This is a genomic window from Paenibacillus sp. 598K (genome assembly GCF_003851045.1).
Classification (GTDB): domain Bacteria; phylum Bacillota; class Bacilli; order Paenibacillales; family Paenibacillaceae; genus Paenibacillus_D.
The window spans coordinates 1,506-108,931 of the sequence record NZ_BFBX01000016.1; the positions used below are offsets into that span (position 1 = coordinate 1,506).

Genomic DNA, 107,426 nt, shown 5'->3' on the forward strand with positions numbered 1-107,426 from the left:
GGTGCTGTTGTGCTGGAAATTAAGCGGGCCGCTCCAGCCCCCTCGGGGGCTGGAAACTGGCTTAAAACTAGGTTCTAAAGATACTATACGAGGGGGATGAGCCATGTGGATCTATGACAAGAAGCTGCAGTATCCGGTCAGGGTGAGCAAGTGTGACGTGCGGATGGCCAAGTATCTGGCTGAGCAATACGGCGGCGCGGACGGCGAGCTTGCCGCTGCGCTTCGGTATCTGAACCAGCGTTATACGATTCCCGACAAAGTGATCGGCTTGTTAACTGACATAGGTACCGAGGAATCAGTACCAACATGTTGTAGGTATAAAAAAGAACCGCCGAGGATTTCCCTCATGCGGCTCTTTTTTATATGGCTGCAGTTGCTGGTGCTTCTTTCTTCTTTTTACTGAACAATCCCATGCATCCAGCAACAATAAGCAAAACGCCAGACAGTATGTAAAACATTGAAATGCTGATGAACCCAGCCACGCCGCTAATCAGCATCAAAGTACCGGCAAGCTTAGGCTTGCTCTTAGAAAACGCTGATCCGATGATACCAAGAATACTGAATAGCAGTGCGGATATACCCAAACCTGTAATTTGAGATGTACCCGAATCCGACAGCGCAGCGTCGACCCCGCCAATCATCATAGCAACAATTGCGGCGATAATACCAAAAATCCCCCCGACTAAACCCATCGCGAACAAAATAATCTCCTCCTATGGAATTATTATCCTTAGGAAGATAGTACTACATTTTGTCTGATTTTGTATATAGGGAAATTTACAAGCGCTTGGGAATTTAAAGAGCCAGCCGAATTACTCCGCTGGCTCCTGTTGCTGTTGGGTTTTGTGGAATAGATCGTCGTATTCCTGTGCCCATTCTTCTGCTTCTTCCCGTGCTTCCTGCTCAGCTTTATACAGCTGGGCTACTGCTATCCGCATAACTTCATGCGAGATTTTTTCACCGGCAATATATCGTTCCACTACCCGGTACACTTTTTTCATTTGCGCAGGATGAATGGGCATTATGACCCCTCCTGACGCTTCACTTTCTCCTCCAGGGCCTCGGTCAAGAATTCATTCAGACTCATTCCGGCAGCCTTGGCAGCTTCTTCGTATACAGCCTTTCGACCTTTCGGCACATAAGGATAGAGCCGATCGTATGCCGCCGCGTTGTACTTGTTCTTAGCCCGCGTGGCGGCCGTTCCTTTTTTCTCGCTCATACTATCATCTCCTTTCATCCAAAATAACACAAAAAATATACTCACGCAAGTACAAAAATCCTTGACAATATACTCACGTTAGTATATAATAAGAATATAAGGAGGTGAGACAATGAGACAAACAAGAAAGAAGAAGCACAAGATTAAGCGAAGTGTAATTCTAAAGTGGTTGGTAGCAGCCATCCACCTAGCAGCTTCGCTAATCACCCTCATCGCCGCGATGCGATAATCACAACGGGGAAGGGAGCCGAAAGGCTCCCGGAACCACCGGGATGAAATATAAGGGGCTTCTTCTTTCTATATTATATCACAAGGAGCTGAGAACATGAACAGGGCCATAAGTATTGTAACCTGCGTCATGCAGGTCGCTGCGGTAATCATCAGTATTGCGGCCTTAATCATTTCCATCGGCAAGCTGATTTAAAAAAAACAACTGAGGCACTTCGCTGCCGACTTGCCCAACGAAATAACCATTTGTTTGACAGAGTAAAACAACCGTGGTATATTTGTTTTACGGAGTCAAACAAACAACTAGAGAACAGATATTGCCGCAGATGCGACAACGGCGTCGGGCGCGGGAGGAAATAGCAGTGGTGAAAGTTATAATTAAAGAAACGGGTGCTTTGGAAACACTGAGCATGATCGCGTCTAACGGCACAGATGCAGCAGCTGACATGATCGGAAATCACGACGGCTTCGGCTCTGAGAGCTGGCAGTTTGAACTTGATTCCGATACGGGCATCTACACAGCTAACCAAGAAACGTATGACTGGTGGGCGAAGGTGCTGACGGAAAATGAGGAATTGGAGGAGCGTATCGAGGCATTGAAGGAAGAACATGGGTCAGAAGCAGTTCAGGAAGTAATCGAATCCGCAGGAAGTGTAGACCTTGAAGACCATGCAGCAAATTTAAATAAAGCTCTGGATGAGGCGTTCTCGGGAAACTAATCCCCCCGCTGGCAGGAGTGACAGAAGCCGCTGAAATGCTCGGTTGGAAGAAACAGCATGTCTCGGTTTACATGCAACGCGGGAAGTTCCCCGAGCCAATCCAGCGACTTGCTGGCGGGCCGCTTTGGACAGTCAAGCAAATTGAAGAGTATCGGGATAAACGACAAAAAGCCCCCACTGACGAAAGTCAGTGAGGGCTTTTCCTATACCGTGATGCTCGCTGTCTTGCTCTGCCCATCCCACGCCACAACGCCCCCGACAGCCTCACCAGCGGCCCGCAACGCAACGTAGGTCACGCCATCGATCAGCATACCCGCGACAGGCTTACCGTTGACCGTGGCCGTCTTGGTCACGTTGTCCCAGCCGATGACGCAGCCAGCAGCCTCTCCTACCGCTCGCAGCGCCGCATAGGCCCGCCCGTCGATCAGCAGGCCGCTGGCGACCTCTACGCCGTTGACCACGATGCGGCAGGCTGGGTGCTTGGGTTCCGGGGCATCGCCGTCCAGGATGCGCCGTGTAGCCGCCTCGATCTGCGCCTGTGTCGGTCTGCGCCCCGCCCGGTACTGCGCCGTCGTCAGCCCGAATGTCATCTCGAAATGCGGATTGTCCTTAAAATCCTTCCAATCGCCGCCCCAGGCAAAGCCGAGCTTCTTTCCCTCCTCGGCGACCTCCATCCAGTCCCGCAGCTTGTTCCCGTTGCCATCTCGCGTCATATCCCACGACACGTTGCGCCCATCCGGCAGCAGCAGGGCGAAGTCAATCGCCGCGCCGAAATTATGGTAGCTGTAGCCGCCCCGGGCGTTGGTCACCTTGGCTCCCGGCTTGGTCCGGCCTTGGGCATAGAGTGCGTCCTGCTCCGCGATGGTCCGCAGCCCCTGCGTGATGACGATCGGCACGCCTCGAGCGTAGCAGCGATCGATCAGCCGCTCGGCAGCCAGCCGAACAACAGGCAAAAGGCCCGATAGCCGGGCCTGTGACTTGCTCTGAACTTGGTCACGCGTCAGCATCGTTGTTTGCCCCCTTTGTTGCCTGCTTGACGACCTGGTTACCGTAGACTGCCACGGCTGCCACTAGCACGCCCTGGATGACGCTATCCACGCCCCAGCCCATCAGCAGGCCGGACATGACCACTCCGACCGCTGTGACGATGTAGATGATAAGCCAGTCAGGTATGCGCGGCGTCAGCTTTGCGCCATATCCGACAACCCAACAAAGAGCCAGCACCCCGGCCAGCTCCGGCACGATCAAAGCCTCAATTACAGTCCATTCCATGATTACCATTCCTCCTATTAAATGTTGAATCCCCCACGCATAGCAAAGCCCACCACAAAAACGATCGCCGCCCCACCGATTGCTGTCAGCAGCCAAAACCCAACCTTGCCAATGCCGTTAAGTCGGAGATGGGCAGACTTTGTACTTTCGACCGCTTTTGTGACTGCCCCCTCGACATCATCGAGTCGCCGGTGAAGATCGTCGAGGCGACGGGTAAACTCGTCCAAACGCTCCAAGCGTGTCGAGAGCTTGCCCAGCTCGACCCTAATCTCGGTGATTGTGTTGTGCAGTTGTGACATATCCATGACCTCTCCACCTCCCAATGCATGGCCCCCCTATCTCCAATATAAAAGGCCCCGCCGAAGCGAGGCCCTGACTACCTATGCTGTTTGTTCGCTCTCCTGCTGCTCTTGCTGCTCCTTGTCCTCTTGTGCGGCAAGGTTGAGATAACCGGCGAGGGTCTTCGCCTCGTCTTCCAGCGCCTGCTTTTCCACGCTCAGTGCGTAGAGCTGGGCCTGTACCTGGGTCAGTCTTTCTGCAGCTTTTTGTCTAGTATTCATTTTCATCTCTCCTCAAAATTAGTTTGTAGCGACTTATGAGCTTGTTAACGGTTTGGCAGCTCGTACACATTGCCGCCTACCTTGGCGCGCGGCGGGTAGGTCGCTTTTACTGTCGTAGGAATGAATGCATATTTACCGTCGCTCATAATGAAGCCCATTTGTCGCCCTGTTGATGTGCCTAGCGCCTCGAACGCAAAGGTGCTGCCCGATTTGTCTGCACATGCATAATAGCGGCCAAGACGATCTATGTCGTTGCTTGTACCATAACCAGACACGATAGAGGCAACTTGCGTGATGGTGTTCGGTGTCGTGGCCGACACTCCAAAAAGAATATTCCTGTCCGTTGCTCCCCTGTGTCCATAGAGAATGAAACCGCCGGTTGTGACGTCGTAGTGGAAGGACATAGCTCCCTCGTAGTTAAAGGCCCCGTCGATCCATGCATAGGCTAGAGATCCGATCCACGAAACGCTCGACGATCCATTATGCAAGCCTATAATGATTGTGCTTTCTGTAGCAATTGCAAAATAGCCATTGTTAAACCTCGAAAAGTCAATGCGTGTCGGGACGCTCGACACCGACGTGCTGTATGTCGTGTAGAAGGCAAGCGAAGTCGAGGATGACACCATGAAGTGCTTGATATTGGATGACGTGGCGTTAATGATCGCGAATAAATGCTTGCTGTCGGCGCTCCATGCGATATCTTGGCTTTTATTTGCCCCGAGGGAGTAGTTAAGTACCGAGACAAAATTGGTATCACTGTCGACACGATAGCCCCGCATGACGTAGGACGATCCGTTATAAACCACGCAAGTAATCCAACGACCATCAGGCGAACATTTCAACGCCCCGATGCCATTTGAGGCAGTACTTTCGAACGGCCCTCCGACATAGTTCACCGTTGTCGAGAATACCAACGTCCTGGTTCCCGATAAGATGCCATCGGCGCTCACTGGCATTACGTAGATGCTCACCACCGGTGTAGCATCTGACTCCGTGAATACGATTAGGCCGTCATGGACCCAATCTACCATTAAGGTTTTACCCGCCGCTAAATAATTGGATACATAGGCCCAACCGTTCGCGGCTGTTTTCCGGTAAATCTCAATCAATTGGTTGCTGTAATTGGCAGAGTAGGCTACCGCCAGCATGTTCCCACTCGGGGAAAAACGGACCCATGACACTAAGTTGGTCGACGCCGTGGACGTTCGCCATTTACCCACATCTGGGTTGGCCCTGTTGTACGTATGGTTATAAACAATTTCATCCAGCTGTGTGGCTGTATCCGGGTAATATATTTGCCCCATCCGTCTACACCTCCAAGATTGACGCGGACACCTTAACGGCGCCGGCCACGGATGAATTGACAATGACTCTTATCGCTGCGGCCGTCGTGTTGATGAATACCGGCACCAGTGAATATGACCCTGTTGCGAAACTCTTTGTATCGACGATGAACGTCGTTTGTGCGCCGCCCGAATCCGTATAAGTTACAGCAACTTTTAGCACCGTCGTGGCCGTCACTCGTACATAAACATTAACTAACCGGTTGCCTTGCGTCGTTGGCGTATAGGTCAACGCCGTTGCGTCTGTCGATGCGGACGCCACGTTGTATTCGACTATATTGCCCGCTTTGCTGACCAGCGTCGTACTGGAGACCGTGAACGGTGCACCGCTGCCTGTGATTGTCAGCGCTGGAGCAGATATCGTCCCGGTAAAAAAGGCGTCGTTGTTAGGGGCGAGCCGCAGCGCTGCAGCCCCATCGTTTAGACTTGCCCCACCCGTAGCAAAATTTAGATAGCCTGATGAGGATCGAGACCTGATATAACTTGCTCCTGCTCGGGTAAAAAACTGTTCGTTGCCATCTGGCGCGATTCCCCAGTTGCCTACCGTTCCAGCGGATGTGATGCTTGCGACGGTCAGCCCTGCAAAGCTCGGGCTTGCTGTCGTCCGCAAGTCTTGGTTAATGTGGTAACCATCTACCGTATCTGCATCCAGGCCGCTTCCCGATCCCATCGCTCGTGCATCCCAAACTCTAAACCAGGCTCCCCAATCTGAACCATAACGGTTTCGAGTCCATGTCCTTGCATTGTTTATCTGATATTCCGTCAGCGTTTGTTTGCTGCCTGCATGTATTTCAACGAACAAAGAAAAAGCATAGTTTGTCGGGCAGTTAGTAAGGGTCTGAGCCGTAGCACTTGCGCCGCAATGGTAGAAACCAGCCGTTGTTATGTTATTAAGGTCGGTGTTTGCCGCTATGGCTTGGGGACGCATAATAAAGTCGGTTGCGTGATACCCATCCAACATGTCGGCGTTAAGGTTGCTGACCAGCGTAGTACTCACCACGACTAGCGGAGCTTGTCCAGTCGCCTGGCTAGAGATAAACCGTGTGGCACCTGCATTGCCTTCTACGTCGAGTTCGTGTTGAGGACTGATTTTCCTTACGCCTAGTCTGCCATTAGGTAATATGTGTATGCCGTTTGATGTCGACCATGGACTCGCTCCGTACCCCAAATACAACCTTTGGGTCGATTCGCCGGTCCCGAACAAACCTACGCCAGCTATTCTAGTACCGGTAGTGTCTTCCAAAAAACTTGCGCCGCGCGCCCACGATCCAGGCGTTCCGCTATTATTAGGAACTCTCTGATTGTAGCCGCCTGTTGCAGCGTTAAGATTTAAACCTGCAAATGTGGGACTTGCCCCACTACGCACGTCTTGATTAATGTTAGCTGCAGTGATGCTTCCTGCAAATGCGGCGTTGCCATTTGAACGCGTAATTGTCAATGCTCTGCCTGCGGTGCCATTGTCGCCATAATGATAAACGGCAAAGTCAGAACCTGCATTCGAGCCCGTTTCCTCGTTTTGAAACCCTATCCCCCAACGGAGGGCATCGTCGCTATTACGCAAAATTTGATGTAATGCCCCGCCCGATGTTCCTGTTCTCGAAGAAGAGTAAGTTCGTGCAAATAAATCGCCATCATCGTTCCTTCTGGCTACGGTGTTTCCGTCTTTCGCAGAAGAGGCGTGGTACCCATCTAACATATCGGCATTCAGGTTCGTGACTACGGTTGTGGAAGATACCGCAAAAGGTGATGTGCCTGTTGCTATACTTGATGTGAACCGTCTTGCCCATACATCGCCATTTGTATTTCTCGCCATTAGTGTTGAGGCCGTGGCAGATTCGGAGACGTGATACCCGTCCACCATATCGGCGTTTAGATTGGCCACCACGGTTGTAGAATTAACATACAAGGGCGGGGTCCCTGTCGCGACTGACGAGGCGTAGGAGTTGGCATGTACGTCCCCAGCCGCATTACGTGCGACTACTGTATTTCCTGCGGAAGCCCCGGAAACGGCGTGTAAACCGTCCAACAGATCAGCGTTAAGATTGCCCACTAGCGTACTACTCAACACATTTAGCGGTGCTGTCCCCTGGGCAACATCAGAATAATATGCCTTAGCTACAATGTTGCCGGAGGCGGTCCGAGCTGCAACGGTGTTGGCCGTGCTGTTGTTTGCGGCGTGGTATCCGTCCAGCATATCGACGTTCAGGTTGGTTACTAGCGTCGGGCTGGCGATGACAAACGGCGGATAAGAGGAGTCAATTGTCGATATGAGCTGACCCGATACCTCAGTGCTGCTGCGCCAGTTGGTGCCCAACTTAATCTTTCCTGTCCCCCCGACCCCAAATACAAGGTCGCCATCGTCGAGCTGATTGTGAAAGGTAAATGTGCGGCTGCCTCCCCCTACATAACCAAAATACGCTCCGCGTGTATTTTGGTCGGAGGCCAGCGGGTAAAAGCCTAAATAGACATGATTGGCCGTGCCGCCTTTAAGCAGCAAGGACTCCCCCTCATTGGCAGGCCGTAGCACCGTCCGGCCAATCGTAGCAGCAGCAAACGTCGGATTGGCCGACGTCCGTACATCCTGATTGACGCGTCCGGCCGCCGTGTTCCAGGTCGACTTTTCAGCGTCGGTCGCAAAGCGATTGCTTGCGTCCTGGACAATCATGCTCGCCGGATGTGTCGCCGGATGCGTGTAGTTGTTCGCCCCGGCGGCGATCCCGCCGAGCTTGGTTTTCTCGGCCGTGGTGTAGTCCTCGGTCGAGAGCTGTTTCCCGTCCACCTTTTCGACGGCCTTGGTCTGCAGCTCCTTGATGGAGCGCCACACCTTGTTGAAAAACCAGTTGAGCCAGGCAGCAGGCGGCTTGTCATTGACCTGCCATCCCTCCGTCCGCTTGGACGCTGGCGGCTCGATCCCTTCCGCCTGCCACTCTGGCGGCTGTTGATCAAATGCCATGATATCTCCCTCCTAGATGGGCAATGGATAATCGTCGCCCGGCTCGTAGATTGTCCCCAGCTCGCCGCCGGTCGTCATCGCTGGATCGGCCAGGCCGTGCGGCCCGCTCTCCAACACGTCATACTGCGAGGACAGGGCAAACGTCCCGGCTAGCTCGATCTGTGCCACCCGGACGCCCGCCGCTACCGTCTTTTGGATGATCCGAGCAAACTGTATCGGCGACATGCCGACCTCGTTCAAGCGCCGCACCGGGACGCGGATCAGGTTAATTGCGGCTGGCTCTGGCTCCAGCGGATCAGCAAACTTTTCGACAATTCGAATGTCGCTATAGTCGCAATCAAGCGCGATAGCCAGCACCCGTATAATCGTGTTGACGTCTGTCTTGGACAGGTTGCGTGCGATCTTGGACTTAAGCAGCACTCGGTAAACCTCGTCGGTCGCTGCCCCGCGCGGCTGCACGATGTTCGTCCCGATCCGGTCAAGCGTCGTCCCTTGGGCGGCGTCGATGTCGCGCCACTCTCGCACGCGCTCCAGTGTCTCGTCGAGCTGCGCGAGCTGGCCGTGTAAAATGCCGATCAGCTTACCCAGGTTGCTGGTTGGTGACTTGTTGTAAGCGTCAGAAAAGCGTCGCAGCATGTCCTTGACGCTATACATGGCTGCTCGCCTCAATATCGACGGCGCGCGTCCGAGCGACCTCGTGCGGCGCGATGGACACATTACCCATCGCCATACTGCCGGACGTCTTACCGACGCGCAGCGTCATGTCCTCGACGCCCTCAACGGCATAGACCGCCGCAACCAATCGTGTATAGACGACCGGCGCACCCATCGACAGGCCGTTGTAATACGTCCCGGCCGCATCCTCACCGCCGATATAGCGGATGATCGCCGCTCTGACCTGCTCGTCGCCGTCGATCGGGTACTGTGCGTTGCGCGTGACCTCGACCTCGACCAGCATCGCGACCTCGGCCGCGCGGGAAAACTTGACCGTGTGCGGTTGACCGCCCAGGTCCGTCACCTGTACGCTGATCGCTCCATACGGCTCGATGCCCCCCGACTTGACGCTAAAGATCGTATCGGCAATCTCTTGATCCTCACCGCCCAATACAAACGCCTCGAATGACTTCGGCGGGCGTCCGGCGTCCGGCGTCATACCGTAGTTTTCGAGGATCGTTGCCGCCCGGATCGACGGCAGCCGCAGCAGCGCGCCGCGCAGGGCGTCGACAGAGGCCGCGCCCCCGCCAGCGACGGACAGATCGAACCGCTGCCGAAACTCGGCGTCTGTCTCCTTCTCACGGCCGCCAGTGACGGCCGTTGCATTGTTGACAGTAAGGATATCCGGCACGGGATTGACGAGGATCGTGATTGTCCCAGCCGCCACATTGCCCGATGCTCCCGCCTCTAGCGCCTCGATCGGCACTGTCGCCGTGCCATCCTCCAGCTCGACGGCGGTCGTCGTCTCATACTCTATGCCTAGCCGAGTCGTAACCCGCGTCCCCGCTGGGACGATATAGCCCGGCGTGCCGGTGATCGTCAGCAGCCCGGACGCCCATTGCGCCTGTGTTCGGGTAATCCCAACCTGCGGCCCGAGCCGGTCGAGGTTGTTACCGGTCGCGGTCGGGATGTAGCCACTGTTATAGACATCCTCGGCATTGCTCCAGCTCATCGCAAGGAACCACGCGAAGATACGCAGGATGATGCCGAGCGGCGAGCGAACCGACGTATTGACCGTGTCGCCGAATGCCTCCCGCGCCTTGTCCTCCATCTGTGACAGGAGGTCGTCGAAGCGCAGCCGCTTAAAGCCTCTGCTATCCAACAACGGTCTCCACCCCCTCGATCGTGATAATGTCGCCGTTGATCGCGCTCGCCGTCACATGGACCTTCGCCGTCCGCTCTGCCCGGTCAAAGACCACGGTCACCTCGTCGACGGTCTGGATGCGCGGCTCCTGCAGGAGCGCGGCGGCGATCGCATCCCGGTACGACTCCCCGGAAACGTCCTTGCCGATGATCGCATCAAAGTCCAGGCCATGCACCGGGTCCAAAAACCACTCCCCGGCCCGCGTGCCGAGCGTCAGCCGACAGCCTTGGGCGATCTCCTCCGGGCCGGACACGGTCTGCAGCTCACCATCGAGCAGGACCAGGTCGCCGAATGCGTCTACTCGGAGAGCGAACATGGCAGCACCCCCACAATGACCGCATCGTTACGACTGTGCCGTCGGCCCGTATCCGGCGCGGCCACCTGGCCGGATAGCGTGTTTTTGATCTCAGCATCGGCGCAGACGACAAAGACGACGTCGCCGCGCTGCAGCTTGGGCCGCATCGTCGTCTCGACTGGATAGGTGCTGCTGCCGAGCTGCAGCGTAAAGCTCACCTTTTGGCCGAGCGTCGGCACGCCCAGGAGCTGCGCTGGTTGATCGCCCGTCAGCTTCAGCAGCGGCTGCACGTCGGCGAGCAGCGTTGTCTCGTCAAAGGCGACCACCTTGCACGGGAGGGCGACGTTCAGGCGGTCGGCCTGCTGGCCGCCCTGGCCGCCGAGTAGCCGGGAGAGCGTCCCGGCCGGATTGACTCCGCTCATATAATCGCCTCCACCTCTGTTAAAAAGTCTCCGGTATTGCTAAAGGTATGGCTGCCGCTGCGGACATGCAGCTTGCCGGACCATTCGCGGCTCGTCAGGTTAATGACTGATCCCGTCGTGAGTCGGCGCTGCAACTGCGCCTGCAGCCGATAGCCTTGTAGCCCGCCGTCGCTAAAATACTCCGGACTGCCGATCAGGCCCGTGTCCGGCGACAGGTTAAAGACGGCGTCGGCTCCGCTGCGCAGGCTACGCACGTAAAGCTTGCCCTGGTTAATGTAACAGGACGTGCCGCAGTCCTTGCAGACGTCGGCGATGATGTCCGTCACCTTTCCCTTGGCCGAGTACCCATCTTGATAGCGGTAGTCTCGGTTGAGCTGCATCTGTGCGACCGGCAGGCCGATGTACGTCGCCATCTGCTTAATGATCGCGCTGGCCAGCGTGTTTTTGGCGTAAGCAATCTCTTTGACCTCGCGTTTGGACAGATCCTCGCTATCCATGACGTAGATCGTCGTAATCTTGTCGACGCCCTCCCAGCGCGTGCGGACTGACGAGATACGGCCGTGCAGGATAACGCCGACGTCGCCGGTGTAGCCTGCATTAACCATCAGCACCTCATTGCGCTTGATGTTGTTAATCGTCGTCTGCGCCAGGTTGTACAGTTGCAGCTCCGACTCGTTGGGCAGGGGGTCCGCGTCAAAGGGGACGGTACCACTCATCCCAAACTTGCCGAGGCTAAACGACATGTTGGCCGTCATGATCTCGACGGCCCGGCCGAAGTTTTTATAGCTCACCGTCCGCTCCCTCCCGATCTACGACATAAAGGAAGACGCTCACGCCGAGCGTCTCCCAGGTTACCGCCGTGCTGCTTTCTGACTCGTCGAAGGGAACGAGCGCGAGCTTTGGGAAACGATGATCGTAGATGTCCCAAAACATCGTTTGCCCGTAGACGAGCTTTTCCCCGTAGGCCAGCACCTCCCCGTCACGGGATAGGTCGATGGTAAAAAAATCGTGGTCGGGGTTGTAATGGACTTCGAAGGTAAATGGCTCGTCGGCGATCGAGATGTCGAAGCGGTACGGGACCAGCTCCTTTTCGATTTCGATGTATTCCACTTAGCTCCCTCCCCACTTGCTGCCTGCTTTAAACGTCACCTTCGGCGGCTTTTCCTTTTCCTTCTTGCCGCTGCCGGATTTCTTTTTGCTACCGCCAGCCTTTTTGTTGCTCTTGGTCTGCTTGGTGCCGCTGTTGACGATCGGCACCACTTGCGCTTTGACCGGCGGCGGCAGCGTCTCGGCATAGGCCGTTGTCGCTACCCGCACCTCGCGGAGCTCCATCGTAAAGGTCATGCCGTTTGCGTGGGCATAATCATGTGTCGTGTCGAAAGCGGTAATCAGTCCCGTAAAGGCATTGCGACCAACATACTTGATTACCTGACCCTTGTCCTTGACCGACAGGATGTAGGCCCGCACCTTGGCCGCATCTGGACCGGCGATGATGCCGGAGAGCGCCAGCGTGCGCGCCTGGGCCTGCACATGGTCAATCAGGTTAATTCCCTTTTCGACCGGCTGCTCTGTGACGGCGACCGGGTAGGATGGGGACTCCGTCTCGACCGTTAGATAGTGATTATCCAGTAAGGCCATCGATATCCACCCCCATTATGCGCGCCGCAGCCTCCAACATGTCCTGCATCTCTTGTCGGACGGCCGCCCGGATATCGGCAATCGTCTTGTCGTCGGCGTTGCCGTTGATGTTGATATTGATCTCCGGCGCAGTAAAGCTAACGTCACGGCTGCCGCTGCTGCGAGCTGGGGCCGACTCCGGCGTATATGGCCGCTCCTGCGGTCGCTGGCTCCGCTCTCGCCGACTATCATCAGCGCGAGGGATGCCGACGACGTCAACCTCGGCGATGACGGGCTGCACCGGCGCGATCTGCGGCATAACAGGCCACTCTCGCTCGGGCTGGCTCTCCTCGGCACGAGGGACGCCGATCTCGGCGGTGACAGGCTGCACCAGCACGATCTGCGGCATAGCAGGCCGCTCTCGCTCAGGTCGACCGTCGTCGATGCGATCTGCGCCAATTGACGTAACCTTGGGCATGCGCGGCCGCTCCTGGTACTGCCTATTTTCCTCGGCGGTAAGGACGCGCTCGCCTTTATGCAGCTCGGCAATAAATCCGTCATATGGGACATAGGAGAGACCTTTGGCATAACTCCCGTCCACTCCAGCCGCCCCGCTGACTGTGACCTCAGCTTCCGCCTTGCCGCCAAAAAAGCCCTTGACTCCATTGACAAAATTGGTGCCCATCTGCTCGACTTTGTCCATGAGCGCACCGGCCATGGAACCTATACCCTCAATTAGACCGTTAATGATGTCTCGGCCAACGTCGATAAGGCTGATCCCGGCAAAAAACTCGGCGACCTTGTCCCACATTTCCTTGACCTCGGTCCATAGATTGGTCCCGGCCGTCTTGATGCTCGTGACGATGCCATCCCAAATGCTCTTGACCTTGTTCCAGACCTCGGTCATCTTGGTTTGCGTCGCGTTGACAGCATTGGTCCACGCGCCGCTAATCGCGGACCAAACGGACGACGCCGCGTCGGATACCGTCGAGGTAATGCTGTTCCAGGTCGACTTAAGCCAATCCCACACCGCCGTAAATACGGTGATTGTGACCGACTTAATCTGATCCCAATACTTGATGACAAGTCCGATCAGCAGCCCGATCGGACCGAGAATGACCGCAAGCAGCACCACGCCCCATTTTTTCAAAAAATTCGTGACCGCGTTAAACGCCGTCACGAATGCTTTGGGTACCGTCACCCGGAAGAAGTTAATGACGGCCATCGTGCCCTTTTTGACGCCCGCCCACATTTTGTTGATAAAGGCCCGGAACTTGTCCGACCGCTTGTAGGCAATGACGAGGGCGACGCCCAGCCCGACAAGAGCTGCGACGACGATACCGATCGGGTTTAGCGCCATGACAGCATTAAATGCGGCCTGTGCAATCGACCAGGCTTTTGTCGCTATGCTGGCTGCCTTGGTGACGGTCGTTATCGTCATGACGACGCCTTTATACGCAACAAAGGCCGCCGTCAGCGAGGCGACCAGGGGTAAAAAGCCCTCCCACTCCACAACAGACTTGCCGACATCGGCAATCTTACGGCCAATCTCCTGGATGTGCGGCCATAGTGCGGTAACGGCCGCGACGAGCTTCGTGCCGATTAAGGTTGCGATCGGCTCCAGGTCAGCCCATAACACCTTACCCTTATCGATCAGAGCGACAAAGGCGTTTACGGCCTGATTGACAAATTGTTTGATGTACGGCACGACAATTTGCGCGACCAGGATTACTTTTTCAATGCCGCCTCCGATCGCCCCGCCTATGGCATTGCCCACGGTTTTGATCTGCGCCTGATTGTTGGACAGCCATTGTCCAAACCGATTAAGGTACGGCAGCAGCTTTTGCCCGATCGGGATCAGGATGCCCGTCTCGATCGAGCGGCGGAACATCGCCATTGCCTCGCCAGGCCGGTTAAACTTGACCTGGTTTAACTCCTCCATCGTGCCTTTGCTCATGTCGAATTGCTTGTCGACATAGCCCATCGCGGTAATGACATCTTTTTGAAGGTCCTCAAATTGCGTGCCGAACAGACCCACGGCCACCGTGTTTTGATGCACGGGGTCTGAGATATCCCCGATCATCTGCACGATGTCGGTAAATGCCTGCTTGGCCGCTGGCCCGCCCGCTGCAAAGGTTGACATCATCTTGTCAGCGTTGAGGCCCAACATCTCGAAGGCTTCGACCGCGCCTTTGTCACCGGCATCTTTTGAGCGGATGCCAAACTCCTTGACTGCGTCGGCTACCTTGTCCAAATTAAACGCGCCTTCCGCCGATCCGGCTGCCAGCGTGTCGAACATCTCGTCAGCGTTGAAGCCTAGCGTTTTAAACTGGAGCGAGTATTCATTAATTGTGTCGATCAGTTCGCCCGAAAAGTCGAGTCCCTTTTGCGTACCCTGAGCCATCAAATTAAATGCCTGCTCTGAGGTGATGCCGAAGTTTTCGACCATCGTTTTGGCCGCGCGAACCGACTCATTGACCTCGATTCCGAACGCATCGCGCAGCAGCAGCGCGTGCTTGGTTGTGCGCTCTAGCTCGTCGCCCGTATCTCCTGTGATCTGCCGGACGCTGGCGATCGATGTCGCGAGATCGTTCCAATCCTTCCCAAAATTTTGGCTATAGAGGCCGGACGCGACTTCCCGCGTCGCCTCCATCTGAGCGGCTGTTTCCCCAGTCGCCATTTGTATTTGACCCATTGCGTTTTCGTAGTTGGTCGCCGTTGCAAGCCCGGCAGCGCCGATGCCGATCATCGCCGTCGTCGCTGCTGTGCCCAGGCCAATAACGCTCTTGGTCAGTTTGGCGACCTTACTATCGGCACTCTTAATGCCCTTGGAGTTAAATTTAAAGCCGACTGAGTACATCAGCGAGCCTATAATCCCGCCTGCCATGATGCCTCCTTTCTCGCAAAAAAAGAGAGGCGGCCAAAGGGCCGCCCGCTATTTGCGCTTATTCTCTTTTTTTAAGAACTCCAGATGAATGTCAAGCGCCGCGTTAGCCTCGGCGACATCGTCGTCATCCATCTGCAGGAGGTCGCTATAGGTGATGCCCATGTCCGAGAGCAGCAAGCGCCAATAACCCCAGCGCTCGAGCGCCCGCCGCCGAGCCTCAGTCTTGCTGATCGGCATCGTCTTCCGGCTCGTCGTCCTGACCTGTGATGAAGGCGAACGCCTTGCCGACGATCTCGGTCATCTCGGCGTAGGAGTCGAAATCGTCCAGCCGCATCTTAGGCTCAACGACGACGTACTGCAGCATTTCCTCGGCCAGACGCTCGTCAGAGGGAATGCCGTGCTTATTCTTGATGCGGTCCGTGATTTTCGTTACGGCCCGTACCCCCGGATGCTGCAGCTTGTACTCCTTACCCGACTTGGTCACCACTGTTTTTTGCTTAAATACTCCCATGCTCTATCTCTCCTTTGAATGAATAATGCCAAGCGCTTGCGAATTTAAGTCATGGAAATGTCGAGACATTGAAACTCATACGTGCGGTCGCCCGCCTCGCTGCCGTACTCACGATCGGAGGGTTTTTTGATATAAGCCTGCGTGACGGTCGTCGTCTCCTTGGGTGTGCCGGAGTAGACGACGGATATCGGGAACAATTCCTCGCTGTTGGCGAGACGATCGAGAAAAGCGCATTGCGGGCTGGTCTGTTGCAGCGTAACGGTCACGGTGCCGAGCGGATTGTTAACCTTGCTGCGCACGACATCGCCCTGCGCGCCGACCGCCGTAGACCAGTTTTCTTCGTCTTTGGCGACGGTGACCAAGTCTTCGCCGTATCCCGTCAGATATGTGCCTTTAACAATCGTCGTGACGTCCTTCGGATCATACGTAGATACTGCCAATGCTCTCTCCTCCTATGCAAATTTGATGACGCCGCGAATCGCAGCGCTGTGGATCGCTCCGGCCAACACAAACTCAAACTGACCGTCTGGATAATTGCGAGCCGCGATCTCTGCCGGGTCGACCGCCGATCTCGGCGGGAATGTCGTGCTATACAGAGGGACGCCGTCCTCGCCGTCTGCAATCATGCCATTGATGTAGGCCCGCTGCAGTACTGTGCGGACGACGCTCTCCAGTTGCGCAATGCCGGTATTGTCATAGCTGATTTTGGTGTTGGTGTCCTGTGCCCGGTTAAACAGGTCCTGGATGCCAAACTTGATCGACTGGACGATATAATCCTGACTATGCACCAGGTCGATAAACTCCCCGCTTACCGCCCGGCCGTCGCTGGTGACGTTGACCCCGGCCTTGGTGACATAGGCGTTGCCGCCGAGCGCGTGTATCTCGTTAAGCTCGGTAGCGTCGAGGTCGAGCGGCGCAATGCCGAACAGCGTCCAGCCCTTCCACGTCGGCGAGCCGGGCGGCAGGCTACCGACTGCGCCGACCCACGCCGCATCAGGATAGTTGGTTACGGTCGGGTGATACAGGACCGCTGTCCTCTCGTACCCCTTGGCTTTAATTTCGGCAAGATCGGCCTTGCTGCTGGTTCGCGTGAGGTATTGCCGCGTCCGGTCTGCCTCGACGGCGTCGGCGATCAGGATCTGATCGGCGATTGTGGCCGTCGTGGCGATGAGGAAATGCCAATCCCGTTGCAGGAGCTGCGGGACATAGTCCGCCAGCGCCTCCGGGTCCGTCCCGGTCCGGCGGCAGGCAATCGCCACCTCAGCCGGTGCGTTACGCTGGCCGAACAGCGCTGCCGCCGCCTTATACTCCTCTGTCGCGGACGGGTAGTCCGTCCGAACCGCGTCCAGGTCGGCATAGTTTTTAAATGCCTGGCCTGCCGTGCTGGCCCCCAGAATCAGGGGCTTTCCGAAGCCGCCAAGGATCGGCGTCGGCCGCTGGACGGATATCGTTACCGTTACATCGCTAATGCTCAATGTTACTCACTCCTTTGTATTGGTGCTGTCTCGATCCAGCCGGATAAATCGGTGATGACGACATCCGTCGCGCGAAACTCGACGTCAAAGCCTTGCCGTCGCTCCCACTCTTCACCGAGATTAACGTCCCGGTTTTGGATGTCCCCGACATCGACGACAACGACGTCAAGCGCCCATTTCAGACGCTCCGCTCCTGTCGTATGAAACCAATCCCTCGCCTGCATGGCGTGGATCAGTGCGACGTCGGTATCGTCAGCATAAGAATTGAACGAAAACGTGAAGGTCACCGCCTCCAAGCGATGGAGCTTGGCCTGCTGCTGCAGGAGGATCGGTTGGCCCCCAGACCCCCGGAAGCCTCCGGGGAAATGGTACGTGTAAAAATCGCCCTCCGGCACCGGCCCGCCGCCGTTCATCTGGATTACGAGCCGCCCTGTTTCCTGCTGCAACCCCTCGACAATCGCTAGGCGGATGGCCTCAAACGGGAGCATTGACAACCACTCTCCTCAACAGGTACTGATTGACGTCGCTATACTCCCGCTCGGTAAGCTCTGCTACGGTGTACTGTACCCCCTGATGCTCGATCCGCTCGCCGCTGGCGTGCGTCGTGACCGTGTAGAGCATCCGGTCGGTGTCTGTGTAGTTGCCGCCCTCAGAGGCCCTCAGACGGGCGCTGACGGGCTGCACGACGCCGGAGAGGCGTAGACGCTCCGGCGGGCTTGGGACCCATTTGCCGCCCACATACGCGCCGCCAGCGTCGCGCACCAGGGTATAGGGTCGGTTGTACTTGCGCAGTATGCCCGCGAACCTAAAACGCATCGCTATCGACTCCTCGGCACGACATCATAGGTCAGGCTGTCCCGCAGGTCTTGCTCTCGCTGGAGCAGTCGGCGGCCGATCTTACTGCGGGCGTAACGGGCGCTGAGTGGCGGATCGTTGATGCGGTCAAAGTTTTGTTGCATCTTGTCCAGGCCGACGCGGCCGACCTCGTCGAGCATGTCGCCGATCCGGCGTCTGCCCCGCGCGATCTCCGCGACGCCCGCCCGGACGAGCTTGCCGATCGGCACCTGACCTTTCTTCCGCCCGGTCAGGACAAATGACCGTGCCGGAATAGACATTTTGACGCTGCCGTACTCATGTACGCCAGCGATTAGCGCCAGCTCGGCGTCGCCCTGGACGCCGATGATAACCTTTTGCTGGGTCAGCGGCCGCAGCCGGGCGGCCAGCTTGCTCAGGTTGTCCGCGCCGGTGACCTGCACCCCGGCGCGGCGCGCTCTGGACTTGGTACTTGCCATCGGATCACCTCACAGACGCAGCAGGGCAGCGACAGCGACCGGCATTTCTCCGGCCGTCGCCTCCCTGAGCTGCTGATTTAGCGCATCGTCCGGCAAGCCACGCCATGCCAGCTCGTCGAGCAGCCGTTGCACGTAGAGGATGCACGCCATTTCCACATGCCGAGGCAGCGTCATATGCTCGTTGTCGTCGCTGGGCAGGACGTATCCGGCTGTATAGTTGACCTGGACGGTCTTTTCGGCGTCCGGCCACGAAGATTCGTGGACGAGGACGCCTGACGTGGCATCAATCGTGTAATCGGCCTCGTCGACCAGCTTCCCGCCGATCTTGACCCGAGCCGAGTGAATCGGTGTATGTTGAAGCTGCAAATAGGGCGCATCCGGCCCCTCGACCCTCACCTGATGCGGGGTAAGTGAGAGTGTAGCGCCAAAATGACGTTCAAAAGCAGCAGATACGGCGGCAATTGCCGCCGCCAGCGCCTTCGTTTCTTCATGGTCTTCTTCCCTCCTCGTCGCCCGGCGAACCCTGGCGACGGTTGTAAGCATGGTCATTTTCTCACCTCATATTTCCGGCCGCACATGGGGCGCCAGCATGGCTTTGACCGCTGACGGCATGTCTGCTTCGGCCGCGCTATAGCTCACAGATATGTCACCGACCCGCTCCGACGCAACGCCATGCTCGCGCTGCAGATGCTTGATCATCAGCACACAGGCATATTCGAGCGTCGCGGGTAGGGTCGTGACGTTATCTTCCGTCTCCTGGCTGGGCAGTACATAGCCCGCCGTGTAGGTGACGGCATAATCTCGGATGCCGCCCGGCCAGCCGCAACGGCTGAACAGGATGCCGTCGGCCAGGATGGACACATCTTCGACCGGATGCTCAAAGTCTCGGCCAATGACGACGCTGTGTATCGGGTAGTTAGGCAACTGCAAATACGGGCCGCGCATGCCGCTGGCCCGGTCGCTATGCTCAGCCATACCAAACTTCCGGCGACAGTATTCCTCGATCGCCGTGGAGGCTACGGCGATCAGCATCGTCAATTCCTCGTCCGGCATGGCCTCGCTGGGGTCGACGCCCATGCGCCGCGCCCGTTCGATGGTTGTCAGCATTGGCGCGCCCCCTGTCTACTCCGAGCTTTCAGCGTTGAGCTTCGCCAGCGCTTCAAGGGCCGCTTCCTTGCCCTTGACCTTCTCCCCATTTGGCAGCTCGTAGACGCCCTTTCCGACCTGTTTCAGTTCCTCGGCAGGATCTTCGGGCGCTTTGCTTTCGACAGGTTCGTCTGCTAGATACCCCTTCTCCTGCAATTCTTCGATCCGCTCGGCATCTTCCCCGGTGTACACACTTCCGACCGGGTATCGCTTGCCGGTATTTTTGTCGCGAAATACCTTTGTCACTTCGTACTGCATGATATCCTCCTCCGGCCGATCGAATCGGTCGTCATTTTGGTCTATACCGTGTCGGAAATATCCAGTTCACCATATACAGCAGCCGCAGCGTCCCACGTTTTGATATCGTCACGCATCAGCGCGCGCAGCTCCGTCGTGTCGCGTCTCCAAGCGTCGCCGCCTTCGGTCGTAGATGCCAGTTCGAAGAACTTGCGGCTGAACATCGCAATCAATTGCTTAAGATTGCCTACCACCATAGGAGCTTTAGCGTTAACCGTGTCAGATGGCAGGAATCGGTTCGAAGCCACCTCGATACGGCGGCCCTTGAAGACGTATTTACCTGGCGCGGTGATATCCGGCTGCAGCAGCGGCCGTCCTTGCGTGTCTACCAACTGATCAAGCCAGTTGTAACCGTCTTGGTTGGTCAAAATGACCGCTTGCTGACTAATCATCGGGTCCAAACCGACGTTCAGCGCGTGTTTAATATCGCCAAACGATCCCCATTGCTGTTTCGGCAGCGTCTGCAGTTGGTTGATGATCATCGTGTTTTTGGTCACGACGGCCTTGCGACCGAGCCAATCGATGATATGGGCCAACAGGTTTTGATCCGTATCGGCCAGCAACTCGTTTGTAATCGGCAGAATGCCGCCGCGTTTGCGGACTTTATAATCAATGTTGCTGAATTTCGGGTTATCACTCTCGGGAATCGCGCCGTACTCCTCAATCACTGGAAATGGGATCATAGTCTGGTCGCTCTCCATGACACGCGAACCGGACAATGCGCTGACTGTAATGACATTGACCAGCTCCGACAGATCATTGAGTGTGCGCATAAACGTGTGAATACGCGTCTGAATGTCTTTGGGGACAATCAGTGTAGAATTCCCCTCCGGAATGGCCGGACTCGTTTCACCCTCATTCATCACGGCGCGACGCTGGTATTCCTTGACGATGCTGCGCATGTCGGCCGTCACACCTTGTCGACGCAAGCCACGCAAGAAGATGCCGGTGTACTCCTGTTCCAGTTGCGCCTCTTCGCGTGTTTCCAGGCTATCGAACTGACCACCTGCAGGCGTGCCACCGTCCAAACCGTCGCGTTCCTCGTTCTCCAGCTCCTGCAGCACCTTGACTTGTGCCTGTAAAGATCGGACCTCGTTCATCAATTCGTCGGCTTCCTTCGCGTTATCCTGCGCTATGAAGGTCCGCACTTCCGTTTTCCGTTGCTCCAGCTTAGCCAGCAGCGCACGCAATTCTTTCGACACTGTTCATCACCTCTTAAATTATTTGGAACAAAAAAGAGCCGATTAGATCAGCTCCAGCTCCATCAAAAGCATCTTTTTCTTATGTTCGTTCAATGACCGCTGCTCGGCATCCCGGTATTCTTCTAGCGATCGGACGGAAACCTCATTTTCAGGGTAGGCGGCAAATGGCGTCGGCGAGATTTCGGGCAGTGTCGCGTTAAGGACGGTCCGCCGATACAGCGTCTTGCCGTCCCGCTCGATCTTCGACCAGCGGTCGCCGTTTGTTCGGACGTTAAATCCGAATGAGACGCCGTCGACGTCGCCACGCTGGATCGACTCGTGAGCATCGTTGCCCCAACTGTTGTTGGGTAAATCAAGTTCGAATCGCAATTCGGTCGGCCCGTCAAAGATGCGCAGCGTCCCTGACCTCGTATTGCCGAGAATCTGGTCGGTACGATGGCACCACAGCGACACGGTCGGATCAGATCGCAGGAACTCGGCGAATGCGCCGGGGGCGATCACCTCGACAAACTCGTCACCGTACCAATCCCGCATGACATGTGATTCGGAGTCGTATTTAATCGCACCGTTAAGCGTCCTCTTGCTCGTCTCCCCCTCGACCGTCTCCCGGATTTCCAGGTTCACGGCCATCGTCCGTTTCTCCGGCCCCTTCTTCGATGTCTTCTGGTTCAGGTTCTGGCTCAGGTTGTTCACCCCCTTTCATATATTGCTGGCCCGCCATCTCCAGCGGGATAAAGTTACCGTTAGCATACAGGCGGTCACCGCCTGCTGCTGGCTCCCTATCCTCCATCGCTCGCGCTTCATTGGGCAGCAAAAAGCCGCCCTGGACGCCGATACGGTAGGATTCGTAGCGCGTTTTCAGGTCGGCCCGCAGGATGGAGTCGATGTTGAACTTGACGTAAAACCCAGCTTCTAGCTCGTCCTCCAAAAAGAGCTTGTACGACAGCTCTTGCTCGTAGGTCGTCAAGATCGGCTGGAGCGTGTCCGTATAAAAAGCGAGCTGCTGCTGCTCTACATTGGTATAGCTTGCCTTACCTAGATCGTTGAGCTGATGGAGCTTGACCCCGAACCCGTTGGCGATCTGCCTTATCGTCAGTTCCGTGTTCTGGAGAAACTGAGCGTCAGCCATGCTGATGGATATCGGCATGTATTGATAGCCCATCGGCATCAACGCTATGCGATGACTGTTTTTCAAACCGGAGGTCATGTCTTCAAACTCTTCGCGGAACACGGCTTTCGCGGGGCCGTCCAGCTTGCCAGTGTATTGCACAAGACCTTTGGCTTGCAGACCTTGCTTGAAAAAGTTGTTGACAAACTTATTCGCCGATGCCGCATTCTCGATGCTCGTTTTAAGCATATCGATCGTCCGAACGCCGATCAGACCATCAAGCGTTACCGATCCTTTGAAATGCAGCACTTCCTCGGGCAGTAGCTTCCTCTTCTCGCCGTTCCCGACGTCCACCTCGTACCATACCCGCGTTTTGCTGGATATGATACGACGTGTGAGATCAGGCAAAATGCCCGCGTCATCGATAATCACCCGCACCTTAGCCGAATCCATTGGCCATAGCCCAATGACCCGGCCTGTCCGGGGGTCGACCTCAATGCTTGCATACGCGTTACCCATCGCCCGGTGTGCCTCTATTGCTTTCCAGAAATCCGCAGCTGTCATGTATGGATTGGGGCGGAGCCGGAGCAGACGCTGCAAATAGTGCCGGGCCGACTTGATGATACCCGTCTCGCTCTCTTGGTGTGTCTTAAGCGGTAGTTTAGAGACGTTATCCGACAAAATCTTGATGCAGGCGAATACAGTATCAACTTTCAGAGCTTTCCAGCCCTTGACGTCGACCTCTCCCGCTCCTTCGCCAAGTCCAAGCCACTCCAGCAGTTTGCGGTCTGCCAAACTAACCTCCACGCTGCGCGTCTCCGGCCCGCCGAAAGCCATGTTAATCATGCGGGTGATAAGATTAGGCTTCACACTCGCACCCCCTCCTTTCAAGCAATTAAGCCCATAGTTTCTGTAAAAAATCCCGATCGGCGAACTCGTCGAAGTTCATGTCGATTTCTTCGTAGAGCATGGCGGTCGCCATTGCGTTGATGAGTGCGACAATCAAGTCAATGCGTTCTTTGGACTTGTTTTTCATCGGCTTTATATTTTCATTCCCGTCGACTGCAATGACCACGTTACCCCAGCACCATCGGGCCGCCGGGTTGGCCTCGTGCGTCATCAGTCCCCGTTTCAAGAGTTGTTCGATTAGTTTCATGGCAGGACTCATATTCTTCATATCCTGCGGAATTTCGACCACCTCGACGCCGCCGCGTATGAGGCGCTGCGCCAACATCCGGCTATTCCATTGGTCCGTTCCGAGCGTCGCAATCTCATGTTGCTTGTTCGCCGCCAGGATGGAAGACTCGACAAAGTCATAGTCGACGACATTCCCCGGCGTTGTCAGCAGATGGCCGGATTCGACCCAGCGGGCGTAAGGCACACCATCATTTCGCACCCGTTCCTTCATGTTCTCCTCGGGTATCCAGGCGTCAAAAATGAAACGCCAGTCCGGGAGTCCGTCCTGCGGCGGGAACAGGTAGCATGCTGCGGTAAGGTCAGTTGTGCTGGAGAGGTCCAGTCCTGGATAACAGCGCTTGCCGTCCAGCTCCGACCTTGCCCATTTACCAATCGTGTTATCCCATAGCGTTAATGGTTGCCAGCCGGTCTTTTTAAGCGATGTCCACTGATTAAGGCGTAACCAGCGGAACAGTTTTTCCGTAGCCGGGCTTTTTCTTGCAGCTGCGGCCTCCTTGCGCACTGATTCAATGCTGATCGTATGGCCCAAGCTCGGGTTAATCTGATACCACAGTGCCTCGTCATAGATGTCTTCCTCCGGCTTCTCCGGGTCGGTGCCGTATTCGTCCGGGATGCCGTAGATTTTGACATACCAAGACGGGTCGACCAATTCGCCGGACTGTATTCTCGATGCCTGCTCGTGGATCTCATACCCGATTGAGTGTCGATCTGGATCGTCGCCAGCCGTCGTAATGACCCACCACAGCGGCTCCCGCCGAGCCGCGCCCGAGCCGAAGGTCATAACGTCCCACAAATCGCGGTTTGGTTGAGCGTGAAGCTCGTCGAAGATGACGACGGTCGGATTAATGCCATGCTTGGTGTACGCTTCGGCCGACAGGACGGTCATGATCGTGCCGGTCTCGACGTTGATGATCTCCTTCGTGCTGTCCTTGACCTTCAACAACGCGGCAAGGTCCTGGTCCTGCTCGATCATGCCGCAAGCAGCTTTGTACACGAGTCCGGCCTGCTTTTTGTCCGCCGCGCAGCAATATATCTGCCCGCCTGGCGGATCACAGGTCAGATGATAGAGGCCGAGACCGGCAATCATCGTCGTCTTGCCGTTTTTTTTGGGCATCTCCAGGTAGGCATACCAGTATTGACGGTATCCCCACTGATCGACGGTGCCGTACACGTCCCGCAGCAAGTCCTGCTGCCACGGCTGCAGCACGAGCGGTTGACCGTAAAAGTCATCCACCGCATGCAGCATGCTCATAAACTCTATCGGCTCTTGCGCCCGTTCCTCGTCATGGGGCATGGCCGCCAGCTCGCCGGTTCAAAAACTTGGACATCGCAGACGTGTCTTTCTTCTTAGGCGGCGCTGGCACGTTCTTGACCTTTGCCAGCGGGTTCAAAAAGAGGCGGTCCTGCATTTTCAACAGCATGTCCATCTTCTTATTGATGGCTGTCTCCACTTTGAGGATGCCCTCGACCGCCGCGAGCTGCGACAGGTACCGCAGCGCCTTAAGGTTGATCTCGTCGGCCTCCTCATAGCGATCAAGGTAGTCATGCAGCAACTGCTCGTCGATCGCAATCTCGGATATGCGCTGATGATGCACTAGTAACTGCTCATACTCGCTATACGTTTTACAGTAAAGCGCGAGCGTGCCGACGTCCGAGCTGGTCAACAGGGATACGCCCTGTTTGGCCGATGCCTCGTACATCTTAATCAGCTCGCCCCACAGCTTGTTTGCGATTTTGTCATCGCGGACAAACTTCGGGCGCTTCAATTTTTTTAGGTCAGCCTCGCCAAGTTTAATTTCTGCTTCTTGGCGCTGGGCGATCTGCTCTTTGGTCAATCGGTTCGGGTTGCCCTCCGCAACGTGGAGAGCGACAGGTTTTGCATTTCTCCCTGGCATGCGGGCACCTCCTCAGATTTCGAAAAAATTTCAAAAAACGAAAAAAATTCGCGTTAAGGGGGGCGGCGGTCTCGCCGGAGGGCTTCCAAAACATTTTTGACCGCCCCCACCCCTTTAGTCGGATAAAGCGTCATTTTGTCAATGATTATTTTTCGCATCAACTATCGTAGTGCCCAGCACGATCAATTCCGTGAATGGCTCAGGCTTTTGCAAACCCATGTGCGGCCCGAAGCGCTCCATCAAACTCCATAGTTGGAACGATGCATAACCCTTCTCGTCGGTACGCATCGTGAAGGGCTTGGCTGGGCCGGTCCCGTCTGTGAGAATCATGATCCGTTGCTGTTGCTTCTCATGTTGCTGCCGTAGGATTTCAATGCCTACAGGCGTTAGCTGGACCTTGACCCAATCATTGATATGCACGCCAGCTTTGACGTAGTGAGCAATGGCCATATCGTAATCACCATCCTTCTTATTTCAAAGCGCTCATTTGCACCATCAAGTATAGGAATCTGCCCATAGCTGCCTCAATCTCCTGCTCGTCATCACTTTCAAGCGCCTTCACCACGCCGTCGCATGTGTCGCGCAGCTTCCTGAATAGATCAATATTTTCCTTCATCGTCCGAATCCTCCATCCTCTTGGACCGTCTTCCTGCTATGGCAGGAGCTACAGAGCGCCTGCCAATTGGCCTCGCTCCAGAACAGTACCTCATTGCCCTTGTGGGCCTTGATATGATCGACCACGGTAGCGGCCGAGATAGTACCGCTCTGCATACACGCAACACACAGTTGATGCTCGGCAAGGTATCGATCCCTGGCGAGCCTCCACCTATGGCCGTAACCACGGCTAGCAGATGTGCCGCGTCGCTTATCGGACTCTCGCTGATGCTTCTTACAGTATCGATGCTTGTCGACCAGATCGCGGCATCCCGGTTTGCTACATGGGCGCTTCGGTTTTTGCGGCATGGTACACCTCATTTCGTTTATGCAGCCCGATTTATAGGCCGTGCATATTTATGCATGCGATTGACTAGATATCGCGTCGGCCGGAACCCTTGAAAACACTGGCTTTTTCCGACCTCAATTCGAGCTTTTGCCCCCTCGAAAAGACCTCTTCTTCTGCTGAATGCATAAATATCGACTTCCTCATATCTTGTTAGTGAGCGGAACTCACGGAAATGCTAAAAAGCCTTATTCTATAAGGCTCCGTGGGGCATTCCTAGATTCAGTTCCACACTCTCTTAACGAAGTGAAGTCATAGGCCAAAATCGTTCATGGCGGCATCCATCATGTCCTGATCCATGCCAATATAGCGCATGGTGATGGACTTGTCTGAGTGGTTGAGCATCTTCTGCACAAGTGTTATGTCCTTAGTTTTTTGGTATAGATGATAGGCCCATGTTTTCCGTAACGTGTGCGTTCCGATGTCGACTAACTTGAACTCGTCGGCGACAAGGCGCATGATTTTATAAGCCATGTCCCTTTGGATCGGCTTGCCCTTCCCTTGCCTGGACGGGAAGAGATAGGCATTTTTGTCCATTCCTTCCGTGTAGCGCCTTAACTCCTGTTTCAGTACGGGCGTCAACTTCAAGATTTTCCTTTTCCCCGTCTTCATCTCACGCATAACCAGATGCTCGCCTTGAACATCCTTCACGCGGAAACTGAGAATATCCTGTATGCGAAGCCCGGTATTAATCCCAAACACAAAAAGCATGTAATTGCGATGGCTCCAATCCATGAGGAATTGCTTAATCTCTTCGATGACTTGCGTATCGCGGATCGGCTGGACGAAGTTCATTCTTCCTCACCTCACATTGCCAAGCGCTTGGGATTTCTCCTTTACGCATCGCACTTTCGAACAGACTTGCTTAACGCCTGTCCACTTTCCCCATATACAGCCTCTGCAAAGCTCCGGTTGCTCAGGAGGCTTTCTGTCGACAACCCACAATTTTTGTTGCTTCAAAAAGCGTCCCTCCTTGTCTGTTCGTATGTCTACCGGATCGCGTCCGATGGACAGACCAATAGACATTAAAGACATTAAAGGGTTTCTAACCCTGCCTCATCTCCATACGCTCGCGTTAACCGCTAAGGTCCATTAGACCCACCGCATGGCCGAGTGCCTACAATGATAAAGGTACAGTAGACATTACCTGAGCTGGATTAGCTCTCTGTAATATCTACTGTACCTTATGTGGTTACATATAACAGTGGCAGAGTACACGCAAAATACATGCACGTTTTTCACATCATTTTAAGGGCGTCGGCAATGACGCGGATGCCCTCTGACAGCTTGCGGTTCACCGTTGACTCGTCCCAGGGCTGGAAGTGGGCGACCGTCCATTTATTTGTATTGCCTTCGATGTACCTGCATTCTATAACTTCTTTTATACTTTTGTCTACGATCATCTGGACTGCACAATGCAAGTCATTCAACCGATTTAGCTTTTTACGGTATTCTACGATCTTCATTGGAGCCATGCGATGGATGCCGCGATGCTCCAGCGCCAAAAGCTGCATGCGGTCTTTATAGTAGCTTTCCAGCTCTCTTTTGACCTGGCATATCTCGTTTTTCGTCGGCCGAGGAAAAAACTCTAGCTGCTCGATTGTTCCTTGATTGCTTGCGGCGGATGTGTCACCCATACGAATCCTAGCCCTCCTTTTGATAGTGGCTGCTCCAGGATGTAGGCGTATCCCTTCGGGATGTATTCGCCTACCGCGACCCGGAGCCGACCGAACTTCGTTATAATGTGATCTTCGGCAATGTCGGCCTGCCGGGAGACGTATAAGACCAAACGGCCAATGTGCTTCCCGCTTTTAAGCATCGGCCGCAGCTTGTACTCGATGTATGCAATCACTCGCTCATTCATGGCGTCACGCTCCCCGGTGCATGTCCGGGATCGGTTTGCCGTTGGTCGGCGTTGGCTGATGCGAGCGGTCCAGGCCGACAAACTTGTTGAAGTTTTTCAGGAAGGCCAGTTCTACCGTTCCGATCGGGCCGTTACGCTGCTTGGCAAGGTTGATTTCTATAATGTTCTTCTTCTCCGACTCCTTGTCGTAGTAGTCGTCGCGGTACAGGAATGCGACGATATCCGCATCCTGCTCGATCGATCCGGACTCCCTCAGGTCCGACATCATCGGCCGCTTGTCCTGGCGCTGCTCCACGCCCCGACTGAGCTGTGACAAAGCGATAACCGGGACGTCCAGCTCTCGGGCGAGCTGCTTCAACGTCCGCGAAATGTCCGACACCTCTTGCTGCCGGTTTTCTCCGTTTTTTCCTCGACCGGCGATAAGCTGGAGATAGTCGATGACGATCAGGCCCAGCCCCTCGGACTTGTGCAATCGACGGCATTTGGCGGCAATCTCTCGCACGGTGAGGGCGGGCGAGTCGTCTATAAAAATCCTAGAGTCGGCAACGGTGCTGATGGCCATAGTTAGGTTCTCCCAATCTTGCCCCGCCATATAGCCGGTCCGCAGCTTCATCGCCTCGATGTGACCCTCGGATGACAGCATCCGCTGCACAAGTTGATTAGCCGACATCTCTAGCGAGAAAACGGCGACCGCCTCTTTGCCTTTAATGCCTGCGGCCTGCGCCAGATTCAGCGCAAATGCCGTCTTGCCGACTGACGGGCGAGCTGCGACGATGATTAGATCGCTCTTTTGCCATCCGCTCGTCAGCTTGTCCAAGTCTCGATAGCCGGACGCGACGCCGGTCACCTCATCGCCATAATTGGCGTATCGATCTTCTACCGCCTCCATGACCTCGATAGCCGCTTCTTTTGCCGTCTTAAAATCTCGCGATCGCACCGACTTGTCCGACAGTTCGAAAGCATCCGTTTGGATGTCCGCAATCAAGGCTCGCGGATCGCTGCCGGACCAGGCCGCTCGGAGCTGACGCTGCAACATTAGGATCGTCTCCCGGTGCAAATGCTTTTCATGGACAAGGCCCACATAATGGCCGATGTTTGCGGCTGTCGGTACGCCTCCGACCAGCTTGGCAAGGTAAGTAACACCGCCGACGTTAAGCAACTCGTTTTCGTCCTGGAGCTGCGATGTCAGCGTCACCAGGTCGACCGGCTTGCCCTTGTCTATTAGGTGCTGCATCGATCGGTAAATGATCTGATGCTCGTTGGAATGGAAATGCTCCGGCTGCAGCAGTTCCGCGCCCTCCATGTGCTGATTGAGCAGCACGGCACCGAGAACCGCCTGCTCGGCATCGATATTGCTGGGCAACAGCATTGCGTTATCGTCCACGTAACTCCTCCACCTTTCTGCGTTGTTCTTCGGTCGGGGGGACGGCTTTGCGCCGCATGTCGTCCCACATCTCCAACGTAACCGCCCCGGCCGCCTGCTGCTGCTCGTAATATCGCTCCAGTTCCGTCTTGACTTTGGCGAGCGCCCCAGGATGCGGCGCGAAGCGATTGTCTGGCAGTGATGCGTATTCCTTCAGCTTGGCTATAGCAAAGTCAAGCGGCGTATGCTGCAAGACGGCTTGCCACTTGTCGATCATGCCCTCGGGATCAGCGGATACCCTGCGCTCGTAGGACGGGTAGTAGCTTATGATTTCGTCAAACAATTGACCTGTCTCTGCTCGGTTCATTCCATTTCCCTCCCGATTTCGGCGAATGACTTCTTCGCCGGGCGCTGGCCGGGCGAGCTGGCGGCGGCCTGCTTGCGCTGGTCGTATACCGCATCAATGGCAATGGCCTCCGACAGCGTCTTTGCTCCCCCGCGAAAATAGTCGTCAACGATCCGCAAAATGAACTTGAAATTATACCCGACCGACGAAGCCCCTGCTCGCTCGATTGCCCGAACAATGACAGCCTCGTCCATCCCGTCATGATCGATGTAGCTACCCAGCGTTTCCGCTTGCTTGGGATTGATCGGGTGCCCGAATACTCGTTTATGAGCTGCAGCAAATGGCTCGTATTGTGATGAAGAAGATGAAGAAGAGTCTTTTAAATCTTTTATAGAGTGCCCCCTACCGTAGTCCGTTCTGTCGTCCCTCTCGTAGTCCCTGCTGTTGTCCATTCTGTTGTCCTTTTTGAACAATCGGGAAATGATGATACGGTATTTCCCGGCCTTGTTTGCCCTTGCTGACTTCTTATAATGAAGCAAGTCAGATTCAATAAGCGTCTGACGAGCAAGTTCAAATTGCTTTCTGCTTACTCCAGCGTTCGCCTGCAGCACTTCGCTGCGGACAGTGAATTCTTCCGGCCACCCAGCCTTATTACAAGCAGCCGTCAATTCAAGCCACAATGCAATTGCGCTGGCAGGCAAAGGATTCACTTCCTTCCATCGTTGGAAAGCGAGGATCAGTTCCAGGTAATTCATGCTGTTTCAACCCCTAGCGACTTTTGATGACGTGAGATAGGGCCTCACCTTTTGCTTTGAGTCGCAAAATACGCTCATTACGAGATTCCATCTTTGCAATGAACTTTCTCGTCTCTCGCAAGACTTTACGGTCAAAGTCGATGCCCAAAATCCGGTCCAAGGGCGTGTAATATACGTTTCTAACCTCGGTTTCCCCATTGACGACATGATGCTGGCACCGCAACTGGAACCAACCCTCTGAAAGATATTTCATCTTGATGTTCCATACTTCCCACAGTCCCCACGCGCAAGCAGGCGGCAGAAGATTATCTCTGTGCATGGGGCAGTACTCCCTTCGGTTCTGGCAGGGGCAAGGTAAAAGGTGTCCAGTGCGTATGGTAGTCCGGCCAGTCGGAGTCCAACGGTGATCCGCAATACGGAGCTTCCTCGATTGGAAACGTCCACCAAAGCGCATCCCCATAATCCTCGTGCCATTCTTCTATGGGACGGGCTATCCTTATGGAGTCTGGAGGCTCTGTCTCATCCAAATACATGTCAATTGCGGTTCGGGAGCAATACTGGAGGATATCGGCAAGCCAATCCATAACCTCCTCCTGTTGCTCTAAGGACAGCTCATTAACGCAAGGAGGCGGTGTGAAGTTGTCATCATCGTACGTTTCGATCCTGCTGCAATATGTGACAATGGCTTCCACGTCTGGCCTTGGCTGCGCGGCTTGCGCCATATCCTGCACGCCCTGCGCAATCCTGCGCATCGCTTCCATGTCCACAGCCTGGACGATCTGCCCCGCCGCGTTGCGCGTGACCCATACGGTTTCAATCTTCCAGGCGCTCCCGTCCTGGTTCAATTCGTTATTCATATCCGATCCCCCTTAGTCAAAGCTCCCGACTCTTCGGGTCGTATAGCTGATTTCGACGTGCCGCTCATAGGTAAACTTATGATTACACTTCCCGCAATTGTGGGTGTGGACGTCAGGCGTCCACTCGAAGCAATCCGCGTCTCTGTAACCGCAATGCGGGCAAATAGCATACACCGTCTCCTCGGTGTCATAATCGCCAAAAACGATTTCTTCGGCCTGGCAGGACTGGTTGCCGTGATTGATCATATTAACGACGTAAGTCGTGCCTTTAACGGTAAATGTGTCGAACAAATCAGGCTGATGCCCGAGCGTCGTTATTTGATCGCCATCGCGTGTGACTACTTGATACATAGCCTTGCCCTCCTATATTTCGCGCCCCATCCGTCTTCCTGGAGCGGTATTTCATTCGTTGGCTCCAGGTCCTCGGCGCTATAAATTGTCTGGATACAGGCCGGGTCTGACTCCACGACACGCACGCCCTTACGGTTAATGCGGTATCGTACCGGGCGATTATCATAAGCCCAATACGAGTCACCCCCGGCCTGCTTATCGACCACGACCAGCTTGTCAGGGCTGATGCCAAACCGGCATTTCACCCTGCAGACGGTCCCCGGCTTGATTGCCTCCTCCTCGAAAAAGAAGAAGAAGAACATATCACAGCATGCCGCGAAGCTTGTCGATGATCTCTGCAGCCTTTGTTTTGAGTTTGGCCTGCTCGGCCTCGTCCTTGACCTCGTCAATGGCCTTGACCAGTGTGTCGCCGGACTTGATGATATTTTCGAGCTGCAGCTTGGCCCGTAAGAAGGACTCGTTACTGCTCCTGGCGAGCTGCTGCTGCAGCTTGTCCATCTCAGCTTGCATCGCTGATTCGCGCTGCTTGGCTTCCGCCTGCAGTTCCTGCTCGCGCTGCTGGACTCGATCGGCGACAGTCTTTTCGGTTTCGGCCTTGGCTGCTTCCAATTGCTGCTGCAACGTGGCAAGCTTCTTCTCGCTATCAGACTTGGCCTTCTCGGCCTTCCTCAGCTCGGCCTTGGACTTAGCGAGCGCCTTGTCGTCACCGGCGGCCTGTGCCTTCTCCAGCTCCGCTTGCAGCTCCTGGACTTGCTTCTCGGCGGCCTCCCTAAGCTCGGCTCCAAGCTTGTGCCGCTCCTCCAGGCTTTTCAGTTCCTCGGTCTTCTCGGCGGCCAATTTCTCCATCTCAGCTTTCAAATCAGCTTGCCGCCTCTGTTCTTCGACCAATTGCTGCTCCGCAGCCTCGCGGGCCTTGATAGCTGCCTGCAGCTCGCGGGATGACATTTGATCGGCCTGGGTCTCCTCGACAAAGGACTCGCGCTCCTCGGCTGGCACAGCCAGCAAGGCGACGGCTTGCGTATAGCTCAGGTTTTGCAGCGCCGGACCGGCAGCGCTGTACTCGGAGGCCAGCCGCATAAAGTTGTTGGCCGTCGACTGGCTATAATTGACATGCTCCTTGAGCCAGTTGCCCCATTGGCCATGAGGTACAAGCTCTTTGGCCTCCGTCAGCTTGGCCCCGATCTCTACGGCCGATTGCATGACGTACTGTCGGGCCTGGCCGTCGATATAGCGGATCTCCGCCGCGATGACCTCCACCGTCCGAGTCGATACTACCGTCTCTGCTGCTGGCACGATCGCCGCTGCAGCAGCTTGTTTTTTCGTTGTCATACTGCCACCGCTTCCTGTATTTGTTTTTTGTTCATTTTTTCTTGCTTAAAGCGCTCGACAAATGCTTCGACTGCAGGTGTCATGATCTGATTTTTGAATCCTCGACACTGCACGATTTTTCCGGCGCGAATTTCCAATGTATAAAATGGCGTATCCGGTTTATCGGATTCACGAATGGCCATCAAGATACTACTGCCATCCGCATAACTTTTGCTATAACCGCCCACACAGTGCTTAAGGGCGTTTCCTTCTCTCACAAGCTCTACCGTGTCCGCGAACGGCCGAATGAAAAGATTGTTCAGTTGAAATTCGTATTTCTTGCACAAGGCAGGCAGTCGTTCGGCAATCTTGGCATTCAGGGCTGCGTCGGCTTGATACTTCACTTTTTCAAGCGTCTTTTGATGTGCTTCGTGAATGTCTCGCGGAAACAATATCTGCTCGTCTTTCGGGTCCATGTCCAGCTTGAGGCAATCGGCGACATAATCTTTCCAGAACGTAAGGACTTCATCGGAGCTGCCTGCCATGTTTCGTTTTCGTTTCAAGACTTCTCGTTGTTTCTCCACATAATTCAAAGCCTTGAACAAGGTTGTGTATTTAAGTATCTTCTTCAAATTGTTAAAGAGAGAATCGTATTTTTTAGCAATGGACTGCAATTCCGACAGTGGAACATACCGACCTTCCTTGCTCACAATTTGCTGCAATCGAAGGGTTAACGGGTGCAGCTTTTCTTGCTTCTTAAACTGATCTATCTCCTTCAACTGTTGCTTGTTGATCCGCAGCACGCTGTGAACCGACGTGCCTTTCCAGTTGATTGCGCCATAAGTGGGCTGGCATCCATAAAGCTTCGCTTCGACGAAGTAACGCATACCAAGCTTGGTCAAGTACTCCATACATGGGTACAGCGAGAACGATGCAAAGAACTTTACCATGTCCTGATAATAAAAGTGCTCCCACATGCTGTACTGGTAGGGCGTACCCTGGACCGCTTGTTGGATGCTCTCCTTGCACAGATAACGATTGACCATCGTATACCCCTGCTCGTAATACATGCCGCCGAACAGCGATCTGACGCTTGCATTCTCGTACCAATCGCCTTGAGCCAAGCTGAACATTCGCGCTTTCTCGCCGAGCCGGAAAATATACCGATGGCAAGCTTCCAGCGTCAAGCTCACATCCTTAAAGCTCTGACGATAGTCCCGTTCTGCCCAGTACCCTGTCGCCGTAATTGTTTGCGGGTCGTGCAGCGATTTCTCGTAGTACACGAAGTACGCGCTGTGGCGCAGCTTGCTGCGGCTGCGACCGCTGGCCCTGACGTAGCCTTTCGCCTTGCACTTCCAGCAGTCCGTCCAGCTCTTCTCCCGAAACTCGCCGTTCGTCGCGTATTCGACATTGCAAGCGGTGCAATAGGCATACTGCATCCGGAGTTTGTTCCGATGAATGAAGATATAGGACGATCTGGGTAGTACACTGGTTTCGGCATACTTAACGACGGAAGGAGAAATTTTTCTGGAGAAGTGAGCCATGAAGGCTTGTCTTTTTTCGTTACGTTTTTTCAATGAATAGCCCTCCTTTACAGATCGTCTAGGTCAACAGAAAACCCTACGACAACTGGCTCTGGCGCTGCCTTGGGCTGTTTAATGCCGTAATACTTTAGTACAGCACCTAATCCCTCTTCCATAGTCAGGACACTGACAGACGACCCGTTGCGTTTGCGCATGGCTAAATATCGCATAGCCACAAGCCCCTCGGACAACGACTTATTCGGGTCGGCAAACAATTCTGCTTTATCCGGGTTTTCGCGGACGAATTTAATCATCTCGCTCCCAACAAATCTTGTGTACTCGCTCTGGGGATTAGCTGCAATCTCGCGCTGCAGCTTATTCAGTGCCTCTTTGAGCATGACAAATAACCTCCGTTCAGGGGCGGCCGTAACCGCCCCGTATGATGTTGTCGGATTAGGCGATGATCGTAACCTTGCCCGCGTCGATCTCAGGGCCAAGGATGGTCGCAAGAAACTCCTTAATGCTTTGGATTGCTTCGAGCTTCCAGGCTCCGCCGTCAGCCTCGATCAGCGCGGCGCGCGGACCTTGTTGCATCCGGAAAATGAAACGGCTCTCCGGCTGCGTGATCTCGACGAACGTACGGTACGGCTTGAGGTGTACCGGATTAGGCAAAACGACATTGCCCATTGTTGCAACACCTGTTTTGGCCGTGACCTGCTGCGCGATGCCGTCATCGCCGACCGTGGCGACGTTGCTCTCTTGGACGTTTCCAGCGATCGCGAGCAGCTTGTCCCGCGTCTCGCTGACGACAAAGCAGCTCTGGAGCAAAATATTGAAGCGCTCGAGGTCCATAAAGCTGCTGAATGGAATGTCCGGGAGGAGCGCCTGCGCGCTGATCAGCAAATTGCGCCGCATGTCGCGGTTGTACGTGCTGTACACGTTGACAGTTGTCGGACTCTCGACGTGCAGAAGCACCGGCGGCTGATTGTCGTAGTTGCTTTTGAGGTAGTCGACCAGGCCGGTCAGGTTGCGCGTGACCAGTTGCTCGGGGGTCGGCTGCTTGACCAGGTGCATCGGCTGAGTGGTGTAAATCTGGGTCCCGACCTCCTCTTGCCGAGTGTTGCCGAGCTGGAGCAGATATTGAACGAACTCTTTGATCATGAGTAAACCTCCGAATTATGATTTTTTATCTGAATCCTCTTGTGTTTGTGGTGCCTGTGCTGGTGCCCCCGACGACCTTAAGCCCCGTATCGTCGGCCACGTCGCCGTCATTATTGATAATCAGTTGATTGCGGTCGCCAGTGACTAGCTCTGCCACGACGGCATTGCCCTCTTTGTCATAATCAAAGACAAATGACGTCGGGATGCCTTTTGATGGTGCCAGCGAAGACTTGACGGAAATGTCGGCGTTGCCGACCTGGCGCTGTTCATTGGGCTTGATCTTGATGGTGACCGTTATCGTCCGCGCCACTTCGGCCGGAGTGTTCGGGTCCAGGACGTTTTCGGCGAGTTTGCGCATTTCGATGTCGAGTTTTTCGACGAGCGCACCGCCCGACAGCTCGTTTAAATTCAGCTTTGGTTTCATGTTCATTTCACCCCCTTTCCAGATATGACAAGTAATATGGTAAAATATGATCGTTAAGCAAATTTCACTGTAGGAGGTGAACAGATGTCCGTTCTGAAAGAATTGAAAAAGGTTGATTCCATTGAAGAAGCCAATGCATTATTGGAAAACGGTTGGCGTCTCATGGAAAGTGGCCATGTTATCAAAGAAGGGGAAGCGCAATTCTTCTTCTTGTTAGGTCGACACGAATCATACGCCGATATCGGCAAAAAATTCGAAGCGATGAGTAAGGTTTAATCTACTCGAATCATCAAGAAAGTGAAGTTATCCCCTTGGCTGGCGACTCTGTGTAGTAGCCAGCCTTTTTTTAATAACTCCAGCACCTCAAAAAAATCAGGCGTTGCGTACAGCTCTTTTGCCTGCTTCATGTCCCCCAAATGCGCACCCCCTCAAATTACCAAGCGCTTGGCGTTATGCTTTGTGGCGGCGTCCCTTGCTCTTGGCTGGCTCGCCCCGCCGGATGACCTCCACAATCTCTGTCTGAAAGATTGGGACGGCTCGACCGTCTGAATCCTGGCGCAGCTCGGCATGCGCACGAGCCACGCCCCAGGTTGCAGTAATCTCGCCGGTCTCGCCCGATCGGGTGCGGACGACGTCGCCCTTGAATATGTACATCTGCCCACTCCCCTCCTCGGGCCTCGTTAGGCGGTTATACGCGTGGCGGCCAGTTCCATTGCCCGGCGTCGTCGCCCTGCGTGACGGCCTGGATGCCAAAGCTCGATTCGCCGTCGTGACCATCAACAGCGAGATTTACGCTTCCGTCCTCATGCACGAACACAATGCGCGCTGCATACTCGGCGACGGAATCCTTGTAAAACACAACTCGTCCTTTTGTCGGTTTCATTCAAACACCTCTATTACTAGGATCGTGGAGGTTGTCCACGGCGGATATCCGCGACCCCCGTAGGGGTTTCGGCCCGTCTCCCTCGGGCCTCGTCAGGCGGTATACAGCTTGTCCATCTATTGCTTGGTCGGCTTGACGTAGCAGCCGATGATGTCGCAATCCGGGAACCGACGCTCGATGTCCTCTCTTGCGTCCGCCTCCGTAGCTGCTGGCACCTCGGCCGAGCAGCTACCGAACTCCGGATGTATTAAGCGGATGACATATGTTTGCATGGGCGGCCTCCTCTTGGATTTTGTCTGCGCGATCGAGCAGCGCCTGCAGCCTGCGGTATAGGTCGGCCTTCTCGGCCGCTAGTTCAGCTTGCCGATTCATTGCTCTTGCTCCTCGGCGGCAGGAGTGCTATGATAGGTGAAACCAACAATTTCATTCGCTTTACCAGAAGCGCTCGGCCTGCACGCCGGGCGTTTCGCTTTTCCCATCTTGCAAACTCCATCAACTGGAGCAACTGCCCCTCGACATGGATCATTTCCCCCGGCAGCACCTTTTCCGGGTGTTTCCGAATCAACCGCAGATTGTGACTCGCGGCCTCCGCGCAGATGCGCGCCTCTGCTACCAATTTCTCTCTATTCAATTTTTTCAGCCTCCTATGACTTGTGTTACAATTTGAAATCCTTCCATCCCGGCCATGATCGACAGCCCGATCCCAGGCTCACCAGTGATCTTCATCAGCTTGGCGAGCGTCGACACTTCAAAAGCCTGTAGGCCGCGCTCGATCTTGCTTATGGCGCTCCGTGACATGTTTAGCTTTTGGGCAGTGTCTTCTTGGCTCCAGCCCATGTGCTTTCTATATGCCTTCACGATAACCCCGAACACCTTTTGCACCTCCTTCCGTTCTAAATTCGAACAGACGCGATGGAGGCCGATGCCTTATAATTGTGCTGTACCGCTCCCCTACCGGCCGCCGACTTCGGCGGCGCGGGTTCTTTCTGCAACGATGGTCCGCCAGAGGCGAGACCCGACTGCGTCGTACTCCTTCCACACCCTAGCGATCTCTTCGGGCGTTCGCTTGACATGATCATCGCAGATGTAGATTTTCGTTTTTCCGTGCGTCATCGTCTGGATGACGTTCCCTTTGGGCACATAACTCATATCACTTCACCCCTTTGGGATAATGTATGCTGAGGTCTTAGTAGGACGGGCATAATATTAGATGCAGGCCGATAAATCAGAATTCCACTTTTCGTGGAACTTTTTCGAATAAAAAATTTCCGGCCTTTCGTTCAAGGCTTCAGCGATAACTTCGAATTCATCCGGCCTAATCGTTCTTTTTCCAGTTTCCTTCATATTATAGGTCGAGAGCGGCATATTGGCTTTTTTTGCGATCTCAGATTGTGTGAATCTCTTTTTCGTTCGTACTATCCTGATTTTTTCGTGCAGTTCCAATTGTGACCCTCCTTTATTCTGCGTTTCGTGTAACTTCGAGATAAATATATCATCTGCGAAACGTGGATGTCAACTCAAAAAAATGCATTACGTGTAATTTAATTTACGAAACGTGCAAAAGAGTTAAAATGAGTTATGAATCGAATTGTGAGGAGTGTAACCATGACGCTAGGGGATAGATTGAAAAAAGCTCGGGAGAGACGTGGTTGGAATCAACGATATGTTTCAAAGATCACGAGAATTTCCAACACCTCGCTTTCGAATTACGAAAGGAATTACAGAGAACCTGATGCGGAGACTTTAAAAAAACTGGCTGAATTTTACGAAGTGTCGGTTGATTGGTTAGTTGGTGCATCAGAAAAACCCGGGGCACAATACCCCGAGCCTTCTAAAACCGAGTATATACTAAGAGAAATAGTCGAGAAATACCAACTTAATTTGAGTAATCCCGCTGAAAGAGAGAAGTTAGAAAAAATTATTGAGATTGTTGTTTCTGATATAAGTAAGAAATAAATTCTTCCAGCTCATTTACACTGATATTTTCCAAACCTTTTATTTGGTTTTTAAGAATTTCTATTTCTCTCTTAAGCTCATCATTCATTGGATGCACCAACCTTGTGTTATGTATATTGTGTAATGAAGCTTTGTGAACTAGCCAAACCGTTCCTATGTTTATTGTCTGTCCATTATATACGAACGTTTGTTCTTGTTCAAGAAAATATTACAAAAACTAAAAAATGCAAGGGGCAGTATGATGCGGTATACACCGGATCGCTGCCGCCTCATCGAGCTATACGAGGAGACTAAAATCTCACAACGGGAGCTAAGTCTGCTGTCGGGTATCTCCGAGAGTCAACTGTCCGACTATGCCCATAACCGCAAGGTAATGGGGCTCGGCGTGGCTCGTACAATTGTTCGATGCCTCCGTCTGGATTGCATCGATCAACTGTACACCTGGCGCAAGCTCGATTGATGGCGCGGAGGGTTTCCCCTCCCGATCCGATGGCGACTTCTCCTTCAGGAGAAGTCACCATCCCGCATTTAAGGCGTTCCCTTATTATACATGTTCTATTCCGACAATTCTGTCGAACCATGTCAGGTTTCCCGGAAAACTGAGGGGGGTTGAATTGTCAACTCCCCTTTTACATCCTGGATTTCTTTGCGACGATGATTTCGACATCATCGACAAATTTCAACATTTGTCCTTCTTCTGTCGGAGTTACTTTTGTGACTCTGGCATTATTTATGATCGTCGATCGGTCATAATAACTAAACCCATAAGCCTTGAGAGCCGTTGAAATATCCCTCAGTGTAAGCAGCGGCATAAACGATCCGTCGCTTGTGTGATACACTGGGACGAGATCAGAGGTCTTGCCTGGACGGCGAACGTTGATATAGTTGACGCTTTCTAATGCAAAGACAGAAAAATCGCTGTCGTCGCCCTGCCTGTTATCTGCTTTTACTCCAATGATTTTGATGACGATCACCTCAGTTGGTCTAGTTGTCAAAACCATAGTAGCGGTTTATTTAACGCTGGTCATTGATCAATATGTGGAATATTTTACTGCTAACCGGAGGTGCCTTATGGCTGATCAATATTGCATTTATCTACGCAAAAGTCGCGCCGACCTCGAAGCAGAGGCCCGCGGGGAAGGCGAAACACTGAAACGCCACAAGTCGATATTGCTCCAGTTGTCTAAAAAGCTGGGTCTGGATGTTACAGAGATTTACTCAGAGATTGTATCCGGGGAGAGCATTGCCGACCGTCCTGTCGTGCAGCAGGTGCTGCAGGAGGTCGAGGAAGGTCTGTGGCGAGGTGTTCTGGTCATGGAGGTCGAGCGGCTGGCGCGTGGCGATACCATCGATCAAGGCGTCGTTGCTCGCGCCTTTGCACTAGAGGGCACGCTAATCGTAACCCCGCTCAAAACGTACGATCCTAACAATGAGTACGACCAAGAGTATTTTGAGTTCGGTCTGTTTATGAGCCGCCGCGAATACAAAACAATCAACCGGCGGCTCCAGTCGGGCCGTATCGCATCCGTTAAAGAGGGTAACTATATTGGCAACCTGCCTCCCTATGGGTATGTCAAGGTCAAACTTGAAGATGGATCGCTAACCCTCGCCCATCATTCCGATCAGGCCGACATCGTCCGGCTGATCTATCAGTGGTACACCGTGGGCGCTGTAGATGACGACGGCCAGCTTAAGCGATTGGGCACGGGAGCGATTGCCAAAAAGCTTAATCGTATGGGCATCCCCTCAGCCAAACAAAGTATTTGGACTGTAGCGACCATTAACGCACTCCTCCGCAACCCGGTCTATACCGGCAAAGTTAAGTGGGGTGGACGGGCGAGCGTAAAGAAAAAGACAGAAAAAGGTATTGTCAAGTCCAGGCCACGCGCCAAGATCGAGGACATAATTCTTGTCGAAGGTAAACACGAAGCGATAATAGATCAGGAGACATTTGATCTCGCACGAAAGATGTTGGCGTCAAAATATCATGTCCCTGTACCAGCGGGGAAGATAATCAATCCCCTAGCGGGACTGGTCCGCTGCGCGAAGTGCGGGCGAGCGATGACTTATCGCCCCTACAACGATAGGAACATTAAGCCGCATATCATGTGCTCGAATCAGATGTGTACAAACAAAAGTTCGAAATTTGAGCATGTCGAGGCTGCGGTGCTGGCTTGGATCAAAGGATGGATTGCACACCACAAATCACAATGGGATGTGTCCGAGGATAGAGGAGCAAAGGACGCAACACAAATTAAAATCAAGGCACTCGGAAAAATGGAGGAGGAGCTGAATAAACTCAAAAAGCAAAAAGGGAGCTTGCATGACCTTCTGGAGCAAGGGGTCTATGATATGGACACCTTCCTTGAGCGCTCTGGCGTCCTCTCTAAGCGCTTGGATGACCAAGCGGCCTCTATCGCCCAGCTCACCCAGGAAATCGAACAGGAGAGGCAACGGGAGGCCGCACAGAGCGATATTGTCCCGAAGGCCGAGAACGCCATAGCACTATACTACGAGACGGAAACGATGTCCGGGCGTAACGAATTGCTCAAGACGGTTATAGACCATTGCGTCTATAACAAGGAGAAACATCAGCGTGAAGACGATTTTACGCTGGAAGTGTACCCGAAAACCCTTGCCTAGCCTAGACGTCTAACATGTTGGAACCGAGGAATTTGCCCACCTTGAGATGATCGCGACGATGATCTACAAGCTGACCAAGGATGCGACGCCTCAGGAGCTGGAAGCGGCTGGTCTTGGTCCACATTATGTAGCTCATGACAGCGCGCTGTTCTATAACAATGCCGCCGGCGTCCCCTGGACCGCCGCTTATATCCAGGCCAAAGGCGACCCGCTCGCCGATCTGTACGAGGATATCGCCGCCGAGGAGAAGGCTCGCGCTACCTATCAGTGGCTGATCGATATGACCGACGATGTCGACCTGCAGGACAGTCTGAAGTTCCTTCGGGAGCGCGAGATCGTGCACGCGATGCGCTTCAAGGAGGCGGTGGAGATGATCAAGGCCGACCGCGAGCAGCAAAAAATATTTTGACACCGGCCGCCCGGCCCCTGCATAAGCCAAAGCTGTCAAGAAGCTGTAACAATCCGCTGTTGTGTTTCGTAGCCTACATCGTCTATTCTAGAAAGTGACATGTTTATGCTCGATTTCTAGAATGGGGGCTTCGGACACCGTGGACAAATCACGTAAATACACCATTGCGATTTATATTTTCTCGGTGGTGCTGATCGGCATAATCGCGGCGCTGTTTTTCATGCCGCAATACGATGGCGATGTCGGCTTCGACATTACGATCCTGCCGCTGTTGAATGCGATTTTCAACGTGTTCACCTTTTCCTTTTTGGTCCTGTCGCTCTATGCGATCAAGAAGAAAAAAATCGCCATGCACCGCAATTTCGTCTTTGCCGCTTTCGTCACGACGTTTTTCTTCCTGATCTGTTATGTGACCTATCACTTCCTCTCCGAACCGGCGGTATTCGGAGGCAGCTCTACGATGCGAGCGATTTATCTGTTCATCCTGATCAGCCACATCCTGCTCGCCATCCTTAATGTGCCGCTGGCGCTGATCACGGTATTCATGGGACTGACGATGAAGGTCGAGCGTCACCGCCGCATAGCCAGATGGACGATGCCGATCTGGCTGTATGTAAGCTGCACAGGCGTCATCGTCTACCTGTTGATCTCGCCTTACTATTAATCAACCGCCCAAGCAAATGATCAAACGCAAGCAAAAAACGGCAAGTCCCGATGCATTCGGCGACTTGCCGTTTTTTATGAGGCGACGGCCTCAGCCGAGTCTTGCGCTATTCGGCATTGCCGTATCGCTCCAGCGTCTCCCATGCGCCGGCGTCGTCGAACTTGCCTTCGCCCGGACGGTCCTGCTCGCTGGCGGGCGGACGCGTCATGACCTCTTCCTCCGGCGGCCGTCGCTCGTCCGGGGTCGGCGACTCGGCATGCTCGACCGTACGCGTCGCCGAGGGCAGCGCCTCGAGCCGCTCGTAAGGGATCGGCTCGCCGCTTATTTCGCACAGGCCATACGTGCCGTCATCCATTCGCCTGAGCGCCGTCTCCACCCGCTCCAGCTGCGCTTCTACCGATTGGTCGAGGGCGAGGTCGCGCGCCTTCTCGAACGTGATCGTGCCCAGATCGCCAGGGTGATTGTCGTAGGAGGACAGCTCGCCGCTCTCCTCCTCGGTGGTCGCCGCCGCCTCATCGCGGCGCGCCTCCAGCTCCCGCTGCTCCTGCAGCAGCCGCGTTCGCAGCGTCTGCAGCTGTTCCGATTACAAATGAGACATCTTACCCACTCCTCCCTAAGATTAGGATGCGAACTAACGGGCGCCTGCGCCCGACCGTGCAGCCAGCCCAGCCTCTGTCGCCTGACGCAGCTCGGCGAGCTGCGCCCACCTGTCGCCCTCGCCGAGCACCGTCAGCGTGTAGGGGCCGTCAAAGCCGCACTCAGCGGCGATCTGCACGCAACGGCGATAATCGTCCAGCGCAAGCGCGCCGTCCTCGCCGACATCCGCCTTGGCATGCACAGTCTCCGCATGGGGCATCACCTCAGCGAGCTGACGATACTTGTCCTGCTGAAAATTGCCAAAGTCGGCGGTAAAACCGATCTTGCCCTGGCACAGTGCTAGCAGCTGCACACAGCTGGCAGCGTCGGCCAGCAAAGAACCAAGGTTCTCGGTGACGATCCGGACGCCGCGAGGCTCTCCATAGTCCGCGAGCATCCGCAGTCCCTCCGCAGCGCGTCCAAGCGCCTCCTGATCGGCGCTCTCGGACTCGCCGGCGCACAGGCGCACCCGCTCGAACCCGGCCGCCGCCGCGATATCGATCCAGTTGCGGAACCACGAGACCTCCAGCGCTCGACGATGCGCGTCGGCGGCCGACAGATCGCCATCGTCGACGAGCAGCGACACCAGACGAACGCCGGATCGATCGGCCGCAGTCCGCAGCTCCTCCAGATACGCGGGCGAGCTTTCCTGGAACTGGGCATAGGACAGTTCCACTCCTTCATAACCCGATTGGCCGAGCCGCTCGATGAACTCGACCAGCGTCATCTGCTCAGGGTGAGATTCGACAGTCAATTCATGCTCCTGCTTGTCGCTGTTCCAGCTGACCATCCGCAGCGGGCCGAGCTGACGCTCAAAAGACCAGCTGTTCACAGTATACAAAGCCATGTTATCCCTCCTCAGGCGGAGAGCGGCGCACCCGATGCAGCGCGCGAGCTAACCGCTCTCTTTGGGTCTACTTACCCGGGAGGACGCTATCTCACACATCGACTACAGCTTGATCCGGATCTGGAACAGCCCGGCCCTGCGCGCCGCCATATAGATGATGACGACCAGCGGACCGAGGAAAACGCCGACGATGCCGACCAGTTGGAAGCCGGCATAGAGGCTGATGAGCGCCGCCAAGGCGCTGATGCCGACCGCATTGCCCAGCACCTTGGGCTCGATAATCCGGCGAAACACCGTAATAACCAAGAAGAGTACGAGCAGCCCTACCCCGGTCGACGAATCGCCGGTCGCGAGCAGATAGAGCGCCCAGGGCACCAACACCGATCCGGTGCCCAGAATCGGCAGGATGTCGACGAGCACGATCAGCAACGCAATCGCAAGCGGGTAGCGGACGCCAAGCATCAGCAGACCGATGAGCGAGATCAGATACGTCATGACGCTCAGGGCGAGCTGCGCCCGCAGGAAGCCGAAGATCGAGGAGCGAAGATTCAACAGCACAAGATCGACCTGCTCGCGCGAGCTGTCGTCGAATAAAGAGAGAAACGCAGACTTGATGGCAGGCAAGCTGAAGCTGAAGAGGTAGATCGCGACCAGGAAGACGATGAAGAAGATAAACATGCCCGGGATGCCGGCGGCGAAGTTGACAAAGGAGACGGAGACGGCGCTGACCATGCCGGTCACCGAGGAAGAAAAACTCGACAGCCAGCGCTCGAGCTGGCGAGCCGTCTCCGGAGAGAGGCCGGAGTAGTAGGATTGCAGCTGGGTAAAAGCCTCCTGGGCATACCGATTGGCATCCCCGGCATACACCGGGACACGCTCCCAGAAGGCAATCAGCTCGGCGATGATCTTGGCGCCCAGCACCAGTATCAAGCCAAGCAGCATGACGGTAAACAGGGAACTGACGAGCGCGCCCGCGGCTGCCCGGTTCATCCGGCCGCTACGGATGCATAACTGGATGAACGGCTCCAAAAAAATAACGACGACGAGCGCCAGCATAAACGGAGCCCCCGCAGTAAACAGCAAATACAACAAGACGAGTCCGACAGCAATCATGGCCAGCGCGCGAAGCGACATCGATGCACTTCCCCCTCGCAAAATAGCGATTATACCGGGTCGATGGCCTTCCTGATCGTAAAATCAACCTCCTGGTAATACATGTCCTTCACCAGCAGATTCGGTCCGCAGCAGCCGGCTGCCACGCAACGGCAATCGACGCTGCGCGCCAGCTCGCTCTCGCACCAGCGATTGAACAGGTCGTCCAGCCGATCGTCGGCGATGTTGCCAAACGAGGCAATATCGGCAAAATCAGTCACGAACACCTCGCCGGTGAACAGATTGACGTTGATCCGATTGCGCCCGTCCGGATCATTGCGCACCGTGACTGCCGGCGCTTGCCGAAGCTTGCTCAGCAGTTCCCGCTCCCGATTGTCGTCGCTGCATGCGTAGAAGGGCAAAGTGCCGAATAGCATCCAGATGCTCGGATCGCGGTGCGCGAGCAGCCGCTCGATCGCCTCGAGCATCTGCCCCCTGTCGATCGCCGGCAGATTGGCGGCGAAGGCGCTTGGGTACATCGGATGCACCTCGTGACGGAGACATCCCATCTCGACGATCAGCCGATGGATCTCGTCGATCCGCTCATGCGTCCGATAGTTGATCATCGATTCCGCCGAGACGAACAATCCGCCCTTGCTCAGCCGCTGCGTGTTGTCGATCATCCGCTCGTACAGCTTGGCGGCGGCAGGCCGCCCCACGGCATGCGGCGACCTGGCGAATCCGATCTGATGGAAGTCGTCCAACCCGGTATAATTAAAGGATATGTGCATGACGTCCAAAAAAGGTGCGATTTGTTCATAACGACTCAAATCGAGCGTAAGGTTGGAATTAATCTGCGACCGAACGCCGCGCTCGCGCGCATAGCGGAGCAACGGCAGAATATATTCGCGCACCGTCTCTTCCGCGAAGGTGGGCTCTCCGCCAGTGATCGAGATCGTCTGCAGATGCTCGACCTCATCCAGACGACGCAGCATATCCGCTAGCGGCAGCTTGGATGGCTCCTTCCAGACGAGCGTATCGCCGACCGCGCAATGCTCGCAGCGCATGTTGCACAGATTGGATATCGTCATCTCGACGCTCGTGAGTACATGCTTGCCGTGCTCGCGCAGCGAGAGAATCGGGTCCCAAGGGTCCCAATCGGGAGATATCGCAGGAAGCCGAAGGCTCCCATTGGTTATAGCTTGCATCATTGATCAGCACCTGACTCTTTTAAGTATGACTTGCCTCTACTTATTGTAAAGCTCGAAGCTGGGGCATGCAATGCCCATTCGTCGCCAAGCGTGCTTAAGGCTGAGCTTGCTTACATCCATGCAAAAAACTTCCTGCTTCTGCCCCAGCGGGAGAAGAGGAAGTCGACGACTCCGGTTAACCGGATGTACCCTCCGGGGTAGCAACGCGATGCTCATTGACGCTCGTAATCATAATCGACAGCTGCTTCATCATATCGATCTCGTAGGGCTGGGCTAACGGCTCGCCGTACTCATCATAGAGCACCCGAATCATCGGCCGTTGCGGATATAAAGGGTCATAGCCGGCGACGACGCCGCTTTCGCCGGTATTCAGGCCGACGCTAACGCCCACCGGATAGATGACGATTTTGTCGCGGAACATCCGCACCATCCGCTGTTCATAGAGCGTCCCTGTCCCCGCGTAGAGTCCTTCGATGGCCTGATGCGGCAACATCGGGGAACGATAGATCCGGTTGGTCGTCATCGCATCGTAGGAATCGACCAGTCCGATCCATTTGGCGTAATCGTGAATTTCGTTGCCCTTGATCCCCCGCGGATAGCCGCTGCCATCGAGCCGCTCATGGTGCTGGTAGGCGCAGTGCGCCACGATCAACGGCAGGTTCGGTTGGTCCTTGAGCAGCTTGAAGCCGCGCTCCGCGTGGGTTTTCATCTCGGCGAACTCCGCCTCCGTCAGACGCCCCGGCTTCATCAGGACATCAGTCGAGATCTGCGTCTTGCCGATATCGTGCAGCAGAGCACCCATCCCCAGCGTGATCAGCTCCTCTTGGCTTAGCCCGTCGGACATGCCGAGCAGCGACGTGTAGATGCATACGTTCAGCGAATGCTGGAACAGGTAATGATCGACCAGGCCCATATTCATCAGCATGAGCATCGCGCCTTGATGATTGCTGATTTCCTCGAGCAGCATCGTCATGACATTACGGAACTGCTTGGCTATGTAAGGCTTCGGGGCGCTTTTGCTCTGCTTGGCCGGGTTCATCAGCTCCCGGAAGCCGCTGCGAATCTCGTTGAGCGCCCGGATCCGGGTCTCGTCGCTGATCATCTCGGGGACGACCAGATCTTCGGTCATCGCGTCTTCGATATAGACGAAGTCGACGCCGCATTGACGCAGCCTTGTGATGAGATTTTGCGTCAATTCGACATGCTGGCCGAGCAGCACGAGCCCATCCTCCGAGAAAATCCGTTTGGCTAATTTCATGCCAGGCTGGCACATTGTAATGGGCACCAAGCGCATAGTTATCGATCCCTGCCCGTCATCTATTGTCGTCCCTCTATTATCGGCATAACACGCTCGTAATGTTAATGTAATGTTTACACCTGCTCGCCAGCCGCATGCCACCTGGCGCTTAGGCACTCGGTCACAGCAGCCGGATCGCCCAGCTCGCGAGCCAATACATCGCGGATGAATTCCGGCAAGAAAAACTCCGCCCCCTCATGCTCTCGGAGGCTAAGGTAGCCGGCGCCGAAGGTGAACATGTCGATGGTGCCGACGGTATAGATGCCATCATCGCGCAGCGGCTCACCGGTCGACGTCACGGTCGCCTTCACCAGCTTGGCATAGTCAGGCGCCGAGGTGTCGTAGACGATATCCAGTCCGTCGACCGCCAATGTGCCGAGCACAAGCCCTCGGAACCCGAAGCCTCGGATCTCCAGCTCTGTAAACTGGGACAACAGCGCCTCCTCCAGCGCTCGTCGCAGCTGCGATCCGCCCAGCCGCAAGCGGCAAGGATTGATCGGCGATGGACACAAGGCATGGAGCTGACCTTGCGTCACGACGCCCTCCGCCAGCCCTCCGAGCAACTGGCCATTGTTGACGATCCCGATATCCGCCCCAGTCCAGCGGCGCAACCCGGCCGCCAATAGATTGGACAGCGGCGACTCGCGCTGGCTGCTCACAGGCAAGGGTTGGTTTAGCCGAGTCACAGCAAAGCTTAGTCGCTGCTCGCCGGACTCCCGGTAGCTGCGGACGATCGCAGCCGCTTCGGGATCCTCCACGGCCGCCGCTACTGGCACGCAGCCGGCCCGGATGACAGGGCGCGTCCCCGGCGCAGCCAGCTCGATCTCGACGCGTCCCAGATACTCTCCGAACTTGCCGGCGGCGCAAATCGTCGTGCTGCCGACGACTCTGCCCTCCTCAAGCAGATGATGGGTATGCCCGCCCAGGATCAGGTCGATCCCTTCGATCTCGGCAGCGATGCGTTCGTCGGTAGACAACCCGAGATGCGACATGACGACGATGACGTCGACGCTAGGCCGCAGCAAGGCCACCTGCGCTGCGATCGCTCCCAACGGCTCGGTCGCTTCCCAGCCGAGCAAGCTGTAAAACGGGCTGAATGCCGCCGTCGCGGCGACCAGGCCAAAGCGGATGCCATTGCGGGTCAGCACGAGATGGGCCGACAGCCACTCCGGCAGCTCGCCCGTCTGGCGATCGAGCAGATTGGCGCAGATGACGGGGAATCGGGCGTGCTCACGATAAGCGGCTTCCAGCTGCGGCTTGCTGTAGGTGAGCCCTTCGTTGTTGCCCAACGTTACCGCATCGTAGCCCGCTTCGTTCAACAGTTCGATATTGACCAGACCGTCGCTTCCCTCGGTCTCCAGACGCATCCGGTCCATATGGTCACCGATATCCAGCAGCAGCACATGCTCGACGCCGCTGCTGCGTCTCTCCTCGGTGACGAGGGAGGATATCCGGGCCGCCTGCTCCAGCCGGCTATGGATATCGTTACTATGAAGCAGGATCACTTGTCGCGATGCCGACGCCTTGAATTTCATACTGACCTCCTTCGCTTGCTCCTGGCATACAGCTGCCGGCTTCGCATGCAGCTCTGTTTGTCGTCTTACCTCTTGCGCAGTTGCGCCGGCTCGACGATATTCCTGAACCCATAAGTTGCCTCGTCCTCTGGTAGCGGCTGCTCGTCGAATACCATCGCGGCGAGCTGCTTGACATGCAGACAATCGCTCGCGCCACCCGGCACATACAAGCGGATCGGGCCGCCCCGACGAAGCGGACCGCCGTCCTCGTCCGCGATCCCAAAGGCTGCTCCATCAAGCTGCGCCCAAGGGATATGCGCCTCGAAAGCGTCATGGGCGCGCACATGCAGCGCCGCGGGCGTCTCTGTCCCAGTCACACCGCAGGCCGCCCGCCACGCCGCGTACCACTGGTGGAAGTCTACCGCCAAGCCGGCCGCGCCGGGCACTCGCTCGCCGATCGGGAATACGTCGCCTCCGAGCTCTCTCAGCTGCTGAGCGGTCTGAGAGCCATTATCCGCCCCTGCGTGCTCAATGCGCACCGCCTGTGAATGATCCTCCATCTCGATCTCCTCCTCTGCTTCAACCGCCAATCTGGGACATCCGCCGACTGGTCGGAATATGGCTTTGCGCACCGTCGGCCAGCTTGGCGGCCATCTCGTGGCTCTCCGGCTTCAGATCCATCGCGCGGCTGTACAGCTCCAGCATGGATGCGCGATCGCCTAGCGCCGGACGAACATCCAGCTCATCGACCCAATACAGGCACGGCTTGATGTAGCCGTCCGCAGTCAGCCGCAGCCGATTGCACTGGCTGCAGAACTGATCGCTCACCGGGTGGATGAGCCCAAAGCTGCCGACCCCGCCGACGAGCCGCCAGTTCTCCGAAGGCCCATTGCCGCTGATCGCCTCTCCCGGCTCCGTCTTATAGCCCTGCTCTGCAGCAATCTCATGGACGCGCGCGAGCGGCAAATAATGCTTTTTCCAATTGTCGTCGGCATGGCCGATCGGCATGTATTCGATAAATCGCACATGCAGCGGCTGCTCGTAAGCCAGTCTCAAAAATGCAGCAATCTCGTCCTCATTGATCCCCTTGAGCAGCACGCAATTGAGCTTAATCGGCGTGAGCCCAGCAGCAGCAGCAGCCTCGACGCCCTCCAGCACCCGCTTCAGCTCGCCTCTTCTGGCGATCAATCGAAAGCGCGAAGCGTCCAACGTGTCGAGGCTAATATTGACGCGGGTCAGCCCCGCCGCCTTCAACGCCTCCGCATGCGGCGCGAGCAGCATGCCGTTGGTCGTGAGCGCAATATCTTCAATCGCCGATATGGCGGATAGTCTGCCGATCAGCTCAGGCAGTCCGGGACGGACGAGCGGCTCGCCGCCTGTAATGCGCAGCCGAGTGATGCCCAGCTCCGCGCCCGCCTCCACCACTTCGACGATCTGGTCATAGCTTAACAAGGTCGAGGCGTCCGCGAACGCCACCCCTTCCTCGGGCATACAGTACAAGCAGCGCAAATTGCAACGATCGGTCACCGAGATGCGCAAGTAGTTATGAACACGGCCGAAACGGTCCGTTAATGCGGTCATCGCTTGCACTCCTTTCTATCCAGTAAACACAACTTCCACTGCCTAGCATAACATTTTTCGGTCCGTTATGATATGCTAGTTGTGAAGTGAAACCTTAACTGTGCGAGGTAAAATAGCATGAAATACACCTATACAATTCAGCTGTTCGCCGGCTTGTCCGAGCGATTCGGCCAGGCTTATCTGCAGTTGGCAGCCGAGTCGCCCGAACTTATGGCGAGCGAGCTCAAAGCGCTGCTGGCGCAGCAGTATCCGGAGCATGCCAGCGCGATCGCCGTCAGCTTCCTGGCCGCCAATCAGGCGTATGCCGCCGACCACGATGCCGTCAGCCATGAGGAGGAGCTGGCGCTCCTGCCGCCCGTATCGGGAGGCGAGGATACCGAACTGGCCGATGTCATCGTCAATGAAGCCGATGGCCCTTACAGGATCAGCTCGCTGCCGCTTGCGCCGCAGCAGACGGAGGCGCTCGTCATCGTGCCCGAGCACGGCGCCGCCTTGAGCTTTATCGGCACGACTCGAGAGTGGACCGCAGGACAGCGCACGGTCTTGCTGGAATATGAAGCTTATGTGCCGATGGCGCTCAAGTCGATGCGTCAGATCGGCGACGAGATCGGCGAGCGCTGGCCTGGCGCCCGATGCGCCATCGCGCATCGGATCGGCAGCGTGCCCGTGGGCGAGATCAGCGTCGTTATCTCCGTCTCCGCCCCGCATCGCGACGCCTGCTACGAAGCCAGCCGATATGCCATCGAGCGGCTCAAGCAGATCGTGCCGATCTGGAAAAAGGAAATCTGGGAAGACGGCTCGGAATGGAAAGGTCATCAACAAGGGCCCTGGAACCCTCTTACGGGACAGGAGTAGGTCGAAAGTTAGGGAAAAATGTCGATTTGCATGTTCCTATTATTGCCATCGGTCCTTACAGTTGATAAAATAGGGCAAATGATGCAAATGAGGTGTCCTATGAAGGTGCATGTGACAGACTTGCGAGAAGGCGATCGCCTCAGCAACGACATTTTTAATCCTTATGGCCTAAATGTCCTCTCTGAGGGCACGCTCTTGCACTCGCAAGAGATCAACAAGCTTTTGCAGCACCAAATTGATTATGTTTTTGTCGAGCGGATCGAAGAGACAGCGCATCCCCAGTCTCCCGCTCCCCCCGTCGAGCTCGCTAACAAGGTGTACCAGGAAGCGACCCGTCAGTGCGCTGCATTGTTCGACGAGGCCCGCCTGACGGGACGCATCGATACGGCAAGTGTCGATGCGTCCTTTGCGCCGCTCGCCGCTACCGTCCAGCAACATCGCGATGTCGTGTCGATGCTGCTGCAGTTGAATACGAAGGACGATTATACCTACCAGCATTCGGTACAGGTCGGCATGCTGTCCTATTATTTGGCTACTTGGATGGGGCTAGACGAAGCAGAGGCATTAGCCGCAGGCAGAGCAGGCTTTTTGCACGATATTGGAAAATGCCGCATTGAAAACGCTATCTTAAACAAGCCGGGCAAGCTGACTGAGACAGAATTTGCAGAGATCAAGAAACACCCCCGCTACGGCTATGATATCATCCGCGAATCCTTTGCCGACGAGGCGCTGGCGATCCCCGCCTTGCAGCATCACGAGCGTCTTGATGGCAGTGGCTATCCCGCCGGACTGCGGGGCGAGACGATTACGCAGGTTTCTCGCATCGTCGCGATTGCCGATATATACAGCGCCATGATCTCGTCCCGAGTCTATCAGAAAAGCCGGGATCTGCTGTTCGTGCTGCAGGAGCTTCATCGGCTCAGCTTTGGTCAGTTGGATCCGCACGCCGTCCAAGTCTTCATCCGCCACATGATCCCGAACTTCATCGGCAAGCAGGTGGAGCTCGCTTCGGGACGGAAGGGCATCATCGTCATGACTAATCCCAACGATTATTTCCGCCCGCTGATCCAGCTCGAGGACGGCTTCCTGGATCTCTCCCATCATCCTGAAGAAGAGATCGCTAGCCTCCGAATGGAATAGATTTAGTAAAAAAAAGCAGCGCCTCTTGATGCAAAGAGACGCTGCTTTTTTTAGTCCGCCAGACGTTTGGCGAACAGGAACGTTTCCTTCCAGTACGCTTTGTTGATGTCGGTCACCTGCACCCCGTCCTCCGGCAGCGGGCTGGCGTGGATCATCTTCTGAGCGCCCATATAGATGCCGACATGTCCGACCTTCTCATTGCTCTTGAACCGGCCAGGCACGTAAAAGTACATCAAATCGCCGATGCGCAGCGAACTGCGCGGCACATACGCGCCTTCCTTGGCTTGTGCTCTCGCGGTACGGGCCAGATCATGGCCAAACTTGCTGTAGATATACCGTGTGAAGGAGGAGCAGTCGAAGCGCTTCGTGCTCTTGTCGTCAGCACCGAACAGATACGGTACGCCATCGTACTTTTTCGCCTCCTGAATAACCGCGCCGCCGTTGGTCACGAGCGCCTGCAGCACCGCCTGATCCTTGACAGCGGCCTGGCTGTTGCCCGGCCAATTGTCGCCCCGCAAAAACGACCCAGACGACTCCAGCACCGGCTCCGGCGTCTGCGACGGGTCCTGCGGGTCATCGGCGAAGCTCTCGCCATCACCTGCCTCCGGGTCGCGATACCCTGGCGCCGGGAAGATGACGATCTCCCGCTCCTGCCGGGCAAATACCGCTTCATCGCCGAACAGCCGCTTCACCGACTCGACCGGCAAAGCCAGACTGTCCTCCTGCTTGCGCGCCGGCGCCTCCAGCTCGACGTCGGCCTCCTCCTTGCTCGCCTTGCGCGCGTCCACGACGAACCGCCAGATGACATCATGGTCGCCGATTAGGTATTCGCGCCGATCCTCCGACCAGGCAGTCTTGAAGCCGATCTGCTGCGCCATCTGGCCGATGTCGACATAGTCGAGCCCCTCCAGCTCGAAGATCTCTACTGCCGACTGCCCTTGCGCCAGCATGCGGATCTCTTCCGTTCCCTGTTGCTGCGGCGCCGCTTCCTTCCCGCATCCGGCGAGCTGCATGGCTAGCAGCAGGCTTCCTGCCGTTAGACCAATGGTGCACCAACGCGCGCGCGACTTGCTCTTACACATGATCGTAACCTCCTGGATGGACTCACTTCCTATTTTAGGATGTTCCGTATCCTGAGAATTATACAATCCGAGCGACACAAGCAAAACAAAAAGAAGACGAGCTCAAAAGCTCGCCTCCTACAATAAAAGATCAATCTGAACCGGCACGAAACTGGCACGCCGAGATTCAACGTACACAAGATAAGTCTCGAAACCCTTGGTGCAGCCAACGGGTTCGGGGCTTTACCCGATCGAGCCTTCCATTTCGAACTTGATCAATCGATTCATCTCGACGGCGTATTCCATCGGCAGCTCTTTGGTGAACGGCTCGATGAAGCCCATGACGATCATCTGGGTCGCCTCGTCCTCGGACAGACCGCGACTCATCAGATAGAACAGCTGCTCCTCGGACACTTTGGATACCGTCGCCTCATGCTCGAGGGTGATGTTGTCGTTTAACACCTCGTTATACGGGATCGTATCCGACGTCGACTCGTTGTCGAGGATAAGCGTGTCGCATTTGACGTTGGCCTTGGAGCCTTCGGAGTTGCGGCCGAATGAGGTCAGTCCGCGATACGTCACCTTGCCGCCGTGCTTGGAGATTGACTTGGAGACGATCGTCGACGTCGTATCCGGCGCCAGATGCGTCATCTTCGCGCCTGCGTCCTGGTGCTGGCCTTTGCCCGCTACCGCGATCGAGAGCACCATCCCCTTGGCGCCGCGTCCCTTGAGGACGACTGCCGGGTATTTCATCGTCAGCTTGGAGCCGATGTTGCCGTCGACCCAGTCCATCGTCGCATTCTCCTCGGCAACGGCGCGCTTGGTGACGAGGTTGTAGATGTTCGGAGCCCAGTTCTGAATCGTCGTATAACGGACGCTTGAGCCCTTCAGACAGAGGATCTCGACGACCGCGCTATGCAGCGAGTTGGTACTGTACACCGGTGCGGTACAACCCTCGACATAGTGGACCGAGCTGCCTTCATCGGCGATGATGAGCGTCCGCTCGAATTGTCCCATGTTCTCCGAGTTGATGCGGAAGTACGCTTGCAGCGGCACCTCGCACTTGACGCCCGGAGGCACATAGATGAAGCTGCCGCCGGACCATACCGCGCTGTTGAGCGCGGCGAACTTGTTGTCCGTCGGCGGAATTACAGTGCCAAAAAACTTTCTGAAAATCTCCGGATGGTCCCGCAGCGCCGAGTCGGTATCGGTGAAGATCACGCCTTGCTTCTCCAGATCCTCTTGCATGCTATGGTAGACGACCTCGGACTCATACTGCGCCGAGACGCCCGCCAGGAACTTCTGCTCCGCCTCGGGAATGCCCAGTTTGTCGAACGTCTCCTTGATCTCGGAAGGCACTTCCTCCCACGTCTTGCCCTGTTTCTCCGACGGCCGCACATAGTACTGGATCTCGTCGTAGTTCAGCTCCTCCAGATTGCCGCCCCATTTCGGCGTCGGCATCTTGAAAAACTGCTCGAGCGATTTCAAGCGGAAATCCAGCATCCATTCCGGCTCGCCTTTAATTTCCGAGATGGTGCGGACGATTTCCGGGGTCAGACCTTTCCCTGATTCGAAGATCGCCTTATGCTCGTCGCGAAAACCGTATTTGTACTCTTCCATTTCCGGCATTTTCTTCGCCATCGTTCTCAACCTCCTGTAAGCCTAATTTATCCGTTCTGCCGTTCCTGCTCGATGCCTTTGCGAAGCGCATTCCAGGCCAGCGTCGCGCACTTGATGCGGGCAGGGAACTTGCTGACTCCGGAGAGAGCTTCCAGCTCCTCATAATCGAACTCGACCGGCTCGCCCTTCATGAGCTGAGAGAAGCGCTCAGCCATAGCCAGTGCCTCCTCCAACGTCTTGCCCTTGACGGCGTCCGTCATCATCGAGGCCGACGACAACGAGATCGAGCATCCCTCGCCCGTGAAGCGGGCTTGCTTGACGATACCGTCAGCTAGCTGCATCGAAAGCGAGATGCGGTCGCCGCATGTCGGGTTATTGAGATTAACCGTAACCGCATCGTCTGCGAGCTCGCCGCGGTTACGGGGATTTTTGTAGTGATCCATTATGACTCTGCGGTACAAATCATCCAATTGCATGACCGAAGAACTCCTTTGTCTGTAGTAAGCCATCCACCAAGGCGTCCACATCCGCTTCGTCATTGTACAGATAAAAGCTGGCGCGCGCCGTCGCGGTAACATTGAGCCAACGCATGAGCGGCTGACAGCAATGATGGCCGGCGCGGACGGCGATGCCCTTGCTGTCCAGCACAGTCGCTACGTCATGCGGATGCACATCGTCCAGATTAAAGGTGATCAGGCCAACCCGGCCGCTCGCCGGTCCATAGAGCGCGATGCCGTCGATGCTGCTCAACCGATCGTAAGCGTAAGCGGCCAACTGCTGCTCATGGCGATCGATCGCATCCATACCGATCTCCTCCAGGAAGTCGATCGCCGCCGCCAGACCGACAGCGCCCGCGATGATCGGCGTGCCGCCCTCGAACTTCCAGGGCAGCTCCTTCCACGTCGACTCGTACAGATCGACATGATCGATCATCTCGCCGCCGAACTCCACCGGCTCCATCTGCTCGAGCAGCCGCTTCTTGCCATACAGCACGCCGATGCCGGTAGGCGCGCACATCTTGTGGCCCGAAAAGGCATAGAAGTCGCAGTCCAGATCCTGCACATCGACCTTCAGATGCGGCGTGCTCTGCGCCCCGTCGACGACCATCACCGCGCCATGACGATGCGCGATCGCGGCGATCTCCTTGACGGGATTGATGACGCCGAGCACGTTGGAGGCGTACACGACCGACACGACCTTGGCGCGCTCGGTAATCGTCGCCTCTACATCCGCCAGATCGATCGTCCCGTTCGGCTGCAGCGGGATATAGCGGAGCGTGGCGCCCGTCGCCTTGGCGACCTGTTGCCATGGGATCAGATTGCTATGATGCTCCATCGGCGTCAGGACGATCTCATCGCCCTCGCCGCATACCGCACGCGCGTAGCTCGCCGCCACCAGGTTCAGCGCCGTCGTCGTGCCGCGCGTGAAGATGATCTCCTCGGTGCTCGCGGCCCCGATGAAGCGGGCGACCCGCTCGCGTGCGCCCTCGTAGGCGTCCGTGGCGCGCGATCCGAGCGTATGCACGCCGCGATGCACGTTGGAGTTGTTCCATTCGTAGTAACGGCTCACCGCCTCCAGCACGGCGCGCGGCTTTTGCGAAGTCGCGGCATTGTCCAGATAGACGAGCGGATGCCCGTTCACTTGCTGCTGCAGGATCGGGAACTGCTCCCTGAGCTCGCGGGCATTCATGACTGGAGCTTCCTCTCGAGCAGCTCGCGCAGCTGAGTCCGGACCGCCTCGACCGGGATCTCCGATACGACGGGAGCGAGGAAGCCGTAGATAATCAGACGCTCGGCTTCGACGCGCGAGATGCCCCGCGACATCAGATAATGGATCTGCTCCGGGCTGACCTGGCCGACGCTCGCCGCGTGGCCAGCGGTAACGTCATCCTCGTCGATCAGCAGGATTGGGTTGGCGTCGCCGCGCGCTTTGGGGCTCAGCATCAGCACCTTCTCCGCCTGCACGCCATTGGCTTTGGTCGCGCCCTTCTCAATCTTGGTGATGCCGTTGATGATCGCTGTCGCCTGGTCCTTCATGACGGCGCGCGTCACCATGTTCGAGTCGGTGCTCTTCCCGAAGTGAACGGCGCGCGTCGTCAGACTCATCTTTTGGTCGGCAGCGCCGATGCTGATGATCTTGGCATCCGAGGTCGAACCATCGCCATCAAGGCTCGAGGTCGTATCGGACAATACGCTGCCATCATTCAGATCGCCGATAATCCACTCGATTCCGCCGTCCCGCTCGACTGTCGCGCGACGAATCGAAAGGTCGATAACGTCGGCATCGAGCTGATGGATCGTCGCGAAGCGAACCTTCGCGCCGGCCTTGACGATGACCTCCGCCGCTCCGTGATGGATCGACGGCTTGCCTGCGCGGCCAGCGGAGATGACGCGGTCGACATAGGTGACGCGGCTGTTCGTCTCGGCGACGATCAGGATGTGCGGCGCGAAGGTCGCCTCCGGATCGTCGGTCAGGAACAAGGCCTGTACCGGCAATTCGACATCGACGTTTTTGGGCACATAGAGGAAGACGCCGCCGTTCCATAGCGCTGCGTGCAGCGCGTTCAGCTTGTCCTCATCCTGGCGGACCGCCGTGTGGAGGTAAGGACGAACCAGATCGGCATGCTCGCGCGCAGCCGTCTCCAGATCGGTGAAGATGACGCCTTGCGCCTTCAGCTCCTCCGACAGCTGCCGGAAGACGATGCTTGAGTTGTGCTGCACAAGATAGTCTCCCCCAGTTTGCTGAGGCAGATAAGGTTGAATGACGGCAGGCAGATCTTCTGTCCGACTAACCGGCTCAGCTGCCTTGTATTCGCCCAGTGCGCCGAGCGCCCAGCGCTCGATCCGCATTTTCTCCGGCTTGGGCCACTCCAGGCCCTCCGCCCGTTCTGCGGCTTCGGCCCGCAACGCTGCCAGCCATTCGGGCTCCCGCTTAATGAGGGATAGCGCCTCGGACGAACCGCGCGTAACCGGAGTCGATAATTGTGTACTCATAGATATGCTCTTCTCCTTTCGTTACCCTCAGGCTTGACCTACAGTTTCGTCTACGATGCCGAGCTCTTCCTTCACCCAGTCGTAGCCTTCGTTCTCCAGTCGCTGCGCCAGCTCGGGACCGCCAGACTTGACGATGCGGCCTTGCATCATGACATGGACATAATCCGGCGTAATATAGTTCAGCAACCGCTGATAATGCGTGATGATCAGGAAGCCGCGCTCCTCAGAACGCATGCTGTTGACGCCCGCTGCGACGATCTTGAGCGCGTCGATGTCCAGACCCGAGTCGATCTCGTCGAGGATGACGATCTTCGGATCGAGCAAGAGCATCTGCAGGATTTCATTGCGCTTCTTCTCCCCGCCCGAGAAGCCTTCGTTCAGGTAGCGGTGCGCAAACTCGGGATTCATGTCGAGTTCCTTCATCTTGGCTTCCATCTGGCGGATAAATTTGATCAGCGAGATTTCATTGCCTTCCTCGCGACGCGCGTTAATGGCGCTACGGAGGAAGTCGGAGTTGGTAACGCCGGAAATTTCGCTCGGATATTGCATCGCCAGGAACATCCCGGCGCGCGCGCGCTCATCGACTTCCATCTCCAGCAGATCTTCGCCGTTCAGCTCGGCCGAGCCCTCTGTCACCTCGTACTTGGGATGGCCCATCAGCGCTGAGGCCAGCGTACTCTTGCCGGTTCCGTTTGGTCCCATGATCGCGTGGATCTCGCCGCCTTTTATTTCAAGGTTGATACCTTTAAGGATCTCCTTATTGTCGATCGTTGCTTTCAGCCCGTCAATTACAAACTTCGTGGACATGATGTATTGCTCCTTCCAATTGGGTTCAAATTTTTCTTATCGCTCGCCGGAGCGGCATTCTCAATGATTCTCAATCTAATCTTATAATAATTCCTGTTACAAAGCAATCAAGGGATCGAAAGTAAGCGCTATTCGGACGGCATTATCCGAGCGCTGCGCGAATCTGTCGACATCTTGCCTCATATTCCGTGTCCGTAAGCACCGGCTCAAGCGAAGATTGCGGCACATCGTCCTCGATGCTCACCCAGGACTTGCAACCGAGATAGGGCGCACGCATCGGCACATGAGCAGCCTCCGTCAGCCGCCATGCCCGGATCAACAACAGATGCAGCGGCTGCTTGCGCTTCCAACGAAGGCGCTGCTCCGCCATCTCTTGCGTCCAGATGTGATAGGGGTAGAGCTTGTCCAACGTCTCCTGGTCCCGAATCTCCAGCTCTTCCGTTACTTCGCCATACAGCGAGAGCTGCACGGTCTCCGCATCCGGCTGCCATTCGCGCAGCGTATCTTGCAGCGTCGCCTGAGCCTCGGGCTTCAGCAGCTCGGCCTTTTGATGCTCGTAGGTCTCCATAAGATAGAAGGCCGGGCTGAGCAGTTGGAACGCTTTCGCCTCCTCGGCGATGCCTCCTTTGCGCAGCAGCAGGATCTGCTCGCCCGACGCAAGCGCACGCACCACTACCGCCCACTCCTTTAAGGCGACAGCCTCGCGTCCCCCGTTCGTCGCTCGATTGTTCATATCCGTCCTCCTCCATCGGTTTTTATCCTATTATATCAGTTCGGGGTATTCCAACGCGAAATAATATTCGTTATACTAGGCTACAGAACTATTGGAGGTGGGACCCCCTTGTCAACATATCACCCATTAACCGAGCAGGAAGCGATTCAAATGGCCCGCTCGCTCGAAAACTTCTTCCCTGCGGACGCCGAGCTGGGATGCCGAGAGATCGGCGACGGCAATCTTAATCTCGTCTTCCATATTACTGACACCGTCAGCGGCAAAAGCGTCATCCTCAAGCAGGCGCTCCCTTATGCCAAGGTCGTCGGCGAGTCCTGGCCGCTCACCCTTGACCGGGCCCGCATCGAGAGCGAAGCGCTTATAATAGAAGGTAAGCTGGCCCCCGGACTGGTGCCGCAAGTATATAGCTACGATCCGCAGCTCGCGCTGACGGTCATGGAGGACCTGAGCAATCACACCATCATGCGGCGCGGTCTGATCGAGGGCAACCGGTATCCGCAGTTCGCGGACGACATCTCGACGTACATGGCCGCCAATCTGTTCTTCACCTCGGATCTGGGCATGAACCAGCAAGAGAAGAAGCTGCAGTCCGGGCGCTTCATTAATCCCGAGCTGTGCAAAATTACCGAAGATCTGATCTTCGACGATCCGTATACCATTTCGTCCAACAACAGCTATGACGCCGCCATCGCGGACGCCGCCCAAGCGCTGACGACCGATGAGGAGCTGCACTTGGAGGTCGCCCAGCTGCGCCACAAGTTCCTGACCAGCGGACAAGCACTGCTGCACGGCGATCTGCATACCGGCAGCATCTTCGTCAAAGAAGATTCGACCAAGGTCATCGACCCTGAATTCGCTTATTACGGCCCTGCCGGCTTCGACATCGGCGCCACGATCGCTAACCTGCTGCTCAATTATGTCGCCCAAGAACATTGGCATCAGGAAGAAGCGGCGCGCGCCGATTACCGGCGTTATCTGCTGGATACGGTGCGGGACATCTGGACGCAGTTCGAACGCAAATTCCTCCAGCTGTGGGAGGAGCATGGCGTCGACCGTCTATTCAATACCGCCGCAGGGTATAAAAAATGGTATATGGCTCAGCTCCTACAGGATACCACAGGGTACGCGGGCTGCAAAATGGTCCGGCGGATCGTCGGCCTCGCTCACGTAGCCGACATCGACACGATCCCTGATGCCCAGACCAAAGAGCGTGCGCAGCGGATCGCGCTGCAGATCGGCACCGAGCTGATCAAACGCAATCGCCAAACGCAATCGATCGAGGACATCCTCGATATCGCTGAATCTGCTATCCGCATCTAACAGAATGCAAGTCGAATGACGAAAGGGAAATGCATCATGTCAAAACCAACTGAAGCGCTGCAATCCGTCATCTGGGCAAGCGATCGCCTCGAGCTGCTCGACCAGCGTCTGCTGCCCGAAGAGATCGTCTACCTGCCGTTGACGACATCCGAGGATGTGTGGGAAGCGATCCGCCACCTGAAGGTGAGAGGCGCGCCGGCGATCGGTATCTCCGCCGCCTACGGCGTTGTCCTGGGCAGCCGCGGCAGCTACAATACGACGGAAGATTGGCTCGTCGAGGTAAACCGCCATGCCGAATATTTGGCAACCTCGCGGCCTACAGCAGTCAATCTGTTCTGGGCGCTCGACCGCATGAAAGCCAAAGCCGTCCAGCTGGCCGCTGACGGTCTCTCAGTGGAAGAGTGCCAACAGGCGCTAATACTCGAGGCAGTAGCGATCCAGAGCGAGGATGAGGAGACCAATCGCCTGATCGGCGAGCATGCGCTCTCGCTGTTCGAGGACGGCATGGGCGTACTCACCCACTGCAATGCTGGCGGTCTGGCCACAGCCAAATACGGCACGGCGCTGGCGCCGTTTTATCTGGCGCTGGAGCAGGGGTTGAAACTGCGCGTATTCGCCGATGAGACACGCCCTGTGCTGCAAGGCGCACGCCTGACTGCCTTCGAGCTACAGCAGGCCGGCGTCGACGTCACGCTTATCTGCGACAATATGGCTGGCATGGTTATGTCCAAGGGCTGGGTCGATGCAGTTATCGTCGGCACCGACCGGGTCGCCGCCAATGGCGACGTCGCCAACAAGATCGGCACGTACAGCGTAGCGGTGCTGGCCAAAGCCCACAACATTCCGTTCTATGTGGCTTGTCCGATGTCGACGATCGACATGCTGACGCCGACCGGCTCCGATATCCCGATCGAGGAGCGGCCGGAAGAAGAGATTACCGAGGGCTTTGGCAAGCGGACTGCGCCTGCTGGCGTTAAGGTGTTCAACCCGGCCTTCGACGTCACGCCGCATGAGTATGTCAGCGCGATTATTACGGAGAAGGGCATCCTGCGACCGCCCTACAACGTAAGCTTGAAGCAACTGTTCGAGCAATTGTAACTGCGTCGGGGCTTTCCCTACACTCCCATGTTCATATCTTCAGCCCCGGCGCCATTGGCGGCCGGGGCTGTTTCGTCACATCACGTTCTGCACGTCACTCACATCATTTTTTTTCAGATCATCCGCTCCAGCGCCTCGCGGCCGCTCATGCCAGCATGGATGCCTTTCTCCTCTGCGCCGTACGTCACCGACTCCAGCGGCGCCTCTAGCAGCTCCTCTAGCGTGCGCACCCCTACGGCCCGGCCAGCTACGATGCCTCGCTCGCGCAGCTTCTCATTCAGCAAGCCTACATCCAGTGCGCCGCACATGATGTACCCCTCGTCTGTAGAGATGCTCAACAATGTAGTTTTGGGCAGCTTGACCTCTACGCCCAGCGCGGTTCCTTTGCCAAGCGGTATCGGAATCATCCGGATCATCGTATCCTCTCCACCTTTCTGGGCTTGCTTCCCGCAAGCAAGTAGTACCGACGCTATACTATATGCCACCCCGCTATCCCTGTGTGGGGAGTCGCCTTGGTTCGGGGCACATCCCTTACGCCCATCGTCGATTTTTTTGTGATAGCGCATAAAATTAGGACTATATGCATAGCTACATTAATGATATATTAATAACAGTGAAAAAGATCATAGTTCTGTGGGACTAGACACCAGAGAAAGGGGAAAGGATGCGTTGATCATTAGAGAACCGCGAAGCAGCAGCTCTTACTTATTCAACGTCGATATCCTGATCGAAGACGAGAGCAATGCGCGAGCACTGGAGCGCCTCCTGAGTCTGCTCAACCGTTCGGGGGCCGCCGACTTCCGCATCCAGAGCGGCATCGAGCTGGGGAAGATGATCGATGCCCTGACGATGAGCTCCGGGCATCTGCCGCCGAGCGTGCCGGGACCTCATCTGAACCTCGTACCGCCGATCGCCGAGCAGACAGCCCCGTCCAACGAGTCAAGCCTGCCTGCTGATGCCGAAGCTGTGTCATCCGCACAGGTAAACACACTGGCAGCTGACCAACGTATAAGGGCCTACATCGAGCAGAACAAGCTGATCCGTCTTCTGGTTAACAAAGGCTTGGGCGTGCGCCTCAGCATCCCTTGCCGCATCATCAGCTTCGACGAGATGACCGGCAATGTGACCGTGTATCACGTCGACGAGAAGCAAGTGTACACCTTTTCGATCAATGAAGTGGACGATTTCGTCGAGTAGAAATTGCTGCCGTGGATGTTTACGAAAGTCCACACCAAAACGCAGGGGCTGTTCCAGAAGTCAGCACTTACTGGCTTCCGGGACAACCCCTGCGCTTTTCGTTTATGGCTGCAATAATTGCTCTACCTTGCTGCCGGGAATCGGAGCGCTCCAAAAGTAACCCTGCATCTCGTCGCAGCCATGGCGCTTGAGGAACTGCATCTGACCTTCGGTCTCGACGCCCTCGGCGATCACTTGCATGTTCAGGTTATGCGCCATCGCAATAATAGCGGCAACAATCGCCGCATCACCTGGATCTTGTTGGATATCTCTTACGAATGACCGATCGATCTTCAGTCGGCCGATCGGCAGCTTTTTGAGATAATTCAGCGAGCTGTATCCCGTCCCGAAGTCATCGATGCTAATGTTGATGCCCATCCGCGTCAGCTCCAGCAAGCATTGGGTCGCATGATCCACATCCATCGTCATCGACTCCGTAATCTCCAGATCGAGATACTCCGGCGACAGCCCCGTCCGCTCCAGCACCTCCGCCACCTTCTCTGCCAGGTTCTGCTGCAGGAATTGGCGGATGGACAGATTGACGGAGACAGGGACAACAGCTAATCCGGCATCCTGCCACTGCTTGTTCTGGCGGCAGGCCTCCTCCAGCACCCACTCTCCGAGCTGGACGATCAAGCCCGTCTCCTCGGCGATCGGGATAAACTGCCCCGGCGGCACCAGCCCCCGCTCCGGATGCTCCCACCGGATCAAGGCTTCCAGACCGATCACTTCGCCGCTGGACAGATCATACTGCGGTTGATAATGCAGCACGAACTCCTGGCGCTGGATCGCCTGACGAATCTCATGCTGCATGGTCAACCGCTCCAGTGATGAGTCGCTCCATGTATCGGAGTAGAGGATAAAGCCATTCCTGCCGCTATCCTTCGCCTTGCTCAGCGCCTTCTCGGCCTTCATCAGCAGTTGGCCAGCCTCCTCCTGCATACCGCTAGACGCCACGCCAACACTGGCTGTCACGTGGAACGGATACCCTTGCAGCTCAAAAGGCTCCTCCAGCTCCGCTAGCAGCTCGGTCGTCCGCTCGGCCAGCGACTCGTCCGAACTTGCATCAATCAGGAGTACAGCGAATTCGTCGCCCTCCATGCGGGCGGTCATATCCTGCTCCGATAGCCGCCGGGTGAGCCGCTCGGCGACCTGGAGCAGCAACATATCGCCGAATTCGCGTCCGAACGAATCATTGATCAGCCGGAAGTGATCCAGATCCAGATACAACAGACCTACGCGCTCCTCCTGGCGGCGCGCACGCTCGAGCGCCTCCGTCAGCTGGATCATGAACATGCGGCGGTTAGGCAAGCCGGTCATATCGTCATAATAAGACATGTAGCGGATCCGTTCGCGGTTGCGCTTGCGGTCGCTCGCATCCTGGATAATCAACAGCGTTCCGTCCCAATCCTGGTCCTCGTAGAGCGGGCAAGCCATCACCTGAATGTCCAACGGCAGTCCAGAGCGATGGACAAGCGTCAATGGAAACTGGCCTCCTGAACGCTCTCCCGGCTCGGTATGCAGCCAGTCTGCCGGCTCGCCGCCCGCCTCCAGCAGCGATTGCAGCGAGCAGCCCATCAGCTGCTCCCGCTCGTAGCCCATCAGTTGCAGGGCGCCGCCGTTCACCTCGACGCAGCGCCCTTCCCGATCCAGCACGACTACCGGCAACGGACTATGGGACAAGATCGCGTCAGCGATCTGATGGTGGACGCGACGCCATGTCAACAGATGGCGTCTGGGCTGTCTGAGCAGCACCCATGCGACGATCGCGAAGGCTGACAGCATCAGCCCCGTCCATAGCGCCCTCTCTGTAACGGATTGAACGGGCAGCAGTGCCAGCCCGCTCCACAACACGAGAGCGGCCAATAGAACGGCTGCAACTCCTGCCGCACTCTTGCTGCCCAGGCGGAACACATTTATTTTTTGGTCAGAAGGCTGTTTGTTTAGATCCGCCACACGCGTTGCTCCTTCCTATCCTCCAGGTATGTGCCGATGCTCGCTCGCTGTAGCCAGACGCGTCACTTGCTGCGCGTAAAGGCGACGATAAGCATGACCCAGCCGGAGATAAAAGCAACGCCGCCGATCGGCGTGACCATACCGAGCTTGGTATAGCCGGTGAGCGTCAACACGTACAGGCTGCCCGAAAAAATCAGGATTCCCGCATGCAGCAGCCTGGCCGACCAGATGATCGCGCGCATCCTGAGCGCGCGATCGGCCAAGGCCCCGAGTAAAATCAAGCCTAATGCATGATACATCTGGTAGCGTACCCCGACCTCGTACGTCTCCAGCATAGACGAGCTCAGCTTATCCTCAAGCGCATGCGCTCCGAATGCCCCGAGCGCGACCGCCAGCAAGGCGTACACCGCTCCGGTAAGGATGTATTTCGACGTCATCAATTGTTCACTTCCCTGTAATTAGTGTATAATTCTACAAAAACCTATAAAGGAGTCCTGTCATGGATCAGAATCCATACCAGTCTCAAGATCAACATCCCTCCTCGGGCGCATTCCATCCGATTAACGAGCATGACCAAGACCCATACCACAACCGCAAGCAATCTGGACTTGGCATTGCCTCCTTTATCATCGGCCTGCTCTGCATCATCGGCATCATCGCGTTGTCGATGACGACGGTGTTCTCGCTCACCGATGCGATTCAGTCCGACGGTACGCTCCCTGACCCTGAGGAGCTCGCCTCCAGCAGCGAGGTCATCATCGCAGGCATCCTGATGCTGTTTACGATCCTGATCAGCCTGGTCGGTCTGGTGCTGGGCATCATCAGCTTGTTTATGAAAAATCGCCGCAAAGTATTTGGGATCATCGGCGTCGTCCTGAACGGTCTGCTTGTCGTCGGCTTTGGCGGGCTAATGGTGCTTGGCATGGCCGTCCAAGGTATGTAGAGCTGTAGTCCATGTTTTTCCTTACTGTTTAAGATTATACCATGGCTGCCCGCCAAACGCATAACGCGAACATTCCGAACAGCCTGACCGTTTTTGCGGTCGGGCTGTTGGCGTGTGCAGCGAGCAGCCGGATTGTGGAAGGCTCGGCAGCGATTGGTCACATAACCTCTCCTCACTTGAATATAGTAGGTATACGAAGCATTCGACGAGGAGGTCACTGCAGATGAGTTCAAACCGCGAGCCGTTGTTTATCGTATCCCGCGAAGACTGGTCGCTGCATCGCAAGGGCTATCAGGATCAGGCCCGTCATCAGCAGAAGGTCCGTGAAGCGATCAAGCAAAACTTGCCCGACCTGGTATCGGAAGAGAGCATCGTGCTCTCCGACGGCAAGCAGATTATCAAGGTGCCCATCCGCAGCCTGGATGAATACCATTTTGTCTTCAACCACAACAAAAACAAGCATGTCGGGCAAGGCGACGGCGACAGCAGCGTAGGCGATGTGCTCGGCACCGATCCCGCCTCAGCCAAGAAGGGCGGCAAGGGCGACAAAGCCGGCGATCAGCCCGGCGAAGACATCGTCGAAGCCGAGATCAGTCTGGCCGAGCTGGAGACGATGCTGTTCGAGGAGCTGGAGCTGCCCTTCCTCCAGCGCAAGGACAAGGAGTTGCTCGACACGAAGGAAATCCGCTTCAATGATATCCGCAAAAAAGGCATCCAGTCCAACATCGACAAGAAGCGCACCATCCTGGAAAACCTGCGGCGCAATAGCACAAACGGCACTCCCGGCATCCATGGCATTTCACCTGACGACCTGCGCTACAAAACATGGGAGGAAGTCATCAAACCGCAGTCCAACGCCGTGATCCTGGCGATGATGGACACCTCCGGCTCGATGGGCAGCTTCGAAAAATACGCGGCCCGCAGCTTCTTTTTCTGGATGACTCGCTTCCTGCGCCATCAATACGAAAAAGTAGAGATTGTCTTCATCGCCCATCATACGGAAGCAAAGGAAGTCAGCGAGGAGGATTTCTTCACGCGCGGCGAGAGTGGCGGTACGATCTGCTCCTCGGCTTACGTCAAAGCCCTCGACATTATCGACAGCCGGTATCCGCCGCAGCTGTGGAACATCTACCCTTTTCACTTCTCGGACGGCGACAACCTTACCTCCGACAACGAACGCTGCGTCAAGCTGATCTCCGAGCTGATGGCGCGCAGCAACATGTTCGGCTACGGCGAGGTCAATCAATACAATCGCAGCAGCACGCTGATGTCCGCCTACAAGCATATTCAGCATCAGAAGTTCATCCATGCCATCATCAAGGAAAAGCAAGACGTCTACCACGCGCTCAAAACGTTTTTCTCTAAAAAGCAGCCTGTCGGCTGACTGCAAACCATCGGCGCTCAAACAGCCCGCAGCCTTCTTCTAGAAGGCGCGGGCTGTTCTGTATCTGCTTCAGGAAGCTGGAGCCCGAAGCTCGGCGAGCCAACCGGACAGCGCATCGACCGTCTGGCGGAGCTGCTCCTCGCCGCTAATCCTCGGCGCGCCGTCGCCCTTTTGTTGCCCGTAGGCTCCGAATTGACCATGATTGCCGCCCTCGATCTCGACATATCGGGTATCGGCCGGCATCCGGCTGCGCCCCTCCTCCCACGCCTCGCGATTCAGGATCTGGTCCTCGGACGCCGTAATCTGCAGTGCCTGCAGGTCGGCTCCGCTCAGGTCAGCCTTCGGGTCTGCGTAGGCGCCCATAAAAAACACGCCCTCCAGCACCCCCTCATGCTCCGCTGCATAACGCGCCGCCATCGCGCCGCCAAGCGAATGTCCGCCCAGCACATAACGCTCCTCAGGGGCGAGGTCGAGGAGCTCCGTCGCCCGGTTCGGAGCGAGCACGGCCAGCTCTAGCGGCATCTTGACGATATAGGTGCGATACCCGCGTTCTGCAAGGCTAAGCCCAAGCGGCGCATAACTCTCCGGTTCGACAAGACCGCCGGGGTAGAACAGCACGGTCGTCTCGCCGACCTTGTCGACGGGCTCATAGGCGATCCAATGCTTCGTCTTCGTAACCGTTACCTGCTCTGTCGATTGCAAAAAGGTTCGCGCGTCCAGAGTCGGCTTGTAATTGAGCAGGCTGTAGGCCACCGCTAAGGCCAGAATCAGTACTACAAGCGTTAGCAGCAGCCAGAGGAGCGCCCTTCGGAGGCGGGATTTGCGAGGTGAGGAAGATGCTGATGTAATTGGCATAGGTCTAGAGAGGCTCCTTTCGTTCTCTGAGGAGGACAGTCTGTGTTATCGGCTCCCATTATAGCATAGGCTCTTGCCGGTTCTCCATTCCCGCTTGAGCCGACGTATCGCATAATCCCTGCTGTCGTCCCATACACATAGAACAGGATACTTATCGCTACAAGTGGAGGGGACGAGAATGAAGCAAGACGAGATACGGCAGCTGGAGCGCGCGATTGACGAGATTACCGAAGTGGCGCAAGGCTTCGGACTGGATTTCTACCCGATGCGCTATGAGATCTGCCCGTCCGATATTATCTACACCTTTGGCGCGTACGGCATGCCGACCCGATTCAGCCATTGGAGCTTCGGCAAAACCTTTCATAAGATGAAGACGCAATACGACTTCGGACTGAGCAAAATCTACGAGCTCGTCATCAACTCCAACCCATGCTACGCTTTTCTGCTCGACGGCAACTCGCTCATCCAAAACAAACTGATCGTCGCCCACGTCCTGGCGCACTGCGACTTCTTCAAAAACAATGCCCGCTTCAGCCGCTCCAATCGCAACATGGTCGAGAGCATGTCCGCAACGGCGGACCGCGTCGCACAATACGAACGGGACTATGGCGTCGAGGTCGTTGAGCAGTTCATCGACGCAGTGCTAGCCATCCAGGAGCATGTCGACCCTTCGTTGATCAAGCCCTATCAGATGGACAAGACGCGTTATATCGAGCTGATGGAGAAGCGGCAGGATCGACGCAAGCCGCCAGCCGCTCCGGTCCAGCCCTATGACGATCTCTGGTTGCTCGATCCCGATATGCGTCGCGAGAGCGATGCGCCCAAGACGGATAAGCGGCAGTTCCCCCCGCAGCCGGAGAAGGACCTGGTCTGGTTCATCGAGGAGAACTCCGAGGAGCTGAAGGACTGGCAACGGGATATCCTGTCGATGCTGCGCGACGAGATGCTCTACTTTTGGCCGCAAATCGAGACCAAAATTATGAATGAGGGCTGGGCTTCGTACTGGCATCAGCGCATCATCCGGGAGATGGATCTGACGAGCGAGGAGACGATCGAATTTGCCAAGCTGAACTCGGCTGTCGTCCAGCCCTCCAAACACAGTCTCAATCCGTATTATCTGGGGCTGAAAATCTTCGAGGACATTGAGAAGCGCTGGGATCAGCCGACGGAGGAAGAACAGGCGCGCGGGCGCGTGCCAGGGCAAGGGCGCGACAAAATATTCGAGGTACGCGAGATCGATTCGGACCAGTCGTTCATTCGCAACTATCTGACCAAGCAGCTCGTGACCGACCTCGACCTCTATATTTTCGAGAAAAAAGGGCCGGAGTGGAAAATTACCGACAAGTCGTGGGAAAACATCCGCGACCAACTCGTCTACTCCCGCGTCAACGGCGGATTCCCTAGTCTGATGGTGACCGACGGCGACTGGAACCGCTCCGGCGAGCTGTATCTGAAGCACCAATATGAAGGCGTGGAGCTCGACCTCAAGTACGTCGAACGCACGCTGCCCTCCGTCGTCAAGCTATGGGGCAAGCCGGTCCATCTGGAAACGATCGTCGAGGACAAAACGCTCGTATTTAGTTGCGACGGCAGCAAGACGAGTCGTAAATTCATCTGACAGCCGCTCCTGTATACGGGGTCGTTGCTCTCGCTGATTCAGCCTTGCGCTGCGCGGGTATTAGTAATCAAACGACCTTCCTCACCAAGGGAGGAACACAGGGGCAACCCCCCGGATACAGAGGTGATTCACATGTTGGAGACAATCCTTATTGTATTGGGTGTGTTACTGGTGGTTGGCGTAATCGTAGTTGCAAGCAAAGGCCGTTGGCTGACTCTGGCTACAGCAAGAGGCAATCAGGCAGAAGAGCTGCAATCCAAATATTCCTATCTGCAATCCAAGGACATTCCTTCCCGCCTGAAAAGCGAGGCGGTAGGCGGCGCCGGTTTTGCTCCGCAAGGAGGCATGGCGATGAATGCCGTCGGCAGCCACGGCGGTCAGCATGAGATGATGAAGCTGCAGGTGCGTCCAAAAGACCGCGAGCAAGCCGAAGAGGCGCTGCAAGAGTGGGATCGCGAGCGTCTGCTGCATCAATCGACGACATTGTAAGACGTGACGTCAGACACGCATGGGGATGCACAGCGTAAGACGTATCCGTAGGCATGCATGAAAATGCGCAGCGCTTCTCTACAGCCAAAAGGAAGGCCTCTCAATCAGGGGCCTTCCTTTTTTCCATGCTAGAAATCCCGGGCCAACAGCGATCGGAGGAACGATCCCGTGACCGCAGGCTTTGTTTTGAGGGCAGCCTGTCAGTCTTCGAGCTGCTCGACGATGACCGAGACATCGAGCTCCGCGCCGCTGTTGCCGCGATAGACGCCTTTGACGGGTACGATATCCTTGTAATCGCGGCCGTGTCCCAGCTTGACATAACGCTCGCCGACGACGGAGGGATTGGTCGGATCAAAGGAGCACCAGCCCCGATTCGGTACATACGCCTCGACCCAGGCATGCGACGCGTGCTGAAAATTAGTGCCCTCCTCTTGCAGGTCGCCAATAAATTGATAGCCGCTCACATAACGCGCCGGCACGCCACGGCTGCGGCAGATGGTTATCATCAGGTGGGCGAAGTCCTGGCAGACGCCTCGCTTCGTGCCGATCATGTCGGCCACCTTCGTCTTCACATCCGTCGCCTCGGCGTCATAAGTGAACTCCTCGCGGATCCGCTCCGACAGCGCACCCAGCCAGTCGAAGACGGCTTGCGGACTTTGCGACGCCCGTTCATCGGCACCCGCGAAGACGAGCACCTCGGGCGTCGCCGTCGTATAGGAGGTCGGCAGCAAATATTCGGCAAACCGGTTGTGCGCCTCCTCCCTGTCCAGCCAGGCCCAAGCCTCCTCAGGGGTGAAGAGGCGACCTGTACGACTGCCCGTCTCGACGCGTCCAGGCTCCGTCGTCACGACCGTCATCTGGGTGCGAATCGTCAGCTTCCGATGCGGCTCATTGACCGAAAACGCCGTCACCCGATTGCCGAAGAAGTCTTCGTAGGACTGGAGCGGCGCATTAGGCTCTACCGCGATTGCATGCTGATAGCAAGACTGCCATTCGTTGGTGCAGGGCGTCAGCCGCACTTCATTGACACTGTCCGTCACCGGTTGTGAATAGACGTACTCCGTCACGTGCATAATCCGCAGCTTCATGCGCTGGCCTCCCCGACGCGAAAAAACGTCTTGGCAAACGCCACACCAAGCTGCTGGCACGCCCCCAGCACCACCGTCAGCATCAGCCCGTCTCTATCCTGCTGCAAATCCTCCCGCTCCAGACACGATAGCTCCGCAAGCACCTTGCCGGTCTGCCTGACGATCTTGCCATGACCCAGCTTCAGCCCCGTCTCCTGCAGCTCGAGGCTGCGCAGATGCGTATCCATCGCGTCGAGAGCGAACCGAACCGAGCGAGGGAATGCCGGATGCAGCACGAGGAACTCGATGATCCCTTCCGGCGACATGCCGTCGGCATAATAGCGACGGAACACCTGATAGCCGCTAACTGAGCGCAATACCGCCTGCAGATAAGGATAGGTCAATGGAGCGCCGCTCTCGCCAGCAACCATCGTGTTGCGGACGGCCTGCATAATCCGCAGCGTATTCTCCGCTCGCTCCAGATAACGCCCACATTCCATGAAGTGCCACTCATTCTCCCTAGCCATCACCGACTGGGCTACACCCTGGTACAGCGCGGTCCATTCCTTGATGCGCTTGTAGAGCTGATGTGGCGAGTCCTTGGTCAGCTCCTCGCGATGCCGCTCCCGCAGCCAGAGATAGAAACTGTTGACGACATCCCACAGCTCCGTCGGCACCTTCTCGCGCAACGTCCGCAGATTGCCTCGCGCATAATTAATGCATGCCACCAGCGAGTTGGGATTGTCGCGGTCAAGCGTGATGTAATGAAGCACATCCTCTTCGTCATACTGGCCATACTGCTGCTCATAGGCCGATCTGCTGCCGAGCGCATCGACGATGCGCGCCCACTTGTCGTCCTGCGCCTGATCAGCCGAGTGATGCTCCTGTTGCAGATGATAATGGACATCGATGAGCCGCGCATGGTTTTCCGCCCGCTCCATATACCTTCCTACCCAGAACAATGCTTCTGCATTTCGATTCAACATCGCCATCGCCTCCAGCATATATAGATTGGATTATCGATTCAGCACCCACGTGTCCTTGACGCCGCCGCCCTGCGAAGAGTTGACGACCAGCGAGCCCTCCTGCAGCGCAACACGGGTGAGACCGCCAGGGATGACATGCAGCTCCGAGCTGCCCATCAGGGCAAATGCCCGCAGATCGATGTGGCGCGGACACATCGTGCCGTTGTTCATAATCGGGGCCCGGGACAGCTTCATCGTCTCTTGGGCGATGTAGCGCTCCGGCGACTTGCGGATCTCCTCGGCGAATGCGGCGATCTCGCGCGCGCTCGCCTGCGGGCCAATCAGCATGCCGTAACCGCCGGAGAGCGACGTCTCCTTGACCACCAGCTTGTCGAGATTGGCCAGTGTATACGCCAGATCCTCCTTGCGGCTGAGCAGATAGGTCGGGACATTGCCGAGGATCGGCTCTTCCCCGAGATAGTAGCGGATCATGTCCGGCACATAGGCGTAGACTGCTTTGTCATCGGCGACGCCGGTGCCTGGCGCATTGGCGATCGCAACATTGCCGGCGCGATAAGCATTCATCAGGCCAGGCACGCCGAGCATCGAATCGGGATGAAAGGCCAGCGGGTCGAGGTAGTCATCGTCGATCCGTCGGTAGATCACATCGACCTGGCGCAGGCCTCGTAGATCGCGCAGATAGATCTTCTGATCCTTGTACACAAGATCCCGGCCCTCGACCAGATGGATGCCCATCTGCTGCGCCAGGAACGTATGCTCGAAGAAAGCGGAGTTGTAAGGTCCGGGCGTCAGCAGGACGATAAAGGGATCGCGCTTGCCCGAAGGCGCTAAGGATCGCAAGGAGCTGAGGAAGTTATTGAGGCTTTGCTCGATGCCGCGCACGGAGCAAGAGAAGTATAGCTCGTGAAATAGCTCGCTCATCAGCGAGCGACCGGTATAAAGGTAGGAAAAGCCGGATGGCGAACGGAGATTATCCTCCAGCACCAGATACTGTCCGCTCTCGTCGCGGATTAGATCGATGCCCGAAGTGGTCATATAGGCGTTGCCCGGCACATCCAGCCCCGCCATCTCGGGACGATAATATTTATTGCCGACGACCATCCGCCTCGGGATCAAGCCGTCTGCGATAATGTGCTGGCGATGATAGATGTCGTGGGTAAAAGCGTTCAAGGCGCGCACCCGCTGCTTCAACCCGCGCTCGATCATCTCCCATTCCTCGGCAGGAATGACGCGCGGGATGTAATCGAACGGAATCGTCCGTTCGAGTGGCTCCGGCTGATCGGGGGTATACAATGTAAACGTAATGCCCTCCTCAAGCATCCGCTGCTCGAGCGCATGCTGACGGTTCAGCAGCTCGCTCGGCTTGAGCCGGGAAAATAACTGGTGAACGGTTGCGTAGTGTGGACGCAGGGCGAGATCGGGATCGTACATTTCGTCAAAGAAAGATCGGGCATCATAATAATACGGCTCCGGCTGTCTGGCTATCGACATGCCAACCCCTCCTCCAATGGATGCGGATGCCGTGCTCCGAATCGCCAAAACCCGAACATTCAAGTTATGTTAGGTGACACAAATGGCGACATCCATATGATTTATACTATCAATCATACTGATATCGCCATTTAATGTCAACTTATTTAACACAAAACCGAAAATTAAGCTCGCCTACACCGTCGCCTCTTCCTTCAGCTGTTCGAGGTCCCGCGAGACCTTATCAATCATCGTGACAAAGCTGGCCAGCTCCTGCGAGCGCGCCGCTTGCAGACGCGCTTGTCTGCTGGTCGACTCGGACTCTTGCCGGACGTCGGCTACCTTGCGGACGATGCGCTCAAGCCGGCTCTGGATATCCTCCAACGCCTGTCGCGAGGATGCCGCAAGCTTGCGCACCTCGCCCGCCACCACCTCGAAGCCGCGTCCATGCTCGCCGGCACGCGCCGCCTCGATCGCCGCATTGAGGCCGAGCAGATGCGTCTGATCGGAGATGCCGCGGATCAAGGTGCCCATCTCGCTAATATCGTCAATCTCATGACGCAGCTCACCTAACAGATGGTGGGACTTATCCTGCGCCTCCGCCGTGGAGACCGCTGTCTCGGCGATCGTCCTGGAGCTCTCGTCGAGCTGCACGATCATCCCGGCCAGCTGCTGTACCGCCTCGGTGATCGTCTGCAGCAGACGCTCCTGCTGGCTGGCGAGCGTCTGCAGCTGCTGCTGCTCGGCCTGCTCGTACGCTTCAAGGACGAGCTGAGAGTCGAGATTAAACATCTTGGTCAGTGCGAACAGCACGCGATGCCACGCCTCAGGCAGCAATCGCTGCAGGATGTCTGCGGCCAGGTCCGTGTAGACCATATAGGTGCCCAGATACCAATCTGTCGTCAAGCCGATGCGGGAGTGGACCAGACCGATCCGGATGCGATGATCGATATACGCATCGTCGACCACTCCATCCGCAAGCGAGAGCCAATATTCGCGCTGGGTATCCTTCAAGCGGGAGATCGTACTGAACCGTTCGATAATCTGCCGCAGCTCAGCCTCTTGCTGTATGCGATCATAGAGCCGGTCGACCACTTCCTCTACGATCCGCTCGAACAACGGTCGATGGCTCGCCAGCAGCTGCAGATCCGCCTCCTTAATACCGGTATATTGAACTTGTTTCAGTCGATGAGGCGATAGATTATTCATAGCTGTGTCTTTCCTTCCCTGGACCTTGGTAATGTTTTCTTATTCCCCTCTCCATTATATCGATTCGAGTTGGACATTCAAGACCAGAATGAAAGCGAATGCAATACTGCAAGCCTCCTTGACGCGAGATAAGGCGCAATCGACTCTCGCAAATGCCCGGGCAGCTTGTCCACTCTTGCCGCAGATACGGAGGCTCGTATTTGAGCGCCGCCCTCCGACTCGAGTATAACTTGCCGGTATTCCGAATCATATTCGCTAATCCGCCCGGTGTTGACGATATTGTTGCGGTCGAGCGATTCGAACCCTTGCTTCTGTAGCGCCGGCAACAGCTCAGCCATCGTCCGGGCGTAGCCAAATTCGCCTTCGCTTGTTCGGAAAAGCGGTCCCTTGCTCGTTAAAGTAATAATCAGCACATCCTCGATCGGCACCTCGATCAGCTTTCCGTTCTCGTCTGCCAATACGAATTTCACAGCCGCCCCTCCATTTCAGCATTCTCTTTTTTTCATTATACAGAACATTTGTTCTCAAAACAATCCCCTCACAATTTGAAAAAGCAGACCCTCAGGTCTGCTCAGTCTGGTTAGCGGTGATCTTTTCATTACCGGTTCAGCAGGCTGCCGACATACCGCAGCAATTCGTTGGCGCATACCGGGCAATAGCCATGCTCATCCATCAGCCGCTTGGTTACCTCGTTTATTCGTTTGAGCTGCAGTTCATCCGGCGTTTTGGTCGAGGTTGTTATTTTGACGATGTCCTTCAGGTCGGTGAACAGCTTTTTCTCGATCGCCTCGCGCAGCCGGTCATGACTGGCATAGTCGAACCTTTTTCCTTTGCGGGAGTAACTGGAGATGCGGATGAGGATTTCCTCCCGGAACGCTTTTTTGGCATTTTCCGAGATGCCAATCTGCTCCTCAATCGAGCGCATCAGTCGCTCATCCGGATCCATCTCCTCGCCCGTGAGCAAGTCCTTGATCTTCGACCAATTGCAAAACGCTTCGATGTTGTCAAGGTAGTTTTCGAAAAGAGTCCGGGCCGACTCCTCAAAGGAATAGACAAAAGCTTTCTGCACTTCTTTTTTGGCCAGATTGTCATATTCCTTGCGAGCGACAGAAATAAAATTTAGGTACTTCTCCCGCTCCTCCTTCGTAATCGAAGGATGCTGGTCGAGTCCGTCCTTGAGCGCCCGCAGCACATCAAGCGCATTGATGCATTGCAGATCCTGTTTGATGAGCGCACTGGATATACGATTGATTACATAACGCGGATCGATGCCTGACATCCCTTCATCCGTATATTCATTTTGCATCTCCTTCAGATCGGCGTCCTTGAACCCTTCGACCTCTTCGCCGTCGTACATGCGCATTTTCTTCACCGGATCCATGCCTTGCTTTTTGGAGTCCTTGAGCCGCGTCAGGATCGAGAAGATCGCCGCCGAGCGGAGCGAATGCGGGGCGATATGAATATGCTTCATGTCGCTCTGCAGGATCAGCTTGCTGTAGATTTTCTCCTCCTCCGACACCTTCAGGTTGTAAGGAATCGGCATGACGATCATCCGCGACTGCAGCGCTTCGTTTTTCTTGTTGCTGATGAACGATTTGTACTCTGTCTCATTGGTATGGGCGATGATCAGCTCATATGCAATTAACTGATACAACTAAAAGAATAATAAGTCTGAATAATGTTGATGGATCAGCATAAATTGGGACAAAGGAGATGGTTGTGTTGCCAAGGAAATTGTCATTCGAAATGAAATACGTCCACCTCGGGATGTGGAAGCAAGTTTGCAAAGATTTATCGAATTGCAAGTACAATGCTTCCTACGACTTGCATAGAGAGTTTCTTTCTGGATGTGTAGCCGAAAGGTCTTTCTTGAAATCTAACAACTTAGATCTCGTCTTCTGGTCTGGTTGTCTTGGATGGAGGCTTCGGAAGGATTGGGTTGTGAAGATTGAAAAGATTGAGGAGTTAAAGAAAGAGACCTACAGACCACTCCGGGACATCGTCGATCACCAATGCAGACCCCAAGGGTTTCACGGAATAGCTTCCTATAAATATCCCGAATTAAGTGAAGAAGAACTAGATCGTGTTGACGACTGGTACTGTATCGGATTGCCTTACGCATTAGTGGTCTATCATTATGACGATATCCCATTAGAGACAGACTATAGTTATGCGGAGCTTATGACAAGCAAGAATCCTGTTGCGATCATCAACGCTAAGTCAGAGATGGAGCTCGCAGCAGAAGAAGAAATAGCTCGGAACAGATTACATGCATAGATTTTATCCTAAAACAAAAAAACGACAGCCGTTTAATGGCCGTCGTTTTTTTTGTTGGATCGGAGAGCGATTTCCGCAAGTCTTCTATAAAGTCCGTCGAGTTCTTCTTCTGTGGGCAAGTTCTCAGGCACTATGAGTCCAATTCTCCTTCCTTCCTTGCCCTCGATGTAGTGGGTCACTTTTTCTTTGATGTTTTCGAGAGAATCCACTTCCTTTATATGTTTAGCAGCTTCCAATGCTCTCCCTCCCTCTCCTGAGTGGTGGCTTTACATCTTATTCCGATTCGCTTGTCCATTATGATGATCCATTTACAATCGACTCTATCTGCAAGATGTGCATGTCATCCAAAATGAACGCCAGTCTGTAAAATGCCTTCCACCTTATTTTGATGTAGGTGTCTTTACTAATTGCTGGATTAAAGATTTGTTGATACACCATCCAATCAAAGACATAATCATCTTTCATATATCTTTCTTCTATTAATAGTCTTTCTTTTGGGTGGAGTCGCTTGACAGCTCTATCGATCTTATTACAGTACTCCCGCCGAACTGCTGCTCCATCAACATTATGGATAGCAATATTGGCCGTCTGATCGCTAGTTGTTCCTGTGTAACTTCGAGGCATGTCACTATACGATGCTGTTGTGCTTGCCTCTCGTTCCTCAAGAGTGATTGTTTTGAACATCCGGTACTTTTCTAGAACAGCTTCGACCACAACTTGCGTCCGTTTCTTGTCCAATTCAGGAAGTTCAAACTCCATTTGCTTGTGTCTCACCACATCACCCCTTTGGGGCCGATTGGCCCCCTATCTATTGAAATACCAGATGCTCCACATGACGATTGCCCAGAAGACCAATACCCCGCCGTAAACGGATATGTTTAGCCAGTCTGGACGCCACTTCATACAACGCCATCCATTGGGTCTTGAGCGTCGTCAATGGTCATTTGGTTACGATCCACATCTACCGTGCCATCTGCGTTGATCGCCCCTTTGACGCCCTTCCTGTACTCCTTCTGAGCCTCCCGGAAGTCCTCGACGTCCTCGCCGGTTGCCTCCAACGAAAGCTCGACATCCGTACCCGATACCGCAAAAAATTTGCCGCTGCTTTCCAGTGATGTACCGCCCTTGATCTCGAATTCCAAGGTTGTCTTCTTGTCGTCCCGGTTCAGCTTTTTGAACTCTCCCACGACATGGGCGTCAACACCTTTCAGTCGCAGGACAACGACGCTGCGGTGTAGGTGCTGGAGCTCCGGCATTTCCTCTGCGGTGCCTTTCACGTAGAAGGTCATGGATTCTTTCTTCGAGTCGCGTGTGTGCTTGTTGAAAAGAGCGTTGATAGTGGTTGTCATTTGGGTGTATCCCCTCTCGTTTTTTGGATGATTTATAGCTGATTTCAGACGTTAGTCGGGCATGACCGTCTTGATGTATTCCTCGATGCGTTTGATGTCTTGACGGAGCTCTGAGAGCGTCGTAGCAGTAGATTCTTTAATCTTCATAGTCTTGAAGTGGTTCAGGCAGTGTTGAATTTTGGGGTAGTACCCGAGCGTCTTTGAAATTTCCCGCCCTTTGTTGTCTGTTCCTCCGGTATACTCCTTGATGACGAATTGTCGTTCATCTGATTCGATGAAGATGTTACCTTCAACACGTACCTTCATAGCGATCAACCTTTCAATATCGAATTTTGATGACTTCCGATAATGCTTTTTCCTTGTCCTTCAGCCGCAAAATCTGCTCATTCTTTGCCTTCATTTTGGCGATGAATTTGTCTGTCTCCCGTAAGACCTTGGAGTCGAAGTCGATCCCCAAAAGCCTGTCTAGCGGAGTATGGATGATGTTCTTGATCTCGGTCGGGCCGTTTACGACCCATTGCCTACATGACAGTTGAGCCCATCTTGGGGAGAGATATTTTGTTTTGATGTCCCACACCTCCCAGCATCCACAAAGGCTAAATGGTGGCATGAATCCCATGCGTTCCCCTCCGTTCCCAGAACATTCGTTTGGTTCAATGGGTGCAGATATCCCGCAGATCGCCGGAGACGTCTGCACCCTGTTTATGCGGTTGGGTTTCTTAAAAGATTTCCGATTTATTGACGACACGCTGCAATGCCCGCCATGCTTTCATTCGCCAGATTTCTCGTTTGTTCACGCTGGTAGCTCGTTTCATCCTGAAGACGTAATATCCTAGTTTAATGTAGTCCATATTAGATCACCTTACCGCCGTGTCTTTGTGGACGTGTAGCGTTGTAGGCCATCTTCTCGGCGATTGCTTGCTCCAAGTCGACGTTATGTTTATCTGCCAGCTGCGTGACCGCTAAAACGGCGTATGCCAAGTGACTAATTGGGGCGAGTCTGTCCCCACGTTTGTAGTTGATCCATGATTCTGACAGATCATGATGAATGCCCGTCAACGCCTCTGCAAAGCTCTCTTCCTCGTCAGAAATGTGCATCTGTGAAAATACGTATGATTCCAGGTCGTCCCTCCACTCGTACCGACCAGCGATGTCGAAGATCCGAATGCAGATGTCAGCCAGCTCGGACGGGATGCCGCAGGGCTTGCCCTCACTACCCAACAAGTAAGGTTGTCCGCTAACATACACATCTCCGCCAACAACGTTCTTATGTTCATACCAAACCTCATTGATTCCTTTTCCGTTCCTGTAGTCCTCCAGCGCTTCGCTGACCTCGGAGTGGACCAAGGCAATCAATTCCCCATACGTCCGGTCCTCGTTCCACCAGCCCTTGCTTACGGCGTTCTGGTGCGCTTCCTGTACTAAGTTCCCAATGTTCATGTGTTATCTCCTCCGGGCTCTGCCCTCAAAATGGTAGACCTTTTCTCACCTGTTCGGTTCCAGCTTCCGTTAGTCGAATGGTGCGGAATTCATACTTGACCCACGTTACTAGCCCTCTGTCTCTCAACCTGCTCAGATGGCCGTGTGCAGCGCCTTTTGACTCAATGCCGATGCCTTCCTTGATTTCTTCCGCCGTAGGAGACTTGTTGTGTTCGTCAACAAAAGAGTCGATGAAGCGCAGGACATCCATTTGCCTCTTTGGTACTGTCAATCGGTCTCTCATATTGGCCTCCTATCCCGTCGTCCGGTAAGGCAAGATCAGGTGTAGAGACTCCCTGTCTTGCTCGGGGTAAATGAGTAGCGGCTGCATCGCGGAATTGATGTAGACCTCCACACGTTTGCTGCTGATCGCCTTGAGCGCGTCTATGAAGTATTTGGCGTTGAGAGACAACTTGACACCTTCCCCTTTGTAGAGCGCTGGCAGCGTCTCTGACATGTTGGCCCCCTCGTCTTGGGCACTGATAGTCAGCTCGTCGTCAGCAACCGATAGCTTGATGATGAGCGTCTTACCGTCAGCCACTTTAGCTCCGAGCTCGACGGCGTTCAGCAGCTCCTCACGCCCGACGATGATGTGATGCTCACCGCCACTCGGTACGATCTTTGATGTATCCGGGTACGTCCCATCCAGGAGCCGCAAGGAGTAACTGTAGTCCCCTGCTGTAACATAGGCTCGGCTGTCTCTGATCACTAAATCGATTCCATCCACCTTGCCTTTTGCGGCGGCTTTGGCGACCTCCAGTAGGGATTTAGCTGGGATCGTCCGGTTGATATGCTCTTTGATGTCCTCCAGCTTTATCGACTGCCTCGCCATCCTGTGCCGGTCTGTGGCTGTGATGTTGAGGACGCCATGTAAGAGGTAGTAATTGATGCCCGTCAGTTGCGGTGTTTGCTCACTGGTACTGACCGCAATAAATGTTTGCTTGATGCTAAGTACAAAATCTTCTGTCGAGAGCGGTAGTAGTTGCCCGTCCCCTTGGTCAAGCTTCGGGTAGTCCTCCGCATCCAGCGCCGGTAGAGTGACCTTTTTCTTGCCGCAGGTGATAAGCGCTGCCCCATCCTTGACCTCTATCGTCACCTCCTGTTTTGGGAGCTTGGCAACCACTTCTGCGAGCTTATGCGCCGGGATGACAGTTACCCCTGGCACGTCCTCAATGTAGTCTGAGAGCGTCGTTGTGGCGCTGAAATGCATGTCTGTGCCAGTTAGGGTCAGCGTCCCTCTGGCGTCGATCTTGACGCCCTCCAGGATGGGTATAGTCGGACTGTCGTTCACTGCTTTGCAGATATGCGACAGCCGGTCGTGCAGGATGCTTTGTTGGATGGTGATCCTCAATTTGTCCGCCTCCTCATTTGGGGCTGCTGGCCCTTTGTCTTTTTGCGCGTGGTGTTTTCCACGCCATGTAGGTTCATGTACTTGATCACCGTCGAGTACGCGATTCCTGTTTCTTGCACGATCATATTGATCGTCATGCGATTATGCATGGCTGCTGTCAGATACTCTGCGGTTAGGATGTCGGCTGCGTCCAACCTTTTGCGGCGCTCGCCTGTCTGGATCTCATGACCGACGTTAGTTTCGTACACAACCGGCTCCGGCTTAATGCCGCGTTCCTCTGCTGTTGGGATAAGGTGCGTCAGACCAGATTCATGGAGCGCCATCTCTTCGTCTGTGAGCCAATACTGAGCAATCCCGCTGACAAAAGGCTCGTGCTTTTTATGGTTCGGACTCGGCCTATGCTCGTGAAACATTTTACAATCACCTCCTCGAATGAGAATGTATGTTTGGTTTTTAGGCAGTGCTTGCCCGTAGCCGACCGAGTGAGCGGCTAAAACAATGTAGCTTGCGCCTTCTTTGCAGCTTCGCGCTTCTTCTTCCGGGCCTTGGCCTCTTTCTTATTTTCCTTCGCAACTTCTGGATGAAGAATATTATGGATGACTTCTTGTTGGTATATTGGGTAGTCTTCAATAGCTTTGCCGCCCCTGACTCTCCACAAGGCTTCTGAGATACGAGCCAAGACATAGGCGTCAGCAATATTAAAGGTGGGTGGTGCATCTCCCCAATGGTCGCTTACAGCTACTTGGACGCGTGTTTTAACTTCCTCTCCCTCCAACCTTCTCTTCTTTCCCGGTCGGTCTGGATCTTGCTCCCATTCTTCTACCGCTACAAACTTTTTCAATTGATTTGGTGTAGCTACCTCAAAACCTCCAACCTTCCTATCTGTTGCGAGTCTTGCCGCCCAGTTGTGACCGCTACTAACTTTGTTAGTGTCGTGCTGGGCTTCCATCGCGAACCCTTCGATACAGACAACATCATTGGGCACTAAGAAGCGGAAAACATTGTTAAGGTTGTCGTTGATCCGAGTTGTTGATGTTTCTCCTTTGGCTTTAGTTTCAAGCCATCCGATCAATTTCCCATCCTCACCAATAGCTACAATACCTGTGGCTGTTGCCGGATCGATTCCGACGAACCTCATGTCTCTACCCTCCCCTCCTGGTCCCAGCGGTTGCCGATGACCCTAACCCCATCGTCATTAGCCAGCACCAGGTACAGCCAATACTCCTTATCACTGTCCTTTTCATCCACTACCACATATGCCGCTGCCTCGTCGTCCCACTCTACATATCCGGTTTGGATGCCGTTATCAGTACCATCGTGGTTGAATGTGACGAATTGCAGTTTGTCGCCCCGGTAGATAAGCGTCTCATCGTATGTGATGCGCCCGGTGTATTGCCCTACTGTTTCGGGATGAACCTGGACGGAGAAAGGGCGTTCTTTCCAGTGTTGAACCTGTATCGCCTTACCCGTATATCCCTTACCTAAAGTGTCGATGGTATGCAAGTGACCGTACAGCCACTCGCCGTTGTCAATCCGCTTGCCTCTGAACCTAATCTCTCTCATGGTTATCCTCCCCCAGACCCTCTACGGCCTTAGCGATTTCGGTCGACTCGATGGCCTTTGGCCAAAGAATTACCTCGGTTCCATGTTGCTCAGCGGTGTCTGTGCAAGCTTGGCAAACTATCTTATTTCCTTTGCTAGTGAAAGCAAGGTTGAACTTTTCACCATCAACAAACTTAGTGCGGCATATTTCGCAACCCTTCACCGCGCCTCGTAACTCTCTGAATCGCTGAGTGTATTTGAGGTAATAGCGGCAAATCTTTGTTACCACTGTCCGGTGAACCTCCACTCGTTCATGCACCCAGCCTTTGCTTTGCGGCAACGACGCCTCCGATTCGACCGCATGACCCAGCGTAGCGGCAGCCGTATCCCTGTTTGTCATTGGGTGTCCTCCAGTCCGGCCAGTGCAAACAGTGTATTTTTAGTTTCCGGCCAAACCGAGTCATTGCTATAGTCTTTCATGGCCATTTTGTATAACAGCACCTTCTTGGCTACTTCTTCGGGGGATTCAAGCACGGTGTGGCTCAAGTCTCCAACGTACACCGCCGTATGCTGTCCTTCCACGTAAACCGAGTTGATATTCTCTGGAGCAAGGTAGATTGGCGTTTTATATTTTTTGTCTGTCAATTTGATCATGCCTGGTTATCCTCCCTCACATCGAACTCTCCCAATTCAATCCTTGCAATGACGTCACGGATTGCCGTCTCGCGACCCATATAAAACCGATCCTTCTCCTGGAATTTCCTTTTCCCGCATGAAACCTCTTCTTTCTCCAGACACTCCAACAGCCTTTTTTTATCGAGTTTCAATCTGGTTATCCTCCCTCCTAATCTTCCCAGCCAGCGATGCAAGGGAACTCCGGGCAATCGGCGACCAACTGCCGCAATGTCATATCCCCGACTTCTTCCCATTCAAGCTTTGTGTCGAGCGGATACTCGCTTACGTGGTAGTCGGTCCGCTCGTCCTCGTGCAGGTTAATTTCTGCGTAATACCACGCTGCCAATTCCTCGTCCGTGCCGTGTCCGACAACGATATCCACCCGATCTGGCCCGATGGCCACTGCTCTCAATTGGTCTGTCATGATTGGTTATCCTCCCTTAGTGCCCTCAGGGGGCGTGTCGTTGCCTTGCCGCTCGAACCAGAATGTCACGGGTGCCCCCGTCTCCTGCACCAGCCCGTAACGCTTGGCTACGATGTATTGATTGTGGTAGAGGTTCAGGCTGTTCACAAATGCGGCGATCTTTTCGCGAAACTGCTCTACGGTCAGTGGACCTTTCTGTCGGTTGCAGCTCGCGCATGCCGGGACTTTGTTGGCTTCGGTGTCGTTTTCCGGGTTTAAGCAGGTGTTCGTCCACCAGTTGCGCCGGATGGCCTCCACATGATCGGCATGCCATCCTCTCTCTGCCAGGACGCTGCCGCAGTAGTAGCAGCGCCCTCCGGTGCGGTCGTAGATGGCTTTACGTTTGGGATGCATTGGGCACCAATCCCCTCGCCATGCATTCGGCGCATTCCCCGTATTCCTCATTGGTGTATGTCCGCTCGCCGCAGTTCCCGCACATATGCTTGTGGCAGCTATCGCATCTCCACTTCTTGCGACTTTCGGCGCTGTTCATCTCGATCCATCTTTCATAGGTGAGTGGGTCCATTCCATCGCCTGTTCCCATTGTTTCACTTCCGCAGTGGATGCAGGTGCCGGTTACCCAATCATCATCCTCATACCGCAGTTCGTCTTCTGAGGCATCGACCTCAATTTTTGGTCCACCCCAGAAAATTGCCTCTGCAACGATTCGGTAATCAGACGAATTGAGCAATTGTTGCTCGTTCGCCTCTTGCGACGAAGTTGCGTCTTCTTGTTCCATCAGATCGGCGATACCAAGCTCATGAGCTGCGTCCAGGAATTTCTTGATAAGGGTTGCTTCATGCTGGTTATTGACGATAATCCGCATTGCTATCCTCTCCCTTCGGTGCTGGCTGGGGAATTGGTATCGGCATGTATAGGCTGATTTCCTCGCTGAGCAAAGGCGCTGCGTCGTCCGCAAACCAAGATCCGTCTGAGATGCGCCATCCAAACCCAACGTTATGCCCATCGCTCACCAGATACCGCGACTCTTCGTCAGGTGCCTGATTAATGGGTTTCCAATCTTCGCACAGCTTTCGGGTGTCTGGCTGCTTTGTTTGATGAGGTAGGGAGGACTCCTCCAGCACGTTGCGACACTGTGAGGCTATAACGTCGCTGTCTGTGCTGTCTGCCAACTCCTCGATGTATGACCGCAGCCGCTCGATCTCCTTGGCTTGCCCGTACCCGTGCATCACGGCGTTGTCCCTTACCGCTGCATAGTGTGAGGCTTTGTCTCGCAGGACTTCGATAGCTTCGTCCTTTTCTGCGATGTCGGCCTTGAGGCGTCTTATCTCGTCCTGTGCCTTATACAAGGACTGTTGGGCGGTGTAAAGCTCCTCGACCCCTTTGTTACCGCTGATCAGCTCCTTGAGATGCTGGACCTCTGTCACCAGGAGCTCGCATTCGGCGTTCGCTGCCGTCAAGTCATCCCTCAGTTCGGCCCGCTCACCCTTCAGCCGCTGGATAGCCTTATCCGACTCACCAACCGCTAGGCATAACGTATGCTCAACACTTTTCAGCCGCTTGATCTCTGCATCCCGATCTGCCAGGAGTGTTTGGCTCCCGGCCTGTTGCTCCTTTAAGTTGACGACAAGGTCTAATACAAACTCAGAACTGACTGGGATCGTGGGCTCGACACCGTCCTTCTCAAGGTAGAACATGTTGTTCTGGACGATCAGCGCCGTATCTCCGCCGAACAATACTCGCATCGATGGATTATTGCTGTTGTAATTACTCATGGGCTCCTCCTTGTACCGTGATGGCCATGACATACGGCCTGCCGCCCGGACCGTACATCATCGCTTCAGCCACATATTTCAAATGTGCATGGTGATCCTCGTACATTTTGTCTCGTGCAGGGATGATCATTGTGGTGCTGTACATAGGATCATTTTCGACGTCCGCGTCTGGATGCTGCTGCTTTAAGTAAAACTGCGATACCATAGGCAATTCTTCGCGTTTGCAGATTTCAATGATCTGCTTCATGAGCGGCGCAATCTGCTCATCGTAGATAGATTCTTTATCGTACTTACTCATAAAACCTCCCCGGCCCTATACGGCCTCGCTTCGCTTAGTATTTCGGACGTCTCGATGGCCTGACGGCCGTTACGCACCCTTTGGCAGCTTACCCTTCAACAGCAGTTGGTGGTCGGTCTGTCCAGATCTAGCGTCTTGCAAAATGCGTACGGCTGTCCTGGCTATTACCGAGTCAAAAGCAAATGTCATATCGCTGTACTGTCGAGCGTTTGGATTGTCTTCATCCGCTGACTGGCAGCCTTCCCGATTCAATTGGTGTTGAAAGCTCTCTTCTGGACACCATTTCAAGCCGCCCCAGCCAATCCAATCAGTATTAGAGCACGACACCTCTTCGATTTCACCGAGCTCTTTCTTGTTCTCCCAGCAATATTCATCAAATTGGATCCGCCATGGCTTGTATGAATCGCCGAACATCATCGTTAACCCATCGTTGAATTTGATCTGGACTATCACTCCGCATCGCCTCCCCAAAGTAAATTTGCCACCTGATTGATCCGATCCCAATTCTGCACTGCTCTCCAGCCCCGGTCGGGGTGGTAGTATTCGACGTCCGCCCACCGCCGCCCGTTGCCGCTCAGCCGGAATCGGCTTGCTCTGTACTCCCTGCCGTCTATGGTGACGGTGGGTAGGATGTCGTCAATCGTGAGCTGCACCGTTATCCCCTCCCCGGGGGTCTAGGGTGGCTATAAGGGCGGCTTGGCAGGCTGTAAGCGGCAATTTATCTCCGTGGGCAACGTATTTGTTTGCCTTGACGATGACCCGGTACATCATCTCTTTCTCCGATATGACGCTATGCATTTTTGTGATTTGGTAGCCGTCAAACTTCTCCAGCATCTCGATTGCTGCGGTTATCGATCCGGTATAGTCCGGCACATCCGCAACGACCATGTTATGAAAATCAAATTCATCCATCGACATCTCCCAAAACGTGACGCCCTTGCGCTTCGGCTGCTCTGGAGCAAATTGGACGAAGACGTATTTGTCGTTACCCGATCCGCGATGATGACCCCATGCCTTGTTGCCCATCAACCGCGTGTGGATGTAGATGTTGGCTTGCCTGCTTGGCTTAAGAGCCAGGATCTGATCTCTATTCACTCGCTTTCCCTCCCTCTATGGTGGATAGGAGGCGATCCCTCTCGTCCGTGCCGACCTCTTCCCAGTTTCGCGTCTCCTGATCCGTCCACATTTCATTCGGGTATTCGTTGATTAAATAGTTTATTGTGCTTATCGCGTCTTTCAGTGCTTCCTTCATGGCGGTGTTCTGGGTTTCGAGCCTTTCCAACTCCTGCCTCAACTCCGCCTTTTGACTATGCAGCTTTTCATTTTCGCGCATCAGGTCGCCTGATCTTTTCTCTTGCTTGAGATAGTTTTTGTCGGCGTTGTCCCATGCCTTTATCCAGTGGTCAACCCTTGCCGCCAATTCCTCGCCCGTCTTGTGGCTCGCCTTAATCACCATCTCTTGGTCCGTGACTTGACGTTGTAACTGCTCTACCGTCTCCAGTAGGTGGGCCAGATACTCAGGAGCATTGGCGATGAGGTGGGCGTCTGCTTCGCTCGATTCATTGTCCTCTTTATCGCACATGTCTGCTATCCATCGTGCTACGTGCAGGCCGTTTTCGTATCGATATCCTTTTGTGATGTGGATGTCTCCCAAATTTGTCACTCCCCACGGCCCCGGCGTTGCCGCTGCCAGCGCCTCCCGGATCTCCTGTAGCTTATCCACCGTGTGCACCTCCTGTACGTTTGATGTGTTCCCATGCGGCGTCGTAGCCCAAGATCAAGGCACTGAACAGCCTGTGGTGACGGTTGTCTAGCTCGTGATCTGTATGCAGATGGTCCACGACGGCTTGTAGCTCGTCTAGCTCTGTGTCCGTTAGCCTGTCTGGTCCGGTTACTTTTTCTGTGGTGGCTGATTCGTTCATCCTCTTGTCTCCCCTCCAAACGCCTTTTCCGTGCACTCTTTTGAGCAAATCGGTGGTTCTATCGGCAGCCCCATGCAACCACACATGTAACCCGAGCAGCACATTTCAGGCTCGTAATCAGGTACGTCCACTCCACAGACGATGCAAGGTGTCTCTCCCGTATCTGGTTGGTTCATTGGTTTTATCTCCCCTCAGACCTCGTGCACGCTAATTTCATTCATCTCAAATCCCACGTGAACACGTTCAGTGCTTTCTTTCAGCGTCATGTCCTCGTAGTCAATGTTGAACGCCTTGCCTGAGAATCCAATCTGTTCAGCTCCGCCGAAATACAGGATTTCATCGACCATGACCAGCATTTCACCTTTTGCAACTTCGATCAGGAAGCGTTGCTCTGGCGTCAGTTTGATTTTGATTTCGTTATGCATTGTCCATTCCCCCTATCTTCAGTACGCCTTGTTCCACGCTCTCACGGCGTCTGTGGCGGCTTTTGCGAGGTCCCAGCCTGCATCTACCCTCCACCAGTAGACAGACCGTTTAATGCCCTTCTGGATGGCTTTGGCGCAGTATTCCATTTCCTCTTCCGACCGTTCTGGTTTCTGTTTCGGTCTGGTTGTGATTGCTTTTTCTCGCTCCCATCCGCGCCGGTCTCGGGTGTAGAGCAGATTTTCTGATACGCCGTGTTCTGCTGCTCGTTGGTAGTCCTCTCTTGTGATTTTCAACCCGTTCCCTCCCCTAGATTTTTTCGAGGTTTCCGTTCCTCTCTTGTCGGAATGTCGTCTGCTGTCGCCCCTTAGCGTAGAAGACGTATATGCCGTCCTCCTTGGCCTCATACAGCCATGTGATCGGCTTGCCCGGGATATGAATCTCGCAATCCTCCACGAAGCTCACAACGCGTCCCTCGCCGTTTGCGTTGAAGTCAAAGGCGTCGACGTTGGCGTCTGGATGACTGGTTGAAATGCCGATTCGATTGTCCTCAGTATCGTAATAAAGGAAGTATTTCGCACTGGCGTTGTGTTGAAGGAGATTTTTCAGGCCTTGGCTGAGATACATCCGACCATCAACGCCGATTGTGATGGACACTCCTTTCGTTCGGTTATCTCGTTTGCTGATGAGTTGCAATTTGCCCATGCTCATTCCTCCACGATTCCCATTTTGATATATGCCGGGCGGCTTCCCGGCGATGCTTCCAGATATGAGCGGACGCGGTATTCCTCGATCATCTCAGCCAGCGCTTGGTATTTTGGCAGCAGCTCCGCCTTCTCGGTTTCGTTGGTCAGCGGGCTGTCGATCCTTTTGGCCCCCTTGACCAGATTGGCGAGCGCTGCTTCGTATTTCTCCTCGCTGGTGATGCGGGGCTTCATTTCTGGCTCTGGTCGATCTCGGCGAACTTACCGATATTTTTGAGGAATGCCATTTCCACCACGCCTGTTCCCACGTTCCGGCCTTTCGCTAAGATGATTTCGACGATGTTCTTTTTCTCAGATTCCTTGTCGTAGTAGTCATCTCGGTACAGGAATGTGATAATGTCGGCGTCCTGCTCAATTGCTCCTGACTCGCCCAAATCACTCATCATTGGCCGTTTGTCTTGACGCTTCTCTACGTCACGGCTCAGTTGCGCCAAGGCTACGACGGTTACGTTATACACCCGAGCGATTGATTTAAGCTGCTTCGAGATGTAGTTAACTTCTTCTCGCCTAGAGTCGAACCGCCGCCCCCCGCCGATCAACTGGAGGTAATCAACATAAACGATCATTTTGGGATGAACCTTGATCATCTTTTTGACCTCTTTACGGATGTGCTGGATGGTCATGCCTGGCGTGTCGTCAATGTAAATCGGCAGTTGCTCAAGTTGTGTTCGAGCGAAACTGTACCTATCCCAGTCAGAGTCGTCGAACATTCCTGTTCGCATTTTGCTATTGTCAAGATTCGCAAGAGCGCATATCGCCCGTTCTGTTATTTGGAGGTCAGGCATTTCACCAGAGAAGATGACTGACGCCGCACCGTCCTGTGCTGCTGCCAACGCATCGCATATCATGCAGGCCGTCTTTCCCATGCTTGGTCGAGCTGCGATGACTTCAAGGTCGGTCGGCTGATGGCCTCCCGTGATGCGATTTAAGTCCTTACTGAGTGTTCGGGTCCCTGTGACACCCTTCTTCTTCTTCCGCTCCCTCAGGAGCTCTACATGGCCTTCCAAAGCGCCACCCATCCGCCGCAGACCACCGCCAAGGGATTTGTTTGCGAGTTCGACCAATTCTTCCAGCTTGGCTTGGCCCTTGGCGAGTTTGCCTTTAATGTCGCCATCACCGGTGTAGACCTCGCGCACCATCGCCTGCATTTCCTGAGCCGTCCGACGCTCGATGTAAGCCTCGCGGACGACCGATTGATGATAGTCAAAGTTGATGGTGGTTATGACTGTGCCTCGAAGTTCCAGGAGGTATGCGGGACCACCTATCTTGTCGACATCTTTCCCAGCCTCCCTACAGATGCTCGTAAGATCTACCGGGATGTTATCTGCGTGAAGGTGTTGAAGGAATTTCATAATCAGCCGATGTCGATCATCACCGAACTCTTCCGGGGACAGAAAGCATGAGTCCATCAACTCCGGGCTTTTGATTATCGATCCAAGAACCTCCGTCTCAGCTCCGTAAGAGTTATCAATCTCCAATGATGCCACCCCCGCGCAGGCGCTCTAGGATATGAGGCGGGCAATCTATTGCGTCTCGTTCCCACGCCTCCAGCCGGTCCATCCTTTCTGATGTATGGAGCCGCAATTGGTTCGGATCCGATTTGTCGAGCCGGATAAGGTCAGAAGCTTTCGGCTCCATCCGTGACGTCCTCAGATGCTCCCAAAGGTTTTGTGCTGCCGTCTCGAATGTGATGTCCTTCATCAACCGGCACCAAAGGGCTTTCTTCTCGTCTGTGATTTCGAAGTTCTTATGTTCGGTTCGGATTATCGAGAAGAGCTTGAGGACTTCCGATTCTTTCACGCTCCTCGGCCTCCTTCATCATGCGTTGTAGTTCGCTCATGTCGCTGCTGAATTTCTTCGATCCCTTCTCCAACCCCTCCGGGTCAACTACCGGGTAATCCTCCCACCGTGAGTTATTGAGATACGTCGAAGGATGTGGGATGTACCTTGCTTCGGTTTTTAGTAACTTGCAGGTCTCCGCATAATTTTGTGTATTGGCTATAACGGTATCTGGACTGAATGATTGCATCTTGCAGAGTTTGTTCCATGCTTTGATTGCTGATGCCTTACTTACCTTTCTTGGATAGCATGAATAGAACTCATTAAAACACTGCTCCTTTTCTTTATTAATTTCTTTAAGATCTTTTTCTTTATATGGGGCTCGGATCTGATACCCCAAAGTAATCACTTGGGGGCTCAGATCTGATACCTCTGGAGGGTTCGGATCTGATACCTCGGATTTATCTTGAGGTATCGAATCTGATACCCCAAAATCCGAAAACAAGTCATGTTCACCGCTCATGTCGTCACCTCGTTTTTCGATGGCCCATTGCTCGTAGTCTTTATTGAAGGAAAGTTTTCTTGCTGCGGCATTCGTAGCCTCTTTTGTCACCTGGAGGACGTTGGCCTTAATGAGAAGACCAACCTCCCGTTTAACCGTGCTCGTCGCCAGTCTCGTTGTTTGTTGCAGGAAGGATATTGAAAAATCATGATCCTTCCTGCTGTATCCGTAGGTCAGCCGCCAAACTTTGATGATGATCTGTAGTTGAGAGGCGTTGAATTTGTATTGACAGATTTCGTCTAATATTTCATTGGCGAGTGGCGCGAAACCATTCTCCTTCTGCGGTCTTGCCATACCACCTCACCCTATTTTGGTTGATGTTCGTTCACGCGCTCGATGATCGATTGGGCGGGAGTATAAAAGTCCGCCCCATCCTTAAGGTGCTTGCCGAAAGTGACTTGTAAAAAGTCGGCAATGTCCGACTCCAATTGATCGAGGCGGCTTCGTGAGACTTCCACCTTGTAGCCATTGACCAGCGCTCGCATAAGTTGCGTACTGCGAGTTCCACTTAATAGCCAGTTTACGAGTTGTTTATCCTTAACTCGTTTACCGACCATGTTTTCCAGAATGCAGTAGTCGGACTGGCCTTCCGCTCGTTTTCGTTCAATCTCCTTGATCACGAATTCCGGCAGCGGCTCACGGAGATTTTCTAATTGGTCCTGGAGCTTTTTAATCGTCCGCCCATGCTCCGCAATGTCTCCCAAGGCGCTGAAGTACAGCATGTTTGTCTCGTCCCGATCAAAAACGATAGCGCGGTACTCTTCTTCGGTGTAAGTCGGTGTTGACGGAAGTACTTCACAGTCGATGTCCTGGATAATCATGCCGATTGCAGGTCCATTCTCGGTGATCTGATATCCGGTGACAGGATAGCCCCGATCAGTGCGAGTCGCCACTTTTCGAGCCTCAACCACCGTTCCGGCCTGAAGGACCTGTTGCCGGAATCCCTTGCTGTTTAGGATCTTGATTCTCACCTGACATTCTCCTTTCGGCTAAAGACTTTCTGTATCTGATGCCTTCCGGCGTTTCGTCTAGCCAGTCGTGGCATTTGGTGCAGAGATGCAGCAGATCTTTGACGGTTGTTTTATGTTTCAGTTGCCTACGACCGATAATGTGCGCCCTCTCGACCGCTCTGGCACGTTTGCAGAGCTCACAGACGTATCCAGAGCGAGCCTTAAGCTCTTTGTCCACCTTGGCGCTTATCTCACCTAACTGGCGCTGTGTGGGCTTCACGCGGACCGACTTGCCGGGCTTAGGGGCGGGGTTAAAGTCTCCGACTGGCATATTAACCGCCTCTGTTTGGTTCAGGGCACTCCCAGTCGTAATCGTCGAACTTGATTGTCTCGCACGTGATAACGGTCCCTTTATGAATCTCAATGTTCATGTTGAATTGCATCCCTCTCTCGTAAGCGTAAATCTTGAAGTCGAGGTTGTATTTCTTTGACAAATCAGCGAGTGGTCCGGGATCGATACCCCAAGCCGCTTGGAAGTCTTCTAGGACTAACACGTTACCTTCATCGAGATACCAAGAGATCGATTTTTGATCAATAAAATTGCGATGAGTTTCTTCAATGTAAAATCCAAAAGCCCCCTCTGTGCTGATTTCCAAGCTATAATCAGTTTCCTTAACCTTCTTTGGCGGCTGTTTCCCTCCAAAAGCAGCAGGGAGTCCAGATACTGGTGTCAATCCCTCCAACAAAAATCGTTTCAAGTCTTCCTTCTCGCCGCGAACCTTCAATGTTCCCACACACCAATTTGGCATCTATAGAACCTCTTCTCTTTTGAAATTTACTTTCTTATTTAGTCACGTCGCCGCTTGTGTCGTTAGGGTCAATTGCTGTGGTGCCTTCGTCGTCTGGTTCCCCGTCATCACCCATCACCTTGTACTCGACATCAAAGACGTTATCCGATTCGATGCCGCTGGTGTTCTGGCGAACCTTAACTACCGACTCGTCAGTGGTCAATTTCTCTTGAACCTCGATGCTGATTGGCATGAATTTCGACATTTCTTTGATGCAGGTTTTAAGCGCCATGGAATCGAAGTGGTCTTTCCATGGGCCTGTAAGTTGTCCATTGTATTTCGACTTCGAGAAGCGATTAGCGTGTTCCAAGGCCTGTTCTTTGGTCATTGTAGTGAAATCAAAGGAGCCATCTTTTAAGTGATAGGAAGAATAGTAGCGAACCGGCTTACCTTGACTCTGAGGATTTCTCTCTCTGATGTCGTTGATAGCTTGTAGAACCATGGCATCTAAGTAAGAGTCGACTTCTTTAGGAATGTACTTTTCCAAAAGGGGGAGCATATCGAATGTGATGTGAACCATCCTTCTGTCTTCGCCTTTGACGTAGACGAAAATATCATTCTCATAAACCGTCTCTGCGTTGATTTTAGAAACTTCTCCAGTCCGACGAATCAGGTCAATTTGACCTTTGTAGCCAATCTGGAATTGACATTCCATCTGATTGGTTTTGTTGTTTCGGAAGGGCACAAGGTACGCATGACCGATAAGATTCGGCTCCAGACCGAGAGTTGCGCAATTCATGACAGCCCCTACGATGGTTTCAGGCGTGCATTCTGCAAGCTTGGGCGTCCGGCTGATGGCAGTGAGTGTGATCCGCGCCAGACGCTCCGGCGTCATGTGCTTTGGGACCAAGGATTTGATAGCTTGGAAGTTGACGGCCAACTCATTTTTGATGACCTGGTTGAAGTTCTCTGCCTTGGTCATGGTGCGCTTCGCCAACTGGCCTTTCAGGTCCGATTGATCTACTGTTTTTGTCACTACTCTTCTCCTCCAACCACCCTGAAGGTGCGTGATTTACTTCCAGTCTTCCAGGTGAACCGCAGTTCGCCCTCGTAGTAGGCACGTTCAGCTTCGCCCATGATTCCCTTGATCTGATTCTTAGCGGCTTCCTCTCGCTCCTCGGAAACCTTTTTAAGGCGTCTGGCTTCGAAGAGAGATTGCATGATGGGATATTCAGCTTCGGTCAAGTGGACCCGTTCGGTTTCAACTGACTGCGGGTATTGCCCTTTGAGATAGTCGCTATCTTGATGTGAGAATGCTGGAGGGATCTTTGCGAGAACGTGCCCTTCCCAGAACTCCTTCTCGATGGTGATGAGGTTTTGAATGAGTTCTTCATCCCGTTCGATGACGCGCCACTGAAGGTCCCATCCTCCAATCAGGACGCATATATACCAGCGTTCCTTTCCTGTGACGGCCATGTAGTGATTGCATTGCAGGATGTACTCTGTAGGGGCCTGTGTGCCGCTCCAGTCGTCTCGGCAGTATTCTGAGGTGTTCTTGATTTCGAGTCCGGCGTTCTCACTGCCGACGATTTCGCGGTCGATGTTAGCTAACATGAATGGGTGTTCTGGGTGCTGGAAGATCGCGTTTCGCTTGCGGATTTTGAATCCTGTGTCCTTGGCGAACCACTGAGCAATCGGCTCTTCCAACTCCCGACCAGCCCGCATTCTCGGGTTATCTTCAAGCGGCGGGATTTCTCCCAATTTGTCGAGATATACATTCATCGCTGATTTGTAACGATTCATATTACAGATAGCTGCGACGTCCGATCCTCCGATACCCAAGCGTCGCATTTGCAGCCATTCGTCGTGGCTCATTTTGCGTGTATCAGCTAACCTAATCGGCTTCATTGGATTCCTCCGGCACATCGATTTTGATTAGGACTTTCCTGTACCCATGCCCCAAGCTATCAATGGTGTATTCCTTGTCGCCGTTGATTTCGATATCCACTTCCAAGTCCATCGGATAATCCAGAAGCTCGTTAATCAGATCCTTGACTGTCATCGAATCCCTCCTCTTCCGCCCAAGCTGGCGGATAAAATGGGTCTCTCCTTACGCGGGCTTCACGTCTCGCCCTCTCAGCTGCCTCGTAGCGGTCGATGCGCTCTTGCTCCCTGTAGTCCTCCATCTCATCTTCTGATGGCTTGCGGAACGGCAGCTCACGCCACAGAGGACGCGAGAACCGATCCAGATTAGGCTCGTCAGGCATTAGCCCCGCCCCGCATACCGGGATGGCCGAGTGTCGTGATAGACTCGCTGTGGGCCATTGCCGTTATAGAAGGCCACGAAAAACTTGTTAGCCTTCCGAGCAATCCATCTCCGATCACTGCGACCGCAAAGATGGTTGTATTTGCGTTTGATTTCAGCCGACACCTGCGAGAGCCCCAGCGACCGTTTGAAGGGGTCATAAGGCACTTTGTCGCGCTTCGGGCGCTTGAACAGTTTGTTGGCCTTCATGAAGGCGAAGTCCCGAGCCTTACCTGCTTGAACCGCGATACGGAATGCTTGTTTTTTATCCATGGATGATTCCTCCGTTAATTTGTGATATGATGATGTCGATTCGTTTCACATGGACCACTCTGGCGGGAGTGGTCTTTTTAGATGGCTTCGAGTTCTGCCTTCAGCGCTTCGAGTTCAGTTTCGATGATTGGCTTCAATCCTTCACACGCCTCGATGCGCTCTTTGCTGTCGAAGATGTTTGTAGCCTTTGATTCCCCATAGAAGATGACGACAGTTTTGATGCCATCTGGATTCTCCAAGATTGCCTCCAAGGATTGAATCCGATTTTGGAGTTTTTGCGCCCGGTGCAGTTCCGCTTGTTTGTACTCGATCTCTTCTGGTTTCATGTTTTTCCCTCCAATTTCGCATTTTGATTAAGCCGTTCCCCCATGCGTTTTAAGAAGCACTTCGTACTACAGAATGCTTGCCCACCAATCTTCCAATCACCTACTTTGATCTTCCCGCTACAGGTACTGATCGCGCATTCCGTTTGCTTCGTATCCACCGTTTTCACCTCCTTCAAGGGCGTTTTTAGCTGATTTTGGCAAAAAAAATAATGTGCGCCGATAAATCGCATACGCTTGATCGATTGTCAGTCCCATATATTGTGCGGCCCCAGGATAGCTCAGGAGGTCGTTCCGCTCGTCTCCTCCGCACAGTACATCCAGCATTGCCGGGGTCATTGCATACGGGCCTGGGAGCGAGTCAGCAGGGCGTAATTGCGGTGATACTGGCGACGGGCGAACTCTGCAATGTTGTAACGGCGACGGGTGATCATATAGGATTCGAACTGCGAAGAGTAGATGCAGTTTGCTCGGTACTGATCGTTATCCATCTCGTTTTCCGCCTCTCACTGTGAACTCGATCAATCCGAGACTGATCTGTATCGCCCGATCTACCTGCTCCATGCGGTAGTCCGAGAGTTTACCAATGTATCGACCGAGGCGCTTTTGGGACACCGTGCGGATCTGCTCCAACATGACCGCTGACGGTGCAGGCAGGCCGCATTCGTTCGGCTTAATCAAAACATGAGTGTGCATATACCGCCGTGTCTCATAGCTGATCGCCGCGACAATAGTCGTTGGGGACCGATCATTCCCGATGTCATTCTGGATCACCAGCACCGGGCGTTTGCCGCGCTGCTCGCTGCCTTTGGCGTCGTCGAAGTCCGCCATGTAGATTTCTCCGCGCTGGACTTTCATATAGCCGCTGCTCCTTTCATAATCGAAATGTATTGCTTGCCGATCTTTTGCAGCGCCCTTGAAACTGTAGGCTGCGACAATCCGAGTCGATGTGATATGTCTGACTGGCTCACTCCTCGCAGCCTCAATTTGATGATCTGGCTCTGAATCCGAGGGAGGTCGTCGATAAAGGCGTCAACATGGAGCTGTGTGTCGTCATCCTCGCTCCACACATCTTGCTCAGAGGTGAATTTGACGTCGATCATGGACAGGGCATTGATCGCCAGCGCCACGGTGCATCCCATGATGTCAGCTATCCGTTCGGGGCTCTCGTCGGTTAAATGATCCCGAATGAGTTTGCTTGCCAGTTCTCTAACCGACCGGCTGTAATGGATAGGCTGTGTGTCCCGGATATACCGGATCATGTAGCCTCTGATCGTCGGCACGGCGTAGGTCGAGAAGGACAATCCCCTGCACTCCTCGAAGTGTCTCACGGCTCTCAGGAGGCCCATACAGCCGACTTGAAACATATCCTCCTCCTCGATGTTGCGGTATCTCATGATGGGCCTATAGCGTCTCATGCACGACCAAACGAGGCGGAAATAGTCTTGTATGTTGCTCTCGCAAGGCATATCGTTGCTCCCTTCAGATAAGTTGGGTCTCAATCGCCTCTATCTTCGCGCAGATGTCGTGTTGCCACTCGATGTCGCCGATAGTTGCTGCATAAAAGCTAAGTTGCTTGTAGGAGTCGAGCTTCACGACAGTATCCGCGTTCACGATGAGGCAGTGATACAGGTCCCGTTGCTCTTGGTCGCTCAATTTATCGAGCCCTCCGAGTTGTCTGGACTTGCTTATCAATCCTGCCATCCGTCTGTGTACTGCGTGGATACCGATCATGTGGGGCCTCCTCACAAAAAATCACTTTATGTCGAATGGATTTCCAGTTAAACTTGAGATGCTTATATCTTCCATTCGAGATAGGGGGTGTACAAAAATAGAAAAGATAAACATCAGCATGACGCAGTTTCTTGATTTCTCACTTAAATCAAATGGGCCTAGTAAAGTAAAATCGGTTAGAGACATTAAGTACAGTGAGTACAACCCTGCAACCGATTATTGGAAAGCTTTGAGGGAAGCTATTCCACTGTTTCATGAAGAGAAAATGAAGATTGATTACTTGCATGACTTGATTGGAAAGGTCAATGACAAAAAGAAAACAAACTACTTGGAAGCTATAACTTCCTATGAAAAATTCTTGAAACGTAAAGAAGAAAAGTGGTTTGATCCAGGAAAATCTTTTTGGTCATTCGGTAGTCTTTCCGTTAAATCTTCACCTGAGGTAGGATTGTTTTTGAAAGGCGAACCTCATTTGATCAAGCTGTACTTCAACAAAGAAAAAATCGATAAACGTCGAGCTAAGAATGCATTGGCACTTCTAGCAACATCAACAACGAATGGAAGTGTAAATGAAGCGAAATATTCGATTTTGGATGTTAGGAAAGGTAAGTTGCATTTAGCGACAAGTGATCATTTAGAAACTGATGTAATCCTTGCTCTTGAAGCTGAAGCGACTCAATTCATTCACATCTGGAATAGTGTTTAGGGAGCAAGCTCTCCCATGATCTGAGCGCAGGTGCAACAAATGTACGATCCGTCATCCAATTCCAGGGTGGCGGTTTTTTCTTCGCAGAGGATGCATTCTTTTGGAGTCTCAACAGGTTCCTTCGGTTGCCACGCGTCAATGAAGTGAATCGCCGCTGTGAAGTGAATCTCCAAAAGGTCATCAATGCTGCCGATGTTAAACTTTTCCTTCAGATCGCCGTAAATCTGGTTGAAGATTGGTCGGTAACCCTTCTTGTAACTCTGGGAGCCAACCTCTCCCAAGATAGAAACCGCCTTTGTTTTGGACTGTCGCCGGATCGCCTTACGTTCGGTTTTGTTGATCGTCATGCGATTGATATAGGACGTGATTTGCAAGTCCTTCCGTTCTACCTCTGCCTCAAGTTTCGCAATCCGCATCAATAACGAGTCTTTGTCGTCCAGCAGCAATTCGAGTTGTTGCATGCTCCTTCACCTCCAGATTGGTTTGCATTACTTCCTCCCACTTGCTGCGCTGCTGTCGGATCGTCTCATCGAGTTCCTGCCAAAAAATCTCGGCCGTGTCGATAGCCTCTTTATGATCACTGATCGACCGAAAGTGCATCAGAGCTGCCGACAGATCCACTGTGACGTAAGCTGTCGTCTTGTTCAGACTCTCCTTCATCTTTCGGAGGTCGTGACTTCGCTTTTCCATCGCTCTATTGCGCTCAAGCAGCTCGTCTTCGAGCTTCTGGATGCTGATCGATAATCGGGCGTTCTCGGCGCTCAGTTCCTGTAGCTTCGCATTGTCCGCTGCTGTGGGAGCCTTCTTCTTCTTCAATTCCTCGATCTGTGATAAGAGCCTTTCCTGCTGTTCGGAGTGCTGGTTGATCGATAGTTGCCGAGCCGTCTCAGCTTCCTTGGCGCGGCGTTCAGCTTCCGTTCTGGCTTGTTCGGCTTCCTTGAGAGACTTCTTTACCTCCCGAAGTTCCTTCACTGTCATCTCGTCAACGGTCTTTGTTTCGCCTGTCGACGGGACTTTGTGAGGCTGCTCGATGAACTCTTGGCGGTCAACCGATTCAGGTAGGGAGAGCATTTCGAAAATCTTCCCTGTCGGCAAATCGGTAGATGTCTGCCGATTTCCGAATTGTTCATAGGCTTGAATGAACGCCCTCGCAGTCCTAGCATTAATGTCTACTGAATCCAGCCACAATTCCCATTGCCCATGTGCTAGGTCGTTGTCTTTCACATGCTTCAGACGCTTACCGATTTCGAAAACCGACTGCCCAGCTATTTGTTTAAAACTGTTAATCTCGGCTACAATGACATTCAGGTCATTTGATAAATCCAGTTGATTCACTGGGTGCCTCCCTTCCTTTTTGTGACCACTCGATCAATAACATCCCATCTCTCAAGTAGCTTTCTGTATTTACCTATCTCCACAGGGATCTTCAAAACTTTCAATTCAACAGGCAGTTTCTTGGAATCCACTATGAAATGCTTGTTTGTAGTGTCCAGTCCACAAAAGATGACGACGTCACAGGTCTTTGAATGGTCTTTGTAATAGTGATCGCCAACCTTAACAAAGTAATCATTGCCTTCTCGAACGTCCCCTTCACTTCGAGGCGAGAATTGAAAGACCCAACTGCCATCATCTTTTAATTCGGATGTGTATACCTGAACTCTACAAACCCTCTCGACTAGGAAATTGACTCGTGAAACGCCGCTTTTTTCCCTCCGGTCGCGAAAGCTATACCCTCTCGCACCAAGGGAGTTTTTTACGCTCAAATGACCGTCGATATAGGCGTTTCCTCTAGCTTTGATACCCAGACTCCTTCTTCTTTTTGCAACCGTGGATCTATCTAAACCGTATTTAGAAGCAATATCTCTATCGCTCAGTCCGTTTACAACGTACTCTCGGTATATATCCTTCGCTGCTATTTTTGTTTTCAATTAGTCACCTCCTCAACAAGCGGATACAATCAAAGCTTTAGCTTCTTCAGCAGGAACGCCAATCTTGTTTGATGCAAATATCGCCATCTGAGATAATGTTGCATCCGTACCCAAAGATTCTCTAGCCATTTCCAACAATGCTTTTCCTAATAGGACGCGATACCTTGCGGTTGACTTATCCATAAAACACCTGCCTTAATCGAAGTAACCTGCGCGTCTCATCAAATCCTCAAAATCAACATCCAGTGCGTTCGCTAATGCTTTCAATGTTTGGGGCTTAGGCGTCAATCTAAGGCCGCATTCAATTCTTGAAACTTGTGCAGCACTGATTTCTGCCGCCTCAGCCAATTGGCTGATATTCATCTCTTTTTTTTGTCTGCACTCCCTGATGTATGATCCAAAATCTGCTGTTTTAGGTGACAATCGAATACCTCCCTTCGCAATTTTCCTTGTGGTAAATTTGCCCCGTGGGAAAAATATACTACAAGTTTGCCACATGGTAAAACCCTGAAAACCGTCTTATTTGGCCGGATTCAACCGAATTTGCCACGTGGTAACCGTTTTACTAAGTTTCTCTTTACCTCGCGGTAATTTTGCTGTATATTAGTCATATCAAGTGAGAATATTACATATAGAAAAATAATAAGGAGCAAATGAAATGAGTGAGAATTTCGGAGAGTACCTAAAAGGATTGAGAAAAGCGCAAGGATTGACGCTTGAACAGCTATCGAATCTTGCAGATGTTAGTGTCGCTCAGTTATCACGACTTGAAACCGGAAAGAGAAAACAACCAGAACAGAAAACTTTAATAAAACTAGCTAACGCGCTTGAGTCCACTACATACATGGAAATGATGGCCGCTGCTGGATATCTCGATGATCTGACTGAAACCGAAATTATTGAACATAAGAAGAAATCAGAATCGATGAGCCAAGCTAAATTTGATAATCAAAAAAACTCCAACTCAGATGAAAATGAGCGGGAGTTTTATGAACTCGTTCTTGATTTATCAGATGAGGATGTAAAAGAAGGATATACAATCATTATTGATGGTCAAGAAGTTTCTGAGGAGGAATACAAGAGGATGATTGCAATTGTTCGGATGGAGCGTCAACTTCGAAACGGACAAGATTAATCAAATAATTTTCTTCCTTGCCCATCACTACCGAGAGCTTTTTTAGATCAATCACTTTTTTATTTATAATGACAGACACTCCCCTTCACATATATGTACGAGTTGCTGATAAATCGATTATATCACAATTTAACGAACGTGCGTTCCCCAAATGTCAGAATTTCGAAAGGGGCGACCAATGGCACTCCGACTCGGGAGTTGCCGACTGCGCGAACATCGAAAGGTCATAGGGATCACCCAAAAAGAGTTGTCCAGCCGTCTTAGTCATCTTGGCATATCCGTGTCCGATACTCTCATATCCCAATATGAGCGAAACGAAAAGATATGCAATAACATACTCACTCTAAGAGGTTTGGCAATCATCCTCAGATGCAGAATAGATGACCTCTACCACTTCCACGAATAAACCGCAGTTGGTCTGGAGCTTACGCTCCCTCCCCTGTCGAAAATCCACCCTATAGTAAAACTCCGATTTGTCAACTTTTCCTTTAACATTTCACCGGGTTGAATTTTCCTTGACAAGTTCAATTATCTACTATTGGCGAATTTATGTAAATGACGGATTCTTCGAAAAATCTGTAAATATAAATCGACACGCATCGACACACTCTGCAAAATAAACGTGTTATATTTGTAAATTAAAAAAAACTCCCGTCCAGAGGTTAAATTCCCCTTAACGAGAGTGTCGAAAGTAATTGGTCCTTCTTGTTTCGTGAGTAGTACGTCTTCTTGCCGTTTGACAAATGAAGGATCATTAAACCTGTGTCCACTCTGATCACATAATTCAGGTTGACTAAGGTCCCTTTGTCAGAAAGGAAAAATTCGTAACCACTCGCCTCAAGGACCCCTGTGAAATACTTGATACTGCCCATCACGAAATATTTACGATCCGATGTATGTACTGCTACCATGGTTGGTGAGTCGGACTCTAGATGTGTCACATCGGATACTTTAACGTTGATGATTCCTGATTTACCCTCGGCGTCAAGGGTCACAGCTAAAAAGTGCATACCCATCACTCCGGTTTACGTAATAGTTCTTCCGGCGTTTCCGGCTGGTTGATGTACAGCCAGCTACCAGTAGATACTATTACGACGGCAGCCCCCGCCAACATCGTCGCTATCAACATATAAATACGATGCTTCACCCATTCATCACCTCCTCTCAAGACCTAAATTCCATGTGTCCGCTCTCGGCGGATCGCGAAGAATAAAAGCCCCGCCAGGACTACTAAAAACCCAACAAGGTTGAATCGCAGGTCCCCTAGCAGCATCATGCCTAGTATAAACGAGATAGTCAAGATCATTGCAACGATAACACCTAATCTTTCGAACCGCAGAACCTTGTCGAAGTCAAATGTAAATCCGAACCCTCTTCGGTATAAGATGTTTCCAGTGACGACCACTACAAAACCCGTCAAAAACTGAATCAAGTATGTATTTGTGATTTCTGTGTTCATTTGATCCACGCCGCCAAAGATGCCAAATATAAGCGATGTTTGAACAACACCTATTACCACTACTCCAGTAACGGCCATTACTCCTGACCAAAGCAAAGGGGCTCGTACAACAACAACGAAAAAGAGAATGGATATCAAGATGTTTAGCAAGGGTGCGGCCACCGTCGCGATCTCGTGAAGCTCCGTCCTGGCGAGATAATTCTGCACGTTGATAATCTCTAAGATCAGCAACGTGTGCCAGATGTACCGCCTCAGATTGATCCTAAATGTGTACGTCGCTGCGGCATAAACCGCTAGTCCTTCAAAGGTTGAGAAGAGCATGAAAAGCAAGAAATCTGACATTACTGACTCGCCCCTTATTATTACTAATTAGTTCTTCTGAATCACATTGAAGTTTTTTCTTTTCGTTTAATTTCGTATTCAATAACACTCCGTCTTAATAAGATTACATTGTTATTCTCATCACGTCTATGTATCAATTTATCTTGGTCACAGAGTCTATAAACTTGCCTCTTCGAAAGACCAAGAAAGCTCGCTGCTTCACTTGCTGTGAAGACTTCCTCAAGTATGGTTTTCTTTCGCATAAAACCCCTCCCTACTTTCGTAAATCACGTCACAAATGCGACCTGTCGGACGAATCATATCACGTCGCATTTGTGACTGTCAACAATTACTAATCTATTTTTTGGATTCTCATTTTAGGTCTAATGTAGTATGATCGGGATGCTGGAAGATTACAGACAAATACCCTAGCCGATGGGGGTCATAAAGGGAGAATGGGAATGAAGAAAAAGCTATTGATTGCCTCGATCATCGCCAGCCTCATGATCGTATCTATGGGGATTGGAGCCTTCGCCGCCACGAAACTGACGCTGATCGTAAACGGCAAAACGTCGAACGCCGAGACGAAGATTATTGGCGGGGTTACATACTTACCTCTGAGGGCTGTTGCGGAGCTTCTGGGGGCTACAGTGGACTATGATCCTAACTCTAAGACGGTACGGGTGACAGGCCAGTCTAGCGGGTCACAGGGAGGCTCTACGGCGGTTCAGCCAAATAACAAGAGCCAAACCATTAAAGGAGTGACTATCACACTCGATAGAGCCGAGCAAGACGACGACTCGTTGCGTCTGTACGTCACGTACACAAACAATTCGGATGATCAGGCAATGACGGGAGATTCCTTGTCAAAAATAGTTGCCAACGGAAAGCAATATGAATATGACTTCGACACCAACTGGGATCGATATTACAATAAAGACGTAGATAAAGCCCCAGACTTCATAGAACCGGGTGTAACCGCGAAATCGGTAATTTTCTTTCCGCCTGTTCCGAATGTAAATAACATAAACGTCGTGCTGAATGCAGACTTTGAAGATTACCGTTTCAACAATGTGAAAGTTGATGTGCTGAAGTAATCACCTGCCGACCACCTGGTCGGCCTTTTCTTTGATGCAGCAAGGAGGTTTAACGCGTGATACTAAAGACGGCAAACGATTTTAACGAAGCTTTCCTACAAGGTCGTCGTGTCGAGGTCTGGCGCGGAGATAAGCTAGTCGATTACGGCGGCCCCATCGATAGGCACCTCAAGGATTCCGTATGTATCAATGGGGTAGTGTACAGCAAGCACCTACATAAGTTCCTTACGAAGTGACGTCCTCGATATCCTCCATCCCGATCCAATACCCGTCCACAAGGATACGTCGCCGGTGGACGTTTACAGACTCCACATGCCCCGTTATATGGCGGGGCTCGTAAGGATGGTAAACTGTCACGGTGACAGGAGTTTTGTGCTCCAGGGAGTCGGCTAGGCGCTGCTGGATCTGTTCTATTGCTTGCTCGTCGAGCTGTGGGCGATCCCGACGCTTTAACAGTTGACGTCTCTGCTGCATCTGCACGCGATGCTCTGGCAATATCATGCGGCTCGACTCCCACAATCCATTCCCCTCAAGTTTCTTCATCGGTAATGACCCCCTATCTTGGCGGCTCTGTCCGCCGCTTGGCCGCTCTCTGTCAGTGATGACGCCCGCAAGATCACCGCTTCGCCGTATCGTGCCTTAAGCTGGTCTGTGACGCGTTCTAGCGCCATTGTGCGGTCTCTTGTCGGGTCGAATAGATCAAGCTGCACCACACTATCGTCTACAAGCCCTGAGAGGCTAACCCCGATACGTCGGACGGGTTGACCGTCCCAATGCTTCAGCAGCAACTCCATTGCGGCTTGGTACACCTGATTAGTAACATGGGTCGGATCGAGCAGTTTGGCTTGCCTACTGAAGCCCGTCATGTTGTCATAGTCCGCCCCCATGCAACTCACCGATACAGTCCTCCCCATATAACCGATTCCTCGGCAGCGACGGCACACAAGCTCCGTCAGCTCCAAGACAATGACCTTGATGTCCTCCAGCAAGGCGTAGTCTCGCGGTAGGGTCATCATGTGACCGACTGACTTAGGTACTGCCTCATGCGTCCCTGGGGTCACAGGGCTGTTGTCGATCCCATTGGCGATGCGCCAATATAGTTCGGCGTTGATGTCGGAGTTTTTGCCAAAGCGCCGCCGCATCATCGCCTTGAGTTTGTCTAGTGGCGTTCGGGCGAGGTCGCCAATGGTGGATATCCCCATCATCTGAAAGTGTGCGGTCATTCGGCTTCCAGCCATAAACAGTTGAGGTATCGGCAGCGTCCAAAGGGTTTCTTCTAGTTGGCTTGGAAGCAGTGTGTAGATGCCGGATTCGTTTTTCTTAGCGAAATTGTCGCACGCCATCTTGGCGAGTACTTTAGTCTCGCTGATGCCGATACGCGTATGGATGCCAGTCTCCAGCATGACACGATGTTGTATCAGAGAGGCCATCTCCTCCGGCGAGCCAAACAGATGAAGTGACCCGGTGACGTCCAGAAACTGCTCGTCGATAGAGTACGGCTCCACCATATCCGTATAGCGCAGAAAGATGTCTGTGATCAATTGCGACACGTCGATATACCGCTGCATACGTGGCTTGATGACGACAAGCCCAGGACACTTAGCCAACGCCTCTCCTAGCCTCTCAGCCGTCTTAACTCCGTATTGTTTCGCTATGGGGCATGCAGCCAAGATGACGCCAGAGCGCCGCGCAGGATCACCAGCGACCACGACGGGTTGATCCTTGTATTGCGGATTCGCAACCTTTTCGACGCTGGCGTAAAATGA

The 107,426-nt window shown here is 54.1% G+C and carries 150 protein-coding genes and 3 pseudogenes (1 of these 153 only partly in view); 21 read left to right on the forward strand and 132 right to left on the reverse strand.

The window, feature by feature from the left end; genetic code table 11:
- Positions 1–103 precede the first annotated feature (103 nt).
- Positions 104–295: pseudogene (locus PA598K_RS06430) on the forward strand (manganese catalase family protein); the annotation flags it as partial.
- A 64-nt stretch (positions 296–359) separates the two neighbouring features.
- On the opposite strand, the gene PA598K_RS06435 reads toward PA598K_RS06430, so the two are convergent.
- The 3 genes from PA598K_RS06435 to PA598K_RS06445 form a co-directional block, all read right to left on the reverse strand.
- Positions 360–692: a DUF4064 domain-containing protein gene (locus tag PA598K_RS06435; protein WP_128656437.1), complete on the reverse strand. Its 333-nt coding sequence runs from the start codon at positions 690–692 to the stop codon at positions 360–362.
- Between the two features lie 120 nt (positions 693–812).
- Positions 813–1,022, reverse strand: a complete 210-nt coding sequence (locus tag PA598K_RS06440; protein ID WP_128656144.1) for a hypothetical protein — start codon at positions 1,020–1,022, stop codon at positions 813–815.
- Positions 1,022–1,219 carry an antitoxin gene (locus PA598K_RS06445; protein WP_128656145.1) on the reverse strand — a complete coding sequence of 66 codons (198 nt, stop codon included), beginning with the start codon at positions 1,217–1,219 and terminating at the stop codon, positions 1,022–1,024. The genes PA598K_RS06440 and PA598K_RS06445 overlap by 1 nt, the downstream gene beginning before the upstream one ends.
- Positions 1,220–1,809: 590 nt before the next feature.
- Here PA598K_RS06445 and PA598K_RS06450 point away from each other — a divergent pair.
- On the forward strand, positions 1,810–2,166 hold the full coding sequence (locus tag PA598K_RS06450; RefSeq protein ID WP_221414100.1) for a hypothetical protein: 357 nt from the start codon (positions 1,810–1,812) through the stop codon (positions 2,164–2,166).
- Between the two features lie 203 nt (positions 2,167–2,369).
- Here PA598K_RS06450 and PA598K_RS06455 read toward each other — a convergent pair whose 3' ends face one another.
- The 45 genes from PA598K_RS06455 to PA598K_RS06670 all read right to left on the reverse strand — a co-directional run bounded on the left by PA598K_RS06455 (position 2,370) and on the right by PA598K_RS06670 (position 36,448).
- A complete protein-coding gene (locus PA598K_RS06455) occupies positions 2,370–3,173 on the reverse strand; it encodes a M15 family metallopeptidase (RefSeq protein ID WP_128656146.1) in 804 nt (267 codons plus the stop codon).
- The gene (locus tag PA598K_RS06460; protein WP_128656147.1) at positions 3,160–3,438 is read right to left on the reverse strand and encodes a phage holin family protein; all 279 of its coding nucleotides are present in this window, start codon (positions 3,436–3,438) and stop codon (positions 3,160–3,162) included. The genes PA598K_RS06455 and PA598K_RS06460 overlap by 14 nt, the downstream gene beginning before the upstream one ends.
- A 17-nt stretch (positions 3,439–3,455) precedes the next feature.
- Positions 3,456–3,743: a hemolysin XhlA family protein gene (locus PA598K_RS06465; RefSeq protein WP_128656148.1), complete on the reverse strand. Its 288-nt coding sequence runs from the start codon at positions 3,741–3,743 to the stop codon at positions 3,456–3,458.
- A 75-nt stretch (positions 3,744–3,818) separates the two neighbouring features.
- Positions 3,819–3,998 (reverse strand): hypothetical protein, encoded by a 180-nt coding sequence (locus PA598K_RS06470; protein ID WP_128656149.1) that lies wholly within the window; start codon positions 3,996–3,998, stop codon positions 3,819–3,821.
- Positions 3,999–4,042: 44 nt separating this feature from the next.
- A complete protein-coding gene (locus tag PA598K_RS06475) occupies positions 4,043–5,302 on the reverse strand; it encodes a hypothetical protein (protein ID WP_128656150.1) in 1,260 nt (419 codons plus the stop codon).
- A 4-nt stretch (positions 5,303–5,306) separates the two neighbouring features.
- On the reverse strand, positions 5,307–8,294 hold the full coding sequence (locus PA598K_RS37260; RefSeq protein ID WP_221414101.1) for a pyocin knob domain-containing protein: 2,988 nt from the start codon (positions 8,292–8,294) through the stop codon (positions 5,307–5,309).
- A gap of 12 nt (positions 8,295–8,306) precedes the next feature.
- Entirely contained in the window at positions 8,307–8,948 is a 642-nt protein-coding gene (locus PA598K_RS06485; RefSeq protein WP_128656151.1) for a hypothetical protein, read from the reverse strand.
- Positions 8,941–10,113 (reverse strand): baseplate J/gp47 family protein, encoded by a 1,173-nt coding sequence (locus tag PA598K_RS06490; RefSeq protein ID WP_128656152.1) that lies wholly within the window; start codon positions 10,111–10,113, stop codon positions 8,941–8,943. Before PA598K_RS06490 ends, PA598K_RS06485 begins: the two co-directional genes overlap by 8 nt.
- Positions 10,103–10,468 (reverse strand): DUF2634 domain-containing protein, encoded by a 366-nt coding sequence (locus tag PA598K_RS06495; RefSeq protein ID WP_128656153.1) that lies wholly within the window; start codon positions 10,466–10,468, stop codon positions 10,103–10,105. Before PA598K_RS06495 ends, PA598K_RS06490 begins: the two co-directional genes overlap by 11 nt.
- Positions 10,450–10,869, reverse strand: a complete 420-nt coding sequence (locus PA598K_RS06500) for a Gp138 family membrane-puncturing spike protein (RefSeq protein ID WP_128656154.1) — start codon at positions 10,867–10,869, stop codon at positions 10,450–10,452. The genes PA598K_RS06495 and PA598K_RS06500 overlap by 19 nt, the downstream gene beginning before the upstream one ends.
- The gene (locus tag PA598K_RS06505) at positions 10,866–11,660 is read right to left on the reverse strand and encodes a phage protein (RefSeq protein WP_260405297.1); all 795 of its coding nucleotides are present in this window, start codon (positions 11,658–11,660) and stop codon (positions 10,866–10,868) included. The genes PA598K_RS06500 and PA598K_RS06505 overlap by 4 nt, the downstream gene beginning before the upstream one ends.
- A complete protein-coding gene (locus PA598K_RS06510) occupies positions 11,650–11,979 on the reverse strand; it encodes a phage baseplate plug family protein (RefSeq protein ID WP_128656155.1) in 330 nt (109 codons plus the stop codon). The genes PA598K_RS06505 and PA598K_RS06510 overlap by 11 nt, the downstream gene beginning before the upstream one ends.
- Complete coding sequence (locus PA598K_RS06515) at positions 11,980–12,507, reverse strand: phage baseplate protein (RefSeq protein ID WP_128656156.1); 528 nt, start codon at positions 12,505–12,507, stop codon at positions 11,980–11,982. It lies immediately after the preceding gene.
- Positions 12,491–15,373 (reverse strand): phage tail tape measure protein, encoded by a 2,883-nt coding sequence (locus tag PA598K_RS06520; RefSeq protein WP_128656157.1) that lies wholly within the window; start codon positions 15,371–15,373, stop codon positions 12,491–12,493. Before PA598K_RS06520 ends, PA598K_RS06515 begins: the two co-directional genes overlap by 17 nt.
- Before the next feature lie 48 nt (positions 15,374–15,421).
- Positions 15,422–15,610, reverse strand: coding sequence for a hypothetical protein (locus tag PA598K_RS06525; protein ID WP_128656158.1), 189 nt, complete (start codon positions 15,608–15,610; stop codon positions 15,422–15,424).
- Positions 15,591–15,884 (reverse strand): hypothetical protein, encoded by a 294-nt coding sequence (locus PA598K_RS06530; RefSeq protein WP_128656159.1) that lies wholly within the window; start codon positions 15,882–15,884, stop codon positions 15,591–15,593. Before PA598K_RS06530 ends, PA598K_RS06525 begins: the two co-directional genes overlap by 20 nt.
- Positions 15,885–15,928: 44 nt before the next feature.
- A complete protein-coding gene (locus PA598K_RS06535) occupies positions 15,929–16,324 on the reverse strand; it encodes a phage structural protein (RefSeq protein ID WP_128656160.1) in 396 nt (131 codons plus the stop codon).
- Between the two features lie 12 nt (positions 16,325–16,336).
- Positions 16,337–17,359: a DUF3383 family protein gene (locus PA598K_RS06540; RefSeq protein ID WP_128656161.1), complete on the reverse strand. Its 1,023-nt coding sequence runs from the start codon at positions 17,357–17,359 to the stop codon at positions 16,337–16,339.
- Between the two features lie 2 nt (positions 17,360–17,361).
- Complete coding sequence (locus PA598K_RS06545; protein ID WP_128656162.1) at positions 17,362–17,847, reverse strand: phage neck terminator protein; 486 nt, start codon at positions 17,845–17,847, stop codon at positions 17,362–17,364.
- Positions 17,834–18,175 carry a hypothetical protein gene (locus PA598K_RS06550; protein WP_128656163.1) on the reverse strand — a complete coding sequence of 114 codons (342 nt, stop codon included), beginning with the start codon at positions 18,173–18,175 and terminating at the stop codon, positions 17,834–17,836. Before PA598K_RS06550 ends, PA598K_RS06545 begins: the two co-directional genes overlap by 14 nt.
- Positions 18,176–18,177: 2 nt before the next feature.
- A complete protein-coding gene (locus tag PA598K_RS06555; RefSeq protein ID WP_128656164.1) occupies positions 18,178–18,651 on the reverse strand; it encodes a hypothetical protein in 474 nt (157 codons plus the stop codon).
- Positions 18,652–18,660: 9 nt separating this feature from the next.
- On the reverse strand, positions 18,661–19,200 hold the full coding sequence (locus PA598K_RS06560; protein ID WP_128656165.1) for a hypothetical protein: 540 nt from the start codon (positions 19,198–19,200) through the stop codon (positions 18,661–18,663).
- A 9-nt stretch (positions 19,201–19,209) separates the two neighbouring features.
- Complete coding sequence (locus tag PA598K_RS06565) at positions 19,210–19,758, reverse strand: phage gp6-like head-tail connector protein (RefSeq protein ID WP_128656166.1); 549 nt, start codon at positions 19,756–19,758, stop codon at positions 19,210–19,212.
- A 15-nt stretch (positions 19,759–19,773) separates the two neighbouring features.
- The gene (locus tag PA598K_RS06570; RefSeq protein WP_185601630.1) at positions 19,774–20,055 is read right to left on the reverse strand and encodes a hypothetical protein; all 282 of its coding nucleotides are present in this window, start codon (positions 20,053–20,055) and stop codon (positions 19,774–19,776) included.
- A gap of 41 nt (positions 20,056–20,096) precedes the next feature.
- Complete coding sequence (locus tag PA598K_RS06575) at positions 20,097–21,296, reverse strand: phage major capsid protein (protein ID WP_128656168.1); 1,200 nt, start codon at positions 21,294–21,296, stop codon at positions 20,097–20,099.
- Between the two features lie 42 nt (positions 21,297–21,338).
- Entirely contained in the window at positions 21,339–21,926 is a 588-nt protein-coding gene (locus PA598K_RS06580) for an HK97 family phage prohead protease (protein WP_128656169.1), read from the reverse strand.
- Positions 21,865–23,274: a phage portal protein gene (locus tag PA598K_RS06585; protein WP_307719867.1), complete on the reverse strand. Its 1,410-nt coding sequence runs from the start codon at positions 23,272–23,274 to the stop codon at positions 21,865–21,867. The genes PA598K_RS06580 and PA598K_RS06585 overlap by 62 nt, the downstream gene beginning before the upstream one ends.
- 25 nt (positions 23,275–23,299) lie before the next feature.
- Positions 23,300–24,853, reverse strand: coding sequence for a terminase large subunit (locus PA598K_RS06590; protein ID WP_260405298.1), 1,554 nt, complete (start codon positions 24,851–24,853; stop codon positions 23,300–23,302).
- Between the two features lie 31 nt (positions 24,854–24,884).
- Positions 24,885–25,496, reverse strand: a complete 612-nt coding sequence (locus tag PA598K_RS06595) for a terminase (protein ID WP_128656171.1) — start codon at positions 25,494–25,496, stop codon at positions 24,885–24,887.
- A 138-nt stretch (positions 25,497–25,634) separates the two neighbouring features.
- On the reverse strand, positions 25,635–25,946 hold the full coding sequence (locus tag PA598K_RS06600) for a hypothetical protein (RefSeq protein ID WP_128656172.1): 312 nt from the start codon (positions 25,944–25,946) through the stop codon (positions 25,635–25,637).
- 19 nt (positions 25,947–25,965) lie between these two features.
- Positions 25,966–26,112, reverse strand: coding sequence for a hypothetical protein (locus PA598K_RS35965; RefSeq protein WP_185601632.1), 147 nt, complete (start codon positions 26,110–26,112; stop codon positions 25,966–25,968).
- A complete protein-coding gene (locus PA598K_RS06605; protein ID WP_307719868.1) occupies positions 26,109–26,471 on the reverse strand; it encodes an HNH endonuclease in 363 nt (120 codons plus the stop codon). Before PA598K_RS06605 ends, PA598K_RS35965 begins: the two co-directional genes overlap by 4 nt.
- A 277-nt stretch (positions 26,472–26,748) precedes the next feature.
- Positions 26,749–27,291, reverse strand: coding sequence for a site-specific integrase (locus tag PA598K_RS06610; protein WP_128656174.1), 543 nt, complete (start codon positions 27,289–27,291; stop codon positions 26,749–26,751).
- A 443-nt stretch (positions 27,292–27,734) separates the two neighbouring features.
- Positions 27,735–28,133: a hypothetical protein gene (locus PA598K_RS06615; RefSeq protein WP_128656175.1), complete on the reverse strand. Its 399-nt coding sequence runs from the start codon at positions 28,131–28,133 to the stop codon at positions 27,735–27,737.
- Positions 28,134–28,364: 231 nt separating this feature from the next.
- On the reverse strand, positions 28,365–29,729 hold the full coding sequence (gene dnaB, locus PA598K_RS06620; RefSeq protein WP_128656441.1) for a replicative DNA helicase: 1,365 nt from the start codon (positions 29,727–29,729) through the stop codon (positions 28,365–28,367).
- A 4-nt stretch (positions 29,730–29,733) separates the two neighbouring features.
- Positions 29,734–30,090: a hypothetical protein gene (locus PA598K_RS06625; protein ID WP_128656176.1), complete on the reverse strand. Its 357-nt coding sequence runs from the start codon at positions 30,088–30,090 to the stop codon at positions 29,734–29,736.
- On the reverse strand, positions 30,087–30,824 hold the full coding sequence (locus tag PA598K_RS06630) for a DnaD domain-containing protein (RefSeq protein WP_128656177.1): 738 nt from the start codon (positions 30,822–30,824) through the stop codon (positions 30,087–30,089). Before PA598K_RS06630 ends, PA598K_RS06625 begins: the two co-directional genes overlap by 4 nt.
- Positions 30,825–30,837: 13 nt before the next feature.
- Entirely contained in the window at positions 30,838–31,143 is a 306-nt protein-coding gene (locus PA598K_RS06635) for a hypothetical protein (protein WP_128656178.1), read from the reverse strand.
- Entirely contained in the window at positions 31,130–31,681 is a 552-nt protein-coding gene (locus PA598K_RS37265) for a hypothetical protein (RefSeq protein WP_221414102.1), read from the reverse strand. The genes PA598K_RS06635 and PA598K_RS37265 overlap by 14 nt, the downstream gene beginning before the upstream one ends.
- A 12-nt stretch (positions 31,682–31,693) precedes the next feature.
- Positions 31,694–32,032, reverse strand: a complete 339-nt coding sequence (locus PA598K_RS06645; protein ID WP_128656179.1) for a hypothetical protein — start codon at positions 32,030–32,032, stop codon at positions 31,694–31,696.
- A gap of 303 nt (positions 32,033–32,335) precedes the next feature.
- Positions 32,336–33,361: a DUF3102 domain-containing protein gene (locus tag PA598K_RS06650; RefSeq protein ID WP_128656180.1), complete on the reverse strand. Its 1,026-nt coding sequence runs from the start codon at positions 33,359–33,361 to the stop codon at positions 32,336–32,338.
- Positions 33,358–34,917: a PcfJ domain-containing protein gene (locus PA598K_RS06655; protein WP_128656181.1), complete on the reverse strand. Its 1,560-nt coding sequence runs from the start codon at positions 34,915–34,917 to the stop codon at positions 33,358–33,360. The genes PA598K_RS06650 and PA598K_RS06655 overlap by 4 nt, the downstream gene beginning before the upstream one ends.
- A gap of 14 nt (positions 34,918–34,931) precedes the next feature.
- On the reverse strand, positions 34,932–35,261 hold the full coding sequence (locus PA598K_RS06660) for a hypothetical protein (RefSeq protein WP_128656182.1): 330 nt from the start codon (positions 35,259–35,261) through the stop codon (positions 34,932–34,934).
- A 55-nt stretch (positions 35,262–35,316) separates the two neighbouring features.
- Entirely contained in the window at positions 35,317–36,024 is a 708-nt protein-coding gene (locus PA598K_RS06665; protein WP_128656183.1) for a hypothetical protein, read from the reverse strand.
- 25 nt (positions 36,025–36,049) lie between these two features.
- Positions 36,050–36,448: a replication terminator protein gene (locus tag PA598K_RS06670; RefSeq protein WP_128656184.1), complete on the reverse strand. Its 399-nt coding sequence runs from the start codon at positions 36,446–36,448 to the stop codon at positions 36,050–36,052.
- An 84-nt stretch (positions 36,449–36,532) separates the two neighbouring features.
- On the opposite strand from PA598K_RS06670, the gene PA598K_RS06675 reads away from it, so the two are divergent.
- Positions 36,533–36,724, forward strand: a complete 192-nt coding sequence (locus tag PA598K_RS06675; RefSeq protein ID WP_128656185.1) for a hypothetical protein — start codon at positions 36,533–36,535, stop codon at positions 36,722–36,724.
- Here the strand turns inward: PA598K_RS06675 and PA598K_RS35970 are convergent.
- From PA598K_RS35970 to PA598K_RS06705, 8 genes are all read right to left on the reverse strand, one after another.
- Positions 36,721–36,864: a hypothetical protein gene (locus tag PA598K_RS35970; protein WP_185601634.1), complete on the reverse strand. Its 144-nt coding sequence runs from the start codon at positions 36,862–36,864 to the stop codon at positions 36,721–36,723. The genes PA598K_RS06675 and PA598K_RS35970 overlap by 4 nt on opposite strands.
- A gap of 34 nt (positions 36,865–36,898) precedes the next feature.
- Positions 36,899–37,102, reverse strand: coding sequence for a hypothetical protein (locus PA598K_RS06680; RefSeq protein ID WP_128656186.1), 204 nt, complete (start codon positions 37,100–37,102; stop codon positions 36,899–36,901).
- 34 nt (positions 37,103–37,136) lie between these two features.
- A complete protein-coding gene (locus PA598K_RS06685; RefSeq protein ID WP_128656187.1) occupies positions 37,137–37,331 on the reverse strand; it encodes a hypothetical protein in 195 nt (64 codons plus the stop codon).
- A gap of 116 nt (positions 37,332–37,447) precedes the next feature.
- On the reverse strand, positions 37,448–37,603 hold the full coding sequence (locus PA598K_RS35975; RefSeq protein WP_185601636.1) for a hypothetical protein: 156 nt from the start codon (positions 37,601–37,603) through the stop codon (positions 37,448–37,450).
- Positions 37,604–37,686: 83 nt separating this feature from the next.
- Entirely contained in the window at positions 37,687–37,962 is a 276-nt protein-coding gene (locus PA598K_RS06690; protein ID WP_128656188.1) for a hypothetical protein, read from the reverse strand.
- A 5-nt stretch (positions 37,963–37,967) separates the two neighbouring features.
- Complete coding sequence (locus tag PA598K_RS06695; protein ID WP_128656189.1) at positions 37,968–38,204, reverse strand: helix-turn-helix domain-containing protein; 237 nt, start codon at positions 38,202–38,204, stop codon at positions 37,968–37,970.
- 78 nt (positions 38,205–38,282) lie between these two features.
- Positions 38,283–38,480: a hypothetical protein gene (locus PA598K_RS06700; protein WP_128656190.1), complete on the reverse strand. Its 198-nt coding sequence runs from the start codon at positions 38,478–38,480 to the stop codon at positions 38,283–38,285.
- A 57-nt stretch (positions 38,481–38,537) separates the two neighbouring features.
- Complete coding sequence (locus PA598K_RS06705; protein ID WP_185601638.1) at positions 38,538–38,774, reverse strand: helix-turn-helix domain-containing protein; 237 nt, start codon at positions 38,772–38,774, stop codon at positions 38,538–38,540.
- Between the two features lie 162 nt (positions 38,775–38,936).
- On the opposite strand from PA598K_RS06705, the gene PA598K_RS06710 reads away from it, so the two are divergent.
- Both PA598K_RS06710 and PA598K_RS06715 read left to right on the forward strand, forming a co-directional pair.
- Positions 38,937–39,287, forward strand: a complete 351-nt coding sequence (locus PA598K_RS06710; protein ID WP_128656192.1) for a helix-turn-helix domain-containing protein — start codon at positions 38,937–38,939, stop codon at positions 39,285–39,287.
- Positions 39,288–39,528: 241 nt separating this feature from the next.
- Positions 39,529–39,747 carry a helix-turn-helix domain-containing protein gene (locus PA598K_RS06715; RefSeq protein ID WP_221414103.1) on the forward strand — a complete coding sequence of 73 codons (219 nt, stop codon included), beginning with the start codon at positions 39,529–39,531 and terminating at the stop codon, positions 39,745–39,747.
- A 169-nt stretch (positions 39,748–39,916) separates the two neighbouring features.
- On the opposite strand, the gene PA598K_RS06720 is transcribed toward PA598K_RS06715, so the two are convergent.
- Positions 39,917–40,261, reverse strand: coding sequence for a LytTR family transcriptional regulator DNA-binding domain-containing protein (locus tag PA598K_RS06720; RefSeq protein WP_185601641.1), 345 nt, complete (start codon positions 40,259–40,261; stop codon positions 39,917–39,919).
- 97 nt (positions 40,262–40,358) lie between these two features.
- Here PA598K_RS06720 and PA598K_RS06725 point away from each other — a divergent pair, with 97 nt between their 5' ends.
- The 3 genes and pseudogenes from PA598K_RS06725 to PA598K_RS06735 all read left to right on the forward strand — a co-directional run bounded on the left by PA598K_RS06725 (position 40,359) and on the right by PA598K_RS06735 (position 43,003).
- Positions 40,359–41,930, forward strand: a complete 1,572-nt coding sequence (locus PA598K_RS06725) for a recombinase family protein (RefSeq protein WP_128656195.1) — start codon at positions 40,359–40,361, stop codon at positions 41,928–41,930.
- 16 nt (positions 41,931–41,946) lie between these two features.
- A pseudogene (locus PA598K_RS06730) lies at positions 41,947–42,339 on the forward strand (manganese catalase family protein); the annotation flags it as partial.
- Between the two features lie 121 nt (positions 42,340–42,460).
- A complete protein-coding gene (locus tag PA598K_RS06735; protein ID WP_185601643.1) occupies positions 42,461–43,003 on the forward strand; it encodes a DUF420 domain-containing protein in 543 nt (180 codons plus the stop codon).
- A 106-nt stretch (positions 43,004–43,109) separates the two neighbouring features.
- On the opposite strand, the gene PA598K_RS06740 is transcribed toward PA598K_RS06735, so the two are convergent.
- From PA598K_RS06740 to moaA, 8 genes are all read right to left on the reverse strand, one after another.
- Positions 43,110–43,577: a TraR/DksA C4-type zinc finger protein gene (locus PA598K_RS06740; protein ID WP_128656197.1), complete on the reverse strand. Its 468-nt coding sequence runs from the start codon at positions 43,575–43,577 to the stop codon at positions 43,110–43,112.
- Between the two features lie 57 nt (positions 43,578–43,634).
- Entirely contained in the window at positions 43,635–44,486 is an 852-nt protein-coding gene (locus PA598K_RS06745) for a sugar phosphate isomerase/epimerase family protein (protein WP_128656198.1), read from the reverse strand.
- Between the two features lie 102 nt (positions 44,487–44,588).
- Entirely contained in the window at positions 44,589–45,620 is a 1,032-nt protein-coding gene (gene ytvI, locus PA598K_RS06750; RefSeq protein ID WP_128656199.1) for a sporulation integral membrane protein YtvI, read from the reverse strand.
- Positions 45,621–45,649: 29 nt separating this feature from the next.
- The gene (gene yfkAB, locus PA598K_RS06755; protein ID WP_128656443.1) at positions 45,650–46,786 is read right to left on the reverse strand and encodes a radical SAM/CxCxxxxC motif protein YfkAB; all 1,137 of its coding nucleotides are present in this window, start codon (positions 46,784–46,786) and stop codon (positions 45,650–45,652) included.
- A gap of 178 nt (positions 46,787–46,964) precedes the next feature.
- A complete protein-coding gene (locus PA598K_RS06760; RefSeq protein WP_128656200.1) occupies positions 46,965–48,083 on the reverse strand; it encodes an HD-GYP domain-containing protein in 1,119 nt (372 codons plus the stop codon).
- Between the two features lie 77 nt (positions 48,084–48,160).
- Positions 48,161–49,621, reverse strand: coding sequence for a bifunctional metallophosphatase/5'-nucleotidase (locus tag PA598K_RS06765; protein ID WP_128656201.1), 1,461 nt, complete (start codon positions 49,619–49,621; stop codon positions 48,161–48,163).
- A gap of 65 nt (positions 49,622–49,686) precedes the next feature.
- Positions 49,687–50,160: a hypothetical protein gene (locus PA598K_RS06770; RefSeq protein WP_128656202.1), complete on the reverse strand. Its 474-nt coding sequence runs from the start codon at positions 50,158–50,160 to the stop codon at positions 49,687–49,689.
- Between the two features lie 19 nt (positions 50,161–50,179).
- Positions 50,180–51,181, reverse strand: a complete 1,002-nt coding sequence (gene moaA, locus PA598K_RS06775) for a GTP 3',8-cyclase MoaA (protein ID WP_128656203.1) — start codon at positions 51,179–51,181, stop codon at positions 50,180–50,182.
- Between the two features lie 117 nt (positions 51,182–51,298).
- Between moaA and PA598K_RS06780 the strand changes: the two genes are divergently transcribed.
- Both PA598K_RS06780 and PA598K_RS06785 read left to right on the forward strand, forming a co-directional pair.
- Positions 51,299–52,036 carry a molybdenum cofactor biosynthesis protein gene (locus PA598K_RS06780; RefSeq protein ID WP_128656204.1) on the forward strand — a complete coding sequence of 246 codons (738 nt, stop codon included), beginning with the start codon at positions 51,299–51,301 and terminating at the stop codon, positions 52,034–52,036.
- A gap of 99 nt (positions 52,037–52,135) precedes the next feature.
- Complete coding sequence (locus PA598K_RS06785) at positions 52,136–53,176, forward strand: HD-GYP domain-containing protein (RefSeq protein WP_128656205.1); 1,041 nt, start codon at positions 52,136–52,138, stop codon at positions 53,174–53,176.
- 50 nt (positions 53,177–53,226) lie between these two features.
- Here PA598K_RS06785 and PA598K_RS06790 read toward each other — a convergent pair whose 3' ends face one another.
- The 7 genes from PA598K_RS06790 to PA598K_RS06820 all read right to left on the reverse strand — a co-directional run bounded on the left by PA598K_RS06790 (position 53,227) and on the right by PA598K_RS06820 (position 60,390).
- Positions 53,227–54,258, reverse strand: a complete 1,032-nt coding sequence (locus PA598K_RS06790; RefSeq protein WP_128656206.1) for a C40 family peptidase — start codon at positions 54,256–54,258, stop codon at positions 53,227–53,229.
- 222 nt (positions 54,259–54,480) lie between these two features.
- The gene (sufB, locus tag PA598K_RS06795) at positions 54,481–55,878 is read right to left on the reverse strand and encodes a Fe-S cluster assembly protein SufB (RefSeq protein WP_128656207.1); all 1,398 of its coding nucleotides are present in this window, start codon (positions 55,876–55,878) and stop codon (positions 54,481–54,483) included.
- 26 nt (positions 55,879–55,904) lie between these two features.
- Positions 55,905–56,333, reverse strand: coding sequence for a Fe-S cluster assembly sulfur transfer protein SufU (gene sufU / locus PA598K_RS06800; RefSeq protein WP_128656208.1), 429 nt, complete (start codon positions 56,331–56,333; stop codon positions 55,905–55,907).
- Positions 56,320–57,546, reverse strand: coding sequence for a cysteine desulfurase (locus tag PA598K_RS06805; protein WP_128656209.1), 1,227 nt, complete (start codon positions 57,544–57,546; stop codon positions 56,320–56,322). Before PA598K_RS06805 ends, sufU begins: the two co-directional genes overlap by 14 nt.
- Complete coding sequence (sufD, locus tag PA598K_RS06810) at positions 57,543–58,850, reverse strand: Fe-S cluster assembly protein SufD (protein ID WP_128656210.1); 1,308 nt, start codon at positions 58,848–58,850, stop codon at positions 57,543–57,545. The genes PA598K_RS06805 and sufD overlap by 4 nt, the downstream gene beginning before the upstream one ends.
- A gap of 27 nt (positions 58,851–58,877) precedes the next feature.
- Positions 58,878–59,657, reverse strand: coding sequence for a Fe-S cluster assembly ATPase SufC (gene sufC / locus PA598K_RS06815; RefSeq protein WP_128656211.1), 780 nt, complete (start codon positions 59,655–59,657; stop codon positions 58,878–58,880).
- 142 nt (positions 59,658–59,799) lie between these two features.
- On the reverse strand, positions 59,800–60,390 hold the full coding sequence (locus tag PA598K_RS06820) for a DUF1802 family protein (protein WP_128656212.1): 591 nt from the start codon (positions 60,388–60,390) through the stop codon (positions 59,800–59,802).
- A gap of 108 nt (positions 60,391–60,498) precedes the next feature.
- On the opposite strand from PA598K_RS06820, the gene mtnK reads away from it, so the two are divergent.
- Positions 60,499–61,710, forward strand: a complete 1,212-nt coding sequence (mtnK, locus tag PA598K_RS06825; RefSeq protein WP_128656213.1) for an S-methyl-5-thioribose kinase — start codon at positions 60,499–60,501, stop codon at positions 61,708–61,710.
- Positions 61,711–61,746: 36 nt separating this feature from the next.
- On the forward strand, positions 61,747–62,808 hold the full coding sequence (gene mtnA / locus PA598K_RS06830; protein ID WP_185601645.1) for an S-methyl-5-thioribose-1-phosphate isomerase: 1,062 nt from the start codon (positions 61,747–61,749) through the stop codon (positions 62,806–62,808).
- A 113-nt stretch (positions 62,809–62,921) separates the two neighbouring features.
- Here mtnA and PA598K_RS06835 read toward each other — a convergent pair whose 3' ends face one another.
- Positions 62,922–63,224, reverse strand: coding sequence for a YunC family protein (locus PA598K_RS06835; protein WP_128656215.1), 303 nt, complete (start codon positions 63,222–63,224; stop codon positions 62,922–62,924).
- Between the two features lie 253 nt (positions 63,225–63,477).
- On the opposite strand from PA598K_RS06835, the gene PA598K_RS06840 reads away from it, so the two are divergent.
- Complete coding sequence (locus PA598K_RS06840) at positions 63,478–64,005, forward strand: hypothetical protein (protein WP_128656216.1); 528 nt, start codon at positions 63,478–63,480, stop codon at positions 64,003–64,005.
- A gap of 102 nt (positions 64,006–64,107) precedes the next feature.
- Here the strand turns inward: PA598K_RS06840 and PA598K_RS06845 are convergent, their stop codons facing one another.
- Together PA598K_RS06845 and PA598K_RS06850 are read right to left on the reverse strand one after the other, a co-directional pair.
- Complete coding sequence (locus tag PA598K_RS06845) at positions 64,108–66,000, reverse strand: putative bifunctional diguanylate cyclase/phosphodiesterase (RefSeq protein WP_128656217.1); 1,893 nt, start codon at positions 65,998–66,000, stop codon at positions 64,108–64,110.
- A 62-nt stretch (positions 66,001–66,062) separates the two neighbouring features.
- Positions 66,063–66,437, reverse strand: coding sequence for a DUF423 domain-containing protein (locus tag PA598K_RS06850; RefSeq protein ID WP_128656444.1), 375 nt, complete (start codon positions 66,435–66,437; stop codon positions 66,063–66,065).
- A gap of 62 nt (positions 66,438–66,499) precedes the next feature.
- Here PA598K_RS06850 and PA598K_RS06855 point away from each other — a divergent pair, with 62 nt between their 5' ends.
- Entirely contained in the window at positions 66,500–66,943 is a 444-nt protein-coding gene (locus tag PA598K_RS06855) for a hypothetical protein (RefSeq protein WP_128656218.1), read from the forward strand.
- A 223-nt stretch (positions 66,944–67,166) separates the two neighbouring features.
- Positions 67,167–68,327: a sporulation protein YhbH gene (gene yhbH / locus PA598K_RS06860; RefSeq protein ID WP_128656219.1), complete on the forward strand. Its 1,161-nt coding sequence runs from the start codon at positions 67,167–67,169 to the stop codon at positions 68,325–68,327.
- A gap of 69 nt (positions 68,328–68,396) precedes the next feature.
- Here yhbH and PA598K_RS06865 read toward each other — a convergent pair whose 3' ends face one another.
- Positions 68,397–69,182, reverse strand: coding sequence for an alpha/beta hydrolase (locus PA598K_RS06865; protein ID WP_128656220.1), 786 nt, complete (start codon positions 69,180–69,182; stop codon positions 68,397–68,399).
- Between the two features lie 178 nt (positions 69,183–69,360).
- On the opposite strand from PA598K_RS06865, the gene PA598K_RS06870 reads away from it, so the two are divergent.
- Together PA598K_RS06870 and PA598K_RS06875 are read left to right on the forward strand one after the other, a co-directional pair.
- Entirely contained in the window at positions 69,361–70,800 is a 1,440-nt protein-coding gene (locus PA598K_RS06870) for a SpoVR family protein (protein WP_128656221.1), read from the forward strand.
- Between the two features lie 132 nt (positions 70,801–70,932).
- Positions 70,933–71,289 (forward strand): hypothetical protein, encoded by a 357-nt coding sequence (locus tag PA598K_RS06875; protein WP_128656222.1) that lies wholly within the window; start codon positions 70,933–70,935, stop codon positions 71,287–71,289.
- A 200-nt stretch (positions 71,290–71,489) separates the two neighbouring features.
- Here the strand turns inward: PA598K_RS06875 and PA598K_RS06880 are convergent, their stop codons facing one another.
- The 6 genes and pseudogenes from PA598K_RS06880 to PA598K_RS06905 form a co-directional block, all read right to left on the reverse strand.
- A complete protein-coding gene (locus PA598K_RS06880) occupies positions 71,490–72,377 on the reverse strand; it encodes a transglutaminase family protein (RefSeq protein ID WP_128656223.1) in 888 nt (295 codons plus the stop codon).
- Positions 72,374–73,342 carry an alpha-E domain-containing protein gene (locus PA598K_RS06885; RefSeq protein ID WP_128656224.1) on the reverse strand — a complete coding sequence of 323 codons (969 nt, stop codon included), beginning with the start codon at positions 73,340–73,342 and terminating at the stop codon, positions 72,374–72,376. Before PA598K_RS06885 ends, PA598K_RS06880 begins: the two co-directional genes overlap by 4 nt.
- Positions 73,343–73,372: 30 nt before the next feature.
- Positions 73,373–74,833 carry a circularly permuted type 2 ATP-grasp protein gene (locus PA598K_RS06890; RefSeq protein WP_128656225.1) on the reverse strand — a complete coding sequence of 487 codons (1,461 nt, stop codon included), beginning with the start codon at positions 74,831–74,833 and terminating at the stop codon, positions 73,373–73,375.
- A gap of 174 nt (positions 74,834–75,007) precedes the next feature.
- Positions 75,008–76,021, reverse strand: a complete 1,014-nt coding sequence (locus PA598K_RS06895; RefSeq protein ID WP_128656226.1) for a globin-coupled sensor protein — start codon at positions 76,019–76,021, stop codon at positions 75,008–75,010.
- Between the two features lie 77 nt (positions 76,022–76,098).
- Positions 76,099–76,491, reverse strand: a complete 393-nt coding sequence (locus PA598K_RS06900) for a LytTR family transcriptional regulator DNA-binding domain-containing protein (protein ID WP_128656227.1) — start codon at positions 76,489–76,491, stop codon at positions 76,099–76,101.
- Between the two features lie 128 nt (positions 76,492–76,619).
- Positions 76,620–77,660: pseudogene (locus PA598K_RS06905) on the reverse strand (protein prkA); the annotation flags it as partial.
- A gap of 302 nt (positions 77,661–77,962) precedes the next feature.
- Here PA598K_RS06905 and PA598K_RS06910 point away from each other — a divergent pair.
- The gene (locus PA598K_RS06910; protein ID WP_128656228.1) at positions 77,963–78,298 is read left to right on the forward strand and encodes a hypothetical protein; all 336 of its coding nucleotides are present in this window, start codon (positions 77,963–77,965) and stop codon (positions 78,296–78,298) included.
- A 32-nt stretch (positions 78,299–78,330) separates the two neighbouring features.
- Here PA598K_RS06910 and PA598K_RS06915 read toward each other — a convergent pair whose 3' ends face one another.
- The 39 genes from PA598K_RS06915 to PA598K_RS07100 all read right to left on the reverse strand — a co-directional run bounded on the left by PA598K_RS06915 (position 78,331) and on the right by PA598K_RS07100 (position 99,014).
- Positions 78,331–78,534 carry a hypothetical protein gene (locus PA598K_RS06915; RefSeq protein ID WP_128656229.1) on the reverse strand — a complete coding sequence of 68 codons (204 nt, stop codon included), beginning with the start codon at positions 78,532–78,534 and terminating at the stop codon, positions 78,331–78,333.
- 58 nt (positions 78,535–78,592) lie between these two features.
- Positions 78,593–79,072 carry an ArpU family phage packaging/lysis transcriptional regulator gene (locus tag PA598K_RS06920; protein WP_307719870.1) on the reverse strand — a complete coding sequence of 160 codons (480 nt, stop codon included), beginning with the start codon at positions 79,070–79,072 and terminating at the stop codon, positions 78,593–78,595.
- Between the two features lie 125 nt (positions 79,073–79,197).
- Positions 79,198–79,647: a hypothetical protein gene (locus PA598K_RS06925; RefSeq protein ID WP_128656230.1), complete on the reverse strand. Its 450-nt coding sequence runs from the start codon at positions 79,645–79,647 to the stop codon at positions 79,198–79,200.
- A gap of 51 nt (positions 79,648–79,698) precedes the next feature.
- Entirely contained in the window at positions 79,699–79,953 is a 255-nt protein-coding gene (locus tag PA598K_RS06930) for a hypothetical protein (RefSeq protein WP_128656231.1), read from the reverse strand.
- A 13-nt stretch (positions 79,954–79,966) separates the two neighbouring features.
- Positions 79,967–80,266, reverse strand: coding sequence for a hypothetical protein (locus tag PA598K_RS06935; RefSeq protein WP_128656232.1), 300 nt, complete (start codon positions 80,264–80,266; stop codon positions 79,967–79,969).
- A 233-nt stretch (positions 80,267–80,499) separates the two neighbouring features.
- Entirely contained in the window at positions 80,500–81,087 is a 588-nt protein-coding gene (locus PA598K_RS06940; protein WP_128656233.1) for a hypothetical protein, read from the reverse strand.
- A 25-nt stretch (positions 81,088–81,112) separates the two neighbouring features.
- A complete protein-coding gene (locus tag PA598K_RS06945) occupies positions 81,113–81,370 on the reverse strand; it encodes a LexA family protein (protein ID WP_128656234.1) in 258 nt (85 codons plus the stop codon).
- Positions 81,371–81,379: 9 nt separating this feature from the next.
- Positions 81,380–82,477 carry a DNA polymerase III subunit beta gene (dnaN, locus tag PA598K_RS06950; RefSeq protein ID WP_128656235.1) on the reverse strand — a complete coding sequence of 366 codons (1,098 nt, stop codon included), beginning with the start codon at positions 82,475–82,477 and terminating at the stop codon, positions 81,380–81,382.
- A complete protein-coding gene (locus tag PA598K_RS06955) occupies positions 82,474–82,890 on the reverse strand; it encodes a hypothetical protein (protein ID WP_128656236.1) in 417 nt (138 codons plus the stop codon). Before PA598K_RS06955 ends, dnaN begins: the two co-directional genes overlap by 4 nt.
- A gap of 77 nt (positions 82,891–82,967) precedes the next feature.
- Entirely contained in the window at positions 82,968–83,615 is a 648-nt protein-coding gene (locus PA598K_RS06960) for a hypothetical protein (RefSeq protein ID WP_128656237.1), read from the reverse strand.
- Complete coding sequence (locus PA598K_RS06965; protein WP_128656238.1) at positions 83,612–84,040, reverse strand: YopX family protein; 429 nt, start codon at positions 84,038–84,040, stop codon at positions 83,612–83,614. Before PA598K_RS06965 ends, PA598K_RS06960 begins: the two co-directional genes overlap by 4 nt.
- Positions 84,027–84,419 carry a hypothetical protein gene (locus tag PA598K_RS06970; protein ID WP_128656239.1) on the reverse strand — a complete coding sequence of 131 codons (393 nt, stop codon included), beginning with the start codon at positions 84,417–84,419 and terminating at the stop codon, positions 84,027–84,029. The genes PA598K_RS06965 and PA598K_RS06970 overlap by 14 nt, the downstream gene beginning before the upstream one ends.
- A complete protein-coding gene (locus PA598K_RS06975; protein ID WP_128656240.1) occupies positions 84,416–84,673 on the reverse strand; it encodes a hypothetical protein in 258 nt (85 codons plus the stop codon). Before PA598K_RS06975 ends, PA598K_RS06970 begins: the two co-directional genes overlap by 4 nt.
- Positions 84,670–84,846, reverse strand: coding sequence for a hypothetical protein (locus PA598K_RS35980; protein WP_185601647.1), 177 nt, complete (start codon positions 84,844–84,846; stop codon positions 84,670–84,672). Before PA598K_RS35980 ends, PA598K_RS06975 begins: the two co-directional genes overlap by 4 nt.
- A gap of 17 nt (positions 84,847–84,863) precedes the next feature.
- The gene (locus tag PA598K_RS06980; protein ID WP_128656241.1) at positions 84,864–85,118 is read right to left on the reverse strand and encodes a hypothetical protein; all 255 of its coding nucleotides are present in this window, start codon (positions 85,116–85,118) and stop codon (positions 84,864–84,866) included.
- 6 nt (positions 85,119–85,124) lie between these two features.
- Positions 85,125–85,511: an HNH endonuclease gene (locus PA598K_RS06985; protein ID WP_128656242.1), complete on the reverse strand. Its 387-nt coding sequence runs from the start codon at positions 85,509–85,511 to the stop codon at positions 85,125–85,127.
- Entirely contained in the window at positions 85,495–85,983 is a 489-nt protein-coding gene (locus PA598K_RS06990) for a hypothetical protein (RefSeq protein WP_128656243.1), read from the reverse strand. The genes PA598K_RS06985 and PA598K_RS06990 overlap by 17 nt, the downstream gene beginning before the upstream one ends.
- Complete coding sequence (locus PA598K_RS06995; protein WP_128656244.1) at positions 85,964–86,893, reverse strand: hypothetical protein; 930 nt, start codon at positions 86,891–86,893, stop codon at positions 85,964–85,966. Before PA598K_RS06995 ends, PA598K_RS06990 begins: the two co-directional genes overlap by 20 nt.
- Positions 86,886–87,191 carry a hypothetical protein gene (locus PA598K_RS07000; RefSeq protein ID WP_128656245.1) on the reverse strand — a complete coding sequence of 102 codons (306 nt, stop codon included), beginning with the start codon at positions 87,189–87,191 and terminating at the stop codon, positions 86,886–86,888. The genes PA598K_RS06995 and PA598K_RS07000 overlap by 8 nt, the downstream gene beginning before the upstream one ends.
- A gap of 69 nt (positions 87,192–87,260) precedes the next feature.
- A complete protein-coding gene (locus PA598K_RS35985; protein ID WP_185601649.1) occupies positions 87,261–87,644 on the reverse strand; it encodes a spore protein H in 384 nt (127 codons plus the stop codon).
- Between the two features lie 183 nt (positions 87,645–87,827).
- Positions 87,828–88,286 carry a hypothetical protein gene (locus tag PA598K_RS07010; protein WP_128656246.1) on the reverse strand — a complete coding sequence of 153 codons (459 nt, stop codon included), beginning with the start codon at positions 88,284–88,286 and terminating at the stop codon, positions 87,828–87,830.
- Positions 88,279–88,914, reverse strand: coding sequence for a hypothetical protein (locus PA598K_RS07015; RefSeq protein ID WP_128656247.1), 636 nt, complete (start codon positions 88,912–88,914; stop codon positions 88,279–88,281). Before PA598K_RS07015 ends, PA598K_RS07010 begins: the two co-directional genes overlap by 8 nt.
- A gap of 390 nt (positions 88,915–89,304) precedes the next feature.
- Positions 89,305–89,538 (reverse strand): hypothetical protein, encoded by a 234-nt coding sequence (locus PA598K_RS07020; RefSeq protein WP_128656248.1) that lies wholly within the window; start codon positions 89,536–89,538, stop codon positions 89,305–89,307.
- An 18-nt stretch (positions 89,539–89,556) separates the two neighbouring features.
- Positions 89,557–89,832, reverse strand: coding sequence for a hypothetical protein (locus PA598K_RS07025; protein ID WP_128656249.1), 276 nt, complete (start codon positions 89,830–89,832; stop codon positions 89,557–89,559).
- 13 nt (positions 89,833–89,845) lie between these two features.
- Positions 89,846–90,241: a hypothetical protein gene (locus PA598K_RS07030; RefSeq protein WP_128656250.1), complete on the reverse strand. Its 396-nt coding sequence runs from the start codon at positions 90,239–90,241 to the stop codon at positions 89,846–89,848.
- A gap of 2 nt (positions 90,242–90,243) precedes the next feature.
- Complete coding sequence (locus tag PA598K_RS07035) at positions 90,244–90,474, reverse strand: hypothetical protein (protein ID WP_128656251.1); 231 nt, start codon at positions 90,472–90,474, stop codon at positions 90,244–90,246.
- Entirely contained in the window at positions 90,471–91,778 is a 1,308-nt protein-coding gene (locus tag PA598K_RS07040) for a replicative DNA helicase (RefSeq protein WP_185601651.1), read from the reverse strand. The genes PA598K_RS07035 and PA598K_RS07040 overlap by 4 nt, the downstream gene beginning before the upstream one ends.
- Positions 91,779–92,047: 269 nt before the next feature.
- Positions 92,048–92,935, reverse strand: a complete 888-nt coding sequence (locus tag PA598K_RS07050; RefSeq protein WP_128656254.1) for a replication protein — start codon at positions 92,933–92,935, stop codon at positions 92,048–92,050.
- An 11-nt stretch (positions 92,936–92,946) separates the two neighbouring features.
- Complete coding sequence (locus tag PA598K_RS07055; protein WP_128656255.1) at positions 92,947–93,612, reverse strand: hypothetical protein; 666 nt, start codon at positions 93,610–93,612, stop codon at positions 92,947–92,949.
- 311 nt (positions 93,613–93,923) lie between these two features.
- Positions 93,924–94,400 carry a hypothetical protein gene (locus PA598K_RS07065; protein ID WP_128656257.1) on the reverse strand — a complete coding sequence of 159 codons (477 nt, stop codon included), beginning with the start codon at positions 94,398–94,400 and terminating at the stop codon, positions 93,924–93,926.
- Between the two features lie 34 nt (positions 94,401–94,434).
- Positions 94,435–95,415, reverse strand: coding sequence for a recombinase RecT (locus tag PA598K_RS07070; RefSeq protein WP_260405301.1), 981 nt, complete (start codon positions 95,413–95,415; stop codon positions 94,435–94,437).
- Positions 95,415–96,287 (reverse strand): YqaJ viral recombinase family nuclease, encoded by an 873-nt coding sequence (locus PA598K_RS07075; protein WP_128656258.1) that lies wholly within the window; start codon positions 96,285–96,287, stop codon positions 95,415–95,417. Before PA598K_RS07075 ends, PA598K_RS07070 begins: the two co-directional genes overlap by 1 nt.
- On the reverse strand, positions 96,274–96,441 hold the full coding sequence (locus tag PA598K_RS35990; protein WP_185601653.1) for a hypothetical protein: 168 nt from the start codon (positions 96,439–96,441) through the stop codon (positions 96,274–96,276). Before PA598K_RS35990 ends, PA598K_RS07075 begins: the two co-directional genes overlap by 14 nt.
- Positions 96,442–96,645: 204 nt before the next feature.
- The gene (locus PA598K_RS07080) at positions 96,646–96,957 is read right to left on the reverse strand and encodes a hypothetical protein (protein WP_128656259.1); all 312 of its coding nucleotides are present in this window, start codon (positions 96,955–96,957) and stop codon (positions 96,646–96,648) included.
- A 77-nt stretch (positions 96,958–97,034) separates the two neighbouring features.
- Positions 97,035–97,283 carry a hypothetical protein gene (locus PA598K_RS07085; protein WP_128656260.1) on the reverse strand — a complete coding sequence of 83 codons (249 nt, stop codon included), beginning with the start codon at positions 97,281–97,283 and terminating at the stop codon, positions 97,035–97,037.
- A 332-nt stretch (positions 97,284–97,615) separates the two neighbouring features.
- On the reverse strand, positions 97,616–97,771 hold the full coding sequence (locus tag PA598K_RS35995; RefSeq protein WP_185601655.1) for a hypothetical protein: 156 nt from the start codon (positions 97,769–97,771) through the stop codon (positions 97,616–97,618).
- Entirely contained in the window at positions 97,764–98,138 is a 375-nt protein-coding gene (locus tag PA598K_RS07090) for a type II toxin-antitoxin system PemK/MazF family toxin (RefSeq protein ID WP_128656261.1), read from the reverse strand. The genes PA598K_RS35995 and PA598K_RS07090 overlap by 8 nt, the downstream gene beginning before the upstream one ends.
- Positions 98,135–98,749 carry a sigma-70 family RNA polymerase sigma factor gene (locus PA598K_RS07095; protein WP_128656262.1) on the reverse strand — a complete coding sequence of 205 codons (615 nt, stop codon included), beginning with the start codon at positions 98,747–98,749 and terminating at the stop codon, positions 98,135–98,137. The genes PA598K_RS07090 and PA598K_RS07095 overlap by 4 nt, the downstream gene beginning before the upstream one ends.
- A gap of 13 nt (positions 98,750–98,762) precedes the next feature.
- Positions 98,763–99,014, reverse strand: coding sequence for a DUF7667 family protein (locus PA598K_RS07100; protein WP_128656263.1), 252 nt, complete (start codon positions 99,012–99,014; stop codon positions 98,763–98,765).
- A 118-nt stretch (positions 99,015–99,132) separates the two neighbouring features.
- Here PA598K_RS07100 and PA598K_RS07105 point away from each other — a divergent pair, with 118 nt between their 5' ends.
- Complete coding sequence (locus PA598K_RS07105) at positions 99,133–99,720, forward strand: hypothetical protein (RefSeq protein WP_128656264.1); 588 nt, start codon at positions 99,133–99,135, stop codon at positions 99,718–99,720.
- Here PA598K_RS07105 and PA598K_RS07110 read toward each other — a convergent pair.
- From PA598K_RS07110 to PA598K_RS07125, 5 genes are read right to left on the reverse strand one after another with little or no spacing between them, the layout of a single operon-like run.
- Positions 99,717–100,181 (reverse strand): ORF6C domain-containing protein, encoded by a 465-nt coding sequence (locus PA598K_RS07110; RefSeq protein ID WP_128656447.1) that lies wholly within the window; start codon positions 100,179–100,181, stop codon positions 99,717–99,719. The genes PA598K_RS07105 and PA598K_RS07110 overlap by 4 nt on opposite strands.
- A complete protein-coding gene (locus tag PA598K_RS07115) occupies positions 100,117–101,055 on the reverse strand; it encodes a DUF3102 domain-containing protein (protein ID WP_128656265.1) in 939 nt (312 codons plus the stop codon). Before PA598K_RS07115 ends, PA598K_RS07110 begins: the two co-directional genes overlap by 65 nt.
- A complete protein-coding gene (locus tag PA598K_RS07120) occupies positions 101,052–101,648 on the reverse strand; it encodes a hypothetical protein (RefSeq protein ID WP_128656266.1) in 597 nt (198 codons plus the stop codon). Before PA598K_RS07120 ends, PA598K_RS07115 begins: the two co-directional genes overlap by 4 nt.
- Positions 101,649–101,660: 12 nt before the next feature.
- The gene (locus PA598K_RS36000) at positions 101,661–101,831 is read right to left on the reverse strand and encodes a hypothetical protein (RefSeq protein ID WP_185601658.1); all 171 of its coding nucleotides are present in this window, start codon (positions 101,829–101,831) and stop codon (positions 101,661–101,663) included.
- A gap of 12 nt (positions 101,832–101,843) precedes the next feature.
- Positions 101,844–102,071: a helix-turn-helix domain-containing protein gene (locus PA598K_RS07125; protein ID WP_260405302.1), complete on the reverse strand. Its 228-nt coding sequence runs from the start codon at positions 102,069–102,071 to the stop codon at positions 101,844–101,846.
- A 235-nt stretch (positions 102,072–102,306) separates the two neighbouring features.
- Between PA598K_RS07125 and PA598K_RS07130 the strand changes: the two genes are divergently transcribed.
- Entirely contained in the window at positions 102,307–102,783 is a 477-nt protein-coding gene (locus PA598K_RS07130) for a helix-turn-helix domain-containing protein (protein WP_128656268.1), read from the forward strand.
- A gap of 662 nt (positions 102,784–103,445) precedes the next feature.
- Here PA598K_RS07130 and PA598K_RS38975 read toward each other — a convergent pair.
- From PA598K_RS38975 to PA598K_RS38980, 4 genes are read right to left on the reverse strand one after another with little or no spacing between them, the layout of a single operon-like run.
- Complete coding sequence (locus tag PA598K_RS38975) at positions 103,446–103,799, reverse strand: LytTR family DNA-binding domain-containing protein (protein ID WP_128656269.1); 354 nt, start codon at positions 103,797–103,799, stop codon at positions 103,446–103,448.
- The gene (locus PA598K_RS07140) at positions 103,799–103,930 is read right to left on the reverse strand and encodes a cyclic lactone autoinducer peptide (protein ID WP_128656270.1); all 132 of its coding nucleotides are present in this window, start codon (positions 103,928–103,930) and stop codon (positions 103,799–103,801) included. The genes PA598K_RS38975 and PA598K_RS07140 overlap by 1 nt, the downstream gene beginning before the upstream one ends.
- A 24-nt stretch (positions 103,931–103,954) precedes the next feature.
- Positions 103,955–104,584 carry a hypothetical protein gene (locus tag PA598K_RS07145; protein WP_128656271.1) on the reverse strand — a complete coding sequence of 210 codons (630 nt, stop codon included), beginning with the start codon at positions 104,582–104,584 and terminating at the stop codon, positions 103,955–103,957.
- A 41-nt stretch (positions 104,585–104,625) separates the two neighbouring features.
- Positions 104,626–104,826, reverse strand: coding sequence for a helix-turn-helix domain-containing protein (locus PA598K_RS38980; protein WP_128656272.1), 201 nt, complete (start codon positions 104,824–104,826; stop codon positions 104,626–104,628).
- 198 nt (positions 104,827–105,024) lie between these two features.
- Here PA598K_RS38980 and PA598K_RS07155 point away from each other — a divergent pair, with 198 nt between their 5' ends.
- Positions 105,025–105,660: a stalk domain-containing protein gene (locus tag PA598K_RS07155; protein ID WP_185601663.1), complete on the forward strand. Its 636-nt coding sequence runs from the start codon at positions 105,025–105,027 to the stop codon at positions 105,658–105,660.
- Between the two features lie 225 nt (positions 105,661–105,885).
- On the opposite strand, the gene PA598K_RS07165 is transcribed toward PA598K_RS07155, so the two are convergent.
- Both PA598K_RS07165 and PA598K_RS07170 read right to left on the reverse strand, forming a co-directional pair.
- The gene (locus PA598K_RS07165) at positions 105,886–106,203 is read right to left on the reverse strand and encodes a YolD-like family protein (RefSeq protein ID WP_128656275.1); all 318 of its coding nucleotides are present in this window, start codon (positions 106,201–106,203) and stop codon (positions 105,886–105,888) included.
- Positions 106,200–107,426, reverse strand: partial view of a DNA polymerase IV gene (locus tag PA598K_RS07170; protein ID WP_128656276.1) — the 3' portion only. Its footprint extends 39 nt past the window's final position; only the last 1,227 of its 1,266 coding nucleotides appear in the window; its start codon lies off the right edge, out of view; its stop codon occupies positions 106,200–106,202. Before PA598K_RS07170 ends, PA598K_RS07165 begins: the two co-directional genes overlap by 4 nt.

Coding starts and splice junctions, on each gene's coding strand:
- PA598K_RS06495 (WP_128656153.1), bottom strand. CDS start 10,468: ATGTTCGCTCTCCGAGTAGACGCATTCGGCGACCTGGTCCTGCTCGAT.
- PA598K_RS35965 (WP_185601632.1), bottom strand. CDS start 26,112: ATGAAGGAAAATATTGATCTATTCAGGAAGCTGCGCGACACATGCGAC.
- PA598K_RS06820 (WP_128656212.1), bottom strand. CDS start 60,390: ATGAACAATCGAGCGACGAACGGGGGACGCGAGGCTGTCGCCTTAAAG.
- PA598K_RS35975 (WP_185601636.1), bottom strand. CDS start 37,603: ATGCAAACATATGTCATCCGCTTAATACATCCGGAGTTCGGTAGCTGC.
- PA598K_RS06725 (WP_128656195.1), top strand. CDS start 40,359: ATGGCTGATCAATATTGCATTTATCTACGCAAAAGTCGCGCCGACCTC.
- mtnA (WP_185601645.1), top strand. CDS start 61,747: ATGTCAAAACCAACTGAAGCGCTGCAATCCGTCATCTGGGCAAGCGAT.
- PA598K_RS06520 (WP_128656157.1), bottom strand. CDS start 15,373: ATGGCAGGCGGGATTATAGGCTCGCTGATGTACTCAGTCGGCTTTAAA.
- PA598K_RS35990 (WP_185601653.1), bottom strand. CDS start 96,441: ATGACAGTCAAGGATCTGATTAACGAGCTTCTGGATTATCCGATGGAC.
- PA598K_RS07165 (WP_128656275.1), bottom strand. CDS start 106,203: ATGAAGAAACTTGAGGGGAATGGATTGTGGGAGTCGAGCCGCATGATA.
- PA598K_RS06600 (WP_128656172.1), bottom strand. CDS start 25,946: ATGGCCATTGCTCACTACGTCAAAGCTGGCGTGCATATCAATGATTGG.
- PA598K_RS06785 (WP_128656205.1), top strand. CDS start 52,136: ATGAAGGTGCATGTGACAGACTTGCGAGAAGGCGATCGCCTCAGCAAC.
- PA598K_RS07050 (WP_128656254.1), bottom strand. CDS start 92,935: ATGGCAAGACCGCAGAAGGAGAATGGTTTCGCGCCACTCGCCAATGAA.
- sufD (WP_128656210.1), bottom strand. CDS start 58,850: ATGAGTACACAATTATCGACTCCGGTTACGCGCGGTTCGTCCGAGGCG.
- PA598K_RS06555 (WP_128656164.1), bottom strand. CDS start 18,651: ATGGCAAGTACCAAGTCCAGAGCGCGCCGCGCCGGGGTGCAGGTCACC.
- PA598K_RS06965 (WP_128656238.1), bottom strand. CDS start 84,040: ATGAGAGAGATTAGGTTCAGAGGCAAGCGGATTGACAACGGCGAGTGG.
- dnaB (WP_128656441.1), bottom strand. CDS start 29,729: ATGCTGTTGCCCAGCAATATCGATGCCGAGCAGGCGGTTCTCGGTGCC.
- PA598K_RS06945 (WP_128656234.1), bottom strand. CDS start 81,370: ATGAGAGACCGATTGACAGTACCAAAGAGGCAAATGGATGTCCTGCGC.
- PA598K_RS07145 (WP_128656271.1), bottom strand. CDS start 104,584: ATGTCAGATTTCTTGCTTTTCATGCTCTTCTCAACCTTTGAAGGACTA.
- PA598K_RS06925 (WP_128656230.1), bottom strand. CDS start 79,647: ATGACAACCACTATCAACGCTCTTTTCAACAAGCACACACGCGACTCG.
- sufB (WP_128656207.1), bottom strand. CDS start 55,878: ATGGCGAAGAAAATGCCGGAAATGGAAGAGTACAAATACGGTTTTCGC.
- moaA (WP_128656203.1), bottom strand. CDS start 51,181: ATGACCGCATTAACGGACCGTTTCGGCCGTGTTCATAACTACTTGCGC.
- PA598K_RS07105 (WP_128656264.1), top strand. CDS start 99,133: ATGACGCAGTTTCTTGATTTCTCACTTAAATCAAATGGGCCTAGTAAA.
- PA598K_RS06565 (WP_128656166.1), bottom strand. CDS start 19,758: ATGCTGACAACCATCGAACGGGCGCGGCGCATGGGCGTCGACCCCAGC.
- PA598K_RS06855 (WP_128656218.1), top strand. CDS start 66,500: ATGGATCAGAATCCATACCAGTCTCAAGATCAACATCCCTCCTCGGGC.
- sufC (WP_128656211.1), bottom strand. CDS start 59,657: ATGTCCACGAAGTTTGTAATTGACGGGCTGAAAGCAACGATCGACAAT.
- PA598K_RS07075 (WP_128656258.1), bottom strand. CDS start 96,287: ATGAAGCCGATTAGGTTAGCTGATACACGCAAAATGAGCCACGACGAA.
- PA598K_RS06455 (WP_128656146.1), bottom strand. CDS start 3,173: ATGCTGACGCGTGACCAAGTTCAGAGCAAGTCACAGGCCCGGCTATCG.
- PA598K_RS06760 (WP_128656200.1), bottom strand. CDS start 48,083: ATGCGCTTGGTGCCCATTACAATGTGCCAGCCTGGCATGAAATTAGCC.
- PA598K_RS06560 (WP_128656165.1), bottom strand. CDS start 19,200: ATGACCATGCTTACAACCGTCGCCAGGGTTCGCCGGGCGACGAGGAGG.
- PA598K_RS06470 (WP_128656149.1), bottom strand. CDS start 3,998: ATGAATACTAGACAAAAAGCTGCAGAAAGACTGACCCAGGTACAGGCC.
- PA598K_RS06595 (WP_128656171.1), bottom strand. CDS start 25,496: ATGCCAGGGAGAAATGCAAAACCTGTCGCTCTCCACGTTGCGGAGGGC.
- PA598K_RS06990 (WP_128656243.1), bottom strand. CDS start 85,983: ATGCGGATTATCGTCAATAACCAGCATGAAGCAACCCTTATCAAGAAA.
- PA598K_RS06650 (WP_128656180.1), bottom strand. CDS start 33,361: ATGACAACGAAAAAACAAGCTGCTGCAGCGGCGATCGTGCCAGCAGCA.
- PA598K_RS06710 (WP_128656192.1), top strand. CDS start 38,937: ATGACGCTAGGGGATAGATTGAAAAAAGCTCGGGAGAGACGTGGTTGG.
- PA598K_RS07155 (WP_185601663.1), top strand. CDS start 105,025: ATGAAGAAAAAGCTATTGATTGCCTCGATCATCGCCAGCCTCATGATC.
- PA598K_RS06485 (WP_128656151.1), bottom strand. CDS start 8,948: ATGTATAGCGTCAAGGACATGCTGCGACGCTTTTCTGACGCTTACAAC.
- PA598K_RS36000 (WP_185601658.1), bottom strand. CDS start 101,831: ATGGATAAGTCAACCGCAAGGTATCGCGTCCTATTAGGAAAAGCATTG.
- PA598K_RS06435 (WP_128656437.1), bottom strand. CDS start 692: ATGGGTTTAGTCGGGGGGATTTTTGGTATTATCGCCGCAATTGTTGCT.
- PA598K_RS06445 (WP_128656145.1), bottom strand. CDS start 1,219: ATGAGCGAGAAAAAAGGAACGGCCGCCACGCGGGCTAAGAACAAGTAC.
- PA598K_RS06530 (WP_128656159.1), bottom strand. CDS start 15,884: ATGGGAGTATTTAAGCAAAAAACAGTGGTGACCAAGTCGGGTAAGGAG.
- PA598K_RS06865 (WP_128656220.1), bottom strand. CDS start 69,182: ATGCCAATTACATCAGCATCTTCCTCACCTCGCAAATCCCGCCTCCGA.
- PA598K_RS06460 (WP_128656147.1), bottom strand. CDS start 3,438: ATGGAATGGACTGTAATTGAGGCTTTGATCGTGCCGGAGCTGGCCGGG.
- PA598K_RS06680 (WP_128656186.1), bottom strand. CDS start 37,102: ATGTACATATTCAAGGGCGACGTCGTCCGCACCCGATCGGGCGAGACC.
- PA598K_RS06995 (WP_128656244.1), bottom strand. CDS start 86,893: ATGAGTAATTACAACAGCAATAATCCATCGATGCGAGTATTGTTCGGC.
- PA598K_RS06765 (WP_128656201.1), bottom strand. CDS start 49,621: ATGAAATTCAAGGCGTCGGCATCGCGACAAGTGATCCTGCTTCATAGT.
- PA598K_RS06780 (WP_128656204.1), top strand. CDS start 51,299: ATGAAATACACCTATACAATTCAGCTGTTCGCCGGCTTGTCCGAGCGA.
- PA598K_RS06790 (WP_128656206.1), bottom strand. CDS start 54,258: ATGTGTAAGAGCAAGTCGCGCGCGCGTTGGTGCACCATTGGTCTAACG.
- PA598K_RS06930 (WP_128656231.1), bottom strand. CDS start 79,953: ATGAAGGTACGTGTTGAAGGTAACATCTTCATCGAATCAGATGAACGA.
- PA598K_RS07095 (WP_128656262.1), bottom strand. CDS start 98,749: ATGCCTTGCGAGAGCAACATACAAGACTATTTCCGCCTCGTTTGGTCG.
- PA598K_RS35995 (WP_185601655.1), bottom strand. CDS start 97,771: ATGGATAACGATCAGTACCGAGCAAACTGCATCTACTCTTCGCAGTTC.
- PA598K_RS06570 (WP_185601630.1), bottom strand. CDS start 20,055: ATGCAGTACGAAGTGACAAAGGTATTTCGCGACAAAAATACCGGCAAG.
- PA598K_RS06870 (WP_128656221.1), top strand. CDS start 69,361: ATGAAGCAAGACGAGATACGGCAGCTGGAGCGCGCGATTGACGAGATT.
- PA598K_RS06670 (WP_128656184.1), bottom strand. CDS start 36,448: ATGAAACCAAAGCTGAATTTAAACGAGCTGTCGGGCGGTGCGCTCGTC.
- PA598K_RS37260 (WP_221414101.1), bottom strand. CDS start 8,294: ATGGCATTTGATCAACAGCCGCCAGAGTGGCAGGCGGAAGGGATCGAG.
- PA598K_RS06590 (WP_260405298.1), bottom strand. CDS start 24,853: ATGAGCATGCTGCATGCGGTGGATGACTTTTACGGTCAACCGCTCGTG.
- PA598K_RS06605 (WP_307719868.1), bottom strand. CDS start 26,471: ATGAGGTGTACCATGCCGCAAAAACCGAAGCGCCCATGTAGCAAACCG.
- PA598K_RS06745 (WP_128656198.1), bottom strand. CDS start 44,486: ATGGCTTTGTATACTGTGAACAGCTGGTCTTTTGAGCGTCAGCTCGGC.
- PA598K_RS06615 (WP_128656175.1), bottom strand. CDS start 28,133: ATGGGTGACACATCCGCCGCAAGCAATCAAGGAACAATCGAGCAGCTA.
- PA598K_RS38980 (WP_128656272.1), bottom strand. CDS start 104,826: ATGCGAAAGAAAACCATACTTGAGGAAGTCTTCACAGCAAGTGAAGCA.
- PA598K_RS06635 (WP_128656178.1), bottom strand. CDS start 31,143: ATGCACAGAGATAATCTTCTGCCGCCTGCTTGCGCGTGGGGACTGTGG.
- PA598K_RS07000 (WP_128656245.1), bottom strand. CDS start 87,191: ATGAGTAAGTACGATAAAGAATCTATCTACGATGAGCAGATTGCGCCG.
- PA598K_RS06500 (WP_128656154.1), bottom strand. CDS start 10,869: ATGAGCGGAGTCAATCCGGCCGGGACGCTCTCCCGGCTACTCGGCGGC.
- PA598K_RS06675 (WP_128656185.1), top strand. CDS start 36,533: ATGTCCGTTCTGAAAGAATTGAAAAAGGTTGATTCCATTGAAGAAGCC.
- PA598K_RS07065 (WP_128656257.1), bottom strand. CDS start 94,400: ATGCCAAATTGGTGTGTGGGAACATTGAAGGTTCGCGGCGAGAAGGAA.
- PA598K_RS06545 (WP_128656162.1), bottom strand. CDS start 17,847: ATGCTCCCGTTTGAGGCCATCCGCCTAGCGATTGTCGAGGGGTTGCAG.
- PA598K_RS06960 (WP_128656237.1), bottom strand. CDS start 83,615: ATGAGGTTCGTCGGAATCGATCCGGCAACAGCCACAGGTATTGTAGCT.
- yfkAB (WP_128656443.1), bottom strand. CDS start 46,786: ATGCAAGCTATAACCAATGGGAGCCTTCGGCTTCCTGCGATATCTCCC.
- PA598K_RS07100 (WP_128656263.1), bottom strand. CDS start 99,014: ATGATCGGTATCCACGCAGTACACAGACGGATGGCAGGATTGATAAGC.
- PA598K_RS06685 (WP_128656187.1), bottom strand. CDS start 37,331: ATGAAACCGACAAAAGGACGAGTTGTGTTTTACAAGGATTCCGTCGCC.
- PA598K_RS06890 (WP_128656225.1), bottom strand. CDS start 74,833: ATGTCGATAGCCAGACAGCCGGAGCCGTATTATTATGATGCCCGATCT.
- sufU (WP_128656208.1), bottom strand. CDS start 56,333: ATGCAATTGGATGATTTGTACCGCAGAGTCATAATGGATCACTACAAA.
- PA598K_RS06715 (WP_221414103.1), top strand. CDS start 39,529: ATGCGGTATACACCGGATCGCTGCCGCCTCATCGAGCTATACGAGGAG.
- PA598K_RS07085 (WP_128656260.1), bottom strand. CDS start 97,283: ATGAAACCAGAAGAGATCGAGTACAAACAAGCGGAACTGCACCGGGCG.
- PA598K_RS07090 (WP_128656261.1), bottom strand. CDS start 98,138: ATGAAAGTCCAGCGCGGAGAAATCTACATGGCGGACTTCGACGACGCC.
- PA598K_RS06645 (WP_128656179.1), bottom strand. CDS start 32,032: ATGTATCAAGTAGTCACACGCGATGGCGATCAAATAACGACGCTCGGG.
- PA598K_RS07035 (WP_128656251.1), bottom strand. CDS start 90,474: ATGAAGCCCCGCATCACCAGCGAGGAGAAATACGAAGCAGCGCTCGCC.
- PA598K_RS06985 (WP_128656242.1), bottom strand. CDS start 85,511: ATGCATCCCAAACGTAAAGCCATCTACGACCGCACCGGAGGGCGCTGC.
- PA598K_RS06465 (WP_128656148.1), bottom strand. CDS start 3,743: ATGGATATGTCACAACTGCACAACACAATCACCGAGATTAGGGTCGAG.
- PA598K_RS06660 (WP_128656182.1), bottom strand. CDS start 35,261: ATGCTCAAAGAGGCACTGAATAAGCTGCAGCGCGAGATTGCAGCTAAT.
- PA598K_RS07030 (WP_128656250.1), bottom strand. CDS start 90,241: ATGGGCAAATTGCAACTCATCAGCAAACGAGATAACCGAACGAAAGGA.
- PA598K_RS06970 (WP_128656239.1), bottom strand. CDS start 84,419: ATGACAAACAGGGATACGGCTGCCGCTACGCTGGGTCATGCGGTCGAA.
- PA598K_RS07080 (WP_128656259.1), bottom strand. CDS start 96,957: ATGGATAAAAAACAAGCATTCCGTATCGCGGTTCAAGCAGGTAAGGCT.
- PA598K_RS06940 (WP_128656233.1), bottom strand. CDS start 81,087: ATGAACATTGGGAACTTAGTACAGGAAGCGCACCAGAACGCCGTAAGC.
- PA598K_RS06875 (WP_128656222.1), top strand. CDS start 70,933: ATGTTGGAGACAATCCTTATTGTATTGGGTGTGTTACTGGTGGTTGGC.
- PA598K_RS06515 (WP_128656156.1), bottom strand. CDS start 12,507: ATGGCCTTACTGGATAATCACTATCTAACGGTCGAGACGGAGTCCCCA.
- PA598K_RS06475 (WP_128656150.1), bottom strand. CDS start 5,302: ATGGGGCAAATATATTACCCGGATACAGCCACACAGCTGGATGAAATT.
- PA598K_RS06735 (WP_185601643.1), top strand. CDS start 42,461: ATGGGGGCTTCGGACACCGTGGACAAATCACGTAAATACACCATTGCG.
- PA598K_RS06580 (WP_128656169.1), bottom strand. CDS start 21,926: ATGGCCGTGAACCTGGAAATCCGGGAGACGGTCGAGGGGGAGACGAGC.
- PA598K_RS07130 (WP_128656268.1), top strand. CDS start 102,307: ATGAGTGAGAATTTCGGAGAGTACCTAAAAGGATTGAGAAAAGCGCAA.
- PA598K_RS37265 (WP_221414102.1), bottom strand. CDS start 31,681: ATGAATAACGAATTGAACCAGGACGGGAGCGCCTGGAAGATTGAAACC.
- PA598K_RS06895 (WP_128656226.1), bottom strand. CDS start 76,021: ATGAATAATCTATCGCCTCATCGACTGAAACAAGTTCAATATACCGGT.
- PA598K_RS06885 (WP_128656224.1), bottom strand. CDS start 73,342: ATGTTGAATCGAAATGCAGAAGCATTGTTCTGGGTAGGAAGGTATATG.
- PA598K_RS06835 (WP_128656215.1), bottom strand. CDS start 63,224: ATGATCCGGATGATTCCGATACCGCTTGGCAAAGGAACCGCGCTGGGC.
- PA598K_RS06630 (WP_128656177.1), bottom strand. CDS start 30,824: ATGAATTACCTGGAACTGATCCTCGCTTTCCAACGATGGAAGGAAGTG.
- PA598K_RS06975 (WP_128656240.1), bottom strand. CDS start 84,673: ATGATCAAATTGACAGACAAAAAATATAAAACGCCAATCTACCTTGCT.
- PA598K_RS06935 (WP_128656232.1), bottom strand. CDS start 80,266: ATGGGATTCATGCCACCATTTAGCCTTTGTGGATGCTGGGAGGTGTGG.
- PA598K_RS06980 (WP_128656241.1), bottom strand. CDS start 85,118: ATGACAGACCAATTGAGAGCAGTGGCCATCGGGCCAGATCGGGTGGAT.
- PA598K_RS06665 (WP_128656183.1), bottom strand. CDS start 36,024: ATGATCAAAGAGTTCGTTCAATATCTGCTCCAGCTCGGCAACACTCGG.
- PA598K_RS07110 (WP_128656447.1), bottom strand. CDS start 100,181: ATGCAACAACTCGAATTGCTGCTGGACGACAAAGACTCGTTATTGATG.
- PA598K_RS06955 (WP_128656236.1), bottom strand. CDS start 82,890: ATGTTTCACGAGCATAGGCCGAGTCCGAACCATAAAAAGCACGAGCCT.
- PA598K_RS07020 (WP_128656248.1), bottom strand. CDS start 89,538: ATGCATAACGAAATCAAAATCAAACTGACGCCAGAGCAACGCTTCCTG.
- PA598K_RS06440 (WP_128656144.1), bottom strand. CDS start 1,022: ATGCCCATTCATCCTGCGCAAATGAAAAAAGTGTACCGGGTAGTGGAA.
- PA598K_RS06525 (WP_128656158.1), bottom strand. CDS start 15,610: ATGCCGATCAGCAAGACTGAGGCTCGGCGGCGGGCGCTCGAGCGCTGG.
- yhbH (WP_128656219.1), top strand. CDS start 67,167: ATGAGTTCAAACCGCGAGCCGTTGTTTATCGTATCCCGCGAAGACTGG.
- PA598K_RS38975 (WP_128656269.1), bottom strand. CDS start 103,799: ATGGGTATGCACTTTTTAGCTGTGACCCTTGACGCCGAGGGTAAATCA.
- PA598K_RS06770 (WP_128656202.1), bottom strand. CDS start 50,160: ATGGAGGATCATTCACAGGCGGTGCGCATTGAGCACGCAGGGGCGGAT.
- PA598K_RS06610 (WP_128656174.1), bottom strand. CDS start 27,291: ATGAACTTCGTCCAGCCGATCCGCGATACGCAAGTCATCGAAGAGATT.
- PA598K_RS06550 (WP_128656163.1), bottom strand. CDS start 18,175: ATGCGTTTTAGGTTCGCGGGCATACTGCGCAAGTACAACCGACCCTAT.
- PA598K_RS06625 (WP_128656176.1), bottom strand. CDS start 30,090: ATGAACCGAGCAGAGACAGGTCAATTGTTTGACGAAATCATAAGCTAC.
- PA598K_RS06805 (WP_128656209.1), bottom strand. CDS start 57,546: ATGAATGCCCGCGAGCTCAGGGAGCAGTTCCCGATCCTGCAGCAGCAA.
- PA598K_RS06880 (WP_128656223.1), bottom strand. CDS start 72,377: ATGAAGCTGCGGATTATGCACGTGACGGAGTACGTCTATTCACAACCG.
- PA598K_RS06850 (WP_128656444.1), bottom strand. CDS start 66,437: ATGACGTCGAAATACATCCTTACCGGAGCGGTGTACGCCTTGCTGGCG.
- ytvI (WP_128656199.1), bottom strand. CDS start 45,620: ATGTCGCTTCGCGCGCTGGCCATGATTGCTGTCGGACTCGTCTTGTTG.
- PA598K_RS06700 (WP_128656190.1), bottom strand. CDS start 38,480: ATGAGTTATGTGCCCAAAGGGAACGTCATCCAGACGATGACGCACGGA.